We start from the raw sequence: 113,683 nt of genomic DNA, 5'->3' as shown, positions 1-113,683 counted from the left end.
CAGCCCGTCGCAATCCTTGTCGTCGGGGCCGCCGTCCAGGATGATTGCGCCGGGGACCAAGCCGGCCAAAGCCTTCTCTGCCGTCTCGGGCGACTCAGAAATCGGCTTCAGCCCGGATTTTTCAACGATTTTCGACACCACGACCCGGTTGATCGACGATTTGCCGACCACAAGCACCTTGGAGAAATCCGCCGTCAGCCGGGCAGCCGGGCCGCGGCCCGCCGGTTTCATTGGCTTTCGAGGGTCGTCATGATCGGCGGGAGACATGTTGGCGGATGCTCTGGTTCAATGCAGGGTTGAAACCTGAGCGCAATTGGCGTGAGATCGCCAGCGGTGTCAAGCAGAAATAGTGGAAGATGAGAATATAGCAAGAATTGCTAAAATTCGGCGCAAGTTCTCCCCGTCACCCCAAGCGGAATTCGAAAAAACCGAAAGTCTCCCGAACGTATAGCGCGCGGGAGACATTCGCGGAAGATTGTTGACGTAGCGTCAACCGTGGTTCTGGTGGGTGACGATCACTGGGATCAAAAGATCACCCCAGTTGCCGTCCCCGCCATGGTGCCTGGCCGAACGCACCAGTTCCACGGACACGCCTGCCTCGACTGCCTTCATCACCGATTGGTTCAGTCTGTGCAGGTCGTTGGCCAGCATGCGGATCGTCGCCTGTTGATCGACGCTCATTGCGCTCGATTGTTCTTCGGCGCGTTCCTTGACGCGGCTTATCGATGCCATTGGTCTTCTCCCTGACGTAATGCCCTTCGGGCGTTTCCTCTCAATGTTGTCGTCACTCGGCCGCCGGCCTGAACTGGGCGTGCTCGGTCGACTCATGCATGGCGGTGGTCGAAGACTGGCCGCCGGTGATCGCCATCGAGACGGCATCGAAATAGCCGGTGCCGACCTCGCGCTGATGCTTGGTCGCGGTGTAGCCGTGGGCCTCCGCCGCGAACTCGGCTTCCTGCAGTTCCGAATAGGCCGCCATCTGGCGGTCCTTGTAGCCGCGGGCCAACTCGAACATGCCGAAGTTCAGCTGGTGGAAGCCGGCCAGCGTGATGAACTGGAACTTGTAGCCCATGGCGCCGAGCTCCTTCTGGAACTTCGCGATGGTGGCGTCGTCCAGGTTCTTCTTCCAGTTGAACGACGGCGAGCAGTTGTAGGCCAGCAGCTTGCCGGGATGATGCTTGCGCACGCCCTCGGCGAACTTCCTTGCCTGCTCAAGATCCGGCTTCGAGGTTTCGCACCAGATCAGGTCCGCATGCGGCGCGTAAGCGACGGCGCGCGCGATGCAGGGCTCGATGCCGTTCCTGACATGGTAGAAGCCTTCGACGGTGCGGCCGGCATCGTAATCGACGAAAGCCCGGTCGCGCTCGTCGATGTCGGAGGTGAGCAGCTTTGCCGCCTCGGCATCGGTGCGCGCCACCACCAGCGTCGGCGTGCCCATCACGTCCGCCGCGAGCCGAGCCGCGTTGAGGTTGCGTATATGCGCCGCGGTCGGGATCAGCACCTTGCCGCCGAGGTGGCCGCACTTCTTCTCCGACGCCAGCTGGTCCTCGTAGTGGACGCCCGCCGCGCCGGCCTCGATGAATGCCTTCATGATCTCGAAGGCGTTGAGCGGGCCGCCGAAGCCCGCCTCGGCGTCGGCCACGATCGGCGCAAACCAGGTCTCGACCGAAAGTCCCTGGCCTTCGGACGTCTCGATCTGGTCTGCGCGCTGCAGCGTGCGGTTGATGCGCTTGACCAGCTCAGGCGCCGCGTTGGCGGGATAAAGCGACTGGTCCGGATACATGGCGGACGCGGTGTTGGCGTCCGCCGCGACCTGCCAGCCCGACAGGTAGATCGCCTTCAGCCCCGCCCGGACCTGCTGCATGGCCTGGTTGCCGGACATGGCGCCGAGCGCGTTGACGAAATCCTCCTCGTGGATGAGCTTCCACAGCCGGCTCGCCCCCATTTCGGCAAGCGTGTGGCGAATCTGGACCGAGCCGCGCAGCCGCTTCACATCCTCCGGCGAGTAGGGCCGTTCGATGCCGTCGAAACGGCCTTCCGGCGCGGACGGGACGAGGTTGTAAAAATCAGTCATCGGTTGCTCCAGGTCGGTCTGCTTTGCTCGGATGGCGCGTTCGTGGGAGTCCTTCGGCGCCGCTGGTGTGTGACATCGTTTACATCGGGGCGCAAAAAGGGCCAGGAAAACCGGAGATTACACACGAAAATAAGGGAAAACCTGTATTGTGTTTGACAGGCAAGCGCAGTAAATTTGTCACGATTGTAAAAGGCGGTTGGCCGCAGGTCGCGCCATTTCGTGTAAAATCTTGTCAAGGGCAGCCGATTGGCCGACCAGAAAATCTTCGCCGGACCGCGCATCCGCCGGCTTCGCAACGCCAAGGGCCTGACCCAGACGGCGATGGCCGAAGGGCTGGGCATCTCGCCGTCCTACCTCAACCTCATCGAGCGCAACCAGCGGCCGCTGACGGTGCAGTTGATCCTCAAGCTGGCCTCCGTCTACAAGATCGACCCGCACGAATTGCAGGGCGAGACCAAAGGGTCGATCTCGGCGCTGAAGGAAGTGTTCGGCGATCCGCTGCTGGCCGGCGAACTGCCGGGCGACCAGGAACTGATCGATCTCGCCGAGATTGCTCCCAACGCTTCCGCCGCGATGGTGAAATTGTTTCGCGCCTATCGCGAGCAGGCCGAGCGGCTGTCGGATCTCAACGAGCTCCTGGCGCGGGAGGGCAGGGCGACCGCCCTGTCCGGCACCCGCCTGCCGGTCGATGAAGTGCACGAGACCTTCGAGCGTCGGCCGAACCATTTCGCGACGCTGGAGGAGGAAGCCGAGGCCTTCATTTCAGTGCTCGATCCCGGAGACGACCTGTTCGGCGCGCTGAAGGCGTGGCTGAGGCGCGAGCACGGCATCGTGGTCAAGGTGCTGCCGGTCGCCACCATGCCGAACTGGCGCAGGCGCTACGACCGCCATTCGCAGCGCCTGTTCCTGTCCGAGCGGCTCTCCCCCTTCGATCAGCTGCGCGAGGTCGCCATGGAGGCGAGCCTGATGCGCATGACGGTGGCCGTGGCGGGCGAGATCCAGGCGTTGAAACTGGGCACCGACGAGGCGCGCCGGCTCGCCCGCTTCGAGCTTGGCCGCTATGCCGCGCATGCGCTGATGATGCCTTATCAGACCTTCCACGCGGCGGCTGTGCGCGCCCGCTACGACATCGACGTCTTGCGTTCGCGCTTCGGCGTGTCCTTCGAACAGGCGGCAAACCGCCTGACCATGCTGCAGCGGCCCGGCGCCTCTGGCGTGCCGTTCTTCATGCTGGAGGTCGACAATGCCGGCAACCGCTTCCGCAAGGCGGGCAGCCTGGGCTATCCGCAAAGCCGCTTCGGCGGCGCCTGCCCGAAGCTTCCGGTACATGCGGCGTTTTCGCAGCCGGGCCGGATCCTGGTCGAGGCGGTGGAAATGCCGGACGGCGCCGAGTTCCTCTGCATCGCCCGCACGCTCGAAGGGCCGCAAGGCGCCTTCTCCGAGCGGCCGCGGCGCACCGCGCTTCTGCTCGGCTGCGACATCGGCTTTCGCGACGAGATCGTCTACAGCGCGGCGCTGCCCGGACCGTTCGCCGGCAAGGCCGCGCAGGGCACGGCATTCGCGACGCCGGTCGGCCCGGCCTGCAGGCTCTGCGAGCGCGTCGGCTGCATGGCGCGCGCCGAGCCGCCGGTGACCCGCCCGCTCGGTCTCGACGAGATGGTGACGGGCCTCAGCGCCTTCGATTTCCAAGGATAGTGCCGCCGCTAAAGCATGTCTCCCGAAAGTGGGCCCGGTTTCGGGATGAAGACATGCTTAAAATCAAAAACCTAAAGCAGGTCGCGTGAATCCTTTTTCACGCGACCTGCTTTAGGCGTGTAGCGGACTCAGCGACGCCATCAGGCTTTGTCCTACATTTCAGCGAATGCTGGATCACGCCGCGCTTCAGTCTTTGCGCTACGCCAATGGAATATAGTCTGGTCGTCCTTGGTGGATCGTGCCGCCCGCAAATCGCTGACAGTCCCGTCCATGACCGATACTGCCTCGCCCCGCGTTGCCCTGCCTGCCGTCTCGCCGCGCGAGGAGCGGATCGGCATGCTGCTGGTCTTCCTGTCTGCCCTGATGTGGAGTTTCGGCGGCACCATCGCCCGCTTCATCCATGTCGGCGACAGCTGGACCGTGGTGTTCTGGCGCTCGCTCTGGGCGGTGGCCTTCCTCATCGCCTTCATGCTCTGGCGCGACGGCGGGCGCGGCACCTTGAAACTGTTCCGCGGCATGGGCTTGCCCGGGCTCGGCGTCGCCCTCTGTTTCGCCACTGCCTCGACGAGCTTCGTGGTGGCGCTCGCTTATACGACCGTCGCGAACATTCTGCTGATGCAGGCCGGCGTGCCGCTTCTGGCTGCCCTGCTTGCCTGGGTATTGTTTCGCGAGCGCGTGAGCCCGGCTACCTGGATCGCCATTGCCGCGGTCATCACCGGCGTCGCCATCATGGTCTCTGAATCCCTTGGCGGCGCCGTCTCGCCGATCGGCGACGGGCTGGCTCTGCTGATTGCGGTGATGTTTTCGGTGGCGACCGTGATCACGCGGCGTTTCGCGCATGTGCGCATGGTGCCGGCCAATTGCCTTGCTGCGTTGCTTGCCGGCGTATTCGCTGCCTCGCAAGCTTCGGAATTAGCCGTTTCCGAGCGCGACATGGGTTTCCTCTTCGCCTTCGGCGTCCTCAATCTTGGCGTCGGGCTCGCCTTTTTCGCGATGGGGGCGCGGCTCGTTCCGGCCGCCGTTGCGGCGCTGCTTGGCACGTTCGAGCCGATCCTTGGGCCCATCTGGGTCTGGCTGGTCCATGCCGAGGTCCCGTCGGTGCGCACCATCATCGGCGGCGCCGTCGTCGTCACGGCGCTGCTTGTCCATGTCGGGTTTGAATTCAAGCGGCAGACGCGTCCCGAGCGGCCGGGCGTCACCGGCCTGCCGTCTCCCAATTGACGCCGCAGTGTCTTCCCCATTGACAACCCCGTTGCCGGCCGGGCAGGCTGCAATTACGGCAACAACAAGACAGGCGTATCTTGCCAAGTGTCTCAGCCGGCCTCACAGGGGCCGGACCGCATCGTCATATTTCTGCATCCGCCGCGGCGAACGCCGCTGACGCTGCCCGAACATCTTCCTGGGAGGGATGCACGGGCCACAACCACCACTCAACGGTCCGGCGCACAGCCAGGCGCGCGCGCTTGGCGCTCCCCGGAAAGCCCAATAGCCTGAACCAAACGCCGTCCCGCGCCCATATCGCGACGAGCCGGCACGGGAACACTCACCAAAGGAGAACATTATGATCCGCAAAGCGCTTTTGCTTTCGGCGACTTCGGCATTCCTGACGCTCTTCACGGTAGGCGGCCATGCCGACGACCGCGTCGTCAACGTCTACAACTGGTCGGACTATATCGACAGCTCGATCATCGACGACTTCACCAAGAAAACCGGCATCAAGGTCGTCTACGACACCTTCGATTCCAACGAGATCCTGGAGACGAAACTGCTGGCCGGCGGCAGCGGCTACGACGTCGTCGTGCCCAGCGCCAACTTCCTTGCGCGCCAGATCCAGGCCGGCGTGTTCCAGAAGCTCGACAAGTCGAAGTTGCCCAACATCTCAAACATGTGGGACGTCATTTTGGAGCGCACCGCCAAGTACGATCCGGGCAACGAATACTCGGTCAACTACATGTGGGGCACGGTCGGCCTCGGCTACAACGTCAAGAAGGTGCAGGCGGCGCTTGGCACCGACAAGGTCGACAGCTGGGACGTGTTCTTCAATCCGGAGAGCCTGGCCAAGCTGAAGGATTGCGGCGTCTATGTGCTGGATTCGCCGGCCGACATCATTCCGGCGGCGTTGAAATATCTCGGCCTCGACCCGAACAGCACCTCGCCCGACGATATCGCCAAGGCCGAGGAGGCGCTGCTGAAGGTCCGGCCCTATATCCGCAAATTCCATTCGTCGGAATACATCAATGCTCTGGCCAACGGCGACATCTGCCTGGCGGTGGGCTGGTCGGGCGACGTGTTCCAGGCGCGCAACCGCGCCGAGGAAGCCAAGCAGGGTGTCGAGATCGGCTATTCGGTGCCGAAGGAAGGCGCCCAGATGTGGTTCGATCAGATGGCGATCCCGGCCGATGCGCCGCATGTCGCCGATGCGCTTGAGTTCATCAACTACATGATGACGCCGGAAGTCATCGCCAAGTCGTCGAACTACGTGCTCTACGCCAACGGCAACAAGGCCTCGCAGCAGTTCGTCGACAAGGCGCTGCTGGAAGACACCTCGGTCTATCCGGACGAGGAGACGACCAAGAAGCTCTATACCGTGCAGCCATACGATCCCAAGACACAGCGCGTCATCACGCGCACCTGGACCAAGATCGTCACCGGCCAATAAGCGTCGAGACGCGGCCCCCGGCAGCCAACTGCCGGGGTCGCTTCTTTTGAAGCACCAAGAACAAGAACGGAGTGGGGACATGAAATCGCTTGGCAGCATCCGCAGGGATTTCGCGCCATGGAACGATCCGAGCGCCAAGCCTTACATCCAGTTCGACAAGGTGACCAAGAAGTTCGGCGACTTCACCGCGGTCAACAATCTGTCGCTGACCATCTTCGAGCGCGAGTTCTTCGCCCTGCTTGGCGCCTCGGGCTGCGGCAAGTCGACCTTGCTCAGGATGCTCGCCGGCTTCGAGGAGCCGACGGCAGGCCGCATCCTGCTCGACGGCCAGGACCTGCGCGGCATCCCGCCCTACAAGCGGCCGGTGAACATGATGTTCCAGTCCTACGCGCTGTTCCCGCATATGACGGTGGAGAAGAACATCGCCTTCGGCCTCAAGCAGGAAGGCATGCCCGCGCCCGATATCGAAAAGCGCGTCGCCGAGATGCTGAGGTTGGTCAAGCTCGAGCAGTTCGCCAAGCGCAAGCCGCATCAGCTTTCCGGCGGCCAGCGCCAGCGCGTCGCGCTCGCCCGCTCGGTCGCCAAGCGGCCGAAGGTGCTTCTCCTGGACGAGCCGCTCGGCGCGCTCGACAAGAAGCTGCGCGAGGAGACGCAGTTCGAGCTGATGGACCTGCAGCAGGAGCTTGGCCTCACCTTCGTCGTCGTCACCCACGACCAGGAAGAAGCCATGACCATGGCCGACCGCATCGCCATCATGGACAAGGGCGAGGTGATGCAGGTCGCCACGCCGGCGGAAGTCTATGAGGCGCCGACCTCGCGCTTCGTCGCGCATTTCGTCGGCAATGTGAATATGTTCGAGGGCAAGGTCGCCGAGCGGGCGGCGAATACGACGCGCATCACCGGCGCGACCGGGGCGCAGATCGTCGTCGAGAACGCCGCCGACACTGCCAACGGCGCCGACATCGTCTTCGCGATCCGGCCGGAGAAGATCAAGGTCTCGTCGAAGAAGCCGGCCGACGCCGTCAACGCCCTGGAGGGCGAGATCTACGATGTCGCCTATCTCGGCGACATGACCGTCTATCACATCAGGCTGGACGACGGGCAGATCGTGCGGGCAAGCGCGTTGAACGCGTCGCGCGTCACCGAGGATCCGCTGACCTGGAACGACCGCGCCTGGGTTTCCTTCCGGCCAGACGCCGGCGTCGTGCTGACCAGGTAGGAGCGGGCCATGACCAACATCGCCGCCACGGCTTCTCCACCGACCGCAACCGCTGCAGCATTGCCGACCAGGCTGGCGAAGGGTTTCGTCGATCGCCTCGTCATCATCATCCCCTATGTCTGGCTGCTGTTCTTCTTCCTTGTCCCTTTTATCATCGTCTTCAAGATCTCGCTGTCGCAGACGGCGATCGCCATGCCGCCCTATACGCCGGTGCTCGATTTCGGCGACGGTATTTCCGGATTCTTCGCCGGGTTCCGCGAGCTCAACTTCGACAATTACACCTTGTTGATCCAGGACGCGCTCTACTTCAACGCCTATGTGACGAGCGTCATCATCGCAGCGATATCGACCGTGCTGACGTTGATCGTCGGCTATCCGATCGCCTATGGCATGGCGCGCGCTCCGGCAACGGTGCGCCCGATGTTGCTGATGCTGGTGATCTTGCCGTTCTGGACCTCGTTCCTGATCCGCGTCTACGCCTGGATTGGCATCCTGAAGCCCGAAGGGCTGCTCAACGAGCTACTTTTGTCGCTGCACATCATCAGCGACAAGCTGCAGATCCTCAATACCTACAACGCGATCTTCATCGGCATCGTCTATTCCTACCTGCCCTTCATGGTGCTGCCGCTCTATTCGTCGTTGGAGAAGATGGACTATTCGCTGATCGAGGCGGCGCAGGATCTTGGCTGCCCGCCGGCCGGCGCCTTCTGGAAGATCACCTTCCCGCTGTCGCTGCCCGGCGTGATCGCCGGCTGTCTTTTGGTCTTCATCCCGGCCGTCGGGGAGTTTGTCATTCCGGACTTGCTTGGCGGCTCGCAGACGCTGATGATCGGCAGGACGCTGTGGAACGAGTTCTTCAATAACCGCGACTGGCCGGTGTCGTCGGCGGTGGCCGTTATCCTGCTTTTGGTGCTGACAATTCCGATCATGTTCTTCCAGCAGGCCCAGGCGCGCGCCCAGGAGCAAGGCAAATGAACGCCAGCTGGAGCCGCTTCAACATCACTTCGATCGTGCTCGGCTTTGCCTTCCTCTACCTGCCGATCGTGCTGCTGATCGTCTTTTCCTTCAACGAATCGAAGCTCGTCACCGTCTGGGGCGGCTTCTCGACCAAATGGTACGTCTCGCTGTTCCACAACCAGGGCCTGATGTACGCCACCTGGGTGACGGCGCGCGTCGGTTTCATTTCGGCCACCGCTGCGACCGTGCTCGGCACGCTGGCCGCGATCACGCTCACGCGCTATACGCGCTTCAGGGGGCGGGTGCTGTTTTCCGGCATGGTCTTTGCGCCGCTGGTCATGCCGGAAGTCATCACCGGCCTGTCCTTGCTGCTGCTGTTCGTCGCCGTCGGGCTCGACCGCGGCTTCTTCACGGTAACGCTTGCCCACACCACCTTCACCATGTGTTTCGTGGCCGTCGTCGTGCAGTCGCGGCTGGTCTCCTTCGACCGCTCGTTGGAGGAAGCCGCGATGGACCTCGGCGCGCCGCCGGTGAAGACTTTTTTCCAGATCACCTTGCCGGTCATCATGCCGGCGATCATCTCAGGCTGGATGCTGGCCTTCACGCTGTCGCTCGACGACCTGGTCATCGCCAGCTTCGCTTCCGGCCCGGGCGCAACGACATTGCCGATGAAGATCTACAGCCAGGTGCGCCTTGGCGTGACGCCGGAGATCAACGCCGCCTGCACCATACTGATCGCGGTGGTCGCGATCGGCGTCATCATCGCCTCTATCGCCAACAAGCGCCGCGAGGTCCAGCGCCAGCGCGACGAGCAGGCGGCGCAGCGCGGGTGAGGAACAAGGGGCGGGTGCTGCTTGCGCCTCGCCCTCCTATGCGATCCTGACGGAGAGCCGCTACGCGCTTTTCCAGAAACTTGCTTATTGACCTGAAACGCCGCGGCTGATCGGCGAGATGAACGGCGTGCTCCAGTTGCCGCCAACGAAGAACAACGACTGATTTGGGGGCTGCGGCGCCTGCACCGCCGCCTGACCGCTGGCGGCTGGCTGCTGCGCCGGCTGTTGCTGCGCGGGCTGCCCGGTCGGGATGATGCCGCCGGAGAGCGCCAGCCCGCGCCCGGCATAGGAGGCGATGCCGGAAAGCCAGATCTTGTACTTCTGTGAATTGACCTCGGCCTTGTCCAGCCGCGCCACGCCTTTCGAGATGCTTGCCTTGATCTCGGCGCCGTCGATCGGCAGCGAGCCGTCGGCGACATCGCCAAGCGCGAAGAACCCGCCCTGTTCGTTGCGCTTGAGGAAGGCAGGCAGGTTGAGGCCGTTGAGCGAGCCCGGCCCGAACGTCGCCGAGAAGGATCCGTCGGCGTTCTCGAAGATCGAGTCCCAGGCCTTGCCCGGCCCCTTGAGGATGATCGAGACCGTTCCGGTGCCGGCCGGCACCAGCCGCGTCATCCCGGCCGCGGTGGCGAAGGCGCCGGTGTCGACGTCCGACGCCAAAAGCCGCATCTCGACCTGGGTGCCGTCAGGCTTGCGGTCGAAACGCAGGCTGCTCTGGATGTTGCCGTTAAAGGCAGAGGCGTCGGAGATGTCGAAGACGGCAAGCCCGTTCTTGACCTGCGCGGTCGCGGCGACATCGGCGAGCTGTATCGGGCCGGCAGTGGCGTGCGCCGCCGACAGCCTGAGATCGAGGTTGATCTTGTCGGCGAAGCTGGTGTCGATCTCGCCGGGGCCTGCTTCGCCGGTGGGAGTGATCGGTGTGAAGGCAGAAAGGAACGATCGAAGGTCGAGCGTGTCGAAGGCAAGCGTGCCGGAAATGACGGGCAGGGCCTCGCTGAACGAAAAGTCCAGCGCTCCCATGCCGGGGTTGTTGTCCAGCGCCACCGTCGTGTTCTCGAATTTCGCCCGTCCCGCCGACGCCGTCACCTTGCTCGCGACCGAGACGGAGCCGATCGCGGCACCCGGCGCGATGCCGGCTTGTGACCATTCAAGCAGGCGTCTGAGCGACGGAGCGGCGAATTTCGCCTGGCCGTCCAGATAGGCGTTCTCCGACATCGACGCCACGCCGTCGAAAGAGAGGGTGGCGGGCGCCGCCTTGAAGGCGAGGGTGACGGGCGCGACGCCTCCGGCAAACAGCACCAGCGGCCTCGCCGAGGAAAAGTCGATCTGGACGCTTTCGCCGCGCCATATGCCGGTCGCCGTGAGCGAGGCGTCGCTGTTCATCGCCGCCCAGTTCACCTGGCCGCTGAGGCTGCTCAGGATCTCGGTTTCCTTGCCGCCCGCCGAGGTCACGACACGGCCGTCGCGGAACTCGACGGTGCCGAACGGATCGGAAGGCAGCCTGCCGAGGTCGGGTTTCTGCGGGTTCGCGGTGACCACGCCGCGCGCCGTGTCGATCGAGCGCGTGATGCGGCCGCCGGAGGGCAGCGGCGGCAAATAGAGGCCGCTCGCCGTGCGCTGGACCCTGATCGTCGGCCGCACCAGTCTCGCCGTCGAGAACGCCACGTCGCCTTGCAAGGCGGCCATGGCGGAGAGGTCGACTTCGACACGCTCGGCTTCGACCACCGGCGGCGCGTCGGTCTCTGTCCATTGCGACAGCGTCACGTCGCTGAGGATTGCCCGGAACTTCGGCCACACCTCGATGCGCGGCGAGCCGTCGATCGTCACGCGAAAACCGCTCCAGGCGCTCAATTCCCAGGCGATACGGTCGCGCACGATCCGCGTCGAGGCAATCAGCGGCAGGGCGGCGACGGCCAGCGCGATGACCAGCACTGCAACACCGATCACCCATACCCCGCGCCGGATCAAAGATGATGGCATTTCGCCCCGTATGCTTCCATTGCCGACAAATCGCCCGACGGGTGTAACCGAGCGCCGACGCTTTTCAAGTCTTTATGGCCCTGCAATGGCATTTGCGCCGCATCCTTGTCGGCCATTCCAACAAAATCTTGCTCTGCTGCGCTGCGGTATGCATAAGCGATAGACCCGTCCGGCCCCGCAACGGCACGCCGGTTTTGGGACAACGACGTAGGCGACGTCAGGCTTAACTGCCGCAATCGCGACGCGCCCTGGGAGGAACGATCATGGCCGCCGACACCCCCTTGTGGACGCCGACGCAGGACAAGATCGCCTCCGCGCCGATGACCGCCTTCATGAAAGCTGCCGAAGCGAAATCGGGGAAGGCTTTTTCCAGCTATGCCGAGCTGCATCGCTGGTCGATCGACGATCGCGAGGCGTTCTGGAGCCTGGTCTGGGATTTTTGCGGGCTTGTCGGCGACAAAGGCGAGCGGGCGCTTATCGACGGCGAGAAGATGCCGGGCGCGGCCTTCTTTCCCGACGCCAAGCTCAATTTCGCCGAGAACCTCTTGAAGAAGACCGGCGGCGGTCTGGCCATCGTCTTTCGCGGCGAGGACAAGGTCGAGCACCGGCTGTCCTGGAATGAGCTTCATGCGCTCACCTCGCGCCTGCAGCAGCTCTTCCTGTCGCTTGGGGTCGGAGAGGGCGACCGCATCGCCGCCATGATGCCCAACATGCCCGAGACCGTCGCCGCCATGCTGGCCGCAGCCTCGATCGGCGCGGTCTGGTCCTCCTGTTCGCCCGATTTCGGCGAACAGGGCGTGCTCGACCGTTTCGGCCAGATCGAGCCGGTCGTCTTCATCGCGCCCGACGGTTATTGGTACAACGGCAAGGCCATCGAGGTCGCCGACAAGGTCCGCGTGGTGGCCGAGAAACTCGCGACGGTGCGCAAGGTGCTGATCGTCGACTATCTCGGCACGTCCTCCGATGTCGCCGCCACCATCGACAAGGCAGCGGCGCTCGAAGAAGCGCTTTCGCCCTTCGCCGCCAAGCCCCTCGCCTTCGAGCGGCTGCCGTTTTCGCACCCGCTCTACATCCTGTTCTCCTCCGGCACCACCGGGATCCCGAAATGCATCGTGCATTCGGCTGGCGGCACATTGATCCAGCATGTCAAGGAGCATCGCCTGCATGCCGGCCTGCTCGACGGCGATCGCTTCTTCTACTTCACCACCTGCGGCTGGATGATGTGGAACTGGCTGGTCTCGGGCCTCGCCTCGGGGGCGACGCTTCTTCTCTATGACGGCTCGCCCTTCTATCCTGACGGCAACACGCTGTTCGATTTCGCCGATGCGGAAGAGATGACCCATTTCGGCACCTCGGCGAAGTTCATCGATTCCGTCCGCAAGGCGGGGCTGAAGCCCATCACGAGCCACGACCTCGAGAGCGTGCGCACCATCTCCTCCACCGGATCGCCGCTGTCGCCGGAGGATTTCCGCTTCGTCTATGACGGCATCAAGACGGACGCGCACCTGGCCTCGGTCTCGGGCGGTACCGACATCGTTTCCTGCTTCGTGCTCGGCGTGCCGATAGAACCGGTCTGGACCGGAGAGATCCAGGGGCCGGGTCTCGGCCTCGCTGTCGATGTGTGGGACGATGACGGCAGGCCGATCCGGCGGGAGAAGGGCGAGCTCGTCTGCACGAAAGCCTTCCCGTCGATGCCGATCGGCTTCTGGAACGATCCGGAAGGCAAGAAATATCACGCGGCCTATTTCGAGCGCTTCGACAATATCTGGTGCCATGGCGACTTCGCCGAATGGACGGCGCATGGCGGCATGATCATCCATGGCCGCTCCGACGCCACGCTCAATCCGGGTGGGGTGAGGATCGGCACGGCGGAGATCTACAATCAGGTCGAGCAGATGCCGGAAATCCTGGAGGCGCTGTGCATCGGCCAGGATTTCGACAATGACGTGCGCGTTGTCCTGTTCGTGCGGCTGGCCGCCGGCGTGAGGCTCGACGAGGATTTGGAAAAACGCATCCGCGCCAGGATCCGCACCGGCGCCAGCCCCCGCCATGTGCCGGCCAAGATCGTAGCCGTCACCGATATCCCGCGGACCAAATCGGGCAAGATCACCGAACTCGCGGTGCGCGACGTCGTCCACGGCCGCGCCATCAAAAACATGGAAGCGCTCGCCAATCCGGAAGCGCTCGAGCTGTTCAGGAATTTGCCGCAGTTGGCGGATTAGTTCCAGATTGTAGCCTGTTGCCGGCAGAGATTTGCGGTTTGTTGGCAACGTTCGAGATTGGCCGAAAACACTGTCTCTTCGAGCGCAGCGACGCGGCGCAGCCATAGGATCCATGCCGTGACATCAAGGCGCTGCAGCGGTCCAGAATTCTGCTCCCGCTGCGCTCTTCGGCCGAGGTAACGGCATGGATCCTTGGGTCTGCGCGACCGAGCTTCGCTCCTGCTTCGCCCAAGAATGACGAAGTCGGGAGGCTTCGGCTAATTTCCAAGGCATGCGAGATGTCAGGCCGTCAAACGCCCTCGGCATGGTTAATGAAATCTATCTCCCGAATTTACCTAGATTTCACGAGTGGTACACATTCGTAAATTTTTCGGCCTCCGGTAAGGACTTGTTAAGGGACGGCGCCGATAGTCGCGTGTAACTTGAGGGAGAAATCCCGTTCCTCGTCCCCTGAGGATCAGATTCGCTCAAGCCCCCGTTGTGACAGCAATCCCATCTTTCAAGGCGTCCATTGGACGCCTTTTTCTTTTGGGCTCGACTATTCGGCCAGCACGCGCGTCGAGGGGAAGCCGACCTCGACCAGCGTGCCTTCGCCGGGCGTGGAGGTGATGGTGAAACGGGCGCGGTTGGCCTCCACCATCGCCTTGGTCAGCGGCAGCCCGAGGCCGGTGCCGTCGCCGCGGCCGCGCTTCAGCGCATTGATCTGCTTGAACGGCTTCAGCGCCTGCTCGATCTCGGCCTGGGTCATGCCGATGCCGGTGTCGCGCACACGCATGACGACGTCGCCGGAGGCTTCGTAAGCGGTGGAGACGATCACCTGGCCGCCGGCCTGCGTGTAGCGGATGGCGTTGGACAGGATGTTGAGCGCGATCTGGCGCACGCTTCTCAGGTCCGCCACCACTTCCGGCAGTCGCGAGGCGAAGCTCGAACGGATGATGACGCGTTCGCGGTTGGCCTGCGGCTGCATCATCGCCACCGTCTCGGCCAGCGTGTCGTTGAGCGACACCGCCTCGTAGGCCATCTCCTGCTGGCCGGCCTCGATCTTGGAGATATCCAAGAGGTCGTTGACGAGGTCGAGCACGTGATTGCCGGAGCGGTTGATGTCGCGCAGATAGTCACGGTAGCGGTCGTTGGCGATCGGGCCGAACTTCTCGTCTACCATCAGTTCGGAAAAGCCGATGATGGCGTTGAGCGGCGTGCGGATCTCATGGCTGATGCGGGCGAGGAAATCCGTCTTTTGCGAGGAGGCGCGCTCGGCCACGGCGCGCGCCTGGGTGAGATCCTCCTCGGCGCGCTTCCACTGTGTGATGTCGCGGACGACGGCGCAGAAGCCGCTGTCGTTGGGCAGCCTGCCGATGGTCATGAACAGCGGGATGAAACGCCCCTGCGCCTCGCGGCCGATGACCTCACGGCCGTCATTGAGCAGGCTGGCCACGCCCGGCTCGGAAAGGCCGGCCAGATAGTCGCGCGCCGCGCGCTGGCTTTCGATGGCGAACAGCGAGGCAAAGGGCTTGCCGGCGATCTCGTCGCTGTCGAAGCCGAACAGGGCTTCCGCCGGGCGGCTGATCGAGCCGATATTGCCGTCGCGGCCGATCAGCACCACGCCGTCGGTGGCGGTGTCGATGATGGTGCGCATTTCGGCGATGCGCGACTTGAGCTCCGAAACGTCCGGCTGCTGGCTCGGCTCGTCATTCGCCGCGCTGAAATGCGCCGCCGGCGCCTCGTCCTCGCCCGAGCGGCGCACCACCAGCATCAGCGCCTTGCCGCCGCGCCACGGCACGGAACGCAGCAGCGCATCGATCGGGAATTCCTGACCCTGGCGGGTCGTGAGTTTCAGTGAACGGTCGCTTTCGTCGGCCTCGCCATCGTCGGCGTAATGGTCGGCGAACAGCGCGCCCAGCCCGCCCGCATCGGCAAGGACCTCCAGCGTGTCATAGCCGGTGAGCTCGAGGAACGCGTGATTGGCGTAATGCAGCACATCACCGGAATGGATGAGCAGCGGCACCGGCAGCCTGGCGATGATCGACGTGTCGGGCGCCCTGGATTCCTCCCCGGTGGAGAAAGCCGACGGCACGAAGCCTTCGAGCTTGAGCAGCGGCACCGTGAGGCGCGGCCGTTCCGGTAACGCCGCTTTGCCTTCGCCGGGCTGTCCAGCTTCGGGCAGGGCGCTGTCGGGTCCGGCCCAGTCCTCGCTGTCTTCCGCGTCGCGAAAATCGTCGGCGGTCATGCTGTCGTCGTCAGCGCCGGCGTCAGGCGCCTCGGCCGGCGGTTCATCGGCGGTCTTCTCGCGCCCGGCATAGTTGAGCAGCGAACCGGACGCGGGTGGCGTATCGTCTTCCCCACCGGCAGTCTCGGAAGCATCGTCGGTGCCGTCGAGCCGAGCCAGGTCCTTCTGATCTTCCGCCTCGGTCTCCGCCTCAGCCGTCTCGACGGCCTCGGGCTGCGCTTGATTATCTTCCCGTGGGGCAGGCTCTTGCCCGGTCGCGTCGGGCGCGTTCAGATCATATTCGCCGGTCTTCCTCTCGCCGGCCTTCGGCTCGGCCGCGGGACCGGCCTTGTCGGCGGGCGTGGTCGCATCAGGCTGCTTTTCAGCGCCGGCGGTTTCGCCAGTCGTCGGCTCGGCCGGGCCGGAACTGTCCTTCCGCAGCCGCTCGCCGATCTCGCGAAAGGCGCTGCGCTCGAGGATCGACAGGCCCTTGTCAGGTCCCGGCTGCCTGTCATTTCCCGGTTGCTTGTCGTTGGCCGGCTGCCTGTGCTCGGCCAGGCGGATCACCTTGTCGGCATAGCGCCGCTCCGGCTTCGGCACGATAGTCAGCGCCGGCACCTCGCCCTGGAACGGGTCGGCGGGTTTCGGCGGCTCGGCCGCCGACTGCCCGGCGGCAGGTTCGGGTTTGGCCGGTGCGGCGCCATTGGGCACAAGCGCCATGCCCAGCGCTTCCGGATCGACAACGGCGTCGGCGCTGCGCGCGACGCCGAAGCCGCGAAAACCCTCGAAGGCGCGGCTGCGGCCATAGACCGGCAGCGCCGCCAGATCGACGGGGATCTTCAGGTCCATGCCGGCCACCGGCCAAAGCACCGAGCGCCCCGACCAGGTATCGCGCCGCTCGAGCAGGGTGGCGATCTCGCCCGATGCGTCGAGACCGAAAGTCGTGGCGACATCCCTGAAGCGGCGGCCGATCACATCGGCGGCCGGCTTGCCGACGATGTCGGCGAATTCCGGCGACAGCGCGCTGAACTTGCCTTCGGCGTCGGTGCGCCAGACGAAACGCAGCGGCGGCGCCGAACGGTCGATAGCGCGAGCCGCGGCCGGCTCTGCCGGCGGCGCGATTTCGGCGGCGTCCTGCTGGCTTTCGGCCGCGGCATCCGTCGGTTCGACCCGTGCCGGCGCTTCCGGTTCGGGCCGCCCCGCGTCGTCGCCGCCGGCGTTGAAATACCAATGGTCATGCTGCGCGGGGCCGGTATCGTCAGCCTGCTTGCCTGCCTCGACGCTGGTATCGTTCTCGCGGGCGGGCTCGGCTTCGCTGGCGGCGCTCTTGTCTTCGGAGATGGTGGACGCGCTTTCCGACGCTGCCGCCTGATCGCCGCCAGGCCGATCGTCCTGCCGGCCGTCGAGTTGCTCCTCGTCGATCACCACCAGCAGATGGCGCTGTTCGGTGAGCCGCGCGAAACCGGCCGGGTAGGAGGTGTTTGCGCCGGGAACAAGGCGCTTGACGATGCGGTCTCCAGCGCTTGCCACGTCCGCGACAAGGGCAGCCAGGGTCTCCGGCTTGATGCCGAGCGCGATAAAACCCTCCGAAGCCGCCTCGATGTGGCCTTGGGCATCGACGAAGGCAATGAAATGCCCAGCCTCGGTGAAGCCGCCGATGGCGCGGCTGGCGATTTCGTCCGCACTGCGCGAACCGGTCTGCGCCGCCGGCATCGCCAGCATGATCGCCTTTTCGCCGTCCGGCATCGTAACCGCGCTGGCGAGCAAGCCGACGGCACGGCTCACTATGCCGGTCGCCAGCCTGACGGTGATGGCGCGGTCGCTGCCGATGTCCGGAAAGCCGCTGGTCGCCATGATCTGCCGCCTGGCGATCAGCGGCAATTGCGCCGAGGCGCCGATGATGGCCTCGATATCCGGATAGCCGAACACCGCGGCACCTGGCCCGTTGGCCCAGATCACTTGCTCTAGGTCGGCCGACAATATGGCAAGCGCGTCGCCGGCGGCAAAGCGCTGGCGCACCGCATCGAGCACGGCGACGTCGAGGAAGGAGTAGTTTTCAGGCGGCATGCGCTGGCGAACCCTCCGCAAGCGGGCATTTTCGGTTAACGCTTTGTTAATAAAAGCGTACGGGACGAAGGTCCACAAGCCATGCCGTGCAACGACCGAAATCTCTGGGCTCGTGGTTAACGGCGGGGCGATTTTCATGGTGCGCTGCAACAAAGATGTTGCATTGCACAAAAACTGCCTTTATATTGCCATCATACATGAACGAGACGGCTTTCTGTCAAAGCCGCTATCCCGAAAGGTTGGAAAATGTCCAAGACTGCCAAGACCGCTGAGACCATCGAGAACGTTGAATTCCCGAGCTTCGACGCTTCCAAGGCCACCGACCAGATCCGCGCCTTCGCCGAGAAGGGCGTTGAGCAGTCGAAAGAGGCCTATGCCAAGCTGAAGAACGGCGCCGAGGAGACCCAGAAGGTTCTGGAGTCGACCTACGAGACCGCCAAGACCGTTTCCGGCGACTTGTCGCTCAAGACCATCGCCATCCTGCGCGCCAACGCCGAGGCCAGCTTCTCGCATCTCGAAGCCCTGGTCGGCGCCAAGACGCTCTCCGAGGTCGTCGAGCTGCAGACCGCCTTCCTGCGCAAGCGCGCCGAGATGGCCGTCGAGCAGGCCAAGGACTTCCAGACCGTTGCTTCCAAGGCCGTCGAGGACGTCTCCAAGCCGGTGAAGACCGCTTTCGAGAAGGCGTTCAAGGACAGCAAGGCGGCCTGATTCCAGGCCGCAACCTTACGATGCATCAAAACGTCGCATTTCGTCAGACAAATAGATGTGCGACGATTTGATCGGATGAATACCCGGAGGGCGAAACCTCCTCCCTTCTCTCTCCGGGGTGACCAGCCAGCTCCTCCTCCCGCTGGCTCGTAACAGGAAAAGGCCGGCACCTCCTCCCGCCGGCCTTTTCTTTGGCCTGGATAAATGGTGCCCGGTGCGCCGAACCGGCCTTTGCCTCATCAAAGGCCTTGAATTAGACTCTGATAGCCCGTATTGGACGCATCGCCGACGACAGAGCCGACGCGGAGAATGATTTCTTCTCGAGTTGCGCTCAGGCGGATGTGCCGTTGTAGCTCAGTTGGTTAGAGCACCAGATTGTGGATCTGGGGGTCGCTGGTTCGAGCCCAGCCAACGGTACCATCGCCTTCTCACGTAACCAACTGATTTTAGTGTGTAAATTGTGGTAATCGACGAAGGTGCTTGCGCCTAAAGGCGCTTTTGTGTCGCATATTGTGCTACCTATTGTGATACAAATGGATAGCAGGAACCGTGGGACGAAGACGTGCTAACCGGCCGATCATCAACGCGAACTTTTGGGTCCGTTCCGATCGTTGGGTGCCGAGCACCTCTCTACGAACCGGCGATGAGGTTGATCTTCGCGGCCATGATGAAGTCGTTCTCGTGCAATCCCTTGATCTTGTGAGTCTGCAGCGAGACTGCCGCATAACCCCAGCCGAAGCAGATGTCGGGATGATGCCCTTCTTCTTCCGCCAATCGGGCAACTTTGTCGACGAAGCCGAGCGATTGACGGAAATCCGCAAATTTGAAGTTGCGGCGCAGCAGGCGCGCCTCCTCCAGTTCCCAGCCAGGGGTCTGGGACAGATAGCCCTCGGCTGCCTCCTGCGTTAGCGGCGCAACACCGCCGCGGCAGGGCGTACAGGTTTTCTGAGCAATACCATCGGTCATGACAACCTCCCTTCGTGCTCATTCCGGGATAGCGATCGCGTTTATCACCTCACCCGGTATTTGCTCGCATAGTGCTTGGCCAGAACCTTGCGAGTCTGCTCGGCAAGCCGTTTGTTGCCGGTCTTCGCCCGCGCCTTGTCATTGCCTTTTTGCAGCTTCGGCAGATCGGCGCCCGGGCCTCGTTTCGTTGATTTGCGCATCGCAATAGATCAACGCCGTGACGGACAACCGGTTTCGTTCAAAGGACGATCTTCACAGGACTGCCGATCGCGAGACCGAGCTCGCCGTCCGCGCGCCCTTGATTGACAGCAATCTCTGCAAGTCCGTTCGAGTTCTCGTACCAAAAGGCCGTGCCCGGCGGCCGATCGCCGAAGGTCGTCGCGCCCTCCAGCACGCGGTCTGCAGCGGCGAGCCTCGCGCCTGCCGGTAGCCTGGCCGCTCTCAGGCCGGTCATGGCATTGCCGAAATGGTCGATATAGACGATCTCGGCGAGGTCCTCCGGCCAGTCTCTACGGCGATCTGCTTCATCCAGGCGCGGCCTGCCGGGCGGAGGCTCACGGCGTGCCAGCATGGCCGCGACCGGGGCAAACAGGTCACGCCCGTGAAAGCTGGCAGACAGGCGCTTTGGCTTCCAGTCGATATCCCAGATGAACGTATCAGCCGCGCGGCGCTGGATCAGCTCGAACAGGCCGTTGCCGGGGCCGACATACCAGCGACCGTCGGCCTCGACGATGACCGACGGGCGCGTCCCTCCGACGCCTGGATCGACGACGCAGAGAAAGACGGTCCCCGCAGGAAACCACTGCGCGTAGACCGCCAGCAGGTAGGCCGACGCCTTGGGATTGCCGACCGGCGCGTCGGAGAAGAGGTCGATCGCGGGGATGCCCGGCGCCATCTGGTGCAACATAGCCTTCATCTGACCCGTGTAGGGGCCATCCAAGCCGAAATCCGTGAACAAGACAATCATGGGCGGGCATCGACTGCGCTGCGATGGACATACAGATAGTCGGCCGGAAGGCGCATCCGCCGGCAGGCCTGAACGGCCGGGTTGGTTTCCATAACGAGGCGATCCGCCAAAGCCCCTGCCTGCCGGACTGCCTCGGCTTCCCACCTGTGCAAGCCGTGCCCGGTGAGCCCCAACAGCGCCTGCATCCAATCAGGCACCAGATCAACGGCAGCCGCTACCAGCAGGTGCTGTGCCGGCCTCAGCGGCAGCGGCAGGATAGGCGCCGAACGCATGATGGCGAGAAATTCGAGCACAATGGCCGAGCGCTCCAGCCGTCCGGCTGTCGCATGGAACAGCGCTTCAAGCTCGGCTTCCGATCCCGGCGCGCCCGTGGCGCCGAAAAGGCGCGCGGCGGGAACGCCGTCGGCATAACAGCGGTCGCGCTCCGATGCGGAGAGCTGCCGCACATAGGTGTGATAAGCCTGGACGAAGCCGTACGCCGCCGTGCCCTGAACCCAGTTCAGAAGGTCGGGGTCATTGGCGCAATACGTTTCGCCAGACGATGTCACGCCTGTGACCCGGTCGTGTATCCGCCGAACGCGGGCGATCATGGCCTCGGCCGTGGTGCGGGAACCGTAGATCGTCACCATGGCAGCGAGCCCCGTGCTGTGCAGTCGCCGAATTGGATTCAGGCGGAAAGACGTATGCTCCCATACGCCAGTGCGCACGCGCGGTTCTGCAAGCTCCATGATCACGGCGGTGACGCCGCCGATGAACAGCGAAAGCGGGTTCTTGAACACGCGCCACGACACGGAGTCCGGCGATATCAGTCCGGCCTCGCCGATCGGTCGCGAGAAATCGATGTGAGGCCGGTCGCCGGGCTGCAGCACCGCCCGCGTTATCGCCTCAAAGAGGCTTTGCAACGGCCAAGGCAGGACGATCGGCGTGGTCATGGCAACGAGCGCCATTCACAAGAAACGCGTGCTTCCAAGCAGTGAAGTTGGGCCGCTGGTCGCACCTGGCGAAACTACGACCACTTTCTGCGGAGCTCCTTTGCGCACCGTAGCTCAATTGGATGACCGTGCCCACCACCAGTTCACATTGTCGGCCAGGACAGCGCAAGCCTTCCCCCTGGCGCAGTTCCGACGCCCGTACCAAACTGCCCGCTTTCTCGGTCCAGGGTCTGCTGCAACCAGGCAACGTCCCTGTTAGCCGCGCGGATGAGCTGGAAACGGCGGATTTGGAAGGGCACCAGTTCGAGCGCGACCAGATCGCTTCGAGGACCAAGGTCGGCGATATACATCAGGGCAAGGTCAGGCCGGAATTGCCCGTGGCCTTTGATGCCTTCATAGTCATTCAGGAAGTCGCCGCAGCCATAAAGAATGAGGCGGTTCCGGTACACTTCGATGGATTTGGCATGATGCGATGAGTGGCCGTGAACGATGGATATGTCCGCCCTGTCGATCAGTTCGTGGGCGAACCACCTTTGTTCCTCCGGGATGTCATAGCCCCAGTTTGGTCCCCAATGAAGGGAGACCACGACCACATCATTTTCTCGTCGGTCCGCAGCCACCAGATCGGCGATCGCTGCGACAGTCGCATCGGAAAGCGCAGGTAGAAAGTTCACTCCGGCCCGGTCATGCGTCGCCGCCCAATGTCGAGGGACGCCGCTCGTCTTCGAGGCGAACGAAAAAACAAGTGCGCGCCCCGCGTCGGTGTCTGCCAAAATCGCCGGGGCGCTTGCTTGGGCGGCATTGCGCCCCGCTCCAGCGGTCTTGATTTGCAAACGCTCGAGCGTTGCCAGGGTCTCCAGCAGCCCGGCGCGCCCCCAATCAAGAACGTGATTGTTAGCGAGAACGCAGCAGTCGATCCCCGCGGCGACAAAGCAGCCGGCGTTCTCGGGGCTCATCCTGTAGTTGATGGCCTTGGCGACATAGGCGTCGCAGCGCGTAATGCTGGTTTCGAGATTTATGATGCTCGCGTCCGGCCGCGCCCGCTCCAATTCCTGCAGCGCTGCACCCCAGATGTAGGGGAAGTCGACTGGCGTCGGTATCGGTTGGTTCGCCGCCTCCGCCATCCGGACATAGTCTATGGCCGATTGCACATAGCGCTCGTGAAGACGAGGGTCACACGGATGTGGAAGCGCCTGGTCTATGCCTCGCCCCGTCATCACATCGCCACAGAGAAAGATCCGCATGACGCGTACCAGCCGGGCCCATCACGATCAGTCATGCCGCTCATGACCCGCAGGCCTTGCTCAATTGCTGGAGTCCACACGAGCGAAGACCATCATCGCGCATATACTCCGACGAGAACCGCCTCGGCGAGGAGATGCTTGCGCGCTTCTCGTTCGACCGCCTGACACGATGGGTTGTTGCCGAGCGGCAGGTGATCAATCGACAGCGCAAGCAACCGGAAATGATAGCGGTGTCTGCCATGGCGATGCGGTGGGCAGGGACCACCGTAACCTGGTCGCCGGAAATCGTTGGTTGCCTGCTTGAAGCCTTGTTTGCCGCGGTGCTGGGCAGCGCCTTCGGCCAACTCTACACAATCGGCCGCAATGTCATAGGCCGCCCAGTGATGCCAGATCCCCGCCGGCGTGTCTGGATCATCGCAGAGAAGGACAAAGCTGCGGGTGCCGGCCGGAGCGCCAGTCCAGCCGAGGGGAGGGAACGATCCTCACCGTCGCAGGTGAAACGCCGCGGGATCGTCGCACCGTTAGCAAAACTGCTTGAACTGAGCTGCATGGGTCGCCCCTGACGCTGTTGCCGCGCCGCGCAACACTCAGTCCCAAACGCTAGGTGCCAGGCAAAACTGGTAGGAAGCGCGGGCGTCGCCACGAGCTTCACGATTGATCTGACGCAAGGATAGGCGCTCTATCGAAAATGTACGAGACAATATTGAAATGGCAGTTCGTTTCGCCCTGCCGCTCCGTCCAAGCGCCGCGTCGCGCGCATCGTAGCCAGTGATGGCAAGGCTGTGATACTATCGCACAAGGTGCGCTGCGGTTGGCAATTGCCGTTCCCGCGCAGCCAACGACCGCGCAGTGCTAATCGGGTCGCGGGTCCGATCCCGTGAACGAGTGGCCTCGGACCATGGAACTTGTCGTTGCTCTTGGGCTGATCGTCTTCAAGGTCGCGTTGCTGATTGCGATCCTGCTGCTGCTGCCCTTGCCGCTGACCTGGGTGGAACGCAAGGTCGCGGGGCACATGCAACAGAGGATGGGGCCGATGCGAGTGGGATGGCACGGGCTGCTGCAGCCGGTCGCGGACGGGGTCAAGCTCTTGACCAAAGAGGACCACATCCCGGCCGAGGCGGACCGCTTCCTGTTCAAATTGGCGCCAATCCTGGCGCTCGCCCCGCCCTTCGTGGTGTTTGTCGCGGTTCCCTTCGGCGATTCCGTTTCGGTCCTCGGCACTAGGATCACTCTTTACGTTTCCAACATGAACGTGGCGCTCCTTTTCGTCTTTGCGGTGATCGGGATTGAGGTCTACGGCGTCATCTTCGGCGGCTGGGCGGCAAACAGCAAATACGCTGTCCTGGGCAGCCTCAGAACCTGCGCTCAGATGATCAGCTACGAGATCCCGATGGGGTTCGCGGTCATCGGCGTGGTCATGCTTGCGCAATCCATGAGCCTGCTCGACATCGTGCGGGCGCAAGCCGATGTCTGGAACATCGTCTACCAGCCGGTCGGGTTCTTCGTGTTCTTCGTCGCCGGGCTGGCCGAATCGCAGCGCATTCCCTTCGACCTGGCGGAAGCGGAAGGCGATCTGGGGGCCGGGTTCCATACCGAATACAGCGGTATCCGCTTTGCGTTCTTCATGGTCAGCGAATACGCCATCATGCTTCTGACATCGGTCCTGGCGGTGATCCTGTTCTTCGGCGGCTGGAACGGCGTGCTGGTCCCATTGCCACCGCTCGTCTGGTTCCTGCTCAAGGTCGCTGTCTTCGTCTACTTGTTCATCTGGTTCCGCTTCACTTTCCCGCGCTACCGCTACGACCAGTTGATGGCGATCGGTTGGAAGGTCTTGCTTCCTCTGTCGATGGCGAACATAATCATAACCGGTGTTGCTTTCCTTTAGGGGTTGCAACGAGGCGACGATGTCGCGCGCACTGGACAGAACTGGGACATGGATCGGCTGGGCGTTCTTCGCCGATCTAACGAACGCCTTGGCGCTGACCTTCGGCTACATGTTCTCCAGACCCGTGACCATGCAGTATCCGGACAAGGAAAAATGGTTGCCCTATTCGCGTTACCGCGGGCATCACTTCCTGAAACGCGACGACGAGGGCGAGATCAAATGCGTAGCCTGCGAACTCTGTGCGCGGATTTGTCCCTGCGACTGCATCGAAGTCGTCCCCTACGAGGACGAGAAGGGCAATCGACACCCGGCAAAATTCGAGATCGACATGGCCCGGTGCCTGTTCTGCGGGTTGTGCGAGGACGCCTGTCCGGCGGACGCGATCGCGCTTGGCCAACAGTACGAATTCTCGAGTTTTTCCTCGCGTGACCTGGTGATCGGGCGTGACGATCTGCTCGGCAAGCCGGGCAAGGCGACGACCGGCGGCGGCGTGGTCGCCGCACGACTGAATACCGAACAGGACGTGCTGGTCGAGACGAGCGAGCCGCAGGGGTACAACTGGTGGCGAAATATTCGACGAACATGAAGGCGCGCCAACTGGCAAGCCGGAGCGCGCAGACAGGAGGCTCATATGCTGGTCTGCCAAATCTTGAAGGCCAAGGCTCCCGAGGTCGTTTCGGTCACTCCGAGTCAGACGATGGTGGAAGTGCTACGGCTGTTTCGGGAGAACAACATCGGCTTCGTGGTCGTCAGCCGTTTCCCCGGCGATTGCCTGGGTACGCTGTCGGAGCGGGACTGCTGCAATGCGGTGGCTGAATACGGGACCGAGGCGCCCTTGATGCGGGTCGCTGAAATCATGAACCGCAGTGTGGCGACCTGTTCGGGACAGGATTTCCTGCCCTCGGTGATGGCGATCATGACCGAACGGCGCACGCGCCATGTGCTGGTCATGGATGGCCGCGCGCCTGTCGGGGTGGTGAGCATCGGCGACGTGGTCAAGCACCGCCTTGAAGAATTGATGAGCAACGAGCAGGTGCTGTACGATTACATTGCCGGGACCGGCTATCACTGATCGCCGGCTCAAGGTGCAGAGGATAGGTTGCCAGGGAACCCGTGGTGCCTCAGCCCGGATTGCCAAGCCGCGCCCCGTCGTTAGCGAGAGTGGCGATCTCGAAAGCGGGGTGCGCGATTTCAACCTGCACCGGACATGGGTATTCGCCCCGCCGCAGCAGACTGTTGAGACGCAGGGCTCTGTAGTTCTCGGGAGCGAACAGGAGACCCTTGGGAAAACGCTTGTTGACCTTGAGCTTCGCCGTCATTTCGCCGTGGGTAGATCGCACGACCACCTGATCGCCATCCGAAAGGCCAAGCCGCGCCACATCTTCCGCGCTCATCTCGACATATGGGTCATCCGCGACCGTATTTAGGACCTCCGAGTGCTCGGAAAGATATCCGTTGTGGAACAGGCAGTTGCCGGTGACCAGCATGAGCCCGCCGGTGGCAATAAGGGCTGGCGGGGGAGCGAAGAACTCGCCTGCCGGCGGCGCTGAGGCGGCCGCCTTGGTGAATGCTCCATCGGCGCCAAGTCCGTCCTGCGTCAACCCCTGGTAGCCCCGAACCAGCTGGGCAATTTCGCCGAAGATTTCGGCTTGGATCGACGGCCGCAACGCCTGGCCGCGAAGCGCCGCAACGAAGTCGAATATCGCCAGATTATCGCGCGCCTCGAGGGCGGGATCGCGGAACTTGCCGACCCTCTGGGTGCGGCCTTCGTTGTTGGTAAACGTGCCGGATTCCTCGCCATAACTCGCCGCGGGCAGCACGACATCCGCTAGGCCCGCCGTATCCGTGAGGAACGTGTCCTGCACGATCAGGAGATCGGCGGCACGAAGCGCCCGCTGCACGAATCGCCGGTCGGGATAGGACATCAGGGGGTCGCTGCCGGCGATATAGAGCGCACCCATTCGTTTCCTCTCACAAAGCTTCAGCATGGCGTCGAAATCCACGCCCGGTTCAGACGGGATTTCGGCGTTCCAGGCCCGCTCGAGAGTTGTGCGTGCTGCATCATTGGCCAGCGCCCGCAGCCCTGGCAGCGCCGTCGGCAGAACGCCCATGTCCCAGGCGCCGAGCTGGTTGGCACGGTCGAAGAGGAACTGCATCGCCGGACCCTTACCGAGCACGCGGAGAACCTGCAAAAGGTTGCTGAGCTGCTGCATCGTCGCGCGCGCCAGGGGCGATCTCAGGAGGTCGGCGCTGACAAGCACGGTGATGCTTCGGCCTTGCAGCAGCGCTGCGGTCAGGCGGTCCGGACCGTCACTGTCGGTGGCCGCCGCCGGCCCGTCGGTTGTGGCGACGATGTTCGCAAATTCGTCGCCCGGCAATGCCTGACCAGCTGCTCCCAGTCCGGTCACCACCGCGGCAAGCCCCTGAGCCTCACCGCCCGGCCGCACGCGAACGACTGCCCGCGCATCGGCGTCCAGACGGGATGGCCGCGCCGAAAGCATGAGCAACCTGGTCTGTCGCCGGCGCGCACCATCCCGCAGCAAATATTCGGTGACCGGGTTCTCGTCGGTAACGTTGCCGCCGACGACAAGCACACAATCGTTGCCGATCACCTCCTCCAGCGGCGCGCGCGTGTAGAAGGCGGCTACCAACGGGCCGAGCACATCAAAGGGCGTGGACCAGCGCGAGGAGCAGTCGATATTGTTGGTCCGGAAAGCCGTGCGCATCAGTTTCTGGAACTGATAAAGCACCTCGTTTGGCAGGCGCGGCGAGGCTAGCCCGCCTGCGGCCTTTCCGGCGACGGCCGACAGCCGCCGGCGGAGGTAGTCACCGGCTTCGTCCCAGGAAACCGGAACAAGGCCCCCGTCACGACGGATCATCGGCCGCTTGATCCGGTCCTCGCTCCCGACGAAGTCGAGGCCGAAGCGCCCGCGCACGCAGAGCGTTTCGCGGTTGACTCCGTGCTCTACCTTCGAGCGGACCCGCATGAACTCGCCCTTGCGTGTGCCGACGGTCAGTTGGCAGCCGGTGCCGCAATGCGGGCAGATTGTGTCGGTCTCGACCAGATCCCAGGGCCGCGCCTTGTAGCGATACGGGAAGCTCATCAGCGCGCCGACCGGGCAGACCTCGACGCAATTGCCGCACTGGTCGCAACTCGCGAGACTGCCCTCGAAGCCGGTGACAGCGGTATCCATACCTTTCTCGACGGTGCCCAATGCGACCGCGCCGACGACTTCTTCGCACATCCGGACGCAGCGCTGGCACTGGATGCAGCGGTTGACGTTCATGATGATGACCGGGCTGAGACGGATGTCCTCGGAGTGAAACACACGCTTGGCATCGCGGAACCGGCTTGTGCGGGGCCCGTACGCCATCACCATGTCTTGAAGCTCACACTCGCCGCCCTTGTCGCAAATCGGGCAGTCGAGGGGGTGGTTGGCGAGCAGCATGTCGAGCATGGAAGAGCGCGTTTCGTCGATCAGCTGCGTGTTCGTCCGCACCACCATCCCCTCGGTGACCGCGGTGGCGCAAGAAGGCTGCAGCCGCCGCTGCCCCTCAATCTCAACCAGGCACATGCGGCAGGAGGCCAGCGCCGGCAGCCGCTTCAGATAGCAGAAGGTCGGGATGGCGATGCCCAAACGCTCGGCCGCCTGGAGCACCGTAGAGCTCGCCTCCACTTCCAGCGTTCGTTCATCGATTGTCACGCGAACCATGGCTTTCCTCGCGGTCTTCTCGCTGCGCCCTCCTCAGTGAAACGGGCACCTCCGCTCCTCGATATGCGCGACGAATTCATGCTTGAAATGCACCAGTGCTGCCCGCAGGCCCATTGCCGCGCCATCACCCAGAGCGCAGAACGTGTTGCCGAAAATGCCTTTGCAGAGCGCCTCCAGCTGTTCCAGATCGCCCGGCGCGCCCTGACCCGCCTCGACCCGGCGCAGCACTTTCACGACCCAGTTCAGCCCTTCGCGGCAGGGTGTGCACTTGCCGCAGGACTCGTGGTGGAAGAACTCGATGATCCGGGTGGCGACTTTGACGACGCAGGTCGAGTCGTCGATCACGATCACCCCGGCCGAGCCGAGCATCGAGCCGACGGCGGCCAGCGAGTCGAAGTCCATCCCCACGTCCAGCCCGCGCTCCGGGATCATCGGCGCCGAGACCCCGCCTGGGATCACCGCCTTGAGCTTGCGCCCCGGCAGCGGCCCGCCGGCGCAGTCTTCGACCAGTTCGCGCAGTGGTATCCCCATCGGCAGCTCGTAAAGGCCCGGTTTCCGCACCTGTCCGCTGAGGCAATAGAGCTTCGGGCCGGGACTCTTGTCCGGGCCGATGCCGCGGAACCAGTCCGGTCCTCTCGCCACGATATGCGGTACGCAGGCCAGCGTCTCGACATTGTTGATCACGGTCGGGCTGGCGTAGAGCCCTTCGACGGCCGGAAACGGCGGTTTCAGACGCGGCTGCGCCCGCTTGCCTTCGAGCGAGTCGAGCATCGCGGTCTCCTCGCCGCAGATATAGGCGCCGGCGCCACAATGGATGTGCATGACGAAGCTGAAATCCGAGCCCAGGATCCGTGTTCCCAGATAGCCCTTCGCATGGGCTTCGGCGATCGCCTGCTCCAGCCGCGAGATCGCCAGCGTGTATTCCCCGCGGATGTAGAGATAGGCGGTTTCAGCTCCTATCGCGTAGGCGCTGATCGCCATGCCTTCGATCAGTTGGTGCGGGTCACGCTCCATGATGATCCGGTCCTTGAAGGTGCCCGGCTCGCCCTCATCGGCGTTGCAGCACAGGTATTTCGGCTTGCTGGCACGCTTGGGCACGAAGCTCCATTTCGCTCCGGTTGGGAATCCGGCTCCGCCGCGCCCACGCAGGTTGGACTTCTTGACGAGGTCGATGATCTCGTCGGGCGTGTGCTCCCGCAGCGCCTTGGCCAGCGCCTGGTAGCCCCCGCCGGCCTCATAAGTCGCGAGCAGATGGCCATCCGGCACGTCCACGTTCCTGAGAAGGACCGGTTCGAACATGGCGCTATTCTCCCGGCGGGCCCGCGGCGGCGAGACCGGCGCCAGTCGCCTGCCGCATCGTCGTGCGCAGCCTGTCCAGGAGCGCGTCGATCTGCGCGATGTCGAGGTCGCCGTGATAGTCGTCGCCGACCTGCATCACCGGGGCCATCTCGCAAGCGCCGAGGCATTCGACGGTCGAAAGCGTGAACAGCCCGTCTGGGGTCGTGCCGCCTTTCTTGATGCCGAGCACCTCCTCCAGGTGCCTCAGCAAGTCCTCGGATCGCCGCAGCATGCACGAGATATTGTCGCAGAGCTGCAGGTGGAAAATGCCGACCGGCTCGGTATGGAAGAGGGTGTAGAAGGTCGCCAGTTCATAGACCCAGATTCGCTCGACGCCGAGGATGTCGGCGACCTCCTCCAGCACCGCGCCAGGCAGGTGGCCACGTTCTTTCTGAGCTATCAGAAGCGCAGGCATGATCGCCGAGCGCTGGTCGGGGTACCGCGACGCCGCCTCTTCGATCTTTTCGCGCATGCTCATCGCGTCCAAATCCCTGCTATTTGTCCACCTCCGCCATCACGGGGTCGAGGCTGCCGAGCACGGCGATCATGTCCGCCAGGTAACGTGCGTTGGTGACCCCAAAGAGTGCCTGAAGGTTGACGAACGAGGGTGCCCGGACCTTCATGCGGAAGGGTTTCGGCGACCCGTCACTGATGATGTAGAAGCCGAGCTCGCCCTTTGGCGCCTCGATCGCCGAATAGACTTCACCCTCAGGCACGTTGAAGCCATAGGCCGACAGGTCGAAATGCTGGATCAGCGCCTCCATCGAGCAGTGCACCCGATCCTTGTCCACCGGGAAGGCGACTGTCGCCATGTCGATCTGGAACGGCCCGTCGGGCATCTGGTCGAGGCATTGCTCGATGATCCGTACGCTCTCGCGCATTTCCTCGACGCGGCATCGCCAGCGTGCGTAGCAATCGCCTTCATCGCGGGTGATGACGTTGAACGAGAGCCGGTCGTAGATCTCATAGGGCTCGTCGCGGCGGATATCCCAGTCGACGCCTGAGGCGCGCAGGTTCGGGCCGCTCAGGCCGAGATCGATGCCGTCTTCGGCCGAAATCACACCGATTCCCTGCGTGCGTTTCAGGAACACCCGGTTGTTATCGACCAGCCGTTCATAGTCGCGGATCCGGTTCGGGAAGATGTCGCAGAACTCGCGGATCTTTGGGAAGAATCCGTCGGGCAGATCCTCGCGCACACCGCCGACCCGGCAGAATGAGGTGTGCATCCGCGCCCCGCTGATCATCTCCAACAGGTCCATGATCATTTCGCGTTCGCGCATGGCGTAAAGGAGCGCGGTCATGGCGCCCAGGTCCAGCGGGAGTGCGCCGGTGATCAGGAGATGACCGGATATCCGCGCCAGTTCAGCCATCAGCACGCGGATATATTGCGCGCGGATCGGCGCTTCGATGCCCAGGAGCTTCTCCACCGCCAGTGCGAAGGCAAGGTTGTTCGAGGGCGGGCAGAGGTAGTCGAGCCGGTCGGTCAGCGGGAAGATCTGGGTGTAGGAGAAGCTTTCTGCCAGTTTCTCGGTACCGCGGTGGAGGTAGCCGACATGCGGGTCAACGCGGGCGACATATTCGCCGTCCAACTGGAGGACGAGCCGCAGGACCCCATGCGTGCTGGGATGCTGCGGGCCGAGGTTGAGAAGCACCTCCCTGGTGTGGGGCGCATCGGATTCCGGCCAACTCAGTTCCGTGACTTCGGTCATCTCAAGCCCCGGTGTGAAACGGCCTCCCTATGGAATGTCCTTGGTGGCAAGGTCGGGCTGCGTCGGCGGCGGGCCTTCGGCGCCAAACGGATTCAGCTTGTCCCTGTAGCCACGGAGCGGAAAGTCCTTGCGCTGCGGGAAGCCCTCGAACCCTTCCCACATATAGATGCGGCGCAGGTCGGGATGGCCCTCGAACCTGATCCCGTACATGTCCCAGGCCTCGCGCTCATGCCAATTGGCGGTGCGCCAGACCCCCGTCACCGACGGGACCCGCGGCGGATCGCCTAAGCGGCACTTGATCCGCACGCGCCATTTGTTCGGCAGCGACAAGAGGTGGTACACCGCCTCGTAACGCGGCGCCTCGGGGTAGTGATCGACCCCGCAGATGTCGGACAAGAAATCGAACCGCAGCGCCGGGTGTTCCTTCAGGAACCGGCAGAGCGCCACGATCATGTCAGGCGGAGCGGCGAAAACGTGGATTCCATGCGAGAAGCCAAGCTCCTTGACTGCCCCCTCGAAACGTTCGGCGATCAGGGTGCGGATGAGGGGCGTCTCCACGCTCATGGCACCGCGACCCGGTCCAGGGGCGTCCCGGCCAGCGCCCTGGATTTCTTGATCTTCTCCTGAAGCAGAAGGAAGCCGTGCATCAGCGCCTCGGGCCGCGGCGGGCAGCCGGGCACATGCACGTCCACCGGCACGAAGGTCTCGGCCCCCTGCACGACCGCATAGGTGTTGTAGACCCCGCCCGAGATGGCGCAGGTGCCCATAGCGATGACCCAGCGCGGCTCCGGCATCTGGTCATAGAGCCGTCGCACCACGGGCGCGAATTTCCGCGTTATGGTGCCGGCAATGATCATCACGTCGGACTGGCGCGGGGAGGGCCGGAACACCACGCCGAAGCGGTCGAGATCGTAGCGGGCACATCCCGCCGAGATCATCTCGATGGCGCAGCAGGCAATGCCGAAGGTTTCGGGCCACAGCGCTGATCTTCGGCTCCAACTGATCAGGCTGTCGGCCGTGGTGAACAGCACACTGTCGCGGATCGCGTTGTTTACGCCTCCCATTCCAGCGCCCCCTTCAGCCAGGCGTAGGCGAAGCCCACGAGAAGCAGCAATATGAAGATGAACATCTCGACATAGCCCACCAGCCCGATCTCCTTCAGGACAACGGCCCAGGGAAAGAGGAACATCGTCTCGACATCGAAGACCACAAAGAGGATCGCGAGGATGAAGAACTGCACCCTGAAGCGGCCTCCGGCGGCTTCGCCCGCCGGGTCCATGCCGCATTCATAGGGCATGTTCTTCGCTGGATAGGGATTGGATTGGCGCAGCAGCGAGGAGACAAAAAGCGTAACCATCGCCACCAGAACAATTCCGGCGACCATGAAAAGAACCGGCAGGAACTCCATTCCGGTCACGTCGCGTAGCCCCAGTCACCTACCGAGGGCTTTGCTCAGGCCGCTACCGACCCCTTCGGGATCGGTGACACGGGCGCCCTGGGAAGCAACTTGGGCATTCCTTTCTTGCGCCGCCAGAGTATTCCGTCGGCCGGATCATTGCAAATCCAATCGGTCAGCCGCCAACTGCGGCATGTTGCGCAAGCCTCAGAAATAACGCCGGAAACAGGCCGATGCCAACGGTGCCGGCAGCAGTGAAGGCAAGTGTGGCGCCGACCGCGGGCGTCAGCGCCGGGTCGAACGCGCCCTCCGGCTCGCGCATGTAGATCACCATCACGATGCGGATGTAGAAGTAGGCGGCAACGGCGCTCAGCAGCACCGCGATCACTGCCAGCACGATGAAGCCACGCTCGACGAGCGCGACCAGTACGTAGAACTTGGCGAAGAACCCGGCAGTCGGCGGAATGCCGGCCAACGAGAACAGATAAAGCAGCATCAGAAGCGCCAGCCCGCGATGCGACTTGGCGAAACCGGCGTAGTCCTCGATGACCTCGCCCGAGAAGTTGCCGTTCCGCATCATGATGATGGCGCCGAATATGCCGAGGTTCATGAACGCATAGATCAGCAAATAGAGCATCACGCTGGCCACTCCGTCCGCACCGCCGGCCGCCACACCGAACATGGCGAACCCGGCGTGGGCGATGCTGGAATAGGCCAGGAGGCGCTTGAAATTGTCCTGCACCAGCGCCACGAAACTGCCGAGCGCCATCGTCACTGCCGCAATGACGGCAACGATGATCCAGACATTCGACGCGGCGACCAGCGGGTTGAGGAACACCCGCAGGATCACAGCGAACCCCGCTGCCTTAGGCCCCACCGACATGAAGGCGGTGATCGTCGTCGGCGCCCCTTCATAGACGTCCGGCACCCACATATGGAACGGCACCGCGCCGACCTTGAAAACCAGCCCTGCGACGATAAAAACCACAGCCAGGAGCAATCCGGGATCGAGCGGGTTTCCGGTCACCGCCGTAGCCATCCTGTCCAACTGCGTTGTGCCGGTGAGCCCGTAGATCAGCGAAACGCCGTAGAGGAAAATCGCGGTCGAGACCCCGCCAAGGATTACGAATTTCAGCGCCGCTTCGTTCGACCGCTGCTGCTGCCGCAGGAAGCCGGTCAGCACATAGGTGCAGAGCACCATAAGTTCGAGGCCTACATAGATCGACAGGAGGTCGATCGCCGAGGCCATGATCATCATTCCCGAAAGCGCCAAGAGCAACAGTACATAGTATTCACTGCTCCCGATCCCTTCGATCTCGGCATATTTTCGCGAAAGAAGAAATGTCAGAACGGCGATCAGGTAGAACACGACCTTGAAGAAGATCGCGAAGCGGTCGGCGATGAACATACCCGAGTAGGCCGGCCGCACCTCACCCGCCAACATGAGTGTTGCAAAGGCGGCAATCAGCACGATCGCGACTGAAGCCGTGACCAGGAGGTGCTGCTGCCCCTTCCGCAAAAACTGTCCCAGGATCAGTAGGAAGCAGGCCCCGGCAATCACGACGACCTCGGGCAGGCTCGCCAGAATCGACTGGAAAAGAGCGGCGGCGGTCATTGGGCGCCCCCCTTACCGTGCACCTGCGCCAGTAGATGCTTCACCGAGGCGTCGATGATTTCGAGAAAGGGCTTCGGATAGAGTCCGATCCAGACAACCAAGACGGCTAGCGGCAGGATCGCCGCTATCTCGCGGGCGTTCACGTCGCGAACCTTGTACCGCATGCCGATGCTGGCCGGACCAAGCGCGACTTTCCTATACATGCCAAGCAGATAGGCAGCTCCCAGCAACGCCCCCACAACGGCAGCGGCGCCGACAGCGAGGTTGGCTGCGAACGCGCCTGACAGGACCAGCAACTCGCCCACGAACGAATTCGTTCCCGGCAGCGCCATCGACGACAGGGCGAACAGTGCAAGAAACGCCGTATAGACCGGCGCCGCCTTCATCAGGCCGCCATAATCCGCGATGCTGCGGGTATGGGTCCGCTCGTAGATAAGGCCTACAGCCAGGAACAATGCCCCTGTCGTCACGCCATGATTGAACATCTGCAGGATGCCGCCCTCGAGCCCACGGAGGTTCAGCGTGAAAATCCCAAGCGTCACCAGGCCCATGTGACTGATGCTGGAATAGGCCACCAGCTTCTTCAGGTCGTCCTGCGCCAAGGCGAGCAACCCGCCGTAGACGATGGCGACTGCAGAAAGGACCAGCATCAGCGTGGAATAATGCACCGATGCTTGGGGCAGCATCGGCAGCGAGAATCGCAGGAACCCGTAGGCGCCCATCTTCAGGAGCACGGCGGCGAGGATGATGCTGCCGGCCGTCGGCGCCTGTACATGAGCATCCGGGAGCCAGGTATGGACCGGGACCATCGGCACCTTGACCGCGAAGGCGATCAGGAAGGCGAAGAACAGCCATGACTGAATCTGGAACGGCAAATCCTGCGCCATCAGGGCGCGGATGTCGAAAGTCTCGCCACCCTGGAAATAGAGCACGATGACACCGATCAGGAACATGAGGCTGCCTGCCAGCGTGTAGAGGAAAAACTTGAACGCTGCATAGATCCGGCCGTCACCGCCCCAGACGCCGATGATCACGTACATCGGAATAAGCATCGCCTCCCAGAAGACGTAGAACAGGAACAGATCCAGCGCGCAGAACACGCCCAGCGTCAGCGCCTGCATGGCCAGCAGGCTGACCATGAATTCCTTCACCTTGCGGTCGATCGCAACCCATGAGGCAAGCACGCAGATCCAGCCCAGCAGCGCGGTCAGGAACACGAAGGGTGCGCTGATCCCGTCGATACCAAGTGCGTAAGTGATCCCTAGCGCGGGCACCCACTGGCGTGTCTCGGTGAACTGCATCTCGTGGGTAGAGGTGTCAAAGCCACCAAGCATGGCGATGCAGAACGCGAAGTCGAGGACGGTGACACCTAGTGCCATCCACCGCACGACATCGTCGCCGCGGACAAACATCAGCGCCGCTGCCCCGACGGCCGGCGTGAACACGATCAGGCTAAGCAAAGGGACCGTCATCGCGCCCCCTACCGCCATGCCACAGCGAATACAGCGATAGCCGCGATCACACCGGCGATCATCGCCAGCGCGTAATGGGTCACGACGCCGCTCTGGAGCCGACGCAGCTTCCCGCCGCCGAGCAGGATCGCGCGGGCTACGCCATTCACGAAGGCGTCCACGCCGTGCAGATCGATCCGCAGTCCTGCCCGTGCCAACCCGTGCAGAAAGGGCAGCGCCGCGGTCTCGGACACATCACTCACCGCCTTCTCGTAGCGCGCCAGCGGTTTTTCGGCGAGCCACATGAAGCGCCGCGCGCCCATGCGGTAGAACCAGTCGGTGTCGATGCTGATCGTATTCTCGGGGTCGAGCGCCCTTAGAAACATGACGAAGCCCAAGGCCGTGAACATCAGCACGCCGAGGCTCTCGGTGACATGTACGGCGGTGTAGGGTTGGAAGTCGACCGGATGCGGCAGGAGTGCGTAGAGCGTCTGGGGGAACACCCCGATCGCAATGCAGAGCACCGCCGCGATGCCCATCGCAACCAGCATGTTGCGCGGCGGCTCTCGCGCTTCCAGCCCGTGGTCCGTGCCGAAGAACATGTAGTACGGGAGCTTGAGTCCGGTGTGCAGGAACGTCCCTGACGATGCCATCGTCAGCGCCAGCACCACCAGCGCGCGATGATCCTGTCCGGCGGCGGCCACCACCATCGACTTGGTGACGAAGCCCGAAAAGAAAGGGAATGCCGAGATCGCAAAGGCGCCAACCATGTACAGCGCAAGGGTTACCGGCATGGTCTTGTAGAGCCCTCCGAGTTCGGTGAGCTTGCGCCGCCCTGTGACGTGGATCACCGCACCCGCACCCATGAAGAGGAGTGCCTTGTAGAGAATATGCGCGAAGGCATGGCTGACGGCGCCGTTCACCGCCATCTCGGTCCCGATGCCGATGCCCGCCACCATGTAGCCCACCTGGCTGACGATGTGATACGCCAGGAGCCGCCGGCAATCGTTCTCCAGCACCGCGTAGATGACCCCGTAAAGCGCCATCACAGTGCCAAGCCAGACAAGAAGATCGGTCCCCGGAAATGCCCGCGCCAGCACATAGACGGCGGTCTTCGTGGTGAAGGCGCTCATGAATACCGCCCCGGTGACGGTCGCTTCCGGGTAGGCGTCGGTCAGCCAGGCGTTGAGTGGCGGCACCGCAGCGTTGAGCAAGAACCCGACCAGGATCAGGCAGGTGGCGAAGCCCAGCCCGCCCTCGATCGGGCCGAAGAGCAACGAACCTGTGGCGACCCCATGAAGAATGATGCCGCCGAGCAGGGCAACGCTGCCGGTTATATGGACCATGAGGTAGCGGAACCCTGCGCCGAAAGCCTGCTCGCCGCGCTGGGCAAAGACCAGGTAGGCAGAGGCAAACGTCATGCCCTCCCAGAAAAGGAACAGGGTCAGGTAGTCGCCGGCGAACACTACCCCGAGCGCGCTGCCGACGTAGATGAAAGCCGCCACATGCTGTCCTGCGTGCGTGAGATGCAACGCATAGACCATGCCGATTAATGCCATGATGCTGAAAACGGTGGCGAAGAGGACGCTTAGCTTGTCGACCTTCGCAACAATGATTTCCTGCCCGATGAACCGCGCCGCGCCGTAGCCGCCAGGATGCATCGTGAGCACGGCCAGGATCGCCAGCGTCGGGATCAGCAGCACATAGGCCTTGCGGACAGACCCATTTAAAAGGGGAATCGGAAGCGCGCCGAGAATGAACAGCAGGCCGGGATGGACGAAGTCAGTCATAATAGTCCTCGCGCCGCATCAGCCCGCACTGATGGCCAAAAAACTTGGACACGAAGATCAGAAGCACGCAGGAGCCGAAGCCATAGAGGGCAGACCAGCCAGGCAGCCGTTCCCACAGGTATTCGGCGTGTTCGCGGAAGACCAGAAAGTCGGCGATGACGATCAGGACGAGCACCAGATAGAATAGCCGGCGACGCCTTTTCGCATGTCTCTCATCGCCAAAGAAATCGACGAGACGCTTGATCATCTGACGACTCTTTCCGCCAGGGCGAGGAAATAGTCCGGGTAGATGCCCATCGCCACCGACAGGATGGCGGTCGCGACGAGCGGGAGCGCTAGCATCGGAATTTCACGAACGGTCGCCGGGCATTCCTGCGCCTCCGTCCCGAAAAAAGCCGCATAGCTGACTGGTAGGAAATAGGCGGCGTTCAGGACCGAACTAGCCAAGAGCACGATAAGGAAGGGGGTCTCCCCGGCCTCCACCGAGCCGAGCGCCAGATACCACTTGCTGATAAAGCCCGCGGCCGGCGGTACTCCGATCATGCTGAGCGAGGCGACGAAGAACGCCCCCATCGTCCAAGGCAACCTGCGGCCGATGCCGGCCATGTCGCTGATGTTGCGCTTGCCAGACGCGCAGTAGATCGACCCGGCGCAGAAAAAGAGAGTGATCTTCGAGAATGCATGCGCCGCGATGTGGATGATCCCGCCTACCATCGCGGCGGGCGACAGCAGAACCGCGCCCAGCACGATGTAGGAGAGTTGGCTGACCGTCGAATAGGCGAGCCGTGCCTTCAGGTCGTCCCGCGTCAGGGCGTAGATGGACGCCATCAGGATCGTGAACGAGACCACATAGGCCGTGGCGATGCCGAGTCCCAGCCCGCCCACCAGCCCCGCGCCGAAGACGTGGAACACCACGCGCAGCACGCAGAACACACCCATCTTGACAACGGCCACCGCATGCAAGAGCGCGCTAACCGGTGTCGGCGCCACCATCGCCGCAGGCAGCCATGCGTGCATGGGCATCACCGCGGCCTTGGCGAAGCCGAAGAGGTAGCAGAAATAGACGACGGTTAGCAGCGACGCTGACGCGTTGGCCCCCGCCAGCAGTCCTCCCGCTACAAAGTCGAGCGACCCCGCAATCTGGTAAGTCAACGCAAGTGCGGCCAGGAGCACGCTTTTCGACGCACCCATCAAATAGACGAGGTACTTGCGGCTGCCAGTCCATCCCTCCTCGTCCTCGTGGTGGTAGACAAGCGGATAGGTAACGAGGCTCAGCACCTCGTAGAAGATCACCAACGTGAACAGATTGGCGGCAAAGGCGCCCCCGGCGGCGGCCGCGAGGCTGGCGGCGAAGCAGGCGAAGAACCGGGTCTGCGCATGCTCATTCAAGTGCCGCATGTAGCCGATGGAATAGATCGACGCCACGATCCACAGCAGCGACGAGACGGTGGCAAACACCATACCGAGCGCATCGACACGGAAAGCGAAGTCGATCCCCGGCAGAATCTCGAAAAGGCGCAAATCGACTGTCCCGCCCGCCAGCACCGTGGGCGCCATTGAGGCGACAATTGCGAACATGGCGATCGCGGCCAACGGCGAGACGGCATCGCGAAGTTTCTCGCGTTTGTTTAGAAGGAGAACTGCAAGGGCCGCCAGAACTGCGACGGCAATGGCAAGCAGCGGCCGGATCGAAATCACCGGCTATCCTTTCAAAATGGTCACTTCGTCGACCTTGAGAGTGGACTTGTTCCTCGCGAGGGCGACCAAGATGCCGAGGGCAACGGCGACTTCCGCCGCTGTGATTGCGATGACGAAGATTGCGAAAATCTGCCCGCGGAAGTCGTCGTAGTAATGCCCGAAAGCGATGAAATTGATATTGACCGAGTTGAGCAGCAGTTCCAGCGACATCAGCACGACCAGGATATTGCGTCTGAGCAGCACGCCTGCTGCTCCGATCACGAACAGGACAACTCCGAGCACGATGTACCACCAGAGCGGCACCATCACCGCGGCTCCTTCCGCGCCAGCACGATGGCGCCTACCAGGGCCGCCAGCAGGATGACGGAGGCGACTTCAAACGGCAGGAGATAGTCGGCGAAAAGCGTCGTGCTGAGCTGCCTGACCTCACCGCCGGTGCGCATTGCGACGGGCTCGGCGACCGAAAAGCGGTCGCTCCTGAGCACCAAAACAAGCATCTCGACCCCAAGCAGGACGAGCAGCACCAGAACAGGCAGGTTGCTGCCGGGCAAGAACCGCTGCAACACCGCTTCGCGTACATCAATCATCATGATCACGAACAGGAACAGGACCATGATCGCGCCGACATAGACGAAGATCTGGATGACCGCGAGCAACGGCGCCTCCAGCAAGACGAAGATCGCCGATATCTGCAGGAAACACGCCATCAGCGCTAATGCGCTGTGAACTGGATTCCGCGCCAGGACCAAGGTCAGAGCCGCGACTACGGACGCCGCAGCGAACAGAAGAAAGAACCCCTGATCCATCGACGCCGCTCCTCCGACACGAACTGTCGCTCGGCGCGACAGGGCCGGACTTGAGATAGCTGTCCACTTCCGCTCACAAATTGTGCCCTAGTATCGGATTTTTCTCAAGATTATCGAGGCTTGGCGCTGCGCTAAACTGACTACTCATATTGGAGAGCGCGGCGCACTTCTCGGAAAGCCTTGCTGATCCGTAACAGGTCAGGCTCGGTTGAAACGGGGCTTTGAGGCGGCACGGAAGGGCGGCAGACGACGACGCCGGTATGGATATCGGAGACGAAGTCTGCCGATGCACGTCGAGTGCGGCCTGAAGCGCGTCGCGCTGAAGCGGATTCAGGCGACGCGCTCTAAGTATTTGTCTTGATGCATGTCGCCCAAAACCGCTGCGCACTTTTGGGCGACATGCATTAGTTTAGGCCGCGGTGCGACCAGATCCGCTTGCCGTCCTGGCCGAGCGTCCCTTTAAAATTTAGCCTGCAAGGGCCTGCAGAGCCGGCGGGGAGCGGCCGAACGGCTGGAGCTTGAGCCTCAGGCCGCGAAACGATACGGAATGATACGGGAAGAGTTTTGATTTTGGCCCACGAAAAGTCGAAAAAACAAAGGTATGAATACATCCTCCGGGCCTATCGTTGTCGTTATTTATCAATGATTTAGCGCCAGTTTCTTTCTTCGGTTTGCCAAGTCCAAGGTGGCGAACCTTCGCATATCGCTTTGATTTAGTTGACTTACGGTGGGCCGCCGAGGCTACCGCCAATACAGCGCCGTTGTCGAAATCGTTTGTTGAAACGGACTTTTTTTGGGCCGGCTGCCGCCGACATCGCGGCCCTCGATCGTCCGCTCGGCTTTTGGAGATCTATGTCGTGCGTGCCTGCGCACGAACGGCTTCCGGAAAGTCCGGCAACGCAGATGGACGCTCTCGGTTCTGTTTGCAATCGATTGGGATTCCACCACCAATACCCTAAAAGCACCAAGCCCACCTTCTGTCCGATTGATGGATGACGTTGGTCGAGAGCGGTGGTAATATTTTAGATACGCATGGTCCGCTGAGCCTAGCAGCGCCCATGGAGTGCCGGTTGGGAGACTCCTCCTTCCTACGAGTTGCTGGTGCACCGACGCATTGGATCTATAGATCTCGGCAACTCGCCGGCGCTGGCGTACATTCCCGTAGCGTCAGCGACGCATCGATCGGAGATTTTAGGGGTGCAACTGGGCAGGTCCTGCCTGTCTGAGAAAGACGAGCTTCCCGTCCAGTTGCGAGATGACGATACCATCGTTGTCGAGAGGGAGCACGTCGACCGGGCGGGTCAGACCGTCGAGAAGCACTTGCCTTTTTCCTGATGCCAGGTTCACACTGAGAAGCCTTCCGCTTTCGGAAGCCCATCCACGGGATTGATCGAAAGTGCCGTGCTCTAGGATCAGCATCTCTCCCGTCTTTTCGAAAACGACATCGACCGGAGCATTTAGGCTGACGGCGTCGATGCGGGCGACGCTTGTTTGGCCGGCCTGCGGCAGCGAGATAATTTGGCCACTGCCGGCAACGAAGGGAAACCCGCCAAACAGGGAGACGTAAAGCCGGCCGCCATGCACGGCGAGGCCGGTTGGAACCGCGTCGAACTCGTATTTTTGCTTGTCGCCGAACTCGGTCGGCGACAAGGCCGTAAGGGACTGGCCGCTGGTGCTCAGCCGAGCGAAGGCGAAGAGTTGTGTCCGGTCGCTGCCGTTGAGCAAAAGGCGTTCGACGGAGTTTCGCGCGGCGTCTATGACGTAGAGCGAGTCACCGGACACGGCGAAGTCGTACGGGTTCCAGAAGTCGTTGCTGACGACCTTCGTGACGGCGCCCTCGTCGACCTCGAGCATCGCGTGGTCGTCGGGGCCTTCGTCATGGTTCGCCGGCGTCCAGCCCTGGGCGACGAGATAGCCGCTGCCACGGCGCTCGACCCGATACGGCCCGGTCGGGTCGCCCATGACGTCGGTGCCATGCGGCAAGACGGGCCCGAAAGCGATGAAACGGTCGTTCTGAGTGTACCTGTAGAGGCGGCCGTCGGCGAGGTCCGTGACCAGAAGGGCATCGCCGTCGCGTGCAAGACCGGCGAAGATCGCCCCCGGCATTTGCACGGTTTCGACTTTGTATCCTGGCGCCGCCTTCGGCTCCGCCACCCCGTCTGTTGTGACAATCACGAGCGAAAGGGCGATCAATCCGATGAGCGCGCGCATCGGAAGCCTCCATTGGCAGCGAAGCGAAAATCCGGGTCGTAGGCAAGCCGGTAGGTCGTGCTCAGGCGGGTGGGGTCGCTATTCCACGCGCCACCGCGAAGCACCCGATACTTTCTGGCAATTTCGGGCGATGCTTCGCCGTCGTAGGGCGCATAAAAGTCGCGGGTCCATTCCCACACATTGCCGACCAGGTTGAGCAGGCCCTCCCTGCTTGCCCCTAGCGGAAACGATCGGGCCGGCGCCGTAGTGTCATCACCATCGCAACAAGCGTCGCGTCCATATTTGGCCCGTGCCGCGTCTACGGGCGCATCGCCCCAGGGAAAGCGCGCTCCCCGCGGCCCGCGTGCCGCGCGCTCATATTCCTGCTCGGATGGCAGCGTCAGGCCGTAGTGGGCGCAGAACGCCTCGGCATCGGCAAAGCTGACGCCGACGACCGGGTGATCGGGCAGGCCCAGGACTGGATGCCGGTCGTAGAAGGCGGCCCGATGGCCCGTCGCCGCGACGAAGCGGCGGTATTGCGCGTTGGTGATCTCGGTCTGGTTCATGGCGAAGGCCCGGCCTTTGACGATGTGCTGCGGCTGCTCATTTTCATTGCCCATGTCGTTGCCGAAGACGAACGAACCTCCGGGTATTTCGACAAGCGGGTTGTCCGCGATAACATCATCGTCGGCCGCGGCGGCTCCGGCCCATATGAGTGCCGCGACGGCCAGGAGCTTTCTAGAAATCGACACGTCCCTGACTCTGGCGATCAAACAGGAACACCTGTTCGGGCGCAAAGCCGACATTCACGATCTGATCGAAGTCGCCCACGAAGTTCTTGTCGGCGCGAATGGTGAGCAAGGTCGCTCCGGCGCGCACGGTGACCAGCGTGTTTTCGCCGGTCAGTTCGACCGAATATATCGGGGCGGCGACATTGGCGTTTGCGCTTGCGGCGGGAAGGACGTGGATGTCCTCCGGGCGAGCGCCGAGCACAGCCCTTGCAACGCTCGCGCTCCCAAAGCCGTCGACCCTGATGCCGCCGGGGCTTGTGAAGACACCATCTTTCACCTCACCCTCGATAAGGTTCATCGGCGGCGAACCAATAAAGCCAGCGACGAAGAGGGTTCGCGGGTCGTTGTAGATCTCCCTCGGCGTGCCGAGCTGCTCGATCACGCCCTTGTTCATCACCGCCACCCTGTCAGCGAGTGTCATCGCCTCGATCTGGTCATGAGTGACGTAGATCGTCGTCACCTGAAGCTCGTGCTGGAGGTGCTTGAGTTCGGCCCGCATCTGGACCCGCAACTTGGCGTCGAGATTGGACAGCGGTTCGTCCATCAAGAAGACCTTTGGTGTGCGGATGATGGCGCGGGCCAGTGCGACGCGCTGGCGCTGCCCGCCAGAGAGCTGCTTCGGCAGCCGGTCGAGGAGGCCGTCGAGCTCGACCCGGCGTGCCACCTCAATGACCATCCGGCGCCGCTTGTCCTCCGGCACCTTCCGGATCTTCAAGGGGTAGCCGATGTTATCCGCGACACTGAGGTGGGGGTAGAGCGCATAGGACTGGAAGACCATCGCAACATCGCGATATTTCGGCAGTACGTCGTTGACCCGGTCGCTGCCGATGAAGATGGCTCCGGCAGTAACCTCCTCGAGGCCAGCGACCATGCGCATGGTCGTGGTCTTGCCGCAGCCCGAAGGTCCAAGCAGGACGAGAAATTCCTTGTCGCGCACCTCAAGATTGAGGTCGCTGACCGCAGTGAATGCGCCGAACTTCTTGATCACGCCATTGAAGACGACCGAGGCCATGGCTCACCCCTTGACCGCGCCGAACGAGATGCCGCGAACCAGGTGTTTCTGGACGACGAAGGCGAAGATCATGATCGGGATGCAGGCGGTGAAGCCGGCGGCGCTGATCTCGCCCCAATAGGTGTTGTACTGGGTGACGCGCCCGGCAATGCCGATCGGTAACGTCTGCGATCGTTCGGTCAGGGTCAGGATAAGGGCGAGCAGGAACTCGTTCCATGAAATGATCAGGCAAAAGATGGCGGTGGCCGCAAGCCCAGGGCGGGCGAGGGGCAAGGCGACATGCAGGAACGCGCCCCATCGCGTATCGCCGTCGACCATCGCCGCCTCCTCGAGCTCGACCGGCAGGTCCTGGAAATAGCTCTTCATCATCCAAGTCGCGAAAGGCAGGTTAAACGCCGTGTCGGCGATGATCACCGCAGGCTTGGTATTCAGCATGCTGAGATGGTTGAAGGCGATGTAGAGCGGGATAATCGTCACGATCGGCGGCATCATGCGCGTCGACAGGATCCAGAAGGATATCTGGTAGCGCCATCTGCCCGGGTACTGGAAACGGGCGAGCGCATAACCAGCCAGTGAGCCAAAGACGACCGAGACGAGCGTCGTCGAGACCGCGATGATCAGGCTGTTCAATGCGTAGATCAGGAAAGGCCGCTCAACGAAAGCGGCGTGGTAGTGCTTCAATGTCGGATTAGCGGGGACCCATTGCGGCGGTATCGAGAAGATATCGATGTCGTATTTGAACGAATTGGCTGCGATCCAGTAGACCGGGAAGAGGGTGATCACGAGCGCTACGGCGATCGTCGCATAGGCGGCGATGCGCTGGATTCCGATGCTCTTTCGCCGGTGCGCCATGGACCCTCTAGTCGGCAAGCCGCATCCGCTTGATGAACCAGGTGCTGAACGCGACAGTCGTGAACAGCACGAACAGCGATATGGCGGCCGCATAGCTGGGGTCGGCGAAGCGGTACGCCACCTGGTAAATGTAGAGACTGAGCGTCTTGGTCCGGTCGGCGGGGCCGCCGCCGGTCAAGATGAAGACGAGATCGAAGAGCCGCAGCGCGTCCATGATGCGCAAGAGAAGCGCGATGGCGATGACCGGCTTCAGGAACGGCAGTGTCAGATCCCAGAACTGCCGCCAGGCGGAGGCGCCGTCAATCGCTGCTGCCTCGTAGGGCTCGTCCGGCAGGCTGGCTAACCCGGCAAGCATCAGCAGGAACATGAACGGCGTCCATTGCCAGACGTCGGCGACGATCACTGAGAACATGGCGAGCCTGACGTCGCCGGCCCAGGCCTGGAGAGGCAGGCCGAGCCGGAACATGATCTCATTGAGCACGCCAAATTGCGGCTCATAGATGAGCTTCCATGTGATCGCGACCGCAATCGGCGGCAGCATCATCGGCAACATCAGAATCGTTTTCAGGAAATTCAGGCGCCGGATATATCGGTCGAGCAGCAAGGCGAGGCCGAGGCCGAGAAGGAACTCGGTGCCGACAGCGAAGACGGTAAACACCAGCGTGTTCCACAAGCCGACGTGAAACTGCTCGTCGGTGAGAAGCCGCAGAAAATTGTCAGCACCGGCAAATTGCCAGGGCAGGTCGGGATTCGGGCTGATCCGTGTTGCTGCCGCAACGATCATATAGATCGACGGGAATATCGTGAGCGTCAGGAGCACGAGCATGGCTGGCGCAAGCATCAGTACCCGGAGGTGGAGCTCAAACCACCGCTCGAACGAATTTCCGAACTTCGCACCGACAGAGACGGTCATCGGAAGTTCTATCCGTCATATCGGTCAATCATAGCATGGCGAACCCGAGAGCCAAAGCCGGCGCGGATGCGCTTGTGCTTACCCTGAGGCTGACCCGGCAAAAATGGAGCGACATCACCGATGTCGCTCCATTCAAATCACAATGCGGCAGCTACTTGATGCCGGTTATCTCTTCGACCGCCGCCTGGGACTTCTTCAGCGCCTCCTCCGGCGTTTCCGTGCCAGCTACGGCTTTGGAAAGTTCGATTCCGAATGCGTTCTCGATCTCGGGCCATTTCGGATGGCGCGGACGCGGCGTCGAGGCTTCGATCGCTTGCATGAGCACTGGATAATGCCGAAATTTTTCCTGTTTGGTCAGGCTGGCATCGGTGAAGATCGACTTGCGCACCGGCGGGTTGCCGCGCTCGGCCGAGATTTTCATCTGTTCCGGCGAGGTCGCCCACAGCATGAAGTCGAAGGCCTCCTGCTTGTTCTTAGCCGCAGCCATGATGCCCATCGTCCAGTGGCCGATTTCCGAGCTGCCCGCTTTGGTGCCCGCCGGGATAGGCGAGTAGGAGATCTTGCCGACCATCTTCGACTGGCTGGGGTCTTCGAAAGTCGCGACCCAGTTCGGCCAGTTGATCGACGAGGCTGCAGTGCCCGCGGCCAGGGCCTGGCCGACCTCGTTGGCGTTGTAGCTCTCGACACCCTTCGGCGAGACGTCGCGCAGCGCCATGAAGGTCTTCATCGCGGCGGCACCTTCGGGCGTGTCGATCGTCACTTTTGTCCGGTCACCGTTGAACATGTCGGCGCCGTACGACCAGAAGATCGGCATGAAGTCGGCGACGACGGGGTTGCCTTGGCCACCCCGGAAGACGTAACCGAAATAGCGACCGCCGCCTTTTTCGGAGAGTGCCTTGGCTGCCTTGAGCACGTCGTTCCAGGTCTTTGGTGTCGCGACGCCGGCTTCCTTGAACTTGGCGGCGTCATAGAAGAACATCTGCGCGTTTCCGACATAGGGCAGGCATACATAGGGGCCCTTGTTATAGGGATTGCGGCAGACTGCCAGAGACTTTGACAGGAAATCGTTGTCCGGACCTTCGAGCCCGGCCTTCTTGAAATATGGGGTCAGGTCCTCCAAGTGTCCGTTCTCAGCGAAGAATGGAATCCACGGATCATCCATCAATACGATGTCGAAGGCGCCCGATTTGGTCTGGCCGGCATTGGCCCCCTGTTCAAAAACGTTGCTATAGGGCGCCTGAACGATCTCGACTTTGGTGCCCTTCAGCTTTGCATAGTCGGCGGCAGCGGCTCTCAGGCCGTCGCCCTCGCTTCCCGAGGGAACGAGCACAGTTATGTCGGCCAACGCGTGTGTCGCTATCAGCGACGACAGCGCGAGGACTGCGGAGAAAAGAAATTTTCTGACCATCGTATTCCTCCCTTTTCCGCTCCAGCCTGTCGGCGGGCCGATGCCAGAACCGCTCGCACGCGTTTGACCGCTCACGAAGCGCGGCAGCGCTCCGTCGCAGTCGGCAACGTTTGAAGGGGGATGCGAACGGCGCAGGGGGCCACTTGGACCGCCAAAGCATCAATACTGCAGGGCAACTGGTGGGTCGTCACAACCCACATCTCCCGCAGGTGCACCGAGGTGCGCTACCTCCCATTTTAACAGCTTGGCTGCTTCAATTGAAGGGGATGCGGGCTCTACGGTGTTGCGTCCCGGTCGGTCGGCGCGAGAGTGTCGATCCCCGGGGCGGCGGCACTAGCCAGGAGAGCACCGTTGTTCGCGACGAACCGCTCCTGTCCGCGCCGAAGACGTTATCGTTCGAGCTGGTGCGCCTCTCCCCGCTGGAGCGCGTCGTGTTCGTGTTTTGCAACGCGTTCGATCTCACCTTCGACGAGATAGCCTCAGTGGCCGACCTGGAGGGACCGCAGCCTGACTTTTAAAAAAGACAGTTTTCGATTTCTGGAATTGGTTAAAGGATCGGGGAAAAAATCTGAATGAGAGGCATGCGAGTGCGCTGGGTTCCGTTTCCGCCAGCGATTTGTAGGCGCCGCCCTGCCTTCAGCGCTTGGTTACGGAGGGCAAGAAATTCATGGTGCAGCGCACAAAAATATTGCTATTGGGTTGTGTCGGTTTCATAAAATGAACGAGGCGCTTTTTTGGGGGTGTCCACTGAAGGATGGAAACTATGTCCACCGCTGAAAAAACCCCTGACACCACTGAAGGCACCGCCTTGCCGACCTTCGATCCGTCCAAGGCTGCGGCCGAGTTCCGCGCTGCCGCTGAAAAGGGCGTCGAACAGTCAAAAGAAGTTCTTGCCAAATTCAAGGCGGGCTCTGAAGAAGCCCAGAAGGCTCTCGAGTCGAGTTTCGAAACCGCCAAAGCCGTTGGCAGCGATCTGTCGTTGAAGACAATTGCCGTTCTGCGCGCCAATACTGAAGCCGCCTTCTCGCACTTTGAAGCCCTGGTTGCCGTTAAGTCGCCTTCCGAATTCGTTGAACTGCAGACCGCCTTCGTCCGCAAGCAGGTTGAAACGGCCGTCGAGCAGGCCAAGGAACTCCAGGCCGTCGCGACCAAAGCCGTGGTGGACGTATCCAAGCCGATCAAGTCTGCCTTCGAGAAGGCGGTCAAGGAACTCAAAGTCGCCTAGCTTTACGTCCGGGCGAGAGGCGGTCCAGCTTGGCCACGAGTACCGGACATTTCTGCCGGCGCGCCGTGGCCGGTTGAGGTCTTCAATCGAGAGCATGGGCGCAGCCCGACGGATATCGACTATCCGCCGGGCGAGCCGCCCTTCAGTGGTGATGGGCGGAGACGCTCTTGACGTATTGGGATACAAGTTCCCTCGGCGCCGACTGACCGACGTCGCCGACGCTGAGGATGCCGACCATACGCATGCTCTTGTTGATCACCGGCAACCTGCGGATTTTCAGTTCCTCCATGTGCCGCATGGCCTTGGCCAGATCGTCGTCTTCGCGGCAGCAGTGAATGCCGGTCGTCATGACATCGCGCGCTGTCGCGGTGCGGCTGTCGAAACCATCCTCCGCCAGTCCTTTGCAGACAATGTCGCGGTCGGTCACCATTCCGATCAGCCGGTCGTTCTCTCCGATGGGAATCGAACCGATATCCTCGGCTCGCATCAATTTCGCCAGTTCGGTGACAGCGGTTTCGGGGCTGACCCAGTCGACACCCTTGTGCATTGCGTCTTTGACTTTCATGGCGGACCTCCCTTTCTGAGGTTGGTGCATGTCCCTCTGGCTCATGTTACCGCGGACTGGATTTTCTGGAAACATGATGAGGTGCGCCGACACTGAACCGCTGAAGCATCGACGAGTACACTGAGTGCGTACCGATCGCCTTTCTCTTCAGACGGTCCAGCCGCTATTTCCTTCGGCACCCCCCGACGCCATGCCTCGGGTTAGAAAAGTCCTCACATTAGACACCTGCGAGTGACCGGCCCGAGCGGTACGGACGCGGCGTTGGTTCAGCGCCATGGTGATGCTTCGAAGGCTTGTGATACGGATCGCCGGATCGATCGGGAAGACCAGCCAAATGGCTTCGGCGAAGCGGCAGGTTCACGGATGGAGACGGCGCGTCCACGTGCGGCCTCGTTGTCTACGCACTGCCTGGCGCTCAGGGTGTTAGAGGATGGCACACAGTCAAGTCATTCTCCGAACGACCCAGAGTGACCGGCCCGCATGAGCGATCCCGGACAACAGTCGAAGGCGAGGATCATCTTTGAGCCGCTCAGCCTCGACCACATCAAGAAACAGGACCCGCTGATCGGTCTCGTTGGCGTTCAGCGTAATCCACCAGCGCTGATCCTCGCAGCAAAGCCCGGCCTCCGGATGTTCCTGGAGGTATTCAATCGCATATTCGGCGTCCACTTTTCTCGGTGCCGCATCCACGGACATTTGCTCTTTCCTCCGCCGTCGGCGATCACTTAGGGACTATACCTGATGATAGAGTCTGTTGCAGTGAGAAATCAAAACCTAAAGCGCATGGAGCGAATCTGAAAGATCGCGACGCGCTTTAAATCTTTGTTTCGATGCATGTCGTTTTCCCCAAAACCGCTGCACACTTTTGGGCGACATGACCGTGCGAAGGATCGACCTGGCGATCAGGCTCTTGATAGCGAGCCGCCAAACCATCCATAGGCGTCCTTGACGCTCACGTCGCTTTGCCGGCCACCGCGTCCATTCCCATCTCCTCCTCCGAAATGTCGTCGAACGAGGCGTAGTTCATGTTGTAGAGGCGGGCGTAGAGGCCCTTTCGTTCCATCAATTGATCGTGGTTGCCGCTTTCGACGATCTCGCCGTTCTGCAGCACGATGATGCGGTCGGCGCCACGGATGGTGGCCAGCCGGTGGGCGATGACGAGCCCGGTCCGGCCTTCCAGCAGCTTTACCAGCGCCTTTTGGATCAGCATCTCGGTGTAGGAATCGATGCTGGCAGTGGCCTCATCGAGCACAAGGATCTTGGCGTCGGCCACCAGAGCCCGCGCGAAGCTGATCAACTGCCGCTGGCCGAGCGAGAGATTGCCGCCGCGCTGCTCGAGCTCGGTGTCGTAGCCGTCGGGCAGATGCTCGATGAAGTCGTGCGCGCCCACGGCCTTTGCCGCGCGGACCACCTCCTCTCGGGTAGCATTGGTCTTGTGGTAGCGGATGTTTTCCAGCACCGTTCCGGAAAACAGAAACGGCTCCTGCAGGACCATCGCCATCTGTTCGCCGAGCGAATCCTGCGTCAGGTCGCGCACGTCGTGCCCGCCGACCAGCACCTGACCCGACCACACATCGTAGAAGCGGTGCGCCAGCGCCATGGAGCTCGACTTGCCCGAGCCGGTCGGACCGACAAGTGCGACGGTCTCGCCCGGATTGACGCGGAAGCTGACGTTCTTCAGCACCGGCTGGTTCCGCCGGTAGCCGAAGGTGACGTTCCTGAACTCGACCGAGCCGTCCATGTCGCGCGACAGCGCCACCGCGCCTTGCCTGTCGCTGACGTCCACCGGCACGTCGAGCACTTCGGAGATGCGCTGTCCCGAGGCCATGGCGCGCTGCATGACGCTGTACTGCATGGTCAGCGAGCGGATGGGGTCGAAGAAGCGCTGGATGTAGAACAGGAACGCCACCATGACGCCGATGTCGAGGCCGTGCGACAGCACCATCGAACCGCCGACGACGATGACCGTCGCCATGGCCATGCCGGTCAGCGTATCGACGATCGGCACCATCACCTGCGCATATCTGGCCGACCTCAGATGGGCATTGAGATTGGCCAGCACCTTCTCGTCATAGAGGTCGAAATTGACGTGCTGGCGCTCGAGGCTTTGCACGGTGCGCACGCCGTGAATGCCTTCGGCCAGCGCGCCGTTGGCGATCGAGTTGGTTTCGTGCGCGGCCATGAAGGCGACCTTGGCGCGCGGCAGCCAGAACAGACGCACGATGAACAGCATCGGCATGGTCGAAAGCGTCAGCAGCCCGAGCCGGAAATCGAGCCACAAGAGCACGCTGACGATGCCGAACAAGAGCACGATGTCGCCCACAGACATGACGGACGTTTCGAGGAACTCCTGCATCGAATTGACGTCGCCCTGCAGGCGCGACATCAGCCGGCCGACCTCGGTCTTGTCCATGAAGCTCAGCGAGACCCGCTGCAGATGGCCGAACATGGCGCGGCGCAGGTCGGAGAGCACATTCTCGGCCACCTTGCCGACGACGCTTTCCTGCACATAGCTCGCCGCATAATTCATAAGGATGACCGCCGAGAAAGCGGCGGTCGCCCAGGCCATGACCGAACGGTCGAGCCTGCCCGGCGCCATGCCGTGGTCGATGGCGTAGCGGATGACCAGAGGGATCGCCAATTGCGTCAGCGTGAACACCAGCACCGCGGCGACCGAGATGAAAATCCGGGTCTGATACGGCCTCACGAAGCTCCAGATGCGCCGCACGATGCGCGGATCGTAGGCCTTGCCGAAAACCTCCTCCTCGTCGCGGTGCGAGCCGACGACCGCCTTCGCCGGACGCCCGCTGGTGTCTTCCTTCTCGTCGTCGCGCGGGTCCGACATCACGCGGCTCCCAGTGCTGCGGGCCGGTCGTCGTCGGGTCGCAGCTGCAGGTCGTAGAGCGCGCGATAGCGTCCGCCTAAGGCCAGCAATTCCTCATGCGTGCCGCGTTCGACGATCCTGCCGCCCTCGACGAACAGGATCTCGTCGGCATGCATCAGCGAGCCCAGCCGGTGCGAGATGATCAGCGTCACGCGGTCCTTGGCGAAGCGCTTCATCGCCGCCCGGATGCGCTGTTCGGTGCCGGCATCGATGGCCGCGGTGGAATCGTCGAACACCAGCACCGAAGGCCGCAGCATCAGGCTGCGGGCGATGGTCAGACGCTGCCGCTGGCCGCCGGAAAGCGAGGCGCCGCGTTCGCCGACGATCGTGGTGTAGCCGGCCGGCAGCCCGATGATGTAGTTGTGCAACTGGGCATACTCGGCGGCTTGGCCGATACGGGTTTCGCGTGCCCAGGGATTGCCGTAGGCGATGTTGTTCTCGATCGAGGTCGTGAACAGGAAGGCGTCCTGCTGCACGACGCCCACCGCCTTGCGCAGCGACCGCAGCGTGACCGCGCGGATGTCCTGGCCGTCGATGGTGATAGCGCCCGAGGTCACGTCGTAGAAGCGTGGGATCAAATGCGCGATGGTCGACTTGCCGCTGCCGGGCGGGCCGACGATGCCGATGGTCTGGCCGGGCCTCGCCTCCAAGGAAATGCCGGACAATGTCGGCCGCCCAGTTGAACCTGCATAACAGAAGCCGACATCGTCGAAGCGCAGCACGCCTTCGGTGACGACCAGGTCGCTGGCGCCCGGCACGTCCTTGATGTCGAGCTCGGTGTCGAGCAGCTCGAACAGCCGCGTGCCGCAGGTCGAGGCGCGTGCGAACGAGTTGACCATCAGGCCAAGCTGGCGCACCGGCATCTGCAGGATGGTCATGAAGGTGAGGAACTGAGCCAGCGTGCCGACGCTGATTTGACCCGACATCACCTTCTGGCCGCCGAACCAGAGCACAAGGCCCATGGCCGCCAGGAACGAGAAGTTCATGGCGCTGGTGTTGCTGACGCGGATATCGACGCGCTGGCTGGCGAGGTCCAGCGCGTCCTGCTTGGCGCGGTCGAATTTCTTAAGCTCATGGCGCTGCGCAGCAAAGGCGCGCACGACACGGATGCCGCCGAGATTCTCGTCCATCACCCGGCTCAGCACCGACAGGCGCTCCTGCAGCGTCAGCCAGGTGCTGCGCAGCCGCAACTGGGTGACGGAGGATCGCCAGGCGACGAACGGCACAAAGCTCAGGCTGAGCAGCCCGAGCACGAGATCGGTGCTGATCAGCAGATAGGCGCCGACGCCGATCAGCACGCCGAGCAGGAACACGCGCAGGACGCCGGTGGAAAAGAACATGCGCACGCCGTCGAGATCGAGCAGCCCGAGCGTAATCAGATCGCCGGTATGGACCCGGTCGTGGAAGGCAAAGCTCAGCCGCTGGATCTTCTCATAGAACGCCAGGCGCAGCTCATAGCCGGTCCGATGGCCGACGGCCTCGCCATAGTAGTTCTGCGCCATGGTGAAGAGGCCGCGCAGCACGCTGACGACCAGCAGTGTGAGCGCCGTGTTCCAAAGCGCCTGTTGCGCGGCGGTGCCGGCGCCCACGGCCATCACGCCTTGCGCCTGATCGATGGCGCGCCCCAGCAGGCGTGGAATGAGAAGCTGCAGCGTCGCGGCAATGAAGGTCGAGACGATGGTGATCGCGACTTGCCAGGGATGGCGCAGCGTCATGCGCATGATGCGCAGCAGGGTGCTGAGCCCCTTGCCCCAGGAGGCTTCCGCCACATGGGCAAAGGACTTGCCGCGCTCCGGCGCGCTGCTTTTTGCATCCGTATGCAAAGGAAAATATCCAAACCGATCCGGACATTAGCCCGGACGAATGAAACAGACTCAGTCTGAGCGATGTGATGTTACGCGTGCCCGACTTGAGCGTTCAAGGGCCAATGAAGGCATCGCACTGTGCCTGTTGAAGGCGACTATAGGCTTCCGATCCGATGGTTGCCTGCCTCACCTGACGCGACGGAAAGAAGCAGGACGGCGTCCGGAGTCGACATTGCGTGAGGATATCACTATATAGCGGCGGCTTTCGGCTTCTCGCCCTGGGTGCGCCTGCGAGATCGCCGTAAATGCGTTGCGTGTTGTGACGGAAATCGGTTCGAAAAACCGGGAAAAAGCAAACAGAAACAATAGTGCGGATCTTTGACGGTCCTGGCCAAGCATCATCACCCTCACCAATCAGAACGTGTTCCCTGAACCCTCCAATTCCTCCCGCTGCGTGGACCTCGGGCAAGAAGTCTTGCCGGTCGAGGCCGACTCGGGTTCCAATGGGGCGTGCATCCGTTGGGGGCGTTCATGACTACCAACCGGCATTGCCGCTAGGGAAGAAGCAGTATGAGTGAACATGCGATCGAATTCTTGCGCGGATGGATTGGCGAGAAAGTCCAGTGCCCGCATTCGCCGGCCAGGATCGAGAAGCAGGCCGAAACCCTCGCTGAGGAGTGCTGCGCCAAGGCAGCCGAGGAAGGCATCCTTCTGGAAGACATCCAGGAAGAGGTCGGTGACATCAAGGAACTGATCGCATCGCGTCTCGAGGAAGTCGCCGAGGAGAACGAGCACGAAACGCAGCCGGACAAGCCGTCCGAGTAAGATACCCGCCCGCCGGAAAACCCGGCATTCTCCTGCAAACGAGCCGAGCGTCTAGCTTAAAGCATGTCTCCCGAAAGTGGGAACCGGTTTCGGGACAAAGACATGCGTAAAATCAGAAACTAAAGCGCAAGGAGCGAATCTGAAAGATCGCGACGCGCTTTAGCCGGACTTGTTCTTCAGCCATCCCGTTGGCAGCGCCGGCACGAAATTGCCGTCGCGCCCCGTCATGTCCTCATTGGCGGTGAGCGCGTTGAGGATCGCTTCCTCCACCCCTTGCACCACCGCGTCGAAGAACGGATCGATATCGACGTCCGGGATGAAATCCGCGCGGGCTATGCGGCCTGAAGCCGCCAGCGCTGCCTCGGGATTGGCGGTCGAGAAGGCGAGAAAAATGTCGCCCGAGCTGTGATAGCCATAGCCGCCGGTCATGGCGATGCCGAGCGGCACGCGCCTCGCCAGCCGTTTCATCTGGTGCGGCAGGAACGGCGCGTCGGTGGCGACGATGGCTATGATCGAACCCTTTTCGGCGCGGGGCGTGCGTTCGCGGATCGCCGGCTCGGTGAGTTCCGGTCCGACGCGCCGGCCGCGAATGGTGAAATTATGCCGCCTGCCGAAATTGGCCTGCACGAAAACGCCGAGCGTGTAGCCTCTGTCTTGCCACTCGACGATCCGCGAGGCGGTGCCTGACCCTGCCTTGAAGCCGAACGAGATCATGCCGGTGCCGCCGCCGACGCTGCCTTCCTCGATGGCGCCGCTAGTTGCGCCGTCGAGCGCTGAGGCGACATGATCGAAGCCGACATGGTGGCCGTTGATGTCGTTGAGGAAGCCGTCATAGGTCTCCGCCGACACCGGCAGGCCCCAGGCGCTGTCGAGCGCTGCCGGCAGCACCCGGCTCATCCAGTGCAGCGTGCCGTCGCGCGTGACACCGCAGGAATGGGTGTTGGTGATGGTGATCGGCAGGTTGAAGGCGCCGGTCTCCTCGATGATATGCGTGCCGGTGAGTTCGCCATTGCCGTTCTGGCTGAACACGCCGGCGAACACCCGCGTGGCGAGCTCGCCAGGCGGCCTCGGCAGGATCGCGGTCACGCCGGTGCGCACCGGTCCCTTGCCGACCTGGAGCGGCCCGTCGCCGGCAATCAGCGTCGTGTAGCCGACCGCGACCCCCGGCACGTCGGTGATGGCGTTGAAGCGGCCGGGCGTGCCGTCCAGCGCTATCTCGAACGAGCGCAGGCGCGGCTTGCCGGAAGGCGTGCGAAGATGCGGGTGGTGGCTGCTCATGCTCAGAACAACGAGCCTTGATTGCCCGGCTCCTTGGGCTTGGTCGAGGGCTTGGCGGCCAGCTTCGGCCGCGCCCCGCCGCTGGTGGCGATGGCCTCTGCATTGCCGTCGGCGAATTCCAGTTGCAGCACCGCCCCCGGCGCCAATTCGGCGACCCGCTTGATGACGGCGCCATCGGCATCCTTGACCAGCGCGAAGCCGCGCGCCAACACGGCCTTGTGCGACAGCGTGGCGAGCAGCCGGTCGGCTTGGGTCAGCGCCGCACGCAGCCGGTCCAGCCGCCGCTCCATCGCCTGCTCCTGACGGCGGGTCAGCCCGGCCAGCGTGTCGGCCAGCAGCTTCTGCCGCCTGACGATCGGCGCCGGCGACAGCCTTGCCGCGTTGCGCTGGAAGCGCGCCCGGCCTTGGCGCACGATGGCGAAGAAGGCGGCGCGTGCGCGGGCGATGTCGCGGCCGGTCAGCGTGCGCGTCTCGTTGAGCCGGCGCGACAAGGTCGCCGGCGTCAGCCGCTGCCGATCCAGCCGTGCGCGCTTGCGCTCGATGCTCACCGTCAGCCCACGGCCCAGCCGGCTGGTCGCCTCGTCGAAACGGCGGCGCGGCAGCGCGAGCAATTGGTCGGGCGAGGGGAGCGCGCGCGCCGCGGCGCGCACGGCCTGGCGCTTACGTTCGAGATTGCGCGAGGCGCAGGCGTTGAGCCGCGCGCCGAGGCTTGCAAGCGTGGCCTCGAGATCGGCCTTGACGGGCACAGCGATTTCGGCGGCGCCCGTGGGCGTCGGCGCGCGCATGTCGGCGACGAAGTCGATGAGCGTCCAGTCGGTCTCGTGGCCGACGGCCGAAATTATCGGGATGTGCGAGTCAGCGACGGCGCGCGCCAGCCCTTCGTCGTTGAATCCCCAAAGGTCCTCCAGGCTGCCGCCGCCGCGTGCCACGATCAGGAGATCGGGTTGCCGCGCGGCGCCGTCCCAGGTGAGCGCGTTGAAGCCGTTGACGGCGGCTGTCACCTCCTTGGCGGTTGTCTCGCCCTGGACCCTCACCGGCCAGACCAGCACGTGAAGCGGAAACCGATCCTTGATGCGGTGGATGATGTCGCGGATCACCGAGCCCGTCGGCGAGGTGACGACACCGATGACGCGCGGCATGAACGGCAGCCGCCGCTTGCGCCCGGTATCGAACAGGCCCTCGGCCTGCAGCCGCCGCTTGCGCTCTTCCAGCAGCGCCATCAGTGCGCCGGCACCCGCCGGCTCGAGATTGTCGATGACGATCTGGTAGTTGGATTTGCCGGGATAGGTGGTCAGCCTGCCGCTGGCGATCACCTCCATCCCTTCCTCGGGGCGGAATTTCAGCCTGGACATCGTGGTCTTCCACACCACGGCGTCTATCCGCGCGCGGTCGTCCTTCAGCGCGAAATAGGCGTGACCGGAAGAATGCGGACCGCGATAGCCGGAAATCTCGCCGCGCACCCGCACATTGCCGAAGGCGTCCTCGACCGTGCGCTTCAGCGCGCCGGAAATCTCGCTCACCGTATATTCGGTGGCGTTGCTGCGTGATTCGGTTGCTGCTTCGCTCATAACGTGATTGGGGAACGCTTATCGGGCCGCGTCAAGGTAGGGAACAATCCTTCCTGGCGCTGCCCGGGCCTGTCTTCGTCCGACGTCTCGGGGCGGACGGCCTACCAGCCAGGCAGGATCTGGTTTGCCTTGGTCCGTTTCATCTTGGCGAAGGCGAGTGCCGCGAAGTCGAAGCTTCCCGTTTCCTCGCCGACCGGCACCGAGATGTTGTCGAGGCTTTCCGCGATATGGCGGGCGAGCGCATCGACGATCTCCGGCTGCGAAGTCTGGCCGCGCATGATGCCGATGCGGCAGTCCGGCAGCGCGTCGAATCCGTCGGCCTCGCCCAGCACGCGCATGCCGGGCCTGAGCGCGCATTCCGGCAGCACCGAGATGGCGAGGCCGGAAAGCACGGCGGCGGTGATAACGGTCGCCGAGAAGCTGGAGAAGAGCACGCGGTACTCGCGGCTCTGCCGGTCGAGCACGTCGACCGCGGCGCGCCGCCAGACGCAGTTCGGCCGGCCGAACGCCATCGGCAGGATCTCCTGCTCATGCGTGGCATGGTTGGCCGAGGTGACCCACAAAAGCGGCTCGCGCCGCACCACTTCCGACTGGCCGCGCGTGTCGTTGTGCGTCACCAGCGCGAGATCGAGATTGCCGCGCTTGATGTGCTCGACCAGTCCCGGCGTCGGCTCGCAGATGACGGTGAGCTCGACGCGCGGGTTGGAGCGCGAGAAGCGCGCCATGATCTCGGGCAGGAAGCGGTCGGCGTAGTCGTCCGGCGTGCCGATGCGGATCGTGCCTTCGAGCCGCTGGTCGTCGAAGGCGGCTAAAGTCTCTCGGTTGAGGTAGATCAGCCGCCTCGCATAGGAAAGCAGCCTGTCGCCTTCCTCGGTCAGCTTGTTGGTGCGGCCGTCCTTTTCGAACAGCGGCTTGCCGATCCGCTCCTCCAGCCGGCGCATCTGCATCGACACCGCCGACTGCGTTCGGTGCACCTCTTCGGCAGCGCGGGTGAAGCTGCCGGTGTCGGCGATCGAGATGAAGGTCTGCAACTGATCGAGATCGAGCGGCGCTTTCATCGGTTCAATCCATCATTGATGTTGATGCTAAAGATTAGAAACATTCGTTGGATTAATCAATCGATCGATGGCAAATTGGCAACATCCACATGAAGGCATGTGTATCGAGACCGGAACGGCGCTCCTCCCAAGGCGCCGATTGATTGGTTTCGTCCGCTCTGTCCCCGAAGGAGACTGCCATGACCACGTTCGAATTCGCCACCCAGACCCCGCGCATCACCACGCGTCCGGCTGTTGCGACGCGTGTGCTCAATGCGGTCGCCGATACCTATCGCGCCTGGAAAAATCGCCGCGCCTTCTATCGCCTCGGCGAGATGTCGGATGCCGAGCTTGCCGATATCGGGCTCACCCGCGCCGACCTCCACGTCGCCGTCGCGGTGCCCTTCGGCCGCGACCCGACGGCGAAGCTGCGCGCCATCGCCAGCGACCGCGCCGACACGGTCGAGGATATCGCGCGCAAGGTGGCCTGATCGGCTGCGCTGACTGCATTTTCGGTCGCCTTTGAACCCTTTGAAGGCTCGGCGCGACCAAGCTTCATGCAGGCTCCCACACTCCCAGCCGGTTCCCCGCCGGCCTGCCTGCACATTGCCCGGTTCCCCTCCAGGACCGGGCATTTTTCTTTTGGGCGTCCCTACCGCCGATCCATGCCGCGCTTGAACTGGTCGAAGATGCTCTCCATCCCCTCTGATACTCGTCGCGCTGCTGCGCGCCGGTCTCGAACATCCTGCCGAAAATGTCGTCGAACGGGTTTCGCGGCCGGCCGCTCGGATGGTCTGCGGCTGCGGCGGCTGACTCTGTTGGGTTGGCGCTGCTGCGGCTGTTGCGCGCCGGCTGCCCGCCCGGCAAGCCCAGTCCGCCGCCTTGGCGCAGCATCTCCTCAAAATCTTGCCGAGCGGACTGTCGCCATAAGGGTTTTGCGTCTGCGTCGGCTGCGTTTGCTGCTGCCGGCCCTGCGGCTGCTGCGCGCCGCCGCCGAACATGTCCTGCAGCACTTGCCGAGCGGGTTGTCGCCGTAAGGGTTCGGCGCCTGCTGCGGCTGGCTTTGCGGTTGCTGCGCGCCACCGCCGAACATGTCCTGCAGGACCTTGCCGAGCGGGTTGTCGCCTGCCGGTGTCGGCGATCGAGATGAAGGTCTGCAACTGATCGAGATCGAGCGGCGCTTTCATCGGTTCAATCCATCATTGATGTTGATGCTAAAGATTAGAAACATTCGTTGGATTAATCAATCGATCGATGGCAAATTGGCAACATCCACATGAAGGCATGTGTATCGAGACCGGAACGGCGCTCCTCCCAAGGCGCCGATTGATTGGTTTCGTCCGCTCTGTCCCCGAAGGAGACTGCCATGACCACGTTCGAATTCGCCACCCAGACCCCGCGCATCACCACGCGTCCGGCTGTTGCGACGCGTGTGCTCAATGCGGTCGCCGATACCTATCGCGCCTGGAAAATCGCCGCGCCTTCTATCGCCTCGGCGAGATGTCGGATGCCGAGCTTGCCGATATCGGGCTCACCCGCGCCGACCTCCACGTCGCCGTCGCGGTGCCCTTCGGCCGCGACCCGACGGCGAAGCTGCGCGCCATCGCCAGCGACCGCGCCGACACGGTCGAGGATATCGCGCGCAAGGTGGCCTGATCGGCTGCGCTGACTGCATTTTCGGTCGCCTTTGAACCCTTTGAAGGCTCGGCGCGACCAAGCTTCATGCAGGCTCCCACACTCCCAGCCGGTTCCCCGCCGGCCTGCCTGCACATTGCCCGGTTCCCCTCCAGGACCGGGCATTTTTCTTTTGGGGCGTCCCTACCGCCGATCCATGCCGCGCTTGAACTGGTCGAAGATGCTCTCCATCCCCTCTGATACTCGTCGCGCTGCTGCGCGCCGGTCTCGAACATCCTGCCGAAAATGTCGTCGAACGGGTTTCGCGGCCGGCCGCTCGGATTGGTCTGCGGCTGCGGCGGCTGACTCTGTTGGGGTTGGCGCTGCTGCGGCTGTTGCGGCGCCGGCTGCCCGCCCGGCAAGCCCAGTCCGCCGCCTTGGCGCAGCATCTCCTCAAAAATCTTGCCGAGCGGACTGTCGCCATAAGGGTTTTGCGTCTGCGTCGGCTGCGTTTGCTGCTGCCGGCCCTGCGGCTGCTGCGCGCCGCCGCCGAACATGTCCTGCAGCACCTTGCCGAGCGGGTTGTCGCCGTAAGGGTTCGGCGCCTGCTGCGGCTGGCTTTGCGGTTGCTGCGCGCCACCGCCGAACATGTCCTGCAGGACCTTGCCGAGCGGGTTGTCGCCATAAGGATTGGGCGCCTGTTGCGGCGCCTGACGCGGCTGCGGCGCCTGCACGCCGCCTCCCGCCTGGCGCATCATCTCCTCGATGATCTCGCCGAGCGGATTGCCGCCGCCGCCGAAGCCGCCGGCGGCTTGCATCTGGTTGTTGGTCTGTTTGAACAGCCCGCCCATCATCATCGATGCCATGGCGGGCAGCATCTGCTGCAGCACCTGCTGGCTGAGCCCGGTCGCCTGTGCGGCCTGGGCAGCGACGGCGCGCGACAGGTCCTTCGAGCCGAACAGATGGCCCAAAATGCCGTTGCCTTCATCGACGCCTTGCGGCGAGAAGGCCCGGGTCGCGTCCTCGAAATATTTGGCGTGCTGGCCGCTCGCCATCGCTGTCATGAAGGCGCCCATCCCGTAAGGATCGGCGGTGTTGCGCTGGAGCCCTTGCGAGAAGGCGGGCAGCAGTGCCTGCACCGCGGCCTGCGCCTGCTGTTGCGAGAGGCCGAATTGCTGGGCCAGCGCCTGCATGCCGCTGCCGTTCTGGGCTTGTGCAAAGATATCGAACAGGGAAGGCATCGGATTCTCCTCCGGGAATATCCTAGTCGGAGAAACCTAGTTCGTTTCCATTCCTGATTGAAGCAGCTTTTGCCGCGCCACCGTCAAGCGGATGCCGGACGGTTAATAGGCATATTCCATGAACACCGGCTCGATCGAGCCGCCCCAGCGCGTGTGGTAGGCCGACAGCATCTCCTCGGCGCTGGTGGTGCCGCGCGCCACGACTTCGTCGAGCGTGTTGAGGAACGAGGTCTCGTCATAGCCGTCGCGGTTCTTCTTGCAGCGGTTCTTCAGCCCCATCCGCGCAATGGCGAGCACGTCGCGGGCAACCTCGCGCAAGGTGGCGTTGCGGAACGGCGCCGAAATGCCGTGCTCCGGCACCGCGTTGCGCATCGCCAGTGCTTCCTCGTAGGTCCAACTCGATGTCAGCGTCTCGGCCGCATCCAGCGCTTGCTCGTCATAGAGCAAACCGACCCAGAAAGCCGGCAGGGCGCAGATGCGCCGCCACGGCCCGCCATCGGCGCCGCGCATTTCGAGGAAGCGCTTCAGCCGCACATCCGGGAAGAGGGTCGACAGATGGTTTGCCCAGTCGCCCATTGTCGGCAGCCCATCAGGCACTTGCGCGCGCGCGGCCCCCGCCATGAATTGGCGGAACGTATAGCGCGTCATGTCGTGATACTGCCCGTCGCGGATGACGAAATACATCGGCACGTCGAGCGCCCATTCGACATAGTCGGCAAAGCCGAAATCCGGCGCGAAGCAGAACTCCAGCATGCCCGAGCGCTGGTTGTCGGTGTCGCGCCAGATGTCGCCGCGCCAGCTCTGCAGCCCATTCGGATGGCTCTCGGTGAAAGGCGAATTGGCGAACAGCGCCGTCGACAGCGGCTGCAGCTTCAGCGACACCTGCATCTTGCGGCGCATGTCGGTCTCGCTCTCGAAGTCGAGGTTAACCTGGATCGTGCAGGTGCGGTACATCATGTCGAGGCCCTTCGATCCGACCTTCGGCATGTAGCGGGTCATGATCTCGTAGCGCGACTTCGGCATTTTCGGCGTTTCGGCGAGCGACCATTTCGGGCTGCCGCCGAGGCCGAGGAAGCGGATGCCCAGCGGCTCGGCGATCTCGCGCACCTGCGCCAGATGCGCGTTGCCCTCGCGGCAGGTCTGATGGATCGATTCCAGCGGGGCGCCGGAGAGTTCGAACTGCCCGCCCGGTTCCAGCGAGATCGCGCCCTGGCCGGTCGGCTCGACCAGGCCGATGATGCGGCCGGCATCCATGATTGGATCCCAGCCGAGCTTTTCCTGCATGCCTTCGAGGATGGCGCGGATGCCGCGCTCGCCGCCATAGGGCACCGGCGCGTTGCCGTCGACATAGAAGGGGAATTTCTCGTGCTCGGTGCCGATCCGCCATTTGTCGCGCGGCTTGTTGCCCGCGGCCAGGTAGCCGACGAGTTCGTCGATGCCTTCGATGGGACTGGTATCGGTTGTGTCGCGCGCCATGAGAAAGCCCTCCCGCCGCATGACCCCGAAAATCGGCTTCGATTTTCGGAAAGGATCATGCGGCCAAACCAAAGTGCTACAGCGTCCTTTACGCGTCCGAAAGGACGCGCGGCGCTGTAGGAGGTCAGCCGACCGCCGGGCGCTAGATGGACGAAATGTCAGTAGCCGATCAAGCGAAAAATCCTGAGCCACCGCTCAACTGGATTTGATATGCATGGCTTCTGCCCCGGGCAATCGCTTCAGGTCACCCTCTCATTTTCCGAGTGCCGGCGCCGCCCCTCACCTGCCTGCCGGCATCCTCTCCCCGTATAGTGACGGGGAGAGGGCGCTGTCGTTGCCGGTTTCGCCAATTGCCAGCATTGCAGAAAAGGCGCCGAGGGTGCGGACAGCCCCTTCTCCCCGTCACTATACGGGGAGAAGTGCCCGGCAGGGCGATGAGGGGCAGCGCTGACCTCGATAATTGGCGATCTCAAGTTGGAAACGTCGTGCGGTCCTTCTCTTCTCACTATGCGCACGTTGGCGGACAAGAAGGATCCTTCACCAGTCGCCGATCGTCGCCTGCATCACCGCAAGGGCTGCCACCGCAGCCGTATCGGCACGCAGGATGCGCGGCCCGAGCGGGATGGCGGTGACGAAGGGCAGGGCTCTCAGCATCTTGCGCTCGTCATCGGAAAAGCCGCCTTCCGGCCCGACCAGCAGCGCGAGTTTTTTCTCCCGCACCTTCTGCAGGGCCGGCAGCGGGTTGTTGGTCGAGGCGTCCTCGTCGCAGAAGATCAGCCGCCGTTCCTTGTCCCAGCCGCCGAGCAGCCGCTCCAGTTTTTCGGCCTCTCGTACGTCCGGCACGGCCAGGATGCCGCATTGCTCGGCCGCCTCGACAACGTTGGCGCGCAGCCGCTCGATGCCGGGCTTTGCCACTTGTGTGTGCTGGCTGATGACCGGCTGCAGGATGCCTGCGCCCATCTCCACCGCCTTCTGCACCAGATAGTCGAGCCGGCCTTGCTTCAGCGGTGCGAAGCAATAGACCAGATCGGGCAGCGGCGGCTGCGGCCGCTGGAGCGAAAGCACCTTGAGCCGGACCGCCTTCTTGGATCTGGCGGCGATCGAAGCCGACCATTCGCCGTCGCGGCCGTTGAAGAGAAGAAGCTCCGCGCCTTCGCCGAGCCGCAGCACATGCGCGAGGTAATGGCTCTGCTGCTGTCCCGCCTCGAATTCGAGGCCCGGCCCAAGATCGTCCGGCACGAACAGCCGCTGCATTTTGTAATTGGCGCGCATCGCCGAGCAATGGGCGAGGCGCGGGGTGGCGTCAAGTATCGGCGGAGGGATGCCAGACCGGCGCGTAGCCTTGCCCCAGCACTGAAACGCTCGTGGCAGGCGTGAGTAGCCGCAGAGACCGCCCCGCTAGGTGGTCGAAGACTATGGGAGCGGCATAGCCTGCGAACGACCATTCGAATGCTTTGCCAGCGCGTAAAGCGTAGACGGTGTCGCCGTCAGCGACCATTGTTCCATCGGGCAAGCCACCGAACTCAGCGACGGACACGGCTGGCGGCCGCCCGCCCGAAGCCAGTCGTTCCTTGTGCAGCCGCTTGTCGACCATCGGTGCGCGGGGCGCGGCAATGTCGAACGCCTCGCCGAAGCGCCGCACGAAATCGCTCGCCCGTTCGCGGCGGCAGAAGAAGCAGGGCCGGTGGCCGGCGGCCAGCGCCGTCACCTCGTCGAGGAAGAACAGCTCGGTCCAGCCCGCCTTTCCACCCAATTGGTCGTCACTTTGGCGGTTGCGACCCATCGGCTCGCGCCGCACGTTGCGAAACTCGCAGGCGCAGATGATCCAGGCCGACAAGGCCCAGCGCTTCCTCAGAAGCGTCTTCGTTGCGGGATCGTGGATGATGCCGCGATTGCCCATGAACAGGCCGCGCTCGGGCACGGCGTGGATGGCGCCGAACGGATCGACCCGGTTCTGCAGTGGCATAGCTTTCTCTCCGGCGCGCAGCTTGGCTGAAATAGAGGCGGCATGATATCGCTCGCCCCAGCATTTTCATGTCAGCAGGATTTCCGATGCGGGTGCTGGTGGTCCAGAACTACGACAATACCGGCCTCGGCCAGGTCGGCGCCGCGCTTGCCGAGGCCGGCGCCGAGCTCGACCTGCGCCGCCCCTACCAGGGCGACCCGCTGCCGCGGGACGCGAACGGTCACGATGCCTTGGTGTTGCTGGGCGGCGGGCAGAATGCGCTGGCCGACCATGACTATCCCTATTTTCCAGCCCTGCTCGAACTGACGCGCGATTTCGCCGGCAAGGACCGGTCGGTGCTCGGCATCTGCCTGGGCGGCCAGCTCCTCGCCCGCGCCTTCGGGGCCGAGAACCATATCGGCAGGGCGGTTGAATTCGGCTGGCACGGCGTGTCGCTGACGGCGGAAGCCAAGGCCGATCCGGTGCTCGGCGCCTTGCCGGAAAAATTCCCGATCTTTCAATGGCACGACGATACGTTCGACCTGCCTGAGGAGGCCGTACGGCTTGCCGGCAACGATGTCGCCCAGAACCAGGCCTTTCGCATCGGCCGCGCCGTCTACGGCTTCCAGTTCCATTTCGAGGCGGACCGCCCGCTGGTGCGCGACTGGAGCACCTCCTTCGCGACGCTGATCGCCGATCGTCATCCCGACTGGGCCGGCAAGCTCGATGACGAGATGGCTCGCAACGGGCCCGATGCCGACGCCGCGGGGCTCGCCATTGCCCGCGCCTGGGTGGCGACGATCTGATCGTCTCGCCGACCGCTTCGCCAAGCGTGACATAATTGGCACGCGACGGCGGTTCCGCCTGGGGAAAACCTGCTTCGTCCTTGGCCTGTGCTCGCTCGCCATCCTAGAAGGCGCGCGCTCTGTATCGTCCGTGCAACCGCGATGAACCTCTTGTGTGATCCAAGCGACACACCGGCGATACAGAATCTGCCTAGAAGCGCGAAATCGTCGAAACATTGAGACGCATTTTATCGTTTCAACGCATTGGTAACCGCCTCGTGCACAGATGCAGAAAGCTCAACCAGAGATGACGTCCGTGAAAGCAGCGCTTTTGTCCTTTGTCATGCTGTCTGCCATAGTCGTGTGCGGCCTCGGCATTTATTCCGCCGACGCGGCCAACAATCATCAGGCCGTTGACGGCTACGGCGTCACCGCCGCGCTTCGCTAAGGCCTGATCCTTTCCGAGAAACGGAAAGCCGATCCCACAGTCGGGATCATGGCTAGAACGCTTTTCCCTGCACGGCCAGGATACGCTTGTCGCCGCCATTGATGGCCAGCGCGCTCAGCGTTCCCGATTGCCAGGCGAGCGTGTCGACATTGACGCGGTTGGCCATCACCTCGGCCTCCGGCACGGGTGTATGCCCGTGCACGATCACCTTCGGGTAAAGGCCGGGGTGATCGTGGAAGGCATCGCGGATCCAGATCAGATCTTGCGGGCTCTGGCTTTCGAGCGGAATGCCGGGCCTGACGCCGGCATGACAGAAGAAGAAATCGCCGAAGGCCGCCGAAAAGGACAGCGACTTCAGAAAGTCGATATGAGCTTGCGGCACCGCTTCGACCAGTGCCGCGTGCCCGTGCGCCAGCACCTCGTCCGGCCTGCCGAACCAGCTGCTGCCTGTCGAAAGCTTCACGCCGTATGACGCCGCGGTCTGGACCCCGCCATAGCGCATGAACAGCCCGTCCGGGTCCGGACGGTCGAGAAAATCGAGGAAGCCGATGTCGTGGTTGCCGGCAAGCATCACGTTGCGCGGATCCCGTTCTCGGGCCTCGATCAGGAAATCGATGACGCTTTTGGAGTCCGGTCCGCGGTCGACATAGTCGCCAAGATGGATGACGCGCCAGTCGGACGATGACGAATATTCGAGTTCGCTCTCGATCCGGCGGTGCATGGCGGCGAGAAGATCGTGGCGGCCATGCACGTCGCCAATCGCATAGACCCGCAAGCCTTCCGGCCCGCGCGCGTCGAGATAGTGGATGCCGGTCTCGGTCAAGGCTTACGTCTTCCCGTGTCGATCATCACGGGAAACTAGGGCGGATCGGTGAATAAGGCCCTAGCGCCGCAGCTGGTCCTTGCCCATGTCGGTTACCAGACGCTTACCGCACAGCGCCAGCGTGATGTCCATTTCCTTGCGGATGATCTCCAGCGCCTTCGTGACGCCTGCCTTGCCCATCGCACCGAGTCCGTAAAGGAACGGCCGGCCGATATAGGTGCCCTTGGCGCCGAGGCAGAGCGCCTTGAGCACGTCCTGACCAGAGCGGATGCCGCCATCCATATGCACCTCGATTTTGTCGCCGACCGCATCGGCGATCTCTTCCAGCACTGAGATCGACGACGCGGCGCTGTCGAGCTGCCGTCCGCCATGGTTGGAGACGATGATCGCGTCCGCGCCGGTCTGGGCTGCCATCAGCGCGTCTTCCTTGTCGAGAATGCCCTTCAGGATCAGCTTGCCGCCCCAACGCTCCTTGATCCAGGCGACGTCCTTCCAGGACAGCTGCGGGTCGAACTGCTCCGTCGTCCAGGACGACAGCGAAGAGACGTCGCCGACGCCCTTGGCGTGGCCGACGATGTTGCGGAAGGTTCGGCGCGGCGTGCCGGCGATGCCCAGGCACCAGCGCGGCTTGCTGGCCAGGTCGACGATGTTGGCGAGCGTCATCTTGGGCGGCGCCGACAGCCCGTTGCGGATATCCTTGTGGCGCTGGCCGAGGATCTGCAAATCGAGTGTCAGCACCAGTGCCGAGCATTTCGCCGCCTTGGCGCGATCGATCAGGTTCAGCACGAAATCCTTGTCGCGCAGCACATAGAGCTGGAACCAGAACGGCTTGCTTGTCACCGAGGCGACGTCCTCGATCGAGCAGATGCTCATCGTCGACAGCGTGAACGGCACGCCGAACTCTTCCGCGGCCTGCGCCGCCAGCATCTCGCCATCGGCATGCTGCATGCCGGTCAGTCCGGTCGGGGCCAGCGCCACCGGCATCGCCACTTTCTGGCCGATCATGGTCGATTCCAGCGAGCGGTTGCTCATGTCGACCAGAACGCGCTGGCGGAATTTGATCTTGCCGAAATCCTCCTCGTTGGCCCTGTAGGTGCTCTCTGTCCAGGCGCCGGAATCGGCGTAGTCGAAGAACATCTTCGGCACCTTGCGGCGCGCCAGATCCTTGAGGTCGGCGATGGTGAGGATGTCGCTCATGGTGGTCCCCGCTGATCGATGCTTAGGAGCGTTTGCGTGTGTGTTCGATGTCGCCGGCTTCCGAGCGCTGCCTTAGCCTCAGCCGTGAGACACGCTGCCAGTCGCCGCTGCGCTCGGCTTCCGCCATGGAGCGCTCGACATAGGTGATGTGGTCCATCGCCGCCTTGCGCGCCGCGATCGGGTCTGCGGCCTTGATCGCGGCGTGGATGGCCCGGTGCTGCTGAAGCAGCGCCTCGCGGGCGCCGGGAACGGTGAACACCAGGAGCCGGTTCTGGAACACACCCTCGGAGAGCAGCCGGTAGCAGGAGCGCAGCGTGTGCAAAAGGATGATGTTGTGCGCGCATTCGCAGACCGCGTGATGGAACTCGACGTCGATTTCCGCTTCGTCGTCGAAATCGCCGGTCCGGTGCGCCTCGTCCATGCGCGCCATGATGCGGTCGAGCAGCGCCAGATCCTCCGGCGTCGCGCGCCGCGCCGCATATTCGGCCGCCACCGCCTCGATCTCACGCCGGTATTCCAGATAGTCGGTCACCGCCTTGCGGTGCGTGGAGATGAGATCGGTCACCGGCCTGGTGAAAAGCTGGCCGATGACGTCGGCGACATGCGTGCCGCCGCCTGGCCTGGTCGTCAGCAGCCCGCGTCCCTCCAGCGCTTTCAGCGCATCGCGCAGGATCGGCCGCGACACGTCGAACTGGCGCGCCAGCTCGCGCTCGCCCGGCAGCCGGTCGCCGGTGCGCAGCACGCCTTCGAGGATCAGGTTCTCGATCTGCTGCACCACCTCGTCGGCGGTGCGCGAATGCTCGATCCTGGAGAAGATATCGCTCAACGGAGGGGTGCCTGGGAACGGGGACGGATGTCGCGCAGATTAAAGCCTCTGTCGCCAACTGGTCAAATTATTTATCCAATTCGCCGGATCCGGTCGGTTCCAGCGCGGCGCCCTTGCATCGGCGGCTGCTAAAATTTGCTGTTTACGTGCCTTGCCGATTGCCGCAGGGAGAACGCCATTGCACGAAGGGTGGTCGAAACCAGGGGGACCAGACGTGTCGGACGAGACGTCCAATCTCGAATTCCAGTCGCGCGCCCAGGGCAGTGTCATGGGCTTTCCGGCGCATGAGGGCCGCCCCGGCGCATTGGGCGAAGTCCATGCGCGGCCGCATCCGCTCGTCGAGAAGCCGCGCGTGCTCATCCAGCTTTCCTTCATGACCGAGGGCGGCTCCGGCGTCGACCATGCCGTGCTGTCGGAATTGTCGCGGCGCCTTGGCATTGCGGCCCCCGAGCGTTACGCCCGCCATCACGCCATGAAGTGGGGCAAGGGCACGCTGCGCTGGGAACGGCATACGGAATTTTCCACCTATCTGTGGGAGGGGCCGCTTGCCGAAAACGGCCGCGGCCAGGAGGATTCTCCCTTCGGCAACGGTTTTTCGCCGCCGGGAACCGTGATTTCCGGCATCCGGCTCGAAATCCGCAAATGGACGCAGGCGAGCGAGAAGCTGATCGCCGGCTTCGATCCGACCAGCCTCTGCTATTCGCTGGTCGAGCGCGGTGCCGCGGCCATCGTCACCGATTTCCGCCAGGACGGCGATGGGCTGACCCGCATGCTGGTTCTCGATCGCGGCCTGACGCCGGCCAGCACCGGTGCCTTGTCGCAGCGGCTGATCGACATCGAGACCTACCGCACCCTTGCCATGCTTGGCCTGCCACTGGCGCTGACGCTGTCCGGCCGCGCCCGCCGCATCGAGGACCGGCTGGCCCAGACGACGCTGGAAATGAAGGCGGCCGAGACCCGCGACAGCCAGACGCTGCTCGCCGACCTCACCGGGCTCGCCGCCGAACTCGAGGCCGATGCCGCCTCCAGCCTCTACCGTTTCGGCGCCAGCCGCGCCTATGACGGCATCGTCACCGAGAGGCTAGGGGCGCTGGAGGAGGAGCCGGTGCAGGGCTACGACACCTGGGCTGGCTTCCTGCAGCGGCGCATGGCGCCGGCCATGCGCACCTGCCGCTCGGTCGAGGAGCGGCAGGCCAACCTGTCGCGAAAACTCACCCGCGCCACCACTTTGCTGCGCACCTGGGTCGATGTCGACGTCGAGAAGCAGAACCGCGACCTGCTCGCCTCGATGAACAACCGCGCCCGGCTGCAACTGCGCCTGCAGCAGACCGTCGAAGGCCTCTCGGTCGCCGCCGTCTCCTACTATGTCGTCGGCCTCATCGGCTATGTCGCCAAGGGCGCCTCGGTCTTCGGCCATGCCTTTGCGCCGGAAATCGTCACCGCGGCCTCCGTGCCGGTCGCCATCCTGCTCGTCTGGTGGGGCGTGCGCCGCGTGCGGCGCATGCACTCCGAGCCGGCAAAGTACCCCGGCGAATAAAGCCATCTCCCCCCTTGAGGGGGAGATGGCCGGCAGGCCAGAGGGGGTCGTCTCACATAGAGCGCCGACGCTTGCGGGGCTACGGGAAGCTGGCGCTTCACGCGCGGCGACCCCCTCTGTCGCCTTCGGCGACATCTCCCCCTCAAGGGGGGAGAAAGCCAGCGGCAGATTGCCGCTGCGGAACCCTGGCCATCGTTCGCCATCCCATTCCGACCAAAGCAGCGTTTGCAAGGATTGGCCCTGGCTGGTAAAAGATTTTGACCAGTCAAGCCAGATGAGGCTGCCCATGTCCGGCCTTGCCATGCCTAAGCCAGACGCCGAGACGATGCGCCGGCGCGCCGAGATCGTCGCCGACATGCGCATCATCGTGCCGGGCGAGGGCGTCGTCGATGCGGCCAACGAAATGCGCGCCTTCGAAACCGACGGCCTCACCGCTTACCGGCAATCGCCGCTGGTCGTGGTGCTGCCGGAAACTGTGGCGCAGGTCTCGCGCGTTTTGAAGTATTGCAACGAGCGCAACATCCGAGTCGTGCCGCGCGGCTCCGGCACCTCGCTCTCCGGCGGCGCGCTGCCGCTCGAGGATGCCGTGCTGCTGGTGATGAGCCGCTTCAACCGCATCCTCGCAATCGACTATCCCAACCGCGTCGTCGTCGCCCAGCCGGGCGTCACCAATCTCGGCATCACCACCGCCGTCGAGCAGGAGGGTTTCTATTACGCCCCCGATCCATCCTCCCAGATCGCCTGCTCGATCGGCGGCAATGTCGCGGAGAATTCCGGCGGCGTGCACTGCCTGAAATATGGGCTCACCGCCAACAACGTGCTCGGCATCGAGATGGTGCTGATGAATGGCGAGGTGGTGCGGCTCGGCGGCAGCCATCTCGACCAGGAGGGTTATGACCTGCTCGGCGTCATGACCGGCTCCGAAGGCCTGCTCGGCGTCGTCAGCGAGGTCACGGTGCGCATCCTGAAGAAGCCGGAGACGGCGCGCGCGCTTTTGATCGGCTTCCCGACCAGCGAACAGGGCGGCCAGTGCGTCGCCGACATCATCGGCGCCGGCATCATCCCGGGCGGCATGGAGATGATGGACCGGCCGGCGATCCACGCCGCGGAGGATTTCGTCCATGCCGGCTATCCGCTCGATGTCGAGGCGCTGCTCATCGTCGAGCTCGACGGGCCGAGCGTCGAGGTCGACCACCTGATCGGCCTCGTCGAGGCGATCGCCTACAGGAACGGCTCGACCACCTGCCGCATCTCGCAATCGGAAGAGGAGCGGCTGAGTTTTTGGGCCGGTCGCAAGGCGGCGTTCCCGGCGGTAGGTCGCATCTCGCCCGACTACTACTGCATGGACGGCACCATCCCGCGCAAGGAACTGCCGCGGGTGCTCGCCGGCATGCGCGACCTTTCCGAGAAATACGGGCTCGCCGTCGCCAATGTCTTTCACGCCGGCGACGGCAATCTGCATCCGCTGATCCTCTACGACGCCAACGTGCCGGGCGAGCTCGACAAGGCGGAGAACTTCGGCGCCGACATCCTGCGGCTTTGCGTCGAGGTCGGCGGCGTGCTCACCGGCGAGCATGGCGTCGGCATCGAGAAGCGCGACCTGATGCCCGAAATGTTCAACCAGATCGACCTCGACCAGCAGATGCGCGTCAAATGCGCCTTCGACCCCAACCATCTGCTCAACCCCGGAAAAGTCTTCCCGCAGCTTCGCCGCTGCGCCGAGCTGGGGCGCATGCATGTGCACCGCGGACAGGTGGCGTTTCCGGACATTCCGAGGTTTTGAGTGGATACGCTGGCGCTTGAACAGGAACGCGACCTATTACCTCTCCCCCGCCTTGCGGGGGCGAGGAAAGGCGCTTACCCATGACCACCTTCACCCCGTCCACTTCCGCCGAAGTCCTCTCCACCATCCAATGGGCGGCAGCGGAGGAAACGCCGCTGGAAATCCTCGGCCACGGCTCCAGGCGCGGCATCGGCCGTCCGCTGCAGACCGAACACACGCTCGACCTATCCAAGCTTACCGGCGTCACCCTCTACGAGCCGGCCGAACTGGTGCTGTCGGCAAGGGCCGGGACGCCGCTCGCCGAAATCGAAAAACTGCTTGCCGAAAACGGCCAGCAATTCGCTTTCGAGCCGATGGACTATGGCCCGCTGCTCGGCGGCGAGCCGGGCAGGGGCACCATCGGCGGGGTGCTTGCCTCGAACCTGTCCGGTCCGCGGCGTCTCAAGGCGGGGGCCGCGCGCGACCATATCCTCGGCATCGCCGCCGTCTCGGGCCGCGGCGAGGCCTTCAAGTCGGGCGGCCGCGTCGTCAAGAACGTCACCGGCTACGATCTCTCCAAGCTGATGGCGGGGAGTTGGGGCACGCTTGCGGTGCTCACCGACGTGACCTTCAAGGTCCTGCCCGCGGCGGAGACCGAGGTGACTTTGGCCATCCGCGGCCTGCTCGACGATGCCGCCGTCGCCGCCATGGCGCTGGCGCTTGGCTCCAGCGCCGAAGTGTCGAGCGCGGCGCATCTGCCGGAGCGGATCGCCGCGCGCATCGCTGCCGGCCATCTCGGCAGCGATGCCGCGACGCTGCTGCGTGTCGAGGGCTTTGGTCCATCGGTCGTCTATCGCACCGAGGCGTTGAAGCAACTGCTCGGCAAGGCCGGACCGCTGCAGGAAATCGCCGGCGAAGCGTCGAAAACCATCTGGCGCGACATCCGCGATTGCGCGCCTTTCGCCGATGGTGGCGCAAGGCCGGTCTGGCGCGTCTCGATGGCGCCGTCTGAGGCGCATCACATGGTGATGGCGCTGCGCATGCAGGCGGCGGTCGACGCCTTCTACGACTGGCAGGGCGGGCTGGTGTGGCTTTCGATGCGAGAGGACGACCCGGAGGCCGGGTTGCTGCGCGGGCTGATCCGCAAATATGGCGGCGGCCATGCGACGCTGGTGCGTGCCTCGGCTCCGCATCGCGCAGCGCTTCCTGTTTTCGAGCCGCAGCCGCAGCATCTGGCCGCGCTGTCGGCGCGGCTCAAGGCCGAGTTCGACCCGAAGCAGATTCTCAACCCCGGCCGCATGGCGCCGGGTGCCGGCTCTGCTACTCTTCCTCGGTCAACGGAGGGAGCAGCACCATGAGCAGTGCCAATCCAGGCCCGGACACCGGGTCGCACCAGATCGATCGTTGGCTTGACCCGGGTCAGACCAACGCGCTGGTCATCTACATTCTTTACCTCGCCAGCCTTGTCATCGGCGTGACCGGCATTATTGGAATCGTGCTCGCCTACATCAATCGCGGCAAGGCGGGCGGCTTTGTCGAAAGCCACTACACATTCCTGATCAGGACGTTTTGGATCGGCCTCCTCTACGCGCTGATCTCGGTGGTCCTGATGATGCTCGCGATCGGCTTCCTGCTGATGTTCGCGGTCGCTGTCTGGTTCATCGTGCGCTGCATCCTCGGGCTGCAGGCGCTGCAGCGCGGCGAGCCGGTCAAGAACCCGCAAAGCTGGCTTCTCGGACAGTAAGGATTTTTGTGTGCAGACCAATTTCTCCCTAGCCCAGCTTGCCGATCCGCATGTCGCGGAATCGGAGACGATCCTGCGCAAATGCGTGCATTGCGGCTTCTGCACTGCCACCTGTCCAACCTATGTGACTTTAGGCAACGAGCTCGATTCACCGCGCGGCCGCATTTATCTCATCAAGGATATGCTGGAGAACGGCCGGCCGGCCGACAAGGAGATCGTCACCCATATCGACCGGTGTCTCTCCTGCCTCGCCTGCATGACGACATGCCCCTCGGGCGTGAATTACATGCATCTGGTCGATCATGCCCGCGCTCATATCGAGGAGACCTACAGGCGGCCGTTGCTCGACCGGCTGACGCGCGCCGCGCTGGCTTTCGTGCTGCCCTATCCAAGCCGCTTCCGCGCCGCGCTGAGGCTTGCCGGGCTCGGCCGGCCCTTCATCGGCCTGTTCGAAAAATTGCCGGCGCTGAAACCGGTCGCCGCCATGCTGAAGCTCGCGCCGTCATCAATCCCGTCCGCGTCGCCGCTGGCTTCGCCCGGCGTCCATGCCGGGCGGGGCGCCAAGCGCGGTCGTGTCGCCATTCTTACCGGCTGCGCGCAATCGGTGCTCGATCCGGCCATCAACGAGGCGACTATCTCCTTGCTGACAAGGCTGGGCGTCGAGGTCGTGGTGCCGGAAGGCGAGGGCTGCTGCGGCGCGCTGGTCCATCATATGGGTCGCGAGGATCAGGCCCTTGTGTCGGCCAGGCGCAATGTCGACGCCTGGACGCGCGCCGTCGACCAGGGCGGGCTCGACGCCATCATCATCACTGCTTCGGGCTGCGGCACGACGATCAAGGATTACGGCTTCATGCTGCGCCTCGATCCGGCCTATGCGGAAAAGGCGGCGCGGGTCTCGGCGCTTGCCAAGGACATCACCGAATATCTTTCCGCGCTCGACCTGCCCGAGCCGGTACGCAAGCCGGGCACGATCGTCGCCTATCACTCCGCGTGCTCGATGCAGCACGGCCAGAAGATCACCCGTCAGCCGAAGGAGCTTCTCGCCAGGGCGGGCTTCGTCGTGCGCGAGCCGCGGGAGGGGCATCTCTGCTGCGGCTCGGCCGGCACCTACAATATCCTGCAGTCCGAGATTTCGGCAAAACTGCGCGACCGCAAGGTCCGGAATATCGAGGCGACGGGTGCTTCAGTTGTCGCCACCGGCAATATCGGCTGCATCACCCAGATCGCGTCCGCCGCCAGGCTGCCGGTGGTGCATACGATCAAGCTGCTCGACTGGGCCTATGGCGGCCCGAAGCCCGAAGGCGTGTCCGAGGAAGGCCTGGTCGCCGCAGAGTGACGCTTGGGCGTAGTGACCAAGGCGGTTGCTCCAGGTTCGAGTTCGCCAAACAACTCTTCCGAGTGCTGGCGCTGCCCCTCACCTGCCTGCCGGCATCCTCTCCCCGTATAGAGACGGGGAGAGGGGCGCTGTCATCGCCGGTTTCGCCAATCGCCAACGTTGCAGGAAGGGTGCCGACTTTGCGGCCAGCCCCTTCTCCCCGTCACTATACGGGGAGAAGTGCCCGGCAGGGCGATGAGGGGCGGCGCCGGCTTCGACAATTGGCGTCTCAGCAAAAAGCTGGAAACGGCCCTTGGTTGAAGCAATAGCCTGGCGTGCCGCGCTACTCCGCTGCGAGCTGATCCGGCACGCCGTAGGTCGCGCGGTAGAGCGCCCGCTGGCGGTTGAGCGCCACCATCGTGTTGCGCAGCAGGATCGCGACTGTCAGCGGGCCGACGCCGCCCGGCACCGGCGTGATCCAGGAAGCGACCTCCTTGACGCTTTCGGTGTCGACGTCGCCGACGATACGGCCTTCGCCGTCAGTGCCGATTTCCGAATTGATGCCGATATCGATGACGCAGGCGCCCGGTTTCACCATGTCGGCCTTGATCAGGCGCGGCTTGCCGACGGCGACGAACAGCGCGTCGGCGCGCCGTGCGTGCGCCGCGACTGAACGCGTCATGTGATGGCAGACCGTCACCGTCGCGCCTTCGCTCATCAAAAGGAAGGCGATCGGCTTGCCGACGATCTCGGAATGGCCGACGACGACCACTTCGAGGCCCTTGAGGTCGAGGCCGGTCTCCTTGAGCAGCTCGACCGAGGCGGCCGCCGTGCAGGGCGCCAGATCGAGCTGGTTGTAGACGATGTTGCCGATCGAGGCCGGATGCATGCCCTCGACGTCCTTCAGCGGATGCACCGCCGCCTGCAGCGTCTTGATCGGGATATGCGCCGGCACCGGCCGCTGGATGATGATGCCGGTGACGCGCGGGTCGGCGTTGAGGCCGTGGATAGCGGCCTCCAGCTCACCCGCCGTGATGTCGGCGGCAAAACGCCGTTCCTCGAAGCCGATGCCGGCAAGTTCGGCCTTGGCGCGCTGGTTGCGCACATAGACATCGACCGCGTCGGTATCGCCGACGGTGATCGAGACAAGCTTCGGCGAAAAACCTTCGGCCGTGGCGATTGCCGCGTCTTCGCGCACCGAAGCTATGATGCGCTGCGCGACCGGGCCACCCTTGAGGTAGCGGCTGTCGTCGGACCGGGACATGGCTGGGACCTTTGGCATGGGAATTGTGCGCCGCAATAGCAGAGCATGGCCCGGAAATCAGCCCTGAAAACGAAACACCGTGCTTCCGGGGCGACCTGTCGCAGTCGTGACGACCAGGTCGCACCTGCATGAAAGCGAAAAGGGCAGCGCGGTTTCCCGTGCTGCCCTTTCGTGACTGGCCGTATCCCCACACGGCCCGTCCCCCGTTAACTCATTGCCAGTCTAAGCACGTCTCCCAAAAGCGCGCTATGGCTTGAGGGCAACAGTATGCGCCAAAACTGCTTGGCGCTGCCTAACCGGTTGATTCGCCGTCACTATATCACCTCGACGGTCGTTCCGACATTCACACGCTCGTAAAGGTCGACGACGTCCTCGTTGCGCATGCGGATGCAGCCGGAAGACACCGCGCCGCCAATCGTCCATGGCTGGTTGGTGCCGTGGATGCGGTATTCGGTGGTGCCGAGATAGAGAGCGCGCGCGCCGAGCGGGTTCTCGATGCCTCCGGCAAGATAGGTGGGCAGGTAGCGGCCCTTGGCCGCCTCGCGGGCGATCATCGCCGCCGGCGGGCGCCAGTCCGGCCACACCTTCTTGTCGGTGATCTTGTGCGTGCCCGACCACTCGAAGCCGGGCTTGCCGGTGCCGACGCCGTAGCGCCGCGCCTTGCCGTTCTTTTCGATCAGAAAGAGGAAGTTCTGGTGGGTATCGATGACGATGGTGCCTGGCTTCTGCGGGCCGTCATAGGCGACTTCCTGCGGCAGGTAGAGCGGGTTCATCTGCGGCCGCATCACCATGCGTTTGGCAGGCTGCTGCACGGCCGCTGTGCGCTGCCGGTCGGGCTGCGCCTGGAAAAGCCGCCGCAGCGGCTGCTGTGTCGTTGCCTGGCGGCTCGGGCGCACGATGCCCGGCGCATGGCCGAGCTGCAGCACCCAGGGCGCCGAAAGATCGGGGCTCACCATCACCGGCGGTCTGTCGGCATAACGGTCATTGGCGAAAGAGGTCGTCGCGCCGGCGGCAAGAACCGCCGCCGCGCCAAGCAGGAAACAAAACGCTGTCTTCATCGGAACGCACCTTGATCGTCGAACTCGTGCCGAGAGCGGGGAAGGAGCCCTCGGATTTCGCGATCCTTGGCGCGGAGCGGCAAGCAAAACATGAATCGGAATGCGTAAAATGCCGACTTGTCAGTAAACATTTCGGTGTGGTTACCGGCCGGTTCAGGAATCTGGTAAAGCCACGGTAAAACGGGTGCTGAAGCGCATTAACGAACGGATTTGTGGCGATGGGACAAGAAAATGCCGGCCTGCTAGACGGCCCCGACGGTATCGCGCGCTGCTTCTGGCACGGCAATCTGCCGGACTATCTCCACTATCACGATCAGGAATGGGGCCGGCCGGTGGCGGACGATCGCCGGCTGTTCGAAAAAATCTGCCTGGAAGGTTTCCAATCAGGCCTCTCCTGGCTGACCATCCTGCGCAAGCGCGAGAATTTCCGCGAGGCTTTCGCCAATTTCGACTTCGACAAGGTGGCTACCTTCACCGACAAGGACGTCGAACGCCTGCTCGGCAATGCCGGCATCATCCGCCATCGCGGCAAGATCGTCTCGACCATCAACAACGCCAGGCGCGCCCGCGAAATGGTCGATGAATTCGGCTCGCTGGCGGCGTGGTTCTGGAAATTCGAGCCTGGCTCCGACGAACGGCCGGAAATCGTCGACCTCGCCCATCTGCGCGCCAATCCGACGACGGCGGTCTCGGTCAGGATCTCGAAGGAATTGAAGAAGCGCGGCTGGAGCTTCGTCGGCCCGACCACCGTCTACGCCTTCATGCAGGCGATGGGGTTGGTCAACGACCACCTCGAAGGCTGCGTCTGCCGCAAGGAGGTGGAAGCGGAACGGAAGCGGTTTAAAAGGCCGAAGTGAACGCGCTTCCCTTCTCCCCTTGTGGGAGAAGGTGTCGCCGAAGGCGACGGATGAGGGGTGTTCCAGGGAACACCGACGCCTCACTCCGCTGGAGCACCCCTCATCCGTCTCGGCGCTGCGCCGCGATCCACCTTCTCCCACAAGGGGAGAAGGTCAGGGTGCAATCAAGCGCCGCCGGCGCCGGCCAGGAACAGCCCGGCAATGATGGCCGCCACGGCCGCGAAGGCGGGGTAGATCACCAGCAACCCGGTCACCAGCGCGTCGCGCACCGTCGGCTTGCGCGCTTCCGCCGCAACCTCGAACGGCCCGGCCGGCTGTTGCGCCTGCTTCGGCGCGAAACTGTCGGCAGGCCGCAGCCTGGCGGCTGGCTTACCGCTCTCGATGATGTCTTGCGCCGTGGTCATAACCCCGAACCCCGTGTTTCGGCGCGCTTTATGGCCTTCGATTGTGTCTGCAGCATGCCGCGCCGATGGCGGAATTGTTTCGTTCTTGCTGAGGTTTTGTTTCGAGGAGTTGGAGCGTCTCGAAACTTTCGAGGATGGAGATTGGCGCTAGTCTTCGGTCGCTGGCGCCGCCCCTCATCGCCCTGCCGGGCACTTCTCCCCGTATAGTGACGGGGAGAAGGACGCTGCTGTCGCCGGTTTCGCCAATCGCCAACATCGGAGCTGTGGCGCCAGCTCCGAAGTCTCCTCCTTCTCCCCGTCACTATACGGGGAAAAGGTGCCGGCAGGCGGATGAGGGGCAGCGCGACGACTGCAAACTATCGAACGGTTCCTGACCTCTCTGCGGGCTAGGCGGCAAACCCTTGCCGCACTAACCGGCATCGGGTAGGACACGCGCGCCTTGGATATAGGAAATTTCCTATCCGTGGCGCATCACGAAACGCCGAGTACCTGCACATGGCCGACAAATCGGAAAAGACGAAAGCGCGATTGCCGCGCGGTTTTGCCGACCGCAGCGCCGAAGACATCCGCGCCGTCGAGAAGATGATGGCGACCATCCGGTCGGTCTATGAGCTTTACGGTTTCGAGCCGGTCGACCAGCCGATGATCGAATACACCGACGCGCTCGGCAAATTCCTGCCCGACCAGGACCGGCCGAACGAGGGCGTGTTCTCGTTCCAGGACGACGACGACCAGTGGCTGTCGCTGCGCTATGACCTGACCGCGCCGACGGCGCGTTTCGTCGCCGAGAATTACGACCGCCTGCCGAAGCCCTATCGCAGCTACCGCTCCGGCTGGGTGTTCCGCAACGAGAAGCCCGGCCCCGGCCGCTTCCGCCAGTTCATGCAGTTCGACGCCGACACGATCGGCACGCCGGGCGTCGCGGCGGACGCTGAAATGGCGATGATGATGGCCGACGTGATGGAGGCGCTCGGCATCAAACGCGGCGACTACGTCATCCGCGTCAACAACCGCAAGGTGCTGGACGGCGTGCTGGAGGCGATCGGCCTCGGCGGCGATCAGAACGCCGGCCGCCGGCTGACGGTGCTGCGCGCCATCGACAAGCTGGACAAGCTTGGCCCGGAAGGCGTGCGTTTATTGCTTGGTGCTGGACGTAAAGACGAAAGCGGCGACTTCACCAAAGGCGCCGGGCTAAATGAAGAGCAGCAGACCATCGTACTAACCGCGACTGCTGAGATCCACGATCTTTCCCCGGTTTCTGACACTAACAATCGCGACCTGTCGGATATGAAACGCACCGGAGACGGCAGCCGATTCTATGACAATGTGTTAAGTGCAAAAGTTTCACGCCACGCCGCAAGAAACGATGCATGGAAGGCGGGCGCCCAAGAGTTACTGGAGATTGCGGAGCTTTGCGAAGCGGCGGGGTATGGTTCTCAACGGATTTTGATTGACCCCTCCGTGGTACGCGGCCTCGAATATTACACCGGTCCGGTTTTCGAGGCCGAGCTTCTGGCCGAGATCCCAAATGAAGATGGCCAGATCGTGCGCTTCGGCTCGGTCGGCGGCGGCGGCCGCTATGACGGGCTGGTCTCGCGCTTCCGCGGTGAGCCGGTGCCGGCGACCGGCTTCTCGATCGGTGTCTCCCGGCTGATGACGGCGCTGAAGAACCTCGGCAAGCTCGACACCTCCGATGTCATTGCTCCGGTCGTCGTTCTGGTCATGGACAAGGACACGGAAAGCCTCGGTCGTTACCAGAAGATGGTCGCCGGGCTGCGCGCCGCCGGCATCCGCTCCGAAATGTATCTCGGCGGCGCCGGCATGAAGGCGCAGTTGAAATATGCCGACCGCCGCGGCAGCCCGATCGCCATCATCCAGGGCGGCGACGAGCGCGCCAAGGGCGAGGTGCAGGTCAAGGACCTGATCGAAGGCGCGCGCATGTCGGCCGAGATCGCCGACAACGCCGAATGGCGGGCGGCACGGCCGGCGCAGGTGACGGTGGCGGAAGGCGATCTGGTTGGTGAGGTGAAGAAGATCCTGGCGGCGCAGGCTGAGGAGCGGGCACGTGGGAAGTAGGGCGCCGACCTCCCCTTCTCCCCTTGTGGGAGAAGGTGGCCGAGCGAAGCTCGGTCGGATGAGGGGTGTTCCAGGGAGCGCCAGCGTCTCACTCCGTCGCGCACCCCTCATCCGTCTTGGCGCTTCGCGCCAATCCACCTTCTCCCACAAGGGGAGAAGGGAAGGGCGTGCCGCATGACCTCCCGCTACCCCGCCATCGCCGCCGACATCGTAAAACTCTTCGCCGCGCGCGACACGCACGCCGTCGAAGTCGCCGTGCTGCAGCCGGCCGATCCGTTCCTCGACATGGCCGGCGAAGACCTGCGCCGCCGCATCTTCCTCACCGAGAGCGAGACCGGCAAGACGCTGTGCCTCAGACCGGAATTCACAATTCCTGTCTGCCTCGACCACATCGCCAGCCAGGCCGGCACGCCGCGCCGCTACTCCTATCTCGGCGAAGTGTTCCGCCAGCGCCGCGAGGGCGGCAATGAGTTCTTCCAGGCCGGCATCGAGGATCTCGGCGACCGCGATATCGCAGCGGCCGATGCCCGCTCGCTGGCCGACGCGCATGCTCTGCTCTCGTTGGTGCTGCCTGGACAGCCGCTCGCCATCACGCTCGGCGACCAGACCCTGTTCGAGGCGGTGCTGGCGGCACTCGGTCTGCCGCGCGGCTGGCGCATGCGCCTCGCCCGCGCCTTCGGCTCGGTGGCGATGCTGGAGGCGGCTCTTGCCGACCTCGCCAACCCGCCGCGCAACAGCCAGCTCTCGGGTCCGGTGGCCACGCTGGTGCTCGATGGCGATGCGGAAGCTCTCGCCGAGCATATCGCCGCCGGCATGGAGGAGGCCGGGCTGTCCGCTTCATCCGGCCGCGCGCCGGCCGATATCGCGCGGCGCCTGATCGAGAAGGCGCAACTGCGCAGCGTGCGGTTGTCCGACGAAGCGTTCTCGGCGCTGAAAGGCTTTCTCGAGATCGACGTCGCGCTGGGTGGCGCGACCGCAGCACTCGAAAAATTCGCCGCCGATGCCGGCCTGTCGCTGGGCGCCGCGCTGGAGAATTTCGCCGCCCGCGCCGAGGCGGTTGCGGCACATGGCCTGCCGATCAAAAAGATCCGCTATGACGCCGCCTTCGGCCGCCCGCTCGACTATTACACCGGCTTGGTCTTCGAGATCGCGGCCGAAAACGCTGACCGGCCGCTGGTCGGCGGCGGCCGCTACGATCGGCTGCTGACGCTGCTCGGTGCCAAGAAGCCGATCCCCGGCGTCGGCTTCTCGGTCTGGCTCGACCGCATCGAAGCCTTGCGGGAGGGCGCGAAATGATCACGCTGGCAATCCCGTCGAAAGGCCGTCTCAAGGAGCAGTCGCTGGAAGTCCTGGCCAAGGCCGGCCTCGCGGTCACGCTGCCGCAGGACGACCGCAAATACCGCGCACGCATCGACGGGCTCGACAATGTCGAAGTGGCCTTCCTCTCGGCTTCCGAGATTGCCGGCGAGATCGGCCAGGGCGCGGTCGATCTCGGCATCACCGGCGAGGACCTGCTGCGCGAGAACCTTGCCGACTGGGAAGCGCGCGCCGAGATCGTCGCCCGCCTCGGCTTCGGCCATGCCGACGTCGTGGTGGCGGTGCCCGACATCTGGCTCGACGTCGACACCATGACCGATCTCGACGATGTCGCCGCCGATTTCCGCCAGCGTCACGGCAGGCGGCTCAGGATCGCCACCAAATACTGGCGGCTGACGCAGCAGTTCTTTTCATTGAAACACGGCATCCAGGTCTACCGCATCGTCGAGAGCCTCGGCGCCACCGAAGGCGCGCCGGCGGCCGGCCTGGCGGACGTCATCGTCGACATCACCACCACCGGCTCGACGCTGCGCGCCAACCATCTCAAGGTGCTGGGCGACGGCGTGATCCTGAAGTCGCAGGCCTGCCTGGTGGCTTCGAAGAAGCAGCGCGACGCGGCCGATGAGGCGCAGTTGCGCGAAATCGCCGCAAGAATCCCTCCCCCTTGAGGGGAGGGTGCCTCGCGAAGCGTGGCGGGTGGGGTCGTCTCACGTCGAGCACTGCCGCAAGGACCCCTCCCGTTCATCCGCCTTCGGCGGCTGGCCACCCCTCCCCTCGAGGGGGAGGGGACCTTTGGCGGATTTCCACCGCCGCCATCGGCTGATAGGCTCACTCATCCCGGGAGGAGACGGCGATGGCGATCAATCTCGACGAGCTCAAAAGCGCCACCAATCTGCGGGGGCGCGGAGGCACCTTCATTGCTCCGGTGGACGGCAGGGCGCACGTCTCGGGCGACCGCTCGGTGCCCTTGCTCGACAAGACCATTCCGGAACTGTTTTCCGACACGGTGAGCAAATACGCCACGCTCGACGCCGCCATCTTCGTCGGCCAGGACAAGCGCTTCACCTGGAGCGAGCTGTCGGACGCGGTCGACGCTTTGGCCGCCGGCTTCCTGGCCCTGGGCCTGGAGAAGAGCGATCGCGTCGGCATCTGGTCGCCCAACCGTTGGGAATGGCTGGTGACGCAATTCGCCACCGCGCGCATCGGCCTGATTCTGGTCAACATCAACCCGGCCTATCGGCTGACCGAGCTGGAATATGCTCTGAACAAAGCCGGCTGCAAGGCGCTGGTTACGGCGGTCCAGTTCAAGACGTCCGACTATCTCGGTATGATCGAGACGCTGGCGCCGGAGATCGCCACAGCCGAGCCGGGCAAGCTCAAGGCAAGGAAGCTGCCGGCGCTGAAGATCGTCATCTGCATGGGCGACGACAACTCGCCAGGCATGTTCAATTTCGGCGATGTGCTTGCGATGGCCGGACGCGACGAGCATGACAGCCTCGACCGCATCTCTGAAAGCCTGAAGCCGAACGAGGCCATCAACATCCAGTTCACCTCCGGCACGACCGGCGCGCCGAAGGGAGCGACGCTCACCCACCTGAACATCGTCAACAACGGCAATTTCGTCACCTCGGCGATCAAGCTCACCGTCGACGACCGGCTTTGCATCCCGGTGCCGCTCTATCACTGCTTCGGCATGTCGATGGGCACGATGGGCTGCGTCACCAAGGGCGCGACCATGGTCTTCCCAGGCGAAGGTTTTGACGCCGGCGCCACGCTCAAGGCGATCGCGCAGGAGCGCTGCACCGGCGTTTATGGCGTGCCGACCATGTTCGTCGCCATGCTCGACCATGCCGATTTCTCGACCTTTGATCTTTCGAGCCTGCGCACCGGCATCATGGCCGGCTCGCCATGCCCGATCGAGGTGATGAAGAAGGTCGTTTCGCTGATGAATATGTCGGAGGTCACCATCGCCTATGGCATGACCGAGACCAGCCCTGTCTCCTTCCAGAGCAGCGTCGACGATCCGCTGGAAAAGCGCGTTTCCACCGTCGGCCGCATCCATCCGCATGTCGAGGTGAAGGCGATCGGCGCCGATGGCGCGACCGTCGCGGTCGCCGAGCCGGGCGAGCTCTGCACGCGCGGCTATTCGGTGATGAAGGGCTATTGGGACGACGCGGAGAAGACGCGCGAGGCGGTCGACGCCGACGGCTGGATGCACACCGGCGACCTCGCAACAATAGACGCCGAAGGCTATTGCAACATTGTCGGCCGGGTGAAGGACATGGTCATCCGCGGTGGCGAGAATGTCTATCCGCGCGAGGTCGAGGAATTCCTCTACCGTCATCCGAAGGTCAAGGAAGTGCAGGTCTTCGGCATACCCGACGACAAATATGGCGAGGAGCTCTGCGCCTGGATCGTGCTGAAACCCGGCCAGATCGCCACCGCTGAGGAGATCAAGGCCTTCTGCGCTGGCCAGATCGCGCACTACAAGGTGCCGCGCTATATCCGCTTCCGCACCGAATTGCCGATGACGGTGACCGGCAAGCCGCAGAAATTCCTGATGCGCGAGGCGATGGTCGAGGAACTGGGGCTGGTGGCGCAGAAGACGGCATGAGGGTCTGCCCGGCAATACGCCTTACGGATGAGCCGACGTCAGGGCTAACGGACAGAAAACGGACTGCGTTCTAGCTACAAATGATGTATTCCGCGGTCCGGCCTGCTCGTCTAGGCTTGGTACCCCAAAAATCAATAATGATGGTCGGCGAGCTTTGTGCCCGTGCGAGGTCGTTGGTTTTGGGGGGCAAAGGACGTGAAAGCCGCGTTGAGACCACTGAAAAGAAGCCGCGCTGAAATCGCTGCGGCATAGCGTTTCTGCGAGGGACATATTTTTTACATTTTGAGATTTTTTTTACATTTTGTGATTTGCGCGATACCGCTAACGGGGCTCTGGTGGATCCAGGCCTTTCTGGCTTCAGGCGTTTGGGCGAAAAGGGACGGGGGTGTGAAAGGGGGCCAAGCATGGCCTATACAAATACCATTGTCTTGACCGGTGACTATGGCTACCGCCAATATAAAGCATCCGGTCTGCCCGCCGACACCCTTATCGATGCCACCAACGCCTCGTGGATCGTCGCCAATCAGGGAAGCCCCACCAACCTCTATCCCTTCGCGGTCGTCAACCCCGGCGACAACCTCCTGGCTTTGGGCGGCACGATCAACGGCACGGTCTCCCAAACCGGCGACTGGGAGGACATTTACGTCAACTCCGCCGCAGTCCGTGTAAATTCAGCCCACAGCTTTGCGATCGACGACTGGACGATCACCCAGCCCTGGGATGGCATCCGTGTCGGCGGCACTGGCACCTTCCTCATCGAAGATTCCTATGTCGGCAACTCACGAGACGACGCGGTCGAGGACGACGACGTCATCGGCGGCACCATCCGGGATTCCCTGTTCGACCACGTGTTTTCCGGAGTGAGCCTTGGCGACGGTGACGTGGATGGGTCTGACAACACGGTCACCATGGATGGCATGCTTTTAGGCATGGGAGAGTACCTTCGCAAAGGCGTGGTGACCCACGGTTCGCCATTCAAACTCGACAATGGCACAGGCTCTAACGATGTCGTGCCCAGCCTGCACTTTATCGACTGCGTGGTGGCGATCACCGACGTTCACCACAACGGCCAGGAGCGGCTGCAGCATGCCTGGGACAAGACGGTCGAGTCGCACGGCAATTACTATCTCAACCTCTCTGACACGCCGCTGCCGTCGGATTATCCAGTGCCGCCCGCCGGCTGGACGGTGCTTCAAGGCCAGGCGGCCCGCGATTACTGGGCCAACGCCAAGGCGGCCTGGCATGCAGCCCATGACGGGACCGACCCGACACCGTCACCTCCGACCCCGTCGACCGACCCGATCCCGCCGACCGACCCGACCCACGGAACGACCGGGAACGATACATTTGTCGGCACTGGCGCGGCCGATACCTATGATGCCCTGGCTGGCAACGACACACTGCGGGGCGAGGGTGGCAACGACGTGCTGACCGGCGGCGCGGGCGAGGACACCTTCGTGTTCGACACGGCCTATGGCCCCGACAATGTCGACACACTCACCGACTTCGACGCGGCACATGACGCGCTCTATCTCGACAATGCCGTCTTCACCAAGCTCGGCTCCGGTTCCTGGTCCAGCCCGACGCAGGTGAACTCGGGGTATTTCGAGTTGCGAGAACACGCCGAACACAGCAACGATCACCTGCTCTACAACCGGGCCACGGGCGTTCTGTACTATGATCCCGACGGCTCAAAATCGACCCCCCAGGTGGAAATCGCCCACCTGGAGCCCGGGGCGGCCCTGACCTATCACGACGTGTTCGTCGTTTGACCGATCATGCGATCGCACCATGGCACGGCGAAGGGCGGGCGCGGGCCTATCTTTCCCGAAAGGCGCGCTGGAACGAATCCACCAGCGGCTTGGTCAGATAGGTCAGAAAGGTTCGCTCGCCGGTTGAAATGAAGGTTTCGACCGGCATGCCTGGGTAGATCTGCTCGGGCTTGACCTGCGGTGGCAGCTTGTCGGCCATCTTAAGCCGCACGGTGTAATACGGCTGTCCAGTGCTGGGTGTGATCAGCCGGTCCGCCGAAATGTAGAACACTTTTCCGGACACTTTTGGTGTTGTCCGTGCGTTGAGGGCAGTGAACATCATGTTCGCGCCTTGGCCGACCCGGATAGAATCGATGTCTTCAGGCTTGATCTTTGCCTCGACGATAAGTTCATTGGTCGGCAGAAGCTCCATTGCAACCTCGCCGGCACGGATGACACTGCCTTCGGAATTGTAAAGCGAGCGGACGATGATGCCGTCCACCGGGGCACGAATGGTCGTCCGCACCAGGACCGATCGGGCGGCGTTGATTTGTTCCTCAAGGTCCGCCACCTGCGCCCGGGCTTTGTTCAGTTCCGTGACGGCATCTTCGACCCGGCTGGTTGTAAGTCTTTCAATCTCTTGACGCGCTTCCACGGTCTGGGTCGCCGAGCTGGCGATTTGCGCCTCCAGCGATCCCGCCTGACCCACCAACTCGGCGGTGCTACGCAGAAGATCGGTGTATTCAGAACGATTTGTCAGTCCCTTTTCCAGCAAGTGCCTTTTGCGTTCCGTCTCGGCATTGACGATCGCGAGCTGGTTTCCCGCAGCATCCTTCTGCGCCCTCAAGCCGGCAACGGCTTCCTGAAGGGCTGCTGCCCGTTCCCTCAGAATCTCCTGTTCTGCGGCATAGCGCGCTAGCCGAGCCTGGAACTCCTTGGTTTGCTCTGCAAAGACGTCACTGAATTCGGGCGCGGCTGAATAGGCGCCTAGATCGCGGGGCAGGACGATTTTCTCCAGGCCGTCCCGTTCTGCCTCGAGCCGCGCGATTTCAGCTTTTTGTGCGACCCACTGTTTGAGGACCCGGTTGAGCTGGGACTGCGCCACCGTTGGATCGAGCACGATCAGGGCCTGGCCTCGTAGGACTCTGTCACCCTCTCGGACCTTGATGCTGCTGACCACGCCACCTTCGAGATGCTGGATCATGACATTCTGTCCAGCTGCTGCGACCACTCCTGGCGCGATCGTTGCTCCGGCAATCGGCGCCGTTGCGCTCCAGAATCCGAAGCCAAGCAAGAAAACGGACACGCTTGCATACCCCGCCAGCGTGATCCGATCCGTGCGTGTATCGACGTTGCGCTGCCAGCGATACGTCTTGGCGCCGATGGTTTGGCTAGGAACCGTCATTGGCGACCTTCATCTCCCCGCGCGCAGATGACGGGAAAGGCACCACTCCTTCGCTGCCACGCGACTGAGAGGCTGCGGGCCGCGCCGCTTGGCCCCGTCGCGTGACAAGTCTATCGAGCACGTCCTTGGTGAAACCGTAGACCTCGATCTGGCCACTGCGCAGCATCAATATGCGATCGCATTTGGAAGCGAGAGAGGGCCGATGGGTTATGACAAGCACGGTCGTTTTTCGTGAACGCGCCCCGATGATCGCCCGCTCGAGCGCGGCTTCGCCGTTGGAATCGAGATTTGCATTGGGCTCGTCGAGAATCAGCACCTTGGGATCGCCGTAAAAGGCGCGAGCAAGCCCGATGCGCTGACGCTCGCCACCCGAAAGGCGAACGCCGGTCGGACCGATCAGCGTCGAATAGCCATCCCTCTGACCCAGGATGAGCTCATGCACTTGCGCCCGCTGGGCTGCTTGGACCAATTTCTCGTCGGGCGCATCCGGTTCGAAACGCGTGATATTTTGGGCAATGGTTCCCGGGAAGAGTTCCACATCTTGCGGGAGGTAACCAATATGGCGGCCGAGTTCTTCCGAATCCCAGTTTCGAATATCGCCGCCGTCGATCCGGATCGCCCCCGAGCGGGGCTCGATCGCACCGACGATGAGGCGCGCCAGAGTCGATTTTCCAGCCTGGCTCGGCCCCACAATCGCGACCGTTTCGCCGGTGGCGACTTCAAAGGTCAAGCGCTTTATCAGCGGCAGCGACCCGTCGGCCGCGCCCGGAAGATGATAGACTATTTGATCCACGCTTAACGCTCCTTCAGGAGCCGGCAATGCCACGTTTTCCTGGTTGTCGGGTCCAGATCGGAGAGCCGAAAGCCTCTTCCACGCAAGATTGGCGTCGATGATCTGCCGCCAACTCCCGATGATCTGATCGAGAGGTTGCAGAGCGCGCGCCGAAATCATCGAGGACGCAAATATCATACCGGCGGTCATCTCGTTGTGGAGAACCAGATAAGCGCCGACCCCCAATATCGCGATCTGCAGTGTCGAACGGGTGGTGCGCGATACACCGCCATAAAATGAATTGATGCGAGCGAGCCCATCCGAGGCGTGTAGAGAGCCGGAAAAACGGGTCCCCCAGAACTCTATCGCGTTGGACACCATGCCAAGCGCGCGAACGGTTTCGAAGTTTCGGGCGAAGGCCTGCGCCGAATTCATTGAGGCGTTGAGACTCTCCGCCGCCTCCTTGCCGGGTCGCGAACTCGCGATCTGGTTCAGCATGGCGATGGCGACCATGAGAACCGCCCCGACGACCGTCACCAGGAAGAGCAACGGATGGATGAAATAGAGCAGGCCCACGAAGATTGGCCCGAAAGGAAGGTCGAAGAGAAAGAAGATGGTCCTCGAAGCGATGAAATTTCGCAGGGTGGCCAAGTCGCGCAAGGCCTGGACATCGCCGAGGCCAGCGCGGGGGCCGCTCATTGCAGCGAGAAAAGACGATGCACCCAAAGAGACATCCAGTCGCGCGGCGAGCCGGCTTGCATATACACCCCGCACGACTTCGAGCACGCCGAAGAGCAAGAGCGACGAAAGCGCAAGCAATGTCAGGTAGGTGAGAGTGTCCAAATTGGCGGCGGGCAAAACCCGATCATATACCTGCAGCATGTAGAGAGGCAGAACCAGCAGCAGGGCGTTCATCACCGCGGAGAACAGGCCCATTTCGACCACGCTCTTCGATAGCACCCCTCTGTTCGTATAACTGGGCATCCCCGAAATCGTCTCTTTTGGCTAAGCGATCATATTAGGCAATCTTTATATATCATGCCAGGCAGCCGCGCTATCGGTAGTGTCCCAATTTGAGATTCTCCGAAATGCAATATGCATTCACATATCGGCCCGACCTTCTATATGCTCAGCGCAAAAGCGCGGGGGGAAAGGGTGTGTCCCGAGAGCGTGACGTGCATATGTGGCGCGAAGCCGGGAAACTCGCGGCCTCTGGCGACTATGAAGGATGGCTTGCCATCGAATCGGAGCTTCGCAGCAGAGGATTCCCACGCGCCAAGCTGCTGTTTGATAACGACCGGGTCCGCGAAAAATTGGATGATATCTGTAGGAGGGCAAGGGAGCAGCGCGCCGATGCCAACCGGACCTAAAGGCCAGAAGCGCCCCGCCGACCGCTACCGCCTTCCGCTTCGTCCCTCCGACGGCCTTGGCGCCGAACCGGGTTCCTGGACGAGCGGGCCGAGCAGCACTTCGCCGAACAGCGGCTGGTAGCTGCGGCGCACGGCCGGATCCTCCTTGAACGACAGCGCGTACTGGCCGATCTGGTGGAAATAGGTGATGCGAGCCCTGACCAGGCTTTCGTCCGGCGAATAGCCCATGGCGCGGAAGGAGCGGACGAGCAGCGCGATGCGCAGGTCGTCCATATCCTTCACTTCCTGCGCCAGCTTCCTCGACGTCCGCGACCAGTCGCGCACGGCAAGATCGAGCAGCGGGCTGAAGGGCGCCTCGTCGACCCAGACATGCACGATGTCGGTGAAGAACTGCAGGCCGTCCACGTCGTGCATGTCGCGCATCGCCCAGAACGGCGCGCAGTTGATGTTGCGCCATTCCTGCAGGAGCCCATCGCGGAGGTCCGCGAGGCTGGTGAAGTGGAAGTAGAAACTGCCGCGCGTGACCTTCAGCTGCTTGGCCAAGCGGTCGATCTTGACCTCGGCGATGCCGCGCTTTTCCAGCACCTTTCGCGCCGCGGCGATCCAGGCCTCGCGGCTCAGCGTCTGCCGGGCGGTCGTCGATCTGGCTCGCGTTCCGGACGATCGTTTCGTTTTCGCCAAGGCGGCATCCGCTTTCAACTGCTTCCAGGCCTCCATGGCGGCCGGCGGCAATTCGCCGAGCCGTCCCCGATCAAGCCGATGTTTGCCCGCTTCGCAACCCGCTACCGCCGCTGTCCACTGTGGAACCTGATGTTATTGCACGTCGCCCGGAAGTGTGCGCGGTTCTGGGACAACGACATGCATCAAAGCAAGGACTTAAAGCGCGTCGCCTGAATCCGTTTCAGCGCGACGCGCTTTAGGGCAACGCGCTGATCCGCTGCAGCATGAGTTCGAAGAACGGCGCCGGCTCGATGCGGCGCAGCACGTTGCAATTCTTGCGCCGTCCGGTGACATGCCACCAGTCGACGACGGTCATGCCGATCGTCTCGGGCGAGACGATGTCCACCGTCACCGCGCATTGGCGCTTTTCGTAGATCTCCGGCGCCAGGAGATAGCCGGTGACGCAGGCGTCGTGGATCGGCCGCCCCGGCGTGCCGAACTTGTGGCTGCCGTACTGACGATAGAAATCGGCGAGGTTCGCGGCCTCGATCGCGGCCCTGCTGCCGGTGGCGCGCAGGCGGTCCAGCCATTCCAGCGTCATCATCGCGGTGTAGGTGCAGTCGATGCCCGCCATCGTCAGCGGCACGCCGCTGTCGAACACTTTGTGCGCCGCATGCGGGTCGACGAAGATGTTGAATTCGGCGGCGGGCGTGGCGTTGCCGCCCTCGAAGAAGCCGCCGCCCATCAGCACCACTTCGCGCAGCCGCGGAATGATCCTCGGCTCCATGGTCATGGCCATCGCCAGATTGGTCATCGGGCCCAGCGTGCAGACGGTAAGCTCGCCCTCCGGCGCATCCATGATCGCCCGCACGAGATAGTTCACCCCGTGCTCGCTCTGCAACGGCGTCACCGGTTCGGGGAGGTCGGCGCCGTCGAGCCCGGTCTTGCCGTGCACATATTCGGCCGTCATCAGCGTCTTCACCATCGGCCCCGGGCAGCCGGCATAGACCGGCACGTCGGGCCGTCCGGCGAGCTCGACCACCTTCAGCGCGTTCTTCGAGGTCAGCGGCAGCGGCACGTTGCCGCCGACCGTGGTGATGCCCACCACCTCGATCTCGGCCGGCGAGCCGAGCGCGAACAGGATCGCGAAGGCGTCGTCCTGGCCGGGATCGGTGTCGATGATGATCTTGCGTGGTGCCATGTCGTGCCTGCCTTCGAAAGCCTATTGATGAGCCCGTTCGGATGTGTAGAAATACAGTACTGTATCTTATGTTCAAGACAGGGTGATCGAAAATGGGCGAACGAGAGCGCGGCGACTTTTCCGAAATTCCGATCCTCGACGTGTCGGCTCTTTACGGCACCGACCAAGGCGTGATCGGGGCGACCGCGGCAACGCTGCGCCGCTATCTCGAGACGATCGGCTTCCTCTATGTCGTCGGCCATCCGATCCCGCGAGCCGATGTCGAGGCGGTGCGCGAGGCGAGCAAGCGCTTCTTCGCCTTGCCCGAGGAAGAGAAGCTCAAGCTCAAGATCGATAGGAATTTTCGCGGCTACCTGCCCTTTGCCGGCTCGACCATCGTCACCTCTTCCGTAGCGACCGTCAGCAAGCCGAACCAGAGCGAGTCGATCTTTTTCATGCACGAGGTAGGCGAAGATGATCCGCGGGCGCTCGCCGAAAAGCCGCTGCAGGGCCCGAACCAGTGGCCGGACGAGGCTGCGCTGCATGGCTTCAGGCAAACGATCGAGCGCTATGTCGACGAGATGGGCACGCTCGCCCGCAAGATGGTCCGCGCCATCGCGCTGTCGCTTGGCCTGCCTGCCGGCAGCCTGGACCGCTATTTCGAACAGCCGACCACGTTCCTCAGGCTGCTGCATTATCCGACGCAGCCGCAGGAGGAGGGGCTGTTCGGCTCGGCTCCGCACACCGACTACGGCTTCATCACTTTGCTGGCGCAGGACGATGTCGGCGGCCTGGAGGTCAAGAACAAGGCCGGCGAATGGGTGCCGGCGCCGCCGATCCCGGATTCATTCGTGATGAATGTCGGCGACATACTGGCGCGCTGGTCGAACGACCAGTTCGTCTCGACGCCGCACCGCGTCATCAACCGGTCCGGACGCGAGCGCTACTCGCAGCCCTTCTTCTTCGACCCGTCGATGGACGAGACGATCGAGGCGCTGCCGGTCTGCGTGCCGGCCGGCGCCAAGCCGAAATACGAGCCGGTGCTCTATGGCGACTACCTGATGGAGCGCATCGACAAGAACTACCACTACCGCAAGAAGAAGGCCGCGGAGACGGCAAGCGCGTAAGCGAACCGACGGTCCGGATCGGCGCCGGCCCGAGCGGTGCGGTGGCGAGGCGGTTGAGAAACTGCAATCACCGAACAAGCAAAAGGGGAACGACGATGAGAACAAATCTGCGCATGGCCGGCCTGGCGCTGGCTGCATTTGCCACGGCCTGGAGCAGCCTTTCGAAGGCGGCCGAAATCTCGAAATCGGCGGAGGTCCAGCAGACAGGCATGCTCGACGTCGCCAACACGCTGGACTACGCGCCGTTCGAATATCTCGACGCCGACGGCAAGCAGACCGGCATCATCATCGAGCTTGCCGGCGAGGTGGCCAAGCTGGTCGGCGCCAAGCTCGACATCCAGCGCACGCCGTTCCCGTCGATGATCCCCGGCCTGGCGGCCGGCCGCTTCAAGATCGCCTGGGAGACCTTCTCGGCTACGCCCGAGCGCCTCAAGCAGGTCGACTTCGTCATGTTCCTGAAGGCAGGCCTCGCCGTCTCGACCTCGCCGGACAAGAAGGCTGGCTTCAGCGGCGACACGCCGCTTTGCGGCAAGCGGATCGGCGTCTCGGCCGGCAGCGCGTCCGACTTCCTGGTCGACAAGCTCAGCAAGGAATGTGCCGACAAGGGCCAGGCGGCGATCGAGAAATCGGTGTTCAACTCCTCGACCGACATCGTCCAGGCGGTGCTCTCCGACCGCGTCGACGCCCGCATGGACGATGCGACCGCATCGAGCTACTTCGAGGTGACCAGCAAGGGCCAGCTCGTCGTCCTGCCGACCCTCTATGACGTCGCGCCGCTGGGTCTCGCCATCGCCAAGGACGACAAAGGCACCGCCGACATGATGGTTGCGGCGCTGGCCGAGCTGTTCAAGAACGGCGCCTACAAGGCCGTTCTCGAGAAATACGGCATGGGTGCTTATGCGATCAAGGAACCGTATTTCGTCAACAGCATGGACGCGTTGCGCGCCGACTAAGGCACCGACCCGAAATCGGAATCGATTTTCGGGAAGGATCATGCGCAGAATTAGCAGGCGCGCCTGCATGCCCGTTGGGCTTGCGGCGTGGTGAGCGGAGATCCGGCGCCCGGTCCTGTACCAGGCGCCGGTTGGTATCAGGAGATGAGCGATGGGCACGGCCCACCCGACAGAGATGAGCGTCGAGCCGGGCGCCGCCGCCGCTGTGGCGCGGCTCACCGTCGTGCCGCAGCGCCGCTATGGCATCTGGGTCGGCACGGCATTCGCCCTGCTGCTGGCCTTCCTCGTCGTGCGGGCCTTCGCCAGCAACCCGGCCTTCGCCTGGGGCACGGCTGCTGGTTATCTGTTCCATCCCTCGATCATGCGCGGCCTTTCCAACACCTTGATCCTCACCGTGGTGATCATGGCGCTGGCGATCGTCATCGGCACCGTCATCGCCATCATGCGCGTGTCGCCGAGCCCGGTGCTGCGCGGCTTCGCCGGCGTCTATGTCTGGTTCTTCCGCGGCGTGCCGGCGCTGATCCAGCTCATCTTCTGGTTCAACCTGTCGCTGCTGGTGCGCGAGGTCTCGCTGACTTTGCCGTTCCTGGGCACGATGTTCTCCGCCCGCACCAATGATTTCATGACGCCGTTCTTCTCGGCCGTCGTCGCGCTTTCGCTTTGCGAGGCGGGCTATATGGCCGAGATCATCCGCGCCGGCATCAAATCGGTGCCGCCGGGCCAGGCGGAAGCGGCGAGCGCGCTCGGCATGCCCTACCGCATGATCCTGAAGCGCATCACGCTGCCACAGGCCATGCGTTTCGTGCTGCCGCCGACCGGCAACGAGGCCATCAACCTGCTCAAGATGACGTCGCTGGTGACCTTCATCGCGGTCGACGATCTGTTCTATTCCGCGCAGAGCATCTATGCGCGCACCTTCGAGACAATCCCACTCTTGATCGTGGTGGCGTTCTGGTACCTCGCGGTGGTCTCGATCATGTCGGTCGGGCAGCATTTCCTCGAGCGCCATTTCGGCCGCAGCGACACGCGCCGTGACCCGCTGACGATGCGCGCGCTGCGCAATGCCGTAAGCTTGGCGGGCATCGCCCGATGAGCGACGTGAAGTCCGAAAACCGCGCCCGCTTTGGTGTGCCCGCCGATTCCATGGTGTTCGCGCGCGGCGTGCGCAAATCCTATGGCCAGTTGGAAGTGCTACAGGGCATCGATCTCGATGTGCCGGCAGGATCGGTTGCCTGCATCATCGGCCCGTCGGGCTCCGGCAAGAGCACCTTCCTGCGCTGCATCAACCATCTGGAAAAGATCACCGGCGGGCTTCTGCTCGTCGACAGCCAGTTCGTCGGCTACGACCTCCGGGACGACAAGCTCTACGAGGTGAAGGACGATCTGCTCTGCCAGCGGCGCGCCGAGATCGGCATGCTGTTCCAGTCCTTCAACCTGTTCTCGCACATGACCGTGATGGAGAACCTCATCGAGGCGCCGACGCAGGTGCGGCGCATCGCGCCCGACCAGGCGAAGGCCGCGGCCGAGGTCCTGCTCAAGCGTGTCGGCCTGCTCGACAAGGTCGACCGCTATCCGCGCGAATTGTCGGGCGGCCAGCAGCAGCGCGTGGCGATCGCCCGCGCCATGGCGATGAAGCCTAAGGTGCTGCTCTTCGACGAGCCGACCTCGGCGCTCGACCCCGAGCTCGTCGGCGAGGTGCTGCAGGTCATGCGCGATCTCGCCGAGAGCGGCATGACCATGGTCGTCGTCACCCACGAGATCGGCTTTGCCCGCGAGATCGGCGACCAGCTCGTCTTCATGGATGGCGGCGTGATCGTCGAGCGCGGCGCGCCGCGCGAGATGATCGCCGACCCACAATCGCCGCGCACGCGCGAGTTCCTGTCGCGGGTTCTTTGAGATCGCTCGTGAGCCGGCCAAATCGCCCGCCACAAGTGCGGCGCCGCATCGCTTGAAGAACTCGAGCGCCGGGCGATGGGCTTGCCCGCTTCGCACTGATATCGGCCGAGGTGCTTCCCCTGGGCTTTTCCGCTAAATTCGCGGAAACGCAGGGGGCTTCAATGGCTGGATTCGGACGGTCGGTGATTTCCTACACGATGCCGTTGGCCGCCCTGGTGATGGCTGTCGCGGTCAGGGCCAGCGGCCTTTCGGTGGATGAAGGTTCGCTGAACGTCAGGATTGTTGTTGGAGCACTTTCGAGCGCGATCATGTTCACCACCATTTTCGTGGTGCTCGACCACGCCGAGGCCGTGGCCCGGCGGGTGGGAGAGCCGTACGGAACATTGGTGCTGACCTTCGCCGTGACGGCGATCGAAGTGTCGATCATCGTGTCCATGATGCTGCATGGAACGAACAACCCGACGCTGGCGCGTGAGTCCGTTTTCTCGACGGTGATGATTACCTCCACCGGCGTTGTCGGCATGTGTCTCACGCTTGGCGGCTGGCTTCACCGCAAGCAGGCGATCCTTCGGCAAGGGACCAGCGCGTATCTTGCGGTCCTGATCGCGCTGACCGTCATGACGCTTATTCTGCCGACCTACACTCGAGCCACGGATCCCGGCACGTTTTCGGCAGCTCAGCTTGGGTTTGTCAGCGTCCTTTCCGTGCTGCTCTATGCAAGTTTCGTATTCGCCCAGACGGTCCGCCACCGGGAGGACTTCGTCCAGGGAGAGGTGCACGACGTTTCGATGCGAATCGCTTCCCACGAAAGCATTTCCGTCAGCGTCCTGCTGCTGTTAAGCGGGCTGATTGGAATCGTCATGCTCGCCGAGCAGGTCGCCGCAAGTGTCGAGGATACGCTCGTTGCCTACCAGGTGAGCCAGGCCGACAGCATTGTGGGGGCGTTGATCGCGGGCCTGGTCTTGATGCCGGAGGCCATTTCGGCGGTTCGCGCTTCGCTCAACAATGAGCTGCAGCGCGGCTTGAACGTTGCGATGGGTTCGGCTTGCGCCACGATCGGTTTGACGATACCGGCGGTCGCGGCCGCCAGCCTGCTGACGGGCAGAGGATTAACCTTGGGGCTTCCGGCGGCAGACGCGGTGCTTTTGACTTTGGCGCTTTTCATATGCAGCGTCAGCTTTAGCACCGAAAGAACCACGTTCCTGACGGGCATGGTTCATATCGTGGTGTTTTTTACCTACGTATTTCTGATATTTGTGCCGTGAAAGCCTTGGCGCGAGCTGATTTTGGCAATCGGACGCAGGGACGGCGACCGGCAGGAAGTCGCTATCCGACTTGTCTGCGTTCCTCAAAGCGTCGCCAGCCGCGAATTCGGCATGGTCTTTCCATAGGCTCGGCGCAGCGTCGCCTTCTCCTCCAGCGCGACGATGACACGTGCGGCAAAGTCGGTCTTGTACATCTCCGCGAGCCGCGCCAGTCCGCCTGGCGTGAAGACATTGATCTCCAGAAGTTTGTCGCCGACGATGTCGAGCCCAACCAGAAACATGCCGTCGCTGACCAGTTTGGGGCGTACCATCTCGGCAATGCGCAAAATCGTGTCAGTTACCTTGACCTTGCGGGCGGTTCCGGCGGCGTGGACGTTGGAGCGGACGTCGCCCTTGGCTGGGACGCGGCGAAAGGCGGCGTAGCTGCCGTCGCGCAGCAGCGGCAGGCCGTTCATCAGGAAAAGACGCACGTCACCAGCCTTGGCCTCCGGAATGTAGGCCTGCGCGATGAGATAGCCGTCACCGCTGGCCGCCTCGAAAATCTGGTTGAGGTTGGAATCGGTAGGCGTCGCAATATGAAAGACGTTCTTGCCACCCGACCCTTGCAGTGGTTTGACGATGCAGCCCTTCGAGTGTTTGTCGATGAATGCGCGGATCTCGGCAATGCTGCGCGATATAAGGGTCGCCGGCCGAACCGCTTCGGGAAAAGTCTGCAGGTAGAGCTTGCTCTGTGCCTGTGCCAGCCCATCCGGATCGTTGACGACGATGACGCCCTGTTCCGCTGCGAGCCGCCCGAACATGATGCCTGCGTTGGCGGCCCATGGTCGATCGGTGGCGTCGAGCGACGGGTCGTTGCGCAGAAACAGAATGTCGATATCGCTTATCGCGAAGGTCTTCTTCTGCTTCGCGGCATCCTTCAGGGCAGCATGCAGCTTGTCGGGCGTCTTGTAGGAAGCGTCCGGCAAGACTGCGACGCTGACAGCCAGGCTGTCATCCGGACGCAGTATGAAGTCGCCGGGTTCGACATAGACAACCGAATGTCCGCGCTGGACTGCAGCCAGCGCCAGCGTTGTCGTCGTGTAGCCTGGCGTCTCGCTCTCGATCGAATTGACGAAGAACGCAATGCGCATCGGGGATGCTCCCTCAAGTCTCAACCATATCGATCGGATCGATTCCCGCCATCGCCTTCTTGAGCCGCGGACGCGCCGCGTCGGAAGAAAGGAATGCAGGTTCGAGGCGCGGCGCGCGCAGCAAGCCGCGCGCATTGAGTTCCTGGATTGCGCCGAAATGCGCGGCGGAGATCTTGCCGATCCAAAACGGTGTAAGGCTGCCGCCGCCTCTCAGGTGATCGAGGACCTGCACCACGCCGCGCAGATAGATGGCGTCTTTTGCCAGGCCACCACCGCGAAAGACACGCAGAACGACGTTGAAGGCGCTGCGATCATCAAGACCGAAATCCTTATGGAAAATGCGGAAAGTTTCCTCGAATGTCGCGCCGTCGAGCATCGCCTGACACGCAAGGACCCTGGCCGCGATCAGCCGCAGCCGCGCCGCGGTCATGCCGCCGACCAGATATTCCGCCAGCACGGCCAGTCCCTCCTGCATGCCCTCGTAGCCGGCGAGCCCGTTGCGGAAGATGGCAAGCCCCTGCGCATCGCCGTTGAAATAGGTCACCAGGTGGACACCGATCTCGTGACTGAGCAGCGCGGTCAGACGCTCCGGTGGAAGGTTGGTATCGCGCGAAACCAGCAACTGGTTCCGAGAGACGAGGAGGCCGGCCGGCAGGTCGCCGCGGATCTCCACGGAAGCATCGAAATCGGAATAGGCGGCACGATATCCGGCGATCATGTCTCGCGCGGCTGCGGCGATAGCGTCGGCGCCCAATCCCTTCTGCCTCGCCGCCGACGCAGCGCCAGGCGCCTTTTCGACAATGGCGCGTGCTCGCGTCGCCAGACTCGGCTCGACGCCGCCATAGAGTGCTCGTCCGAGCTCGACGAAGCGGGGCGTCTCGCGTGCCGCGAGCATCGACAGCTGCAGATCGAGTTCCTGCTGTTTTTGCGAGAACAGCGTGGTCAGCAGCGGATCTTCCAGATGATCGAGCGAGACCGAATAGAGCTTCCGCTTCTGCGCGGCGACCTCGAATTCGAGCGGCCTGTAGAGCAGTGCTGGGACATGCTCGAAGCCGCCTGCCTGGAATTCCAGCCAGGCGGGTTCGGCGTTGATCGGTGTAACGGCAAGCAGAAAATCGAATGTCGACGCGACGCTGTCGAGTGCCCGGTCGGCGCGCACGACAGCGTCGATGTAGGCGCGCCGCCCCAGCGAACGATGGGTTGCCGGCGGTTCCAGCTTTGATGCCTTCAGAAAGGCACTGACCGCCTGGAGCGCGGAATCCACCATGTTGGCGACGACAAGATCGCGCAGTTCAGGATAGATGCGCTCGCTGCCAGGCACCCTGTAGATCGGCGCGAAGCGTACCGTCAGGCCCGCTACATCGTCGAGATGATCCGAGAGCCGCGCTTCGGCGCGTGTCGTGGGAACGAATTCGTCCACGCGCGGCGTGCGGTATTTCGCTTCGCGTCCGGACGCCGCAGTGGCAAAGCGCTTGAGCGCCGCCTTCTCCGCCGCGGTATCGCCGCTAGCCAATGCAATCTCGAAAGGCGGCAGGAACGGTATGTCCTCCGTCAGAAACCGGTCTTCGGCCAACTCGCCGATGTCGAGCACGAGGAATGCGCCGCAATGATCGCGCATCCTTCGCGCCACCAGCCGCGCGACCTCGCCGGCGAGGTCGCTATCGGCAGCGATCAGATAGGACGCGTTGGCGGAAACAATCTGGAACGCCGTATCCTGCTGCGATCCGACATGGACGCAGAGAAACGGCAGCGGCCGATCGATGTGCAAGCGGTTGCCGTCGCCGAACTCGCGGCGGATTGGCTTGCCCTCTTGGAAAAGCGCGTCCAGGTCCGCTTCGATCTTGGCCAACGGAGACATAGCCTCAATGAGCTTTGGCTTCATGTCATGCCCCGCAACGCAGCCTCGAGAACTGGCACCGTGGACCCAAGCATGGCACGCAGCCGTTCGATCGCTGCCCAGTCGGGTTCGCCGCTCCATTCGTCCATGAAGATCTTCTTGAACTCGACCGCTATGGCACACCCGGTCTCGGGGAAATTGGCATGGACGAAACGGGTCTGCTCGCCCTTGCCCTGGAATGACACATTCTCGCGCACATCGATCGGCTCGCCGTTGAAATCCTGGCCGCGCAGCGCCTCCGTGAAGGCGTCGACGACCTGAGTCCAGCGCGCGCGGTCCATCGAGAACGTGCCGATATTGATATCAGGCGCGCCACCTTGCGAAGCAGGCGCTGCTTTCGGCCCCGCACGGCGGTGGTTGTAGCTGTGGACGTCGACAAGGACGAACCTGCCGTAACGTCCCTCGACATCGGCAAGGACACGCCTGAGCTCGCCGTAGAACGCGTCGTGAAAGGCGAGAGACTCGTCCACAATGTCCTCGGCCGGTGGCTCTCGCCATACGTGCAGGCCCCAGGACTGGTCCGGCGACCGATAGACCGCAGCCTCGCGCGCGCGGTTCAGATCGACCTGAAAGCGCGATCGATGAACGATGATCTGGGTTGGGAAATCGGCGATGAAGTGCTCGGTGAAGGGATCCTCCTCCCGCAGCCGATCAGGGTCGGGGATGCACATGAGCGATTGGCAAGCGCGCCCAACGTCCGAGCCGCTGTGGATCGCCGTGCCAATGACGGGGGAATCGCCAAGCTTGATCGTCCAGCCTGCCGGTAACCCGCTCGCAGCATTGTTGAAAATAGGCTTGCTCACCATCCATCGAAATGCAGAGAGAGAGCGGACGGTTCCGGGTTCAACCGGTTGAGGCTTGCACCGGGGCCACATCGTCTCGCTGAAGAACCGGCTTCGCCCGGCGCCTCACGCCGCCAGCACTGCCTGATCCAGCCCGCGGATGATCTTCGCCAGTTCCACGCATTCGTCCTGGCGCACCTTGTTCTTCCGCCAGGCGAGACAGATCATGCGCTGCGGCATCGGTTCCTGGAACGGCACGATCCTCAAGTCCGGCATGACGCCGGCAGCACTTGCCGCCATCTCCGGCACCAGCGTGACGCCCAGCCCATGCGCCACCATCTGCAGAAGCGTGGTCAGGCTGGTCGCGCCATAGCTTGCCATGGCCACCGGCCGCACATTGCCGCAGACGGCCAAAGCCTGCTCGCGCAGGCAATGGCCTTCTTCGAGCAGCATCAGCCGCTCCAGCGCCGGACTTTCCGGCGGCACAGGCGGCGAGGCGAAAGCCGGATCGCCGGCGGGCACCGCGAGGAAGAAGCGGTCCGGGAAAAGCTCCTCTGTGACGAGCCCCGGATGGTCGAGCGGCAAGGCGGCGATGAAAGCGTCGAGCTTGCCCGAGACATTGTCCTCGACCAGCGATGCGGTCACCGCCTCGCGCAGCTCGAGCTGCAGGGCCGGGAAGTGCCGCTTCAGTTCCGGCAGGACGCGCGGCAGGAGATAGGGCGCAACCGTCGGGATGATGCCCAGCCGGAAGCGCCCCTCCATCGCTGGACGGCCGCGCCGGGCAGTCGTCTCGACGTCACGTATGTCGGCCAGAATGCGCTCGATGCGCGGCTGGAGCGCCAGCGCCTCGTCGGTCATCCGCACGGTCTTGCCGCCGCGCTCGAACAGAAGGCAGTTCAGCCGCTCTTCCATTTCGGCGATCTGTGCAGAAAGCGCCGGCTGGCTGACGCCGGCGAGCTTCGCGGCGCGGCCGAAATGCAGCGCCTGCGCCAGCGCGTCGAAGTAAAGCATCTGCCTGACGGTGAGACCGATCATAAGGAAATCCTATCGGAAAAAACAGGAAAGGCAATTTGTCTTTATCGGCAAGCCGCCCTAGTCTGGAATCGTTCCAGGTTGGCGCGGCCGCTGGCCGCCCCGGAAACTCAATTCAAAACTCGGCAAAATCGGAGAGTAAGATGGACGTGAAAACCGACGACAACAGCGCTGGCAAATGCCCCGTGGCGCATGGATCCGCCGGCCGGACCAACCGCGACTGGTGGCCGAACCAGCTCGACCTTGGCGTTCTCCACCAGCAGTCGAACCTCTCGGACCCGATGGGCGAGGACTTCGACTACGCCAAGGAATTCCAGTCGCTCGATCTCGACGCGGTGGTCAAGGATCTCACCCATGTGATGACGGATTCGCAGGACTGGTGGCCGGCCGACTTCGGCCATTACGGGCCGCTCTTCATCCGCATGGCCTGGCACAGCGCCGGCACCTACCGCATCGGCGACGGCCGCGGCGGCGCCGGCGCCGGCCAGCAGCGTTTCGCGCCGTTGAACAGCTGGCCGGACAACGCCAATCTCGACAAGGCGCGCCGGCTGCTCTGGCCGGTCAAGCAGAAATACGGCCGCAAGATCTCCTGGGCCGACCTGATGATCCTCGCCGGCAACGTCGCGTTGGAATCGATGGGCTTCAAGACCTTCGGCTTCGCCGGCGGCCGCGCCGACGTTTGGGAGCCGGAGCAGGATGTGGACTGGGGTTCCGAAACCAAGTGGCTGGATGACCAGCGCTATTCCGGCGACCGTGAGCTGCAGGGCCATCTCGGCGCCGTGCAGATGGGCCTGATCTACGTCAACCCGGAAGGGCCGAACGGCAAGCCGGACCCGATCGCCGCGGCGCGCGACATCCGCGAAACCTTCCGCCGCATGGCCATGAACGACGAAGAGACCGTGGCGCTGATTGCCGGCGGCCACACCTTCGGCAAAACCCATGGCGCCGGCGATGCAGCACTTGTGGGCGCGGAGCCGGAAGGTGCCGGCATCGAGGCGCAGGGCCTCGGCTGGTCGAGCAAATATGCCACCGGCATTGCCGGCGACGCCATCACGTCTGGCCTCGAGGTGACCTGGACCACGACGCCGACCAAATGGAGCAACAACTTCTTCGACAACCTCTTCAATTACGAATGGGAGCTGACGAAGAGCCCGGCGGGCGCCAATCAGTGGACGCCGAAGGGCGGCGCCGGCGCGGGCACGGTGCCGGACGCGCACAACGCGTCGAAGCGCCATGCGCCGGCCATGCTCACCACCGACTTGTCGCTGCGTTTCGACCCGGCCTACGAGAAGATCTCGCGGCGCTTCCACCAGCACCCGGACCAGTTCGCCGACGCCTTCGCCCGGGCCTGGTTCAAGCTCACCCATCGCGACATGGGCCCGGTCGTGCGCTATCTCGGCCCGCTCGTGCCGAAAGAAGAGCTGATCTGGCAGGATCCGATCCCGGCGATCGACCATGAGCTGGTGAGCGACCAGGACATCGCCGCGCTGAAGGCGAAGATCCTGGCCTCCGGCCTCGCGGTATCCGAGCTGGTCTCGACCGCCTGGGCGTCGGCCTCGACCTTCCGCGGCTCCGACAAGCGTGGCGGCGCCAATGGCGGCCGCATCCGTCTTGCCCCGCAGAAGGATTGGGACGTCAACCAGCCGGCACAGCTCGCCAAGGTGCTGGCGAAGCTCGAAGCCGTCCAGAAGGAATTCAATGCGGCTGAGGCCGGTGGCAAGAAGGTCTCGCTGGCCGACCTCATCGTGCTCGGCGGCGTCGCCGCGGTCGAGAAGGCCGCGAAGGACGGTGGCCACGAGGTGAAGGTCCCGTTCACGCCCGGCCGCATGGACGCTTCGCAGGAGCAGACCGATGTCGAGTCCTTCGCGGCACTCGAGCCGAGGGCCGACGGCTTCCGCAACTACGTTGGCGGCAAGCTGCCGATGTCGGCCGAGGCGATGCTGGTCGACCGGGCGCAGCTCCTGACGCTGACGGCGCCGGAAATGACGGTGCTGGTCGGCGGCCTGCGCGTGCTCGGCGCCAATGCCGGCGGCTCCAGGCACGGCGTCTTCACCGACAGACCCGGCACGCTGACCAACGACTTCTTCGTCAACCTGCTCTCGATGGCGACGGTCTGGGATCCGGCTGCGGGCTCCGAGCCGGGCTCGCATGAGGTCTATGAGGCGCGCGACCGCAAGACCAAGGCGGTCAAGTGGACCGGCACCCGCGCCGACCTGATCTTCGGCTCGCACGCGCAGCTGCGTGCTTTCTCGGAAGTTTACGGCTCTGCCGACGCCAAGGCGAAGTTCGTCAAGGACTTCGTCAAGGCGTGGACCAAGGTGATGAACCTCGATCGCTTCGAGGTCGCCTCGAAGTAAGGGTCTCATCCTCCCAAGTAAAAGGCGCGGGGCTTTCCCCGCGCCTTTTTACTCAACCGCGCGAGGATCAATCTTTCTCGAAGATGCCCGCCTTGGCGACGACGCCGGCAATCGCCCCGCCGATCAGCGGCGCGACGATGAACAGCCAGAGCTGGCCGAGCGCCGCGCCACCTGAAAACAGCGCCGGGCCGATCGAGCGGGCCGGGTTGACCGAGGTGCCGGTGACCGGGATCATGGCGAAGTGAATTGCCGCCAGCGTCAGGCCGATGACCAGGCCGGCAAAGGCCGTCGTGTGCTTGGCGTTGGTGACGCCGAGGATGACGGTGACGAAGGTGAAGGTGCCGATCAGCTCCCAAAGGAAGGCAGAGCTCATGCCCCATTTCGCCTCGTCCCAGCCATTGGCGCCGAAGCCGCCGGTGTGGCCGCCGGCCTGGCCGGTGACGATAATCCACAGCGCCAGCGAAGCTATGATGGCGCCGATGATCTGCGCGATCCAGTAAGGGACGACATCCTTGGCCGGCATCCGTCCCGCAAGGAACACGCCGAGCGTCACCGCCGGATTGAGATGCGCGCCCGAGATCGGGCCGATCGCATAGGCCGCGGCGATCAGGCCGATGCCGAACGCCAGGCCGATGCCTTCCTGGCCGAGCGGCAGCGCGCCGCCGAAGCCGCCCGTGACCACGGAGGCCGTGCCGATGAACACCAACAAAAACGTGCCCAGAACTTCCGCCAGATAAGTCTTCATTGCCCTCTCCTCATTGGAATCCGCCAAACCGCGTTTCCCGCGCCGCGAATCACAAGCGAGAGAGTATTCCCACCCGGAAAGCTTGGAAAGCAGAGCGGTTAAGCCACGCTGCTTGCTTGTCGCGCCAGTTAATTGCATTAGAGGCCGTTCATGTACTGATGGAATTGTTCCGGGCTTTCTTGTCGATCGGGATTTTTTCATGTCGAAGGCCTGACTTTCCGGCACCGGTGGTCGCTGCCCTCGGCAAGGTTCGGCGCGATGGCTGCAACAGAACTGTTTCATTCCCGGCCGGAAACGCTTTAAGAGCGGGCCGGAAAACAATTTGCAGGTAGACAGGATGCGACTGGGCGGAAGGCTGGCGGCGGCCATCGAAGTTCTGGAAGACATTAGCCGGCGCCACCGGCCGGTGGCCGACGCCTTGCGCGACTGGGGCCTGTCGCACCGCTTTGCCGGCGGCGGCGACCGCGCGGCGATCGGCAACATCGTCTACGACGCGCTGCGCCGCAAGCGCTCGGCCGGTTGGCTTTTCGGCGAAGACACGCCGCGCGCCATCGGCTTCGGCGCGCTGCTGCTCGAATGGGGCCAGACGGCGCAGTCGCTCAACGATGCGCTTGACGGCGACAAGTTCGCGCCGCCGCTGCTCAGCGCCGCCGAATTGAAGGCGGTCGCGGGGCGCCGGCTCGCCGATGCGCCCGATGCCGTGCGCGCGGACGTGCCCGACTGGTGCGCGCCGCTGCTGGCGCAGGCCTATGGCGATGCCTGGGTCAGGGAAGGGGCGGCGCTCGCGATGCGCCCGCCGCTGGATCTCAGGGTCAATGCGCTCCAGGCCGACCGCGGCAAGGTGCTGGCGGAACTGCAGGGCACGGGTGCGGCACCTGCCGCGATCGGGCCGCACGGCATCCGCATCCCGCCGATCGACGGCGACGGCAGGCATCCGAACGTGCAGGCCGAGCCCGCCTTCCAGAAGGGCTGGTTCGAGGTGCAGGACGAGGGCTCGCAGCTTGCCGCGGCACTTGCCGGTGCCGCGCCCGGCATGCAGGTGCTCGATTATTGCGCCGGCGCCGGGGGCAAGACGCTGGCGCTTTCGGCCGAGATGGGCAATACAGGCCAGGTGTTCGCCCATGACGCGGAAAAGGTGCGGCTGGCGCCGATCTTCGAGCGCATCCGCCGCGCGCACAGCCGTAATGTCCAGATCGTCAGCAAGCCTGCGGAACTCGCGCCGCTGTCCAGTCATATGGACATCGTGCTGATCGACGCGCCCTGCACCGGCAGCGGCACCTGGCGGCGGCGGCCCGACGCCAAATGGCGGTTGACCGACAGGCAGCTCGACGCCCGCAAGGGCGAGCAACTGGCGATCCTCGACACGGCGCAGGCCTTCGTGAAACCCGGCGGGCTGCTCGTCTACATCACCTGTTCGGTGTTCGATGCCGAAAACGGCGAGCAGGTCGCGGCCTTCCGCGAGCGCCACGGCGATTTTGCGCCCGTCGACCATCGAGAGCTTTGGGATGTCCATTTCCCCGGCCATGAAGGCGCCGCGCGCATCGCCGGCGCCGGCGGCATCTCGCTGTCGCCGGCGCTCAGCGGCACCGACGGATTTTATTTTCACGCCTTGCGTAGGGTGGCCTGAGGGCAGTCAGTGTTTTGCTGCGCTGCAACATAAGAGATTGCCTGTCCTGCCAGCCTCTGCAATAAGCTTCGCCAGCAAAAGTGAAGGCGAAGGGCCATGGCAGCCAAGATCGTACCCGCCCCCGACTACGAGGATCGTGTCAGGACTTCCTTTGCCCGCCAGAAGGCGATGGCCACCATCGGCGCGGAACTGACGCTGGTCACGCCCGGCATCATCGAGATCGAGATGCCCTATGCGCCTTCGCTCACCCAGCAGCACGGCTTCCTGCATGCCGGCGTCATCTCGACCGCGCTGGACTCGGCCTGCGGTTATGCCGCCTTCTCGCTGATGCCGGAAAATTCCGGCGTGCTGACGATCGAATTTAAGGTCAATCTGCTGGCGCCGGGCAGGGGCGAGCGCTTCCTGTTCCGCGGCTCGGTGACAAAGCCCGGCCGCACCATCATCGTTGCCGACGGCCAGGCCTACGCCTTTGCCGCCGACGGCGAGGCCAAGCTTATCGCCACCATGACCGGCACGATGATGACGGTGGTCGGCCGCGATGGGATAGAAGGGTGACTCATGGCGAGCGCTGCGCGGATAGGGGAAAAATCCGTTCTCTTCGTCATGGCGGCGGAGGCCGAATACGGCCCGCACCTCAAAGAACTGTTCACGCCGCTGATGACTGGGGTCGGTCCGGTCGAGGCCGCCGTGCGGCTTGGTGCCGAGCTTGCGACGCTGAAGGCGGAGGGCGCGCTGCCGGACCTCGTCGTCTCGCTCGGCTCCGCGGGAAGCCGCACGCTTGAGCAGACCGAAATCTACCAGGCTGTGTCGGTGAGCTATCGCGACATGGACGCTTCGCCGCTCGGTTTCGAGAAGGGCGCCACGCCCTTTCTCGACCTGCCGGTGACCGTGCCGCTGCCGTTCGTCATCCCGGGCATCAAGAGCGCCACGCTCTCGACCGGCGGCGCGATCGTCACCGGCATCGCCTATGACGCGATCGACGCCGACATGGTCGACATGGAGACCTTCGCCTGCCTGCGCGCCTGCCAGTTGTTCGGCGTGCCGCTGGTCGGCCTGCGCGGCATTTCCGATGGCGCCGCCGATCTCAGGCACGTCGGCGACTGGACGGAATATCTGCATGTCATCGACGAGAAGCTGGCGGCGGCTGTAGGTCTGCTCGAGCAGGCGATCGGCGGTGGTCTGCTGGACGCTGATTGCTGCCCGGATCAAGCAGCCAGGCGCTGCGGATCGCCGAAATCGATGCGTGAGATGCGTCCACGGACGGCGCCGGTCGCATCGAGATAGTCGATCGCTCCCGGTGTATGGTCCAGTTTCCACGCGCCGGCGGGGCCATCTTTCCATTCGACCTTGTAGCCGTCGTCCAGCAGCGTCCAAAGTCCGTGGAAGCGCGTGCCATCCGGCAGGAGCATGTGCGCTCGATGGTCGGTTTCATAGTGGATGAAGGCGTTCTTGCCGCCCATGTCGATGACATGCGTGGTTCCGACCATGATAATGGCCAGCGTGTCCCTGCTCAGTATCGTCATTGTCCCTGTCCACGGGTTCGCGTTTTCGAAAGAGCCTCGACGGCGTAAGTATCGTCAAGTATCTTGACTATATGGAGCTTGAATCATATGGTCAAGGAGCTTGACGAAAAAATCGGAACGTTGCCCGATCATGTCGGCTGGCGGCTATGGCAGGCGAGCCGTGCATGGCAGACGGAATTCGCTGCGGCCATGCGGGCCGCCGGCCACGCCTGGTTCAGCGAAGCGCGTGCCGGGCTGCTCGGGCACATCCCCCGCAACGGCACGCGCCAGTCGGCATTGATCGAGCGCGCGGCCATCTCCAAACAGGCGGTTCAGCAATTGCTCGACGGGCTGGAGGCGGAAGGCGTACTGGAGCGGTTTCCCGACCCACGGGATGGGCGCGGCAAGCTTGTGCGCTATACGCGCAAGGGTCTGGATGCCTTGCGCGACGGCGACCGCATCAAGCTTGAGATCGAGCGCGGCTACATCGATCGTATCGGCGAGCAGCGGTTCTCGGCGCTGATGGACGCCTTGCGCTCGCTCGACGCCGGACGGGCCGACGCATCGGAAGAAGCATCGGAACCGGAGTGAGCGGTGCGACCCAGCAACCCATTGCGTCGACTCGTTTCTTTCTCTAAAGGCTCGCCATGACGACAGCCAATCATCCCGACACCGTTCTCATCATCGACTTCGGCAGCCAAGTCACGCAGCTGATTGCACGGCGCGTGCGCGAAGCCGGCGTCTACTGTGAAATCGTGCCGTTCCAGTCCGCAGCCGAGGGCTTCCGCCGCATCCGGCCGAAAGCCGTCATCCTGTCGGGCAGCCCGCACTCGACCGTCGACATCGGTTCGCCCCGCGCCCCCGACGAAGTGTTTTCGGCCGGCCTTCCGGTGCTCGGCATCTGCTATGGCGAGCAGACCATGTGCGCCCAGCTCGGCGGCAAGGTCGAGGCCGGCCATCATCGTGAGTTCGGCCGGGCCTTCCTGGAGATCGAGGACGATTGCGCGCTGTTCGACGGCGTCTGGGCCAGGGGAACGCGTCACCAGGTCTGGATGAGCCACGGCGACCGCGTCACCGCCATTCCCGACGGCTTCAAGATCGTCGGCACCTCCACCGGCGCGCCCTTTGCCGCGATTGCCGACGAGGCGCGCAAGTTCTACGCGGTGCAATTCCATCCCGAAGTCGTCCACACCCCGGATGGCGCGAAGCTGCTTAGCAACTTCGTCCACCACATCGCTGGCCTCAGCACGGGCTGGACCATGGCCGCCTATCGCGACCATGCCGTCGAGGCGATCCGCAAGCAGGTCGGCAAGGGCAAGGTGATTTGCGCGCTGTCGGGCGGCGTCGACTCTTCGGTCGCCGCGCTCCTGATCCACGAAGCGGTCGGCGATCAGTTGACCTGCATCCTCGTCGACCACGGCCTGATGCGTAAGGACGAGGCGCAGAGCGTGGTGGAGATGTTCCGCCAGCACTACAACTTGCCCCTGATCCTGGTCGACGCCTCCGAGCGCTTCATCTCGGCTCTCGAAGGCGAGAGCGATCCCGAAAAGAAGCGAAAGACCATCGGCCGGCTGTTCATCGAGGTGTTCGAGGAGGAGGCGAAGAAGCTCGGCGGCGCCGACTTCCTGGCACAGGGCACGCTCTATCCCGACGTGATCGAGAGCGTCTCCTTCTCCGGCGGCCCGTCGGTGACGATCAAGTCGCACCACAATGTCGGCGGCTTGCCCGAGCGCATGAACATGAAGCTGGTCGAGCCGCTGCGCGAGCTGTTCAAGGACGAGGTGAGGGCGCTCGGCAAGGAGCTCGGCCTGCCCGAAAGCTTCATCGGCCGCCATCCGTTCCCAGGCCCCGGCCTTGCCATACGCTGCCCGGGCGGCATCACCCGCGAGAAGCTGGAGATCCTGCGCCAGGCCGACGCCATCTATCTCGACGAGATCCGCAAGGCCGGCCTCTACGACGCCATCTGGCAAGCCTTCGCCGTGCTGCTTCCGGTACAGACCGTGGGCGTCATGGGCGACGGCCGCACCTACGAATTCGTCTGCGCGCTGCGCGCCGTGACCTCCGTCGACGGCATGACGGCCGACTTCTACCACTACGACATGAACTTCCTCGGCGCCGCCGCCACGCGCATCATCAACGAGGTGAAAGGCATCAACCGCGTCGTCTACGACGTAACGTCGAAGCCGCCTGGGACGATCGAGTGGGAATAAAGCTCGGTCGTTCGCCAGCATTTGGTGGCTATCGGCGCCAGCCACTTAACATGTTGAAATGTAATCTTTTTCATCTCTTTTCCTATCGCTGACTATCGCCCGCAAGCGGAATCATTTGGCGGTAGACCTGACGGTATCGCTTTCCTCATCATTCTCGCTCGAGACCGATACCGTCACCGCCTGATTTCCTAGAAGGCTAGCTAAAATTTAGGTAAGCTATTGAACTACAAGAGAAATTTTCAAACCTTGACGGTACAATCGATGACGGTAAAATCGGGCGCTGAATATGCGGCCACGCGCTCGGATTGCCCTCGCCATGCTCACCGACATTGCACTTAAGAAGCTGAAACCTAAAAACAAAATATACAAAGTTGCTGATCGTGACGGTATGTACGCCACCGTGTCCACGGCCGGGCAGATCTCGTTCCGCTACGACTACCGAATGAATGGAAGGCGAGAGACAGTCACGCTGGGCCGCTATGGTGAGGGTGGCATCTCGCTAGCAGAGGCGCGTGACCGCTGCATTGCGGCCCGAAAAATGGTGGCAACCGGACAATCGCCGGCGCATGAAAAGCAGCGTAAAAAGCGGCGCCTATCTGCAATGGCCACCTTCGGCGATGCCGGCCGGGCCTGGTTTAAGGAGGCCAAGATGGCGGATAGCACGCGCTCAATGCGCAAGGCCATCTTCGATCGAGACATCTTGCCAATCTGGGACAAAAGGCTCCTCACAGAAGTAACAGCTGGCGACTTGCGGGCGCTCTGCGCAAAGGTGCGGGACCGTGGCGCGCCGGCAACAGCCATTCACGTCCGGGATATTGTTAAGCAAATCTATGGCCATGCCATTCTGCACGGCGAGAAGATTGCCAATCCAGCGGACGAGGTAGGACCGGCTTCGATCGCCACGTTCGAGGCAAAAGACCGAGCATTGTCCCCAGCAGAAATCCGCATCGTGCTGACTGAGTTGGAACATGTGCCAACATTGCCGACGATACGGCTGGGCCTAAAGCTGATCCTGCTCACGATGGTTCGGAAGGGTGAGCTGCTGGACGCGACTTGGGACGAGGTCGATTTTGAGAACGCTGTGTGGAGCATTCCCAAAGAGCGAATGAAACGGAAAAAGCCGCATAACGTCTACCTGTCCCGCCAATCCCTCGATATCCTGATTGCGCTCAAGACTTGCGCAGCGAACTCCCGATATGTGCTGCCATCTCGCTATGACGCCGACGAACCCATGTCGCGCGCCACCTTCAATCGTGTCACAATGGCCATTGTCGACCGCGCAAAAAGACAAGAAATGCCGCTTGCGCCCTTTACAGTGCACGACCTACGGCGGACTGGCTCGACAATCCTAAACGAGATCGGATTCAATCGCGACTGGATCGAGAAATGCCTTGCTCACGAAGACAGCCGCACTTCGCGCGGTGTCTATAACAAGGCTGAATATGAGCCGCAGCGCCGTCATATGCTCCAGGAATGGGCCGACATGGTTGAGGCCTGGGCAGCGGGCAAGAAGCACACCCCCGTACTCCAGCCGGCTGCCGGGGCGGCAATCATTCTCGATCCGATTTGACAGGCCTCGTCTTGCGCGACCGGACGTCTGGACCTGGGGCGGTTTCGAGAGTCCCGGCAGACGAGGCGTTTCGCCTTGCCTGAACCCAGGCCTCGACCTCTGCTAGATCCCAAACAACACAGCGGGGAGTCAGATTGAAGCGTCGTGGGAACTCGCCGCGTTGCTCCATTTCGTAGATGGTCGTGTCCGATAAAGGGACGATTTCTCGCAATTGTGACCGGCGCACAGTTCGCACAACGTGTCGCGCCTGAATGTGCGGCAAAACCGGAAGAGATTGCTCTTCCATTATGCGTTGGCAGCTTTCAGGTTGAGTAGGGTTGCGCAATTTGACCATGCTTATGACCGGAAAGGCTCCGTGGGAGCGCATGGTCGCGTGTCTGCCCCATTTCCGATATAGCCCCCAATTGCGACCACATCGCCGTCCTTGACCAGCAGGCGGTCCTCGGGAGCAGCACTAGGGCCGTTTAGACATCGAGGCTATGCAATGTTCGAGGCGCTCCAACCGAGCCTTCTGCGAACGAAGCTCATGCCCTGCGTTCAGCAAATTGGATTTGCCTCTGGAGGAGGCAGCAATGATCAGTTCGCATTCTAACAGAGCGATACGATCTCGCATCTGCTGAGCTTCATCCTGCCGTATCCTTCTAATCCAACCCAGGCCGCGCATATTCTACCACCACCGTCCATGCAGCACGGGTAGCATTTGAAAACTAACGCCCGTCAATTCGAAAAACTCGTATTTTAACCGTCGCTAAATTCACCGGCTAATGACAACCTTGCTGGTGAAGTCAGGCCAAACCCGGTGACTTGCTCGCTCGCTTGCACGGACAATTTTAATCGATGCGGTGACGACGCAATTGCCGTAAACGACAGGCCGAAGGTCGCGGACGACTGCAATGATCGTCACGACTAGAGATTTACCCACAAGACGCTTGGAGCGCGGCGTCATGCAGTTTCTTTAGAGACGGGCGCTGAACAGGCCGAGGCAGTGCCTTTCAAGGCCGCGTGAACGCGCCCTATCTTGTCAAGCGCGTTCGGCCCGCGGCAGTGATCGGCGGCCCCTCGAACCGGCGGGAAGGCTCGCGCATGCGTCGGCAGAAAAATAGCGTCGGAGACCAAGGAGGCGAGCATATTGGCTGCGTACGGCTGCTACCATGTCGAGCCGCACGTGGCGCCCAACCTTCATTCTGCTCTCAGCCGAAATCGCTCGAAAGCGACTGTGAGGGGCAATTGGGTAACGCGCCATGCTCTTCGGCTTCGATCCTGCCCAACGGCTTCGCAAGACCATTGAGCGCATCAGCCGCGATCATGCCGACGCCGAGCTTTGCGTCGTGACTGGCGATCTCACCGACGAGGGCGATTTCGCCTCCTACGTCCTGTTGCGCGAGGCGCTGCAGGAACTGCGGGTGCCCGCCCGCCTTCTGCTCGGCAATCACGACAGGCGCGAGAATTTTATTCGCGCATTTCCTGAAGAGCCACGCGATGCGAATGGCTTCATTCAGTCGGTCCAAGACGGGACTGCCGGGCGCCTCATTTTTCTCGATACATTGGTGGAAGGCTTCGGTCATGGTGCTTTGGATCAGGGCCGGCTCGAATGGCTGCTGGCGCGCTTGGCCGAGGAACAGAAAACGCCTGCCTATCTCTTCGCCCATCATCCGCTGCAGCCGATCGG

General features: G+C 63.2%; 99 protein-coding genes, 1 tRNA gene and 3 pseudogenes (2 of these 103 running past the window's edge). 43 read left to right on the top strand and 60 right to left on the bottom strand.

The genetic code is table 11. From position 1 onward, the window contains the following. From EJ071_RS35310 to aceA, 3 genes are all read right to left on the bottom strand, one after another. A protein-coding gene (locus tag EJ071_RS35310) for a response regulator (RefSeq protein WP_245460091.1) crosses the window boundary here: on the bottom strand, nt 1-231 show its 5' portion. Its footprint begins 186 nt before the window's first position; only the first 231 of its 417 coding nucleotides appear in the window; its start codon is at nt 229-231; the stop codon falls past the left edge of the window. Nucleotides 232-489: 258 nt separating this feature from the next. Continuing rightward, the gene (locus tag EJ071_RS35305) at nt 490-732 is read right to left on the bottom strand and encodes a hypothetical protein (protein WP_059186117.1); all 243 of its coding nucleotides are present in this window, start codon (nt 730-732) and stop codon (nt 490-492) included. Between the two features lie 52 nt (nt 733-784). Continuing rightward, a complete protein-coding gene (aceA, locus tag EJ071_RS35300) occupies nt 785-2,074 on the bottom strand; it encodes an isocitrate lyase (protein ID WP_126101974.1) in 1,290 nt (429 codons plus the stop codon). Nucleotides 2,075-2,320: 246 nt separating this feature from the next. Here aceA and EJ071_RS35295 point away from each other — a divergent pair, with 246 nt between their 5' ends. The 6 genes from EJ071_RS35295 (at nt 2,321) to EJ071_RS35270 (ending at nt 9,437) form a co-directional block, all read left to right on the top strand. Next, nucleotides 2,321-3,769, top strand: coding sequence for a helix-turn-helix domain-containing protein (locus EJ071_RS35295; protein ID WP_126101973.1), 1,449 nt, complete (start codon nt 2,321-2,323; stop codon nt 3,767-3,769). A gap of 270 nt (nt 3,770-4,039) precedes the next feature. Further along, on the top strand, nt 4,040-4,990 hold the full coding sequence (locus tag EJ071_RS35290) for a DMT family transporter (RefSeq protein WP_126101972.1): 951 nt from the start codon (nt 4,040-4,042) through the stop codon (nt 4,988-4,990). A gap of 340 nt (nt 4,991-5,330) precedes the next feature. After that, nucleotides 5,331-6,428, top strand: a complete 1,098-nt coding sequence (locus EJ071_RS35285) for a polyamine ABC transporter substrate-binding protein (protein WP_126101971.1) — start codon at nt 5,331-5,333, stop codon at nt 6,426-6,428. A gap of 79 nt (nt 6,429-6,507) precedes the next feature. Further along, entirely contained in the window at nt 6,508-7,647 is a 1,140-nt protein-coding gene (locus EJ071_RS35280; RefSeq protein ID WP_126101970.1) for an ABC transporter ATP-binding protein, read from the top strand. Between the two features lie 9 nt (nt 7,648-7,656). Next, on the top strand, nt 7,657-8,622 hold the full coding sequence (locus tag EJ071_RS35275; protein WP_126101969.1) for an ABC transporter permease subunit: 966 nt from the start codon (nt 7,657-7,659) through the stop codon (nt 8,620-8,622). Beyond that, nucleotides 8,619-9,437, top strand: coding sequence for an ABC transporter permease subunit (locus tag EJ071_RS35270; protein WP_126101968.1), 819 nt, complete (start codon nt 8,619-8,621; stop codon nt 9,435-9,437). Before EJ071_RS35275 ends, EJ071_RS35270 begins: the two co-directional genes overlap by 4 nt. Nucleotides 9,438-9,521: 84 nt before the next feature. Here the strand turns inward: EJ071_RS35270 and EJ071_RS35265 are convergent, their stop codons facing one another. Next, a complete protein-coding gene (locus EJ071_RS35265) occupies nt 9,522-11,414 on the bottom strand; it encodes an AsmA family protein (RefSeq protein WP_126101967.1) in 1,893 nt (630 codons plus the stop codon). Nucleotides 11,415-11,677: 263 nt separating this feature from the next. Here EJ071_RS35265 and EJ071_RS35260 point away from each other — a divergent pair, with 263 nt between their 5' ends. Further along, nucleotides 11,678-13,636, top strand: coding sequence for an acetoacetate--CoA ligase (locus EJ071_RS35260; protein WP_126101966.1), 1,959 nt, complete (start codon nt 11,678-11,680; stop codon nt 13,634-13,636). A 538-nt stretch (nt 13,637-14,174) separates the two neighbouring features. On the opposite strand, the gene EJ071_RS35255 is transcribed toward EJ071_RS35260, so the two are convergent. Next, nucleotides 14,175-17,909, bottom strand: a complete 3,735-nt coding sequence (locus EJ071_RS35255) for a PAS domain S-box protein (protein WP_126101965.1) — start codon at nt 17,907-17,909, stop codon at nt 14,175-14,177. A 246-nt stretch (nt 17,910-18,155) separates the two neighbouring features. On the opposite strand from EJ071_RS35255, the gene EJ071_RS35250 reads away from it, so the two are divergent. Both EJ071_RS35250 and EJ071_RS35245 read left to right on the top strand, forming a co-directional pair. Beyond that, nucleotides 18,156-18,617, top strand: a complete 462-nt coding sequence (locus tag EJ071_RS35250) for a phasin (protein ID WP_059186110.1) — start codon at nt 18,156-18,158, stop codon at nt 18,615-18,617. A 343-nt stretch (nt 18,618-18,960) separates the two neighbouring features. Next, nucleotides 18,961-19,037, top strand: a tRNA-His gene (locus tag EJ071_RS35245). A gap of 210 nt (nt 19,038-19,247) precedes the next feature. On the opposite strand, the gene EJ071_RS35240 is transcribed toward EJ071_RS35245, so the two are convergent. The 6 genes and pseudogenes from EJ071_RS35240 to EJ071_RS35220 all read right to left on the bottom strand — a co-directional run. Beyond that, on the bottom strand, nt 19,248-19,583 hold the full coding sequence (locus tag EJ071_RS35240; RefSeq protein WP_126101964.1) for a 4a-hydroxytetrahydrobiopterin dehydratase: 336 nt from the start codon (nt 19,581-19,583) through the stop codon (nt 19,248-19,250). A gap of 44 nt (nt 19,584-19,627) precedes the next feature. After that, a complete protein-coding gene (locus EJ071_RS38880; protein WP_189521338.1) occupies nt 19,628-19,783 on the bottom strand; it encodes a hypothetical protein in 156 nt (51 codons plus the stop codon). 38 nt (nt 19,784-19,821) lie between these two features. Next, nucleotides 19,822-20,523, bottom strand: a complete 702-nt coding sequence (locus EJ071_RS35235; RefSeq protein WP_210211893.1) for an SAM-dependent chlorinase/fluorinase — start codon at nt 20,521-20,523, stop codon at nt 19,822-19,824. Between the two features lie 23 nt (nt 20,524-20,546). Continuing rightward, the gene (locus EJ071_RS35230; protein ID WP_126101962.1) at nt 20,547-21,482 is read right to left on the bottom strand and encodes an oxygenase MpaB family protein; all 936 of its coding nucleotides are present in this window, start codon (nt 21,480-21,482) and stop codon (nt 20,547-20,549) included. A 143-nt stretch (nt 21,483-21,625) separates the two neighbouring features. After that, nucleotides 21,626-22,726, bottom strand: coding sequence for a CapA family protein (locus EJ071_RS35225; protein WP_126101961.1), 1,101 nt, complete (start codon nt 22,724-22,726; stop codon nt 21,626-21,628). A gap of 92 nt (nt 22,727-22,818) precedes the next feature. Beyond that, nucleotides 22,819-23,139, bottom strand: a pseudogene (locus EJ071_RS35220) (YbhB/YbcL family Raf kinase inhibitor-like protein); the annotation flags it as partial. Between the two features lie 485 nt (nt 23,140-23,624). Between EJ071_RS35220 and nuoH the strand changes: the two are divergent. The 3 genes from nuoH to EJ071_RS35205 are packed head-to-tail and all read left to right on the top strand — an operon-like array spanning nt 23,625 to nt 25,683. Next, entirely contained in the window at nt 23,625-24,611 is a 987-nt protein-coding gene (nuoH, locus tag EJ071_RS35215; RefSeq protein WP_126101960.1) for an NADH-quinone oxidoreductase subunit NuoH, read from the top strand. A gap of 19 nt (nt 24,612-24,630) precedes the next feature. Beyond that, entirely contained in the window at nt 24,631-25,197 is a 567-nt protein-coding gene (locus EJ071_RS35210; RefSeq protein WP_126101959.1) for an NADH-quinone oxidoreductase subunit I, read from the top strand. 45 nt (nt 25,198-25,242) lie between these two features. Then, entirely contained in the window at nt 25,243-25,683 is a 441-nt protein-coding gene (locus tag EJ071_RS35205; RefSeq protein ID WP_126101958.1) for a CBS domain-containing protein, read from the top strand. Nucleotides 25,684-25,732: 49 nt separating this feature from the next. Here the strand turns inward: EJ071_RS35205 and nuoG are convergent, their stop codons facing one another. The 20 genes from nuoG to EJ071_RS35105 all read right to left on the bottom strand — a co-directional run bounded on the left by nuoG (nt 25,733) and on the right by EJ071_RS35105 (nt 47,293). Continuing rightward, nucleotides 25,733-28,324, bottom strand: a complete 2,592-nt coding sequence (gene nuoG / locus EJ071_RS35200; RefSeq protein WP_126101957.1) for an NADH-quinone oxidoreductase subunit NuoG — start codon at nt 28,322-28,324, stop codon at nt 25,733-25,735. Nucleotides 28,325-28,357: 33 nt separating this feature from the next. Next, a complete protein-coding gene (gene nuoF, locus EJ071_RS35195; protein WP_126101956.1) occupies nt 28,358-29,623 on the bottom strand; it encodes an NADH-quinone oxidoreductase subunit NuoF in 1,266 nt (421 codons plus the stop codon). A 4-nt stretch (nt 29,624-29,627) separates the two neighbouring features. Beyond that, entirely contained in the window at nt 29,628-30,140 is a 513-nt protein-coding gene (gene nuoE, locus EJ071_RS35190) for an NADH-quinone oxidoreductase subunit NuoE (protein ID WP_126101955.1), read from the bottom strand. A 16-nt stretch (nt 30,141-30,156) separates the two neighbouring features. After that, entirely contained in the window at nt 30,157-31,371 is a 1,215-nt protein-coding gene (nuoD, locus tag EJ071_RS35185) for an NADH dehydrogenase (quinone) subunit D (protein ID WP_126101954.1), read from the bottom strand. Between the two features lie 27 nt (nt 31,372-31,398). After that, nucleotides 31,399-31,935 carry an NADH-quinone oxidoreductase subunit C gene (locus EJ071_RS35180; protein ID WP_126101953.1) on the bottom strand — a complete coding sequence of 179 codons (537 nt, stop codon included), beginning with the start codon at nt 31,933-31,935 and terminating at the stop codon, nt 31,399-31,401. Further along, the gene (locus EJ071_RS35175; RefSeq protein WP_111547966.1) at nt 31,932-32,435 is read right to left on the bottom strand and encodes an NADH-quinone oxidoreductase subunit B; all 504 of its coding nucleotides are present in this window, start codon (nt 32,433-32,435) and stop codon (nt 31,932-31,934) included. Before EJ071_RS35175 ends, EJ071_RS35180 begins: the two co-directional genes overlap by 4 nt. Beyond that, nucleotides 32,423-32,788: an NADH-quinone oxidoreductase subunit A gene (locus EJ071_RS35170; RefSeq protein WP_126101952.1), complete on the bottom strand. Its 366-nt coding sequence runs from the start codon at nt 32,786-32,788 to the stop codon at nt 32,423-32,425. Before EJ071_RS35170 ends, EJ071_RS35175 begins: the two co-directional genes overlap by 13 nt. A 154-nt stretch (nt 32,789-32,942) precedes the next feature. Then, nucleotides 32,943-34,382 (bottom strand): NADH-quinone oxidoreductase subunit N, encoded by a 1,440-nt coding sequence (locus EJ071_RS35165; protein WP_126101951.1) that lies wholly within the window; start codon nt 34,380-34,382, stop codon nt 32,943-32,945. Next, nucleotides 34,379-35,854 carry an NADH-quinone oxidoreductase subunit M gene (locus EJ071_RS35160; protein ID WP_126101950.1) on the bottom strand — a complete coding sequence of 492 codons (1,476 nt, stop codon included), beginning with the start codon at nt 35,852-35,854 and terminating at the stop codon, nt 34,379-34,381. Before EJ071_RS35160 ends, EJ071_RS35165 begins: the two co-directional genes overlap by 4 nt. An 8-nt stretch (nt 35,855-35,862) precedes the next feature. Next, entirely contained in the window at nt 35,863-37,623 is a 1,761-nt protein-coding gene (locus tag EJ071_RS35155; RefSeq protein WP_126101949.1) for a Na(+)/H(+) antiporter subunit D, read from the bottom strand. Next, nucleotides 37,616-37,870, bottom strand: a complete 255-nt coding sequence (locus EJ071_RS35150) for a hypothetical protein (RefSeq protein ID WP_126101948.1) — start codon at nt 37,868-37,870, stop codon at nt 37,616-37,618. Before EJ071_RS35150 ends, EJ071_RS35155 begins: the two co-directional genes overlap by 8 nt. Beyond that, nucleotides 37,867-39,321, bottom strand: a complete 1,455-nt coding sequence (locus EJ071_RS35145; RefSeq protein ID WP_126101947.1) for a monovalent cation/H+ antiporter subunit D family protein — start codon at nt 39,319-39,321, stop codon at nt 37,867-37,869. Before EJ071_RS35145 ends, EJ071_RS35150 begins: the two co-directional genes overlap by 4 nt. 3 nt (nt 39,322-39,324) lie before the next feature. Next, nucleotides 39,325-39,627: an NADH-quinone oxidoreductase subunit NuoK gene (gene nuoK, locus EJ071_RS35140; protein WP_126102850.1), complete on the bottom strand. Its 303-nt coding sequence runs from the start codon at nt 39,625-39,627 to the stop codon at nt 39,325-39,327. Continuing rightward, nucleotides 39,627-40,127 carry an NADH-quinone oxidoreductase subunit J gene (locus tag EJ071_RS35135; RefSeq protein WP_126101946.1) on the bottom strand — a complete coding sequence of 167 codons (501 nt, stop codon included), beginning with the start codon at nt 40,125-40,127 and terminating at the stop codon, nt 39,627-39,629. Before EJ071_RS35135 ends, nuoK begins: the two co-directional genes overlap by 1 nt. A 1,191-nt stretch (nt 40,128-41,318) precedes the next feature. Then, the gene (locus tag EJ071_RS35130; protein ID WP_126101945.1) at nt 41,319-42,338 is read right to left on the bottom strand and encodes a ScyD/ScyE family protein; all 1,020 of its coding nucleotides are present in this window, start codon (nt 42,336-42,338) and stop codon (nt 41,319-41,321) included. Then, a complete protein-coding gene (locus tag EJ071_RS35125; protein ID WP_245460090.1) occupies nt 42,317-43,090 on the bottom strand; it encodes an SUMF1/EgtB/PvdO family nonheme iron enzyme in 774 nt (257 codons plus the stop codon). The genes EJ071_RS35130 and EJ071_RS35125 overlap by 22 nt, the downstream gene beginning before the upstream one ends. Further along, nucleotides 43,056-44,120, bottom strand: coding sequence for an ABC transporter ATP-binding protein (locus EJ071_RS35120; RefSeq protein WP_126101943.1), 1,065 nt, complete (start codon nt 44,118-44,120; stop codon nt 43,056-43,058). The genes EJ071_RS35125 and EJ071_RS35120 overlap by 35 nt, the downstream gene beginning before the upstream one ends. A gap of 3 nt (nt 44,121-44,123) precedes the next feature. Then, nucleotides 44,124-44,972 carry a carbohydrate ABC transporter permease gene (locus EJ071_RS35115; protein ID WP_126101942.1) on the bottom strand — a complete coding sequence of 283 codons (849 nt, stop codon included), beginning with the start codon at nt 44,970-44,972 and terminating at the stop codon, nt 44,124-44,126. Nucleotides 44,973-44,979: 7 nt separating this feature from the next. Next, nucleotides 44,980-45,885: a sugar ABC transporter permease gene (locus tag EJ071_RS35110; RefSeq protein WP_126101941.1), complete on the bottom strand. Its 906-nt coding sequence runs from the start codon at nt 45,883-45,885 to the stop codon at nt 44,980-44,982. 151 nt (nt 45,886-46,036) lie between these two features. Beyond that, nucleotides 46,037-47,293 (bottom strand): ABC transporter substrate-binding protein, encoded by a 1,257-nt coding sequence (locus tag EJ071_RS35105; RefSeq protein ID WP_126101940.1) that lies wholly within the window; start codon nt 47,291-47,293, stop codon nt 46,037-46,039. A 754-nt stretch (nt 47,294-48,047) separates the two neighbouring features. Between EJ071_RS35105 and EJ071_RS35100 the strand changes: the two genes are divergently transcribed. Beyond that, on the top strand, nt 48,048-48,518 hold the full coding sequence (locus EJ071_RS35100; protein WP_126101939.1) for a phasin: 471 nt from the start codon (nt 48,048-48,050) through the stop codon (nt 48,516-48,518). Nucleotides 48,519-48,660: 142 nt separating this feature from the next. On the opposite strand, the gene EJ071_RS35095 is transcribed toward EJ071_RS35100, so the two are convergent. The 4 genes from EJ071_RS35095 to EJ071_RS35080 all read right to left on the bottom strand — a co-directional run bounded on the left by EJ071_RS35095 (nt 48,661) and on the right by EJ071_RS35080 (nt 53,790). After that, nucleotides 48,661-49,083 carry a CBS domain-containing protein gene (locus tag EJ071_RS35095; protein WP_126102849.1) on the bottom strand — a complete coding sequence of 141 codons (423 nt, stop codon included), beginning with the start codon at nt 49,081-49,083 and terminating at the stop codon, nt 48,661-48,663. Nucleotides 49,084-49,524: 441 nt separating this feature from the next. Further along, on the bottom strand, nt 49,525-49,779 hold the full coding sequence (locus EJ071_RS35090; RefSeq protein ID WP_126101938.1) for a hypothetical protein: 255 nt from the start codon (nt 49,777-49,779) through the stop codon (nt 49,525-49,527). Nucleotides 49,780-50,035: 256 nt separating this feature from the next. Next, entirely contained in the window at nt 50,036-51,928 is a 1,893-nt protein-coding gene (locus tag EJ071_RS35085; RefSeq protein ID WP_126101937.1) for an ABC transporter ATP-binding protein, read from the bottom strand. Beyond that, nucleotides 51,928-53,790 (bottom strand): ABC transporter ATP-binding protein, encoded by a 1,863-nt coding sequence (locus tag EJ071_RS35080; RefSeq protein ID WP_126101936.1) that lies wholly within the window; start codon nt 53,788-53,790, stop codon nt 51,928-51,930. The genes EJ071_RS35085 and EJ071_RS35080 overlap by 1 nt, the downstream gene beginning before the upstream one ends. A 552-nt stretch (nt 53,791-54,342) precedes the next feature. On the opposite strand from EJ071_RS35080, the gene EJ071_RS35075 reads away from it, so the two are divergent. Beyond that, nucleotides 54,343-54,597, top strand: a complete 255-nt coding sequence (locus tag EJ071_RS35075; protein ID WP_126101935.1) for a DUF768 domain-containing protein — start codon at nt 54,343-54,345, stop codon at nt 54,595-54,597. Nucleotides 54,598-54,756: 159 nt separating this feature from the next. Here the strand turns inward: EJ071_RS35075 and EJ071_RS35070 are convergent, their stop codons facing one another. The 3 genes from EJ071_RS35070 to EJ071_RS35060 form a co-directional block, all read right to left on the bottom strand. Continuing rightward, the gene (locus EJ071_RS35070) at nt 54,757-55,875 is read right to left on the bottom strand and encodes a P1 family peptidase (protein ID WP_126101934.1); all 1,119 of its coding nucleotides are present in this window, start codon (nt 55,873-55,875) and stop codon (nt 54,757-54,759) included. Nucleotides 55,876-55,877: 2 nt separating this feature from the next. Continuing rightward, the gene (gene xseA / locus EJ071_RS35065; RefSeq protein ID WP_126101933.1) at nt 55,878-57,443 is read right to left on the bottom strand and encodes an exodeoxyribonuclease VII large subunit; all 1,566 of its coding nucleotides are present in this window, start codon (nt 57,441-57,443) and stop codon (nt 55,878-55,880) included. Between the two features lie 101 nt (nt 57,444-57,544). After that, complete coding sequence (locus tag EJ071_RS35060) at nt 57,545-58,501, bottom strand: LysR substrate-binding domain-containing protein (RefSeq protein ID WP_126101932.1); 957 nt, start codon at nt 58,499-58,501, stop codon at nt 57,545-57,547. Nucleotides 58,502-58,680: 179 nt separating this feature from the next. Between EJ071_RS35060 and EJ071_RS35055 the strand changes: the two genes are divergently transcribed. Continuing rightward, on the top strand, nt 58,681-58,971 hold the full coding sequence (locus EJ071_RS35055; RefSeq protein WP_126101931.1) for a DUF1127 domain-containing protein: 291 nt from the start codon (nt 58,681-58,683) through the stop codon (nt 58,969-58,971). Between the two features lie 161 nt (nt 58,972-59,132). On the opposite strand, the pseudogene EJ071_RS39850 reads toward EJ071_RS35055, so the two are convergent. Then, a pseudogene (locus EJ071_RS39850) lies at nt 59,133-59,603 on the bottom strand (hypothetical protein); the annotation flags it as partial. A gap of 131 nt (nt 59,604-59,734) precedes the next feature. Here EJ071_RS39850 and EJ071_RS40310 point away from each other — a divergent pair. Then, nucleotides 59,735-60,136 carry a DUF1127 domain-containing protein gene (locus tag EJ071_RS40310; protein ID WP_348628121.1) on the top strand — a complete coding sequence of 134 codons (402 nt, stop codon included), beginning with the start codon at nt 59,735-59,737 and terminating at the stop codon, nt 60,134-60,136. Nucleotides 60,137-60,298: 162 nt separating this feature from the next. Here EJ071_RS40310 and EJ071_RS35040 read toward each other — a convergent pair. The 4 genes and pseudogenes from EJ071_RS35040 to EJ071_RS35020 form a co-directional block, all read right to left on the bottom strand. Next, nucleotides 60,299-61,335: pseudogene (locus tag EJ071_RS35040) on the bottom strand (DUF937 domain-containing protein). 102 nt (nt 61,336-61,437) lie between these two features. Then, on the bottom strand, nt 61,438-62,811 hold the full coding sequence (locus tag EJ071_RS35035) for a glutamate--cysteine ligase (RefSeq protein WP_126101930.1): 1,374 nt from the start codon (nt 62,809-62,811) through the stop codon (nt 61,438-61,440). A 537-nt stretch (nt 62,812-63,348) separates the two neighbouring features. Next, entirely contained in the window at nt 63,349-64,083 is a 735-nt protein-coding gene (locus EJ071_RS35025) for a 16S rRNA (uracil(1498)-N(3))-methyltransferase (RefSeq protein ID WP_126101929.1), read from the bottom strand. 31 nt (nt 64,084-64,114) lie between these two features. Further along, a complete protein-coding gene (locus EJ071_RS35020) occupies nt 64,115-64,777 on the bottom strand; it encodes a hypothetical protein (RefSeq protein WP_126101928.1) in 663 nt (220 codons plus the stop codon). Between the two features lie 86 nt (nt 64,778-64,863). On the opposite strand from EJ071_RS35020, the gene EJ071_RS35015 reads away from it, so the two are divergent. Both EJ071_RS35015 and EJ071_RS40155 read left to right on the top strand, forming a co-directional pair. Beyond that, complete coding sequence (locus tag EJ071_RS35015) at nt 64,864-65,562, top strand: type 1 glutamine amidotransferase (protein WP_126101927.1); 699 nt, start codon at nt 64,864-64,866, stop codon at nt 65,560-65,562. Between the two features lie 295 nt (nt 65,563-65,857). Next, nucleotides 65,858-65,989 (top strand): hypothetical protein, encoded by a 132-nt coding sequence (locus tag EJ071_RS40155; RefSeq protein ID WP_275955501.1) that lies wholly within the window; start codon nt 65,858-65,860, stop codon nt 65,987-65,989. Between the two features lie 52 nt (nt 65,990-66,041). On the opposite strand, the gene EJ071_RS35005 is transcribed toward EJ071_RS40155, so the two are convergent. Genes EJ071_RS35005 through EJ071_RS34995 form a run of 3 tightly spaced genes read right to left on the bottom strand, consistent with a single transcriptional unit; the run spans nt 66,042 to nt 68,835 of the window. Next, nucleotides 66,042-66,812, bottom strand: a complete 771-nt coding sequence (locus EJ071_RS35005) for a metallophosphoesterase (RefSeq protein WP_126101926.1) — start codon at nt 66,810-66,812, stop codon at nt 66,042-66,044. Between the two features lie 60 nt (nt 66,813-66,872). Next, the gene (locus EJ071_RS35000; RefSeq protein ID WP_126101925.1) at nt 66,873-68,009 is read right to left on the bottom strand and encodes an alpha-hydroxy acid oxidase; all 1,137 of its coding nucleotides are present in this window, start codon (nt 68,007-68,009) and stop codon (nt 66,873-66,875) included. Nucleotides 68,010-68,031: 22 nt separating this feature from the next. Then, on the bottom strand, nt 68,032-68,835 hold the full coding sequence (locus EJ071_RS34995) for an FCD domain-containing protein (RefSeq protein WP_126101924.1): 804 nt from the start codon (nt 68,833-68,835) through the stop codon (nt 68,032-68,034). A 214-nt stretch (nt 68,836-69,049) separates the two neighbouring features. Here EJ071_RS34995 and EJ071_RS34990 point away from each other — a divergent pair, with 214 nt between their 5' ends. The 5 genes from EJ071_RS34990 (at nt 69,050) to glcF (ending at nt 75,214) form a co-directional block, all read left to right on the top strand. Then, nucleotides 69,050-70,372, top strand: coding sequence for a DUF3422 family protein (locus EJ071_RS34990; RefSeq protein WP_126101923.1), 1,323 nt, complete (start codon nt 69,050-69,052; stop codon nt 70,370-70,372). A gap of 286 nt (nt 70,373-70,658) precedes the next feature. Continuing rightward, complete coding sequence (locus tag EJ071_RS34985; protein WP_126101922.1) at nt 70,659-72,155, top strand: FAD-linked oxidase C-terminal domain-containing protein; 1,497 nt, start codon at nt 70,659-70,661, stop codon at nt 72,153-72,155. An 80-nt stretch (nt 72,156-72,235) separates the two neighbouring features. Continuing rightward, nucleotides 72,236-73,492 (top strand): glycolate oxidase subunit GlcE, encoded by a 1,257-nt coding sequence (gene glcE, locus EJ071_RS34980; protein WP_126101921.1) that lies wholly within the window; start codon nt 72,236-72,238, stop codon nt 73,490-73,492. Then, the gene (locus EJ071_RS34975) at nt 73,489-73,878 is read left to right on the top strand and encodes a DUF4870 domain-containing protein (protein ID WP_126101920.1); all 390 of its coding nucleotides are present in this window, start codon (nt 73,489-73,491) and stop codon (nt 73,876-73,878) included. Before glcE ends, EJ071_RS34975 begins: the two co-directional genes overlap by 4 nt. Before the next feature lie 10 nt (nt 73,879-73,888). Beyond that, a complete protein-coding gene (glcF, locus tag EJ071_RS34970) occupies nt 73,889-75,214 on the top strand; it encodes a glycolate oxidase subunit GlcF (RefSeq protein WP_126101919.1) in 1,326 nt (441 codons plus the stop codon). A 322-nt stretch (nt 75,215-75,536) separates the two neighbouring features. Here glcF and EJ071_RS34960 read toward each other — a convergent pair whose 3' ends face one another. Next, a complete protein-coding gene (locus EJ071_RS34960) occupies nt 75,537-76,457 on the bottom strand; it encodes a bifunctional 5,10-methylenetetrahydrofolate dehydrogenase/5,10-methenyltetrahydrofolate cyclohydrolase (RefSeq protein ID WP_126101918.1) in 921 nt (306 codons plus the stop codon). Between the two features lie 314 nt (nt 76,458-76,771). Next, nucleotides 76,772-77,515: a L,D-transpeptidase gene (locus EJ071_RS34955; RefSeq protein ID WP_126101917.1), complete on the bottom strand. Its 744-nt coding sequence runs from the start codon at nt 77,513-77,515 to the stop codon at nt 76,772-76,774. 218 nt (nt 77,516-77,733) lie between these two features. Between EJ071_RS34955 and EJ071_RS34950 the strand changes: the two genes are divergently transcribed. After that, on the top strand, nt 77,734-78,372 hold the full coding sequence (locus EJ071_RS34950) for a DNA-3-methyladenine glycosylase I (RefSeq protein ID WP_126101916.1): 639 nt from the start codon (nt 77,734-77,736) through the stop codon (nt 78,370-78,372). 164 nt (nt 78,373-78,536) lie between these two features. Here EJ071_RS34950 and EJ071_RS34940 read toward each other — a convergent pair whose 3' ends face one another. Continuing rightward, nucleotides 78,537-78,776: a hypothetical protein gene (locus tag EJ071_RS34940; protein WP_126101914.1), complete on the bottom strand. Its 240-nt coding sequence runs from the start codon at nt 78,774-78,776 to the stop codon at nt 78,537-78,539. A gap of 495 nt (nt 78,777-79,271) precedes the next feature. Between EJ071_RS34940 and hisS the strand changes: the two genes are divergently transcribed. From hisS to EJ071_RS34910, 5 genes are all read left to right on the top strand, one after another. Beyond that, nucleotides 79,272-80,852 carry a histidine--tRNA ligase gene (gene hisS, locus EJ071_RS34930; protein WP_126101913.1) on the top strand — a complete coding sequence of 527 codons (1,581 nt, stop codon included), beginning with the start codon at nt 79,272-79,274 and terminating at the stop codon, nt 80,850-80,852. A 174-nt stretch (nt 80,853-81,026) separates the two neighbouring features. Continuing rightward, on the top strand, nt 81,027-82,148 hold the full coding sequence (locus EJ071_RS34925) for an ATP phosphoribosyltransferase regulatory subunit (protein ID WP_126101912.1): 1,122 nt from the start codon (nt 81,027-81,029) through the stop codon (nt 82,146-82,148). Continuing rightward, nucleotides 82,145-82,837 (top strand): ATP phosphoribosyltransferase, encoded by a 693-nt coding sequence (gene hisG / locus EJ071_RS34920; protein WP_126101911.1) that lies wholly within the window; start codon nt 82,145-82,147, stop codon nt 82,835-82,837. The genes EJ071_RS34925 and hisG overlap by 4 nt, the downstream gene beginning before the upstream one ends. 185 nt (nt 82,838-83,022) lie before the next feature. Then, nucleotides 83,023-84,783, top strand: a complete 1,761-nt coding sequence (locus tag EJ071_RS34915; protein ID WP_126101910.1) for an AMP-binding protein — start codon at nt 83,023-83,025, stop codon at nt 84,781-84,783. Nucleotides 84,784-85,187: 404 nt separating this feature from the next. Further along, nucleotides 85,188-86,555, top strand: a complete 1,368-nt coding sequence (locus tag EJ071_RS34910) for a calcium-binding protein (protein WP_126101909.1) — start codon at nt 85,188-85,190, stop codon at nt 86,553-86,555. A gap of 46 nt (nt 86,556-86,601) precedes the next feature. On the opposite strand, the gene EJ071_RS34905 is transcribed toward EJ071_RS34910, so the two are convergent. Further along, entirely contained in the window at nt 86,602-87,939 is a 1,338-nt protein-coding gene (locus EJ071_RS34905; RefSeq protein ID WP_126101908.1) for an HlyD family type I secretion periplasmic adaptor subunit, read from the bottom strand. Next, nucleotides 87,926-89,647 (bottom strand): type I secretion system permease/ATPase, encoded by a 1,722-nt coding sequence (locus EJ071_RS34900; protein ID WP_189521337.1) that lies wholly within the window; start codon nt 89,645-89,647, stop codon nt 87,926-87,928. Before EJ071_RS34900 ends, EJ071_RS34905 begins: the two co-directional genes overlap by 14 nt. Before the next feature lie 152 nt (nt 89,648-89,799). On the opposite strand from EJ071_RS34900, the gene EJ071_RS34895 reads away from it, so the two are divergent. Further along, nucleotides 89,800-90,081 carry a hypothetical protein gene (locus tag EJ071_RS34895; protein ID WP_189521336.1) on the top strand — a complete coding sequence of 94 codons (282 nt, stop codon included), beginning with the start codon at nt 89,800-89,802 and terminating at the stop codon, nt 90,079-90,081. Between the two features lie 24 nt (nt 90,082-90,105). Here EJ071_RS34895 and EJ071_RS34890 read toward each other — a convergent pair whose 3' ends face one another. Both EJ071_RS34890 and EJ071_RS34885 read right to left on the bottom strand, forming a co-directional pair. Beyond that, complete coding sequence (locus EJ071_RS34890) at nt 90,106-90,780, bottom strand: TetR/AcrR family transcriptional regulator (RefSeq protein WP_126102848.1); 675 nt, start codon at nt 90,778-90,780, stop codon at nt 90,106-90,108. Between the two features lie 217 nt (nt 90,781-90,997). After that, a complete protein-coding gene (locus EJ071_RS34885; RefSeq protein ID WP_126101905.1) occupies nt 90,998-91,942 on the bottom strand; it encodes a nucleoside hydrolase in 945 nt (314 codons plus the stop codon). A gap of 92 nt (nt 91,943-92,034) precedes the next feature. On the opposite strand from EJ071_RS34885, the gene EJ071_RS34880 reads away from it, so the two are divergent. The 5 genes from EJ071_RS34880 to EJ071_RS34860 all read left to right on the top strand — a co-directional run bounded on the left by EJ071_RS34880 (nt 92,035) and on the right by EJ071_RS34860 (nt 97,162). After that, entirely contained in the window at nt 92,035-93,048 is a 1,014-nt protein-coding gene (locus EJ071_RS34880; RefSeq protein WP_126101904.1) for a 2OG-Fe(II) oxygenase family protein, read from the top strand. 95 nt (nt 93,049-93,143) lie between these two features. Further along, on the top strand, nt 93,144-94,001 hold the full coding sequence (locus EJ071_RS34875; RefSeq protein WP_126101903.1) for an ABC transporter substrate-binding protein: 858 nt from the start codon (nt 93,144-93,146) through the stop codon (nt 93,999-94,001). A 151-nt stretch (nt 94,002-94,152) separates the two neighbouring features. Then, nucleotides 94,153-95,094, top strand: coding sequence for an amino acid ABC transporter permease (locus tag EJ071_RS34870; protein WP_126101902.1), 942 nt, complete (start codon nt 94,153-94,155; stop codon nt 95,092-95,094). Next, nucleotides 95,091-95,897, top strand: coding sequence for an amino acid ABC transporter ATP-binding protein (locus EJ071_RS34865; RefSeq protein WP_126101901.1), 807 nt, complete (start codon nt 95,091-95,093; stop codon nt 95,895-95,897). Before EJ071_RS34870 ends, EJ071_RS34865 begins: the two co-directional genes overlap by 4 nt. A gap of 161 nt (nt 95,898-96,058) precedes the next feature. After that, entirely contained in the window at nt 96,059-97,162 is a 1,104-nt protein-coding gene (locus EJ071_RS34860) for a calcium:proton antiporter (protein ID WP_126101900.1), read from the top strand. 83 nt (nt 97,163-97,245) lie between these two features. Here the strand turns inward: EJ071_RS34860 and EJ071_RS34855 are convergent, their stop codons facing one another. From EJ071_RS34855 to EJ071_RS34840, 4 genes are all read right to left on the bottom strand, one after another. Beyond that, complete coding sequence (locus EJ071_RS34855) at nt 97,246-98,292, bottom strand: glutathione synthetase (protein ID WP_126101899.1); 1,047 nt, start codon at nt 98,290-98,292, stop codon at nt 97,246-97,248. A gap of 13 nt (nt 98,293-98,305) precedes the next feature. Beyond that, a complete protein-coding gene (locus EJ071_RS34850; RefSeq protein WP_126101898.1) occupies nt 98,306-100,174 on the bottom strand; it encodes a flavohemoglobin expression-modulating QEGLA motif protein in 1,869 nt (622 codons plus the stop codon). After that, nucleotides 100,171-100,995, bottom strand: a complete 825-nt coding sequence (locus EJ071_RS34845) for an N-formylglutamate amidohydrolase (protein WP_126101897.1) — start codon at nt 100,993-100,995, stop codon at nt 100,171-100,173. The genes EJ071_RS34850 and EJ071_RS34845 overlap by 4 nt, the downstream gene beginning before the upstream one ends. 102 nt (nt 100,996-101,097) lie before the next feature. After that, the gene (locus EJ071_RS34840) at nt 101,098-102,006 is read right to left on the bottom strand and encodes a hydrogen peroxide-inducible genes activator (protein WP_126101896.1); all 909 of its coding nucleotides are present in this window, start codon (nt 102,004-102,006) and stop codon (nt 101,098-101,100) included. A gap of 140 nt (nt 102,007-102,146) precedes the next feature. On the opposite strand from EJ071_RS34840, the gene katG reads away from it, so the two are divergent. Further along, the gene (gene katG, locus EJ071_RS34835; RefSeq protein WP_126101895.1) at nt 102,147-104,360 is read left to right on the top strand and encodes a catalase/peroxidase HPI; all 2,214 of its coding nucleotides are present in this window, start codon (nt 102,147-102,149) and stop codon (nt 104,358-104,360) included. A gap of 67 nt (nt 104,361-104,427) precedes the next feature. Here katG and EJ071_RS34830 read toward each other — a convergent pair whose 3' ends face one another. Continuing rightward, nucleotides 104,428-105,105 carry an MIP family channel protein gene (locus EJ071_RS34830; protein WP_126101894.1) on the bottom strand — a complete coding sequence of 226 codons (678 nt, stop codon included), beginning with the start codon at nt 105,103-105,105 and terminating at the stop codon, nt 104,428-104,430. 337 nt (nt 105,106-105,442) lie between these two features. On the opposite strand from EJ071_RS34830, the gene EJ071_RS34825 reads away from it, so the two are divergent. From EJ071_RS34825 to EJ071_RS34815, 3 genes are all read left to right on the top strand, one after another. Further along, nucleotides 105,443-106,732 (top strand): RsmB/NOP family class I SAM-dependent RNA methyltransferase, encoded by a 1,290-nt coding sequence (locus EJ071_RS34825; RefSeq protein ID WP_126101893.1) that lies wholly within the window; start codon nt 105,443-105,445, stop codon nt 106,730-106,732. A 96-nt stretch (nt 106,733-106,828) separates the two neighbouring features. After that, on the top strand, nt 106,829-107,287 hold the full coding sequence (locus EJ071_RS34820; protein WP_126101892.1) for a PaaI family thioesterase: 459 nt from the start codon (nt 106,829-106,831) through the stop codon (nt 107,285-107,287). 3 nt (nt 107,288-107,290) lie between these two features. Next, nucleotides 107,291-108,016 (top strand): 5'-methylthioadenosine/S-adenosylhomocysteine nucleosidase, encoded by a 726-nt coding sequence (locus tag EJ071_RS34815; protein WP_126101891.1) that lies wholly within the window; start codon nt 107,291-107,293, stop codon nt 108,014-108,016. Here EJ071_RS34815 and EJ071_RS34810 read toward each other — a convergent pair. Beyond that, the gene (locus EJ071_RS34810; RefSeq protein ID WP_126101890.1) at nt 107,938-108,255 is read right to left on the bottom strand and encodes a hypothetical protein; all 318 of its coding nucleotides are present in this window, start codon (nt 108,253-108,255) and stop codon (nt 107,938-107,940) included. The genes EJ071_RS34815 and EJ071_RS34810 overlap by 79 nt on opposite strands. 87 nt (nt 108,256-108,342) lie before the next feature. Between EJ071_RS34810 and EJ071_RS34805 the strand changes: the two genes are divergently transcribed. From EJ071_RS34805 to EJ071_RS34795, 3 genes are all read left to right on the top strand, one after another. After that, nucleotides 108,343-108,825, top strand: a complete 483-nt coding sequence (locus EJ071_RS34805) for a MarR family winged helix-turn-helix transcriptional regulator (RefSeq protein ID WP_126101889.1) — start codon at nt 108,343-108,345, stop codon at nt 108,823-108,825. A 56-nt stretch (nt 108,826-108,881) separates the two neighbouring features. Beyond that, on the top strand, nt 108,882-110,444 hold the full coding sequence (guaA, locus tag EJ071_RS34800) for a glutamine-hydrolyzing GMP synthase (RefSeq protein WP_126101888.1): 1,563 nt from the start codon (nt 108,882-108,884) through the stop codon (nt 110,442-110,444). Between the two features lie 316 nt (nt 110,445-110,760). Then, nucleotides 110,761-112,014, top strand: coding sequence for a site-specific integrase (locus tag EJ071_RS34795; protein ID WP_126101887.1), 1,254 nt, complete (start codon nt 110,761-110,763; stop codon nt 112,012-112,014). Here the strand turns inward: EJ071_RS34795 and EJ071_RS34790 are convergent. Beyond that, nucleotides 111,995-112,300: an AlpA family phage regulatory protein gene (locus EJ071_RS34790; RefSeq protein WP_348628167.1), complete on the bottom strand. Its 306-nt coding sequence runs from the start codon at nt 112,298-112,300 to the stop codon at nt 111,995-111,997. The two genes, EJ071_RS34795 and EJ071_RS34790, sit on opposite strands and share 20 nt — an antisense overlap. A gap of 955 nt (nt 112,301-113,255) precedes the next feature. Between EJ071_RS34790 and EJ071_RS34780 the strand changes: the two genes are divergently transcribed. Continuing rightward, nucleotides 113,256-113,683, top strand: partial view of a phosphodiesterase gene (locus EJ071_RS34780; protein WP_126101885.1) — the 5' portion only. It continues 352 nt past the right edge of the window; only the first 428 of its 780 coding nucleotides appear in the window; its start codon is at nt 113,256-113,258; its stop codon lies off the right edge, out of view.

It is taken from the genome of Mesorhizobium sp. M1B.F.Ca.ET.045.04.1.1, assembly GCF_003952465.1.
In the GTDB taxonomy this organism is placed as follows: domain Bacteria; phylum Pseudomonadota; class Alphaproteobacteria; order Rhizobiales; family Rhizobiaceae; genus Mesorhizobium; species Mesorhizobium shonense.
Note: the sequence above shows the minus strand (reverse complement) of the source record. Positions and strands in the feature narration are given on the sequence as shown.

Excerpts from the sequence above, each read along its gene's own strand:
- EJ071_RS35025 (WP_126101929.1), bottom strand. The coding sequence starts at position 64,083 with ATGCGCGCCAATTACAAAATGCAGCGGCTGTTCGTGCCGGACGATCTT.
- EJ071_RS34860 (WP_126101900.1), top strand. The coding sequence starts at position 96,059 with ATGGCTGGATTCGGACGGTCGGTGATTTCCTACACGATGCCGTTGGCC.
- EJ071_RS35105 (WP_126101940.1), bottom strand. The coding sequence starts at position 47,293 with ATGGTCAGAAAATTTCTTTTCTCCGCAGTCCTCGCGCTGTCGTCGCTG.
- nuoE (WP_126101955.1), bottom strand. The coding sequence starts at position 30,140 with ATGAGCATGCGCGAAAAGATCGAAGAGGCGGCGTCGCGGTACCCCGAC.
- EJ071_RS34875 (WP_126101903.1), top strand. The coding sequence starts at position 93,144 with ATGAGAACAAATCTGCGCATGGCCGGCCTGGCGCTGGCTGCATTTGCC.
- EJ071_RS35135 (WP_126101946.1), bottom strand. The coding sequence starts at position 40,127 with ATGGATCAGGGGTTCTTTCTTCTGTTCGCTGCGGCGTCCGTAGTCGCG.
- EJ071_RS34915 (WP_126101910.1), top strand. The coding sequence starts at position 83,023 with ATGGCGATCAATCTCGACGAGCTCAAAAGCGCCACCAATCTGCGGGGG.
- EJ071_RS35275 (WP_126101969.1), top strand. The coding sequence starts at position 7,657 with ATGACCAACATCGCCGCCACGGCTTCTCCACCGACCGCAACCGCTGCA.
- EJ071_RS35035 (WP_126101930.1), bottom strand. The coding sequence starts at position 62,811 with ATGGCGCGCGACACAACCGATACCAGTCCCATCGAAGGCATCGACGAA.
- hisG (WP_126101911.1), top strand. The coding sequence starts at position 82,145 with ATGATCACGCTGGCAATCCCGTCGAAAGGCCGTCTCAAGGAGCAGTCG.
- katG (WP_126101895.1), top strand. The coding sequence starts at position 102,147 with ATGGACGTGAAAACCGACGACAACAGCGCTGGCAAATGCCCCGTGGCG.
- EJ071_RS35255 (WP_126101965.1), bottom strand. The coding sequence starts at position 17,909 with ATGCCGCCTGAAAACTACTCCTTCCTCGACGTCGCCGTGCTCGATGCG.
- EJ071_RS35085 (WP_126101937.1), bottom strand. The coding sequence starts at position 51,928 with ATGTCGGACCCGCGCGACGACGAGAAGGAAGACACCAGCGGGCGTCCG.
- EJ071_RS35090 (WP_126101938.1), bottom strand. The coding sequence starts at position 49,779 with ATGTCCGTGGATGCGGCACCGAGAAAAGTGGACGCCGAATATGCGATT.
- nuoK (WP_126102850.1), bottom strand. The coding sequence starts at position 39,627 with ATGGTGCCGCTCTGGTGGTACATCGTGCTCGGAGTTGTCCTGTTCGTG.
- EJ071_RS35155 (WP_126101949.1), bottom strand. The coding sequence starts at position 37,623 with ATGACTGACTTCGTCCATCCCGGCCTGCTGTTCATTCTCGGCGCGCTT.
- nuoG (WP_126101957.1), bottom strand. The coding sequence starts at position 28,324 with ATGGTTCGCGTGACAATCGATGAACGAACGCTGGAAGTGGAGGCGAGC.
- EJ071_RS34850 (WP_126101898.1), bottom strand. The coding sequence starts at position 100,174 with ATGAAGCCAAAGCTCATTGAGGCTATGTCTCCGTTGGCCAAGATCGAA.
- EJ071_RS35240 (WP_126101964.1), bottom strand. The coding sequence starts at position 19,583 with ATGACCGATGGTATTGCTCAGAAAACCTGTACGCCCTGCCGCGGCGGT.
- EJ071_RS35100 (WP_126101939.1), top strand. The coding sequence starts at position 48,048 with ATGGAAACTATGTCCACCGCTGAAAAAACCCCTGACACCACTGAAGGC.
- EJ071_RS34810 (WP_126101890.1), bottom strand. The coding sequence starts at position 108,255 with ATGACGATACTGAGCAGGGACACGCTGGCCATTATCATGGTCGGAACC.
- EJ071_RS35260 (WP_126101966.1), top strand. The coding sequence starts at position 11,678 with ATGGCCGCCGACACCCCCTTGTGGACGCCGACGCAGGACAAGATCGCC.
- EJ071_RS38880 (WP_189521338.1), bottom strand. The coding sequence starts at position 19,783 with ATGCGCAAATCAACGAAACGAGGCCCGGGCGCCGATCTGCCGAAGCTG.
- EJ071_RS34815 (WP_126101891.1), top strand. The coding sequence starts at position 107,291 with ATGGCGAGCGCTGCGCGGATAGGGGAAAAATCCGTTCTCTTCGTCATG.
- EJ071_RS34950 (WP_126101916.1), top strand. The coding sequence starts at position 77,734 with ATGGGACAAGAAAATGCCGGCCTGCTAGACGGCCCCGACGGTATCGCG.
- EJ071_RS35225 (WP_126101961.1), bottom strand. The coding sequence starts at position 22,726 with ATGCGGATCTTTCTCTGTGGCGATGTGATGACGGGGCGAGGCATAGAC.
- hisS (WP_126101913.1), top strand. The coding sequence starts at position 79,272 with ATGGCCGACAAATCGGAAAAGACGAAAGCGCGATTGCCGCGCGGTTTT.
- EJ071_RS34940 (WP_126101914.1), bottom strand. The coding sequence starts at position 78,776 with ATGACCACGGCGCAAGACATCATCGAGAGCGGTAAGCCAGCCGCCAGG.
- EJ071_RS34805 (WP_126101889.1), top strand. The coding sequence starts at position 108,343 with ATGGTCAAGGAGCTTGACGAAAAAATCGGAACGTTGCCCGATCATGTC.
- EJ071_RS35205 (WP_126101958.1), top strand. The coding sequence starts at position 25,243 with ATGCTGGTCTGCCAAATCTTGAAGGCCAAGGCTCCCGAGGTCGTTTCG.
- EJ071_RS40310 (WP_348628121.1), top strand. The coding sequence starts at position 59,735 with ATGGCAAATTGGCAACATCCACATGAAGGCATGTGTATCGAGACCGGA.
- EJ071_RS35175 (WP_111547966.1), bottom strand. The coding sequence starts at position 32,435 with ATGGGAGGCGTAAACAACGCGATCCGCGACAGTGTGCTGTTCACCACG.
- EJ071_RS34905 (WP_126101908.1), bottom strand. The coding sequence starts at position 87,939 with ATGACGGTTCCTAGCCAAACCATCGGCGCCAAGACGTATCGCTGGCAG.
- EJ071_RS35070 (WP_126101934.1), bottom strand. The coding sequence starts at position 55,875 with ATGAGCAGCCACCACCCGCATCTTCGCACGCCTTCCGGCAAGCCGCGC.
- nuoF (WP_126101956.1), bottom strand. The coding sequence starts at position 29,623 with ATGTTCGAACCGGTCCTTCTCAGGAACGTGGACGTGCCGGATGGCCAT.
- EJ071_RS35060 (WP_126101932.1), bottom strand. The coding sequence starts at position 58,501 with ATGAAAGCGCCGCTCGATCTCGATCAGTTGCAGACCTTCATCTCGATC.
- xseA (WP_126101933.1), bottom strand. The coding sequence starts at position 57,443 with ATGAGCGAAGCAGCAACCGAATCACGCAGCAACGCCACCGAATATACG.
- EJ071_RS34840 (WP_126101896.1), bottom strand. The coding sequence starts at position 102,006 with ATGATCGGTCTCACCGTCAGGCAGATGCTTTACTTCGACGCGCTGGCG.
- EJ071_RS35020 (WP_126101928.1), bottom strand. The coding sequence starts at position 64,777 with ATGCCACTGCAGAACCGGGTCGATCCGTTCGGCGCCATCCACGCCGTG.
- EJ071_RS35130 (WP_126101945.1), bottom strand. The coding sequence starts at position 42,338 with ATGCGCGCGCTCATCGGATTGATCGCCCTTTCGCTCGTGATTGTCACA.
- aceA (WP_126101974.1), bottom strand. The coding sequence starts at position 2,074 with ATGACTGATTTTTACAACCTCGTCCCGTCCGCGCCGGAAGGCCGTTTC.
- EJ071_RS35150 (WP_126101948.1), bottom strand. The coding sequence starts at position 37,870 with ATGATCAAGCGTCTCGTCGATTTCTTTGGCGATGAGAGACATGCGAAA.
- EJ071_RS34895 (WP_189521336.1), top strand. The coding sequence starts at position 89,800 with ATGCAATATGCATTCACATATCGGCCCGACCTTCTATATGCTCAGCGC.
- EJ071_RS35270 (WP_126101968.1), top strand. The coding sequence starts at position 8,619 with ATGAACGCCAGCTGGAGCCGCTTCAACATCACTTCGATCGTGCTCGGC.
- EJ071_RS34825 (WP_126101893.1), top strand. The coding sequence starts at position 105,443 with ATGCGACTGGGCGGAAGGCTGGCGGCGGCCATCGAAGTTCTGGAAGAC.
- EJ071_RS35075 (WP_126101935.1), top strand. The coding sequence starts at position 54,343 with ATGAGTGAACATGCGATCGAATTCTTGCGCGGATGGATTGGCGAGAAA.
- EJ071_RS35230 (WP_126101962.1), bottom strand. The coding sequence starts at position 21,482 with ATGACCACGCCGATCGTCCTGCCTTGGCCGTTGCAAAGCCTCTTTGAG.
- EJ071_RS35120 (WP_126101943.1), bottom strand. The coding sequence starts at position 44,120 with ATGGCCTCGGTCGTCTTCAATGGCGTGATCAAGAAGTTCGGCGCATTC.
- EJ071_RS34975 (WP_126101920.1), top strand. The coding sequence starts at position 73,489 with ATGAGCAGTGCCAATCCAGGCCCGGACACCGGGTCGCACCAGATCGAT.
- EJ071_RS34925 (WP_126101912.1), top strand. The coding sequence starts at position 81,027 with ATGACCTCCCGCTACCCCGCCATCGCCGCCGACATCGTAAAACTCTTC.
- EJ071_RS34880 (WP_126101904.1), top strand. The coding sequence starts at position 92,035 with ATGGGCGAACGAGAGCGCGGCGACTTTTCCGAAATTCCGATCCTCGAC.
- EJ071_RS35165 (WP_126101951.1), bottom strand. The coding sequence starts at position 34,382 with ATGACCGCCGCCGCTCTTTTCCAGTCGATTCTGGCGAGCCTGCCCGAG.
- EJ071_RS35265 (WP_126101967.1), bottom strand. The coding sequence starts at position 11,414 with ATGCCATCATCTTTGATCCGGCGCGGGGTATGGGTGATCGGTGTTGCA.
- EJ071_RS35180 (WP_126101953.1), bottom strand. The coding sequence starts at position 31,935 with ATGAGCGTGGAGACGCCCCTCATCCGCACCCTGATCGCCGAACGTTTC.
- EJ071_RS35160 (WP_126101950.1), bottom strand. The coding sequence starts at position 35,854 with ATGACGGTCCCTTTGCTTAGCCTGATCGTGTTCACGCCGGCCGTCGGG.
- EJ071_RS35305 (WP_059186117.1), bottom strand. The coding sequence starts at position 732 with ATGGCATCGATAAGCCGCGTCAAGGAACGCGCCGAAGAACAATCGAGC.
- EJ071_RS35110 (WP_126101941.1), bottom strand. The coding sequence starts at position 45,885 with ATGACCGTCTCTGTCGGTGCGAAGTTCGGAAATTCGTTCGAGCGGTGG.
- EJ071_RS35210 (WP_126101959.1), top strand. The coding sequence starts at position 24,631 with ATGTCGCGCGCACTGGACAGAACTGGGACATGGATCGGCTGGGCGTTC.
- nuoH (WP_126101960.1), top strand. The coding sequence starts at position 23,625 with ATGGAACTTGTCGTTGCTCTTGGGCTGATCGTCTTCAAGGTCGCGTTG.
- EJ071_RS35095 (WP_126102849.1), bottom strand. The coding sequence starts at position 49,083 with ATGAAAGTCAAAGACGCAATGCACAAGGGTGTCGACTGGGTCAGCCCC.
- EJ071_RS34830 (WP_126101894.1), bottom strand. The coding sequence starts at position 105,105 with ATGAAGACTTATCTGGCGGAAGTTCTGGGCACGTTTTTGTTGGTGTTC.
- EJ071_RS34960 (WP_126101918.1), bottom strand. The coding sequence starts at position 76,457 with ATGTCCCGGTCCGACGACAGCCGCTACCTCAAGGGTGGCCCGGTCGCG.
- EJ071_RS34790 (WP_348628167.1), bottom strand. The coding sequence starts at position 112,300 with ATGGAAGAGCAATCTCTTCCGGTTTTGCCGCACATTCAGGCGCGACAC.
- EJ071_RS34900 (WP_189521337.1), bottom strand. The coding sequence starts at position 89,647 with ATGGGCCTGTTCTCCGCGGTGATGAACGCCCTGCTGCTGGTTCTGCCT.
- EJ071_RS35285 (WP_126101971.1), top strand. The coding sequence starts at position 5,331 with ATGATCCGCAAAGCGCTTTTGCTTTCGGCGACTTCGGCATTCCTGACG.
- EJ071_RS34820 (WP_126101892.1), top strand. The coding sequence starts at position 106,829 with ATGGCAGCCAAGATCGTACCCGCCCCCGACTACGAGGATCGTGTCAGG.
- EJ071_RS34870 (WP_126101902.1), top strand. The coding sequence starts at position 94,153 with ATGGGCACGGCCCACCCGACAGAGATGAGCGTCGAGCCGGGCGCCGCC.
- EJ071_RS35115 (WP_126101942.1), bottom strand. The coding sequence starts at position 44,972 with ATGGCGCACCGGCGAAAGAGCATCGGAATCCAGCGCATCGCCGCCTAT.
- nuoD (WP_126101954.1), bottom strand. The coding sequence starts at position 31,371 with ATGACCGAAGTCACGGAACTGAGTTGGCCGGAATCCGATGCGCCCCAC.
- EJ071_RS34855 (WP_126101899.1), bottom strand. The coding sequence starts at position 98,292 with ATGCGCATTGCGTTCTTCGTCAATTCGATCGAGAGCGAGACGCCAGGC.
- EJ071_RS34795 (WP_126101887.1), top strand. The coding sequence starts at position 110,761 with ATGCTCACCGACATTGCACTTAAGAAGCTGAAACCTAAAAACAAAATA.
- EJ071_RS35055 (WP_126101931.1), top strand. The coding sequence starts at position 58,681 with ATGACCACGTTCGAATTCGCCACCCAGACCCCGCGCATCACCACGCGT.
- EJ071_RS35015 (WP_126101927.1), top strand. The coding sequence starts at position 64,864 with ATGCGGGTGCTGGTGGTCCAGAACTACGACAATACCGGCCTCGGCCAG.
- glcE (WP_126101921.1), top strand. The coding sequence starts at position 72,236 with ATGACCACCTTCACCCCGTCCACTTCCGCCGAAGTCCTCTCCACCATC.
- guaA (WP_126101888.1), top strand. The coding sequence starts at position 108,882 with ATGACGACAGCCAATCATCCCGACACCGTTCTCATCATCGACTTCGGC.
- EJ071_RS34885 (WP_126101905.1), bottom strand. The coding sequence starts at position 91,942 with ATGGCACCACGCAAGATCATCATCGACACCGATCCCGGCCAGGACGAC.
- EJ071_RS34910 (WP_126101909.1), top strand. The coding sequence starts at position 85,188 with ATGGCCTATACAAATACCATTGTCTTGACCGGTGACTATGGCTACCGC.
- EJ071_RS34865 (WP_126101901.1), top strand. The coding sequence starts at position 95,091 with ATGAGCGACGTGAAGTCCGAAAACCGCGCCCGCTTTGGTGTGCCCGCC.
- EJ071_RS34985 (WP_126101922.1), top strand. The coding sequence starts at position 70,659 with ATGTCCGGCCTTGCCATGCCTAAGCCAGACGCCGAGACGATGCGCCGG.
- EJ071_RS34955 (WP_126101917.1), bottom strand. The coding sequence starts at position 77,515 with ATGAAGACAGCGTTTTGTTTCCTGCTTGGCGCGGCGGCGGTTCTTGCC.
- EJ071_RS34845 (WP_126101897.1), bottom strand. The coding sequence starts at position 100,995 with ATGGTGAGCAAGCCTATTTTCAACAATGCTGCGAGCGGGTTACCGGCA.
- EJ071_RS35290 (WP_126101972.1), top strand. The coding sequence starts at position 4,040 with ATGACCGATACTGCCTCGCCCCGCGTTGCCCTGCCTGCCGTCTCGCCG.
- EJ071_RS35250 (WP_059186110.1), top strand. The coding sequence starts at position 18,156 with ATGTCCAAGACTGCCAAGACCGCTGAGACCATCGAGAACGTTGAATTC.
- EJ071_RS35280 (WP_126101970.1), top strand. The coding sequence starts at position 6,508 with ATGAAATCGCTTGGCAGCATCCGCAGGGATTTCGCGCCATGGAACGAT.
- EJ071_RS35000 (WP_126101925.1), bottom strand. The coding sequence starts at position 68,009 with ATGAGCGACATCCTCACCATCGCCGACCTCAAGGATCTGGCGCGCCGC.